The organism is Wolbachia endosymbiont of Oedothorax gibbosus, assembly GCF_936270435.1.
GTDB lineage: Bacteria > Pseudomonadota > Alphaproteobacteria > Rickettsiales > Anaplasmataceae > Wolbachia.
This window is the reverse complement of sequence record NZ_OW370567.1, coordinates 230,686-346,028: the sequence shown is the minus strand read 5'-3', so window position 1 is coordinate 346,028 and position 115,343 is coordinate 230,686. Positions and strand designations below refer to the sequence as shown.

The window sequence follows — 115,343 nt, the reverse complement described above, 5'->3', positions numbered from 1 at the left end:
ACGCAAAAAAAGACCTATGGGTACAAGGAAAGAAGCGAAGAAAAACGTGCTAAATTCTTGAAAATTATAGCAACAAAAGAACCTAAAAACTTAGTGTATATAGATGAGTCTGGCATTGACAACACTGAAGACTACCCCTATGGATATTGTCAGAAGGGACAGCGGTTTTATGCCCTAAAATCTGGGAAGAAAACTCAACGAATCAGTATGATTGCAGCTTTAAGTGAAAGAAAAATAGTTGCTCCATTAACCTTTGAAGGCCACTGTAATATGGATATTTTTAATGGATGGTTTGAGCAATTTTTGATACCGACCTTGGAACCTGGACAAACTGTCATTCTTGACAATGCTACTTTTCATAAGTCTGATAAGATCATTAAGCTTGCTAAAGGGATTGGTGCAGAAATTTTGTATCTGCCACCGTATTCTCCAGATTTTAACAAAATTGAACATCATTGGTTTGCTATAAAAAACAGAGTCAGGAAAAACATTCCTCTATTCAAGTCTTTTCGTCATGCTGTTGATTCTGCCTTTCTATGATCTGTTCGGATTATTATGAGAAGTTCTATACCTTGACGATTCGTCATCCCGCTACTTGTTAGCGGCTAAGAGATACCGCGGCGGTATGACGGTTAAGTAGGGTGTCACTAGTGCCCCCTATGGTGTCATCCCAGTCTGGGATCTAGTCTTTATTATGCAGCCACTTATTTAAAGTTAAGTTTTCTGGATCCCAGTGTCTGGGCACTGGGATGACAGGAGAAGGGCTACTCGGATGACAGGAGAAGGAAGCACTGCCGTCTTGCCAGTGTCGGCTACTTGGATGACACCTTGACGATTCGTCATCCCGCTACTTGTTAGCGGCTAAGAGATACCGCGGCGGTATGACGGTTCTCGGCGGTATGACGGTTAAGTAGGGTGTCATGCCAGTGCCCCCTATGGTGTCATCCCAGTCTGGGATCTAGTCTTTATTATGCAGCCACTTATTTAAAGTTAAGTCTTCTGGATCCCAGTGTCTGGGCACTGGGATGACACCATTCTTTCTTCTGGATCCAAGTAGTCTGGGCACTGGGATGACAAGAAAGGTGGCTACTGGGATGACAAGAGGAGGGCTACTTGGATGACAAAAAAAGGAGCACTGGGATGACAAGAGAAGGGCTACTTGGATGACAAAAAAGGAGCACTGGGATGACAAGAGAAGGGCTACTTGGATGACAGAAGAAGGTACTGGGATGCAGGGGAGTTGGATGACACCATTCGTTGTACTGATTATCTTAACAGGTACAGACATTAGTACAATTATGCGTAATTAGCTATATCTACGATGAGGTTTCCTAAAAACACTTTATAGCCAATCAATTCTTGAATATAAAAAAAATTCCTTTAAATAATAGAGTATGCTAATCAGGAATTTAATAAAACAAGCAACGGGAGTGGGAAGCAGTGAAAATGTAATACGATATGTCGAATATCTCTATCAATTTGAGAAGTTTAAAAACACATTAAACCTCACTTTGTCACTAATAAAGCAAAATAGACTCTCATTTAAAATATATCAAGAAGGATTAATGGATACGGAAGAGGGAGTGTGTAAGATAATCAGGTCTTCTGGTGTAAATAGATATGTTATTGTGTTAAGAAGGTCAAATCCATATATCATAGTGCATGAACTTTCACATATGGTTGAAAATGAGCTTAACTTAAGCTTAGAGCAGGAATTTCTCCATAAAGTTTATCAGGATATTGAGCAGAATTTAAAGCAGTCAAATATTCTTGTACAGAAAATTATCGGCCAAGTCATATTTAAGGAGATACAGGCTTATCGAACTGTAAAATCACGCGCATCTGAATTATTTGCACGCTATTTTGAGCTATTTGCTTGGGCGCAGGAGGTTTACCCTAAAGACAAAGAATACTTAATCCGCACTCAAGACCTAAACAAAGTATTCCTTGCTACTGACCAATGGAAAAAGAGCTACCTGGATCCACAAATAATGGAGAGAATAGATAAGGAAATCAAGGAATACAGCAATAAAACTGCCACTAAAGACGTAACCAAAGTGCAAAGTAGTTGGACTAATAAATTTTCTCCTGGAGGCAAAAAAATTAGCTCCATATTTGGAGATAGTGATTAGCTTACTACATCCTGCTGCAGTATCTCTTAGTCGCTAACAAGCAGTAATCTATACCATCGCGGATAGATTCCGCTAATGAGTGGTGGAATGGCAAATTATCGGGAAGCATAAATTATTTTAGCTATAACACAAGTGATATAACTCAAAGCTAGAGATTGCAATTGTAATCAAGAGACAGACAATGCAAGCAAAATTACACTTGTAATTTTGCTTGACTATGCATTTATTACCACCTAAAACAGCTAATAAAGTCATCCCGTATGGCGTTTTATCTATATCTAATTAAGCATATTAATAAGTAAGTAAATCTTAATATAATCTTATTATACTTATGGATACGCTGTATAGAATGAAAGTATGAATGACTTCATAACTGCAAGAAGGAAAGATGATGCCGTGATATCTGTTTGCCAGGATAATAAGAAGAAAACTGTGTTAGTTTCAGGGCTCAACCAAGCTGCAAGAGATTTGTTAAAATATGAAGAGAAGAATTTGCTTAATAAGCCATTAATTAATATCTTAAGCACAAGAGCAGCCGGCAACGTGAAAAATTATTTAGAGTATACCGAAAATGGACACGATTTACTTGATGTATTACCTAAAGTGATAGATTTTTCCTTAATTGATGCTAAAGGAGAAGATATCAGGACAAAAGTAAAAGTTTTCCGCACTGCACAATTTGCCAGTAATAAAATAAATTATGAGCTATTAATACGTGATATCAGTTTGTCCTATAAATTAGGAATCTTTAGAGATGAATATCTAATGGGTAAAAAATATAAAAACCATGACTTATTCGATATACCAGACAATGAGTCCACTATTCTAGAGTTATACGTTATATTGAATTTTGCCTTTCAACATCAAATTAATGCAGCTATAGGAGTGATTGGCTTAAATAGTAGCTGTAGTGAGACAAATGATGCACTGAAAGTTATCATAGAACATTTTTATAAAAATTGCCGTAGTGATGATTTTCTAGGGTATATTGATGAGAATAAAGTGCTTTTTGTTTTGATTAACTGTGATGTAAAAAGTACATCTAAAATAATTAATCGTATACATTCTGCCATTAATAAGCAGTTATTAAAACAAAAATTACCCAGTATATCAATAATTTATGGGAATATAGCTCAAAAACGGGCAGCAAAATCTACGTAAAAACCAGTGGCGCCTTCTGAAAAGTTGTTTTTTATCCATATTGAGCTTAAACTTAAGTTTTTATAAAAATCTAAGTTTATTTATGAAGTTAAGATACTACCTGGTAGCACTTCTTTCGTTATTATTTTCACAGAATAGTGCTAGAACAATTCTGGATAAGGAAATATTTTATGTAGAACTAGACGGAAAAATAGATTTGAGATTCGGCTACGCCTTCAACAGAGATTCTTTCAATGCTAAGGCTAAGGATAAAACTTCAAGTTATTCATACTTGCGCTTTCTTTATCTACAGCAAGTTTATCCAAATACTCAAATGGGGTTTAATGTTAAGGCAGGAGTTTCTGGTATTGCAAACCTAAAAGCGTTAGACATAGAAAAGTTAGACATGGAGGAATGGTATTTTATCATAAAAAACCAGGAACTTGGATCAATTGAATATGGTAAAAGAAGTTTAGTTAGTCAGAGCATGTTAATTAATACTTCAAAAATTTATACAGCTGCTGGAGGAGTAAATGGTCATTGGACAAATTATGCAAATTTGCGCGGTGATCATAAAAAAGATGGTGACCCTGGATATGATCAAGACAAGGTATTTTGGGTCAAGCCCAATATTTATAGCGATTATAATGGACTCGAACTAGGGTTAAAACAATCATCAATTAACTACATCTCCCCTGAAATCTATAACTTTCAACTCGGATTCAGTTATGTTCCAGGAAAAAATAACTTACAGTACAGCAATTTAATTGCTGCTGGCCTTTCCTATAAAAACAGCTTGTCAGATGATATAGGTTTTACTACTGCCTTAACTGGTGAATTTGCAAGAGAAAATTTAACTGATTGCTCAGATGGAACTTCTAAAAATTATGAATGTCGTAATCAATTACTGCACTGGAATTTTGGTTTGAAGCTAAAGTTGTTTGATCTTGATTGCATTTTTTCGTATGGCAATGGTGGTAAATCAGGCGAGAAGCGTAATTCTGAAATAAATAATACGTATTATATAAATGCAGGTGTTGCTTATCATTCTGATTCTTACAAATCGAGCTTAACATATTTCAACAGTGGTCGGCATATTATAAGTAAAGGTACAAACGAGTTAACATCATATGCTTTAAGCCTTGAATATCCATTTTTTATGGGCACTTCATACTATTTTGATATTGTAAAATTTAGTACAAAAGAGCCTGAAGTAGAAAATAGCAACTCTGGTTATGTGCTTTTGGCTGGGTTGAAGTTGGGTTGTTAATATTGCCTCTTTTCATTCTAGCACCCTTTTTTGTCATCCCAGTCTGATAGACAATGTTCGTGCATAGAGTAATAAAAGTAGCTATAATGTTCCGCAGCAGTTTTGCTTTACTTAACGACTAACTTACCATATATATGTCCATAGGACATTGGTATATAAGAACGTGCTACAACTATTAATCTTACTCACGGTCATCACTTCAGTTGCATTCTTTGGTCATTTAGTTCCAATGGAAGCAAAAACCTTCTTGTACTCAACGAGCCTGAGTATAAAAGAGGTTTTGCTATTTATAATGCCTTTCATTATTTTTGCGTTAATCTTTAGCAGTGTTAACAATCTTAAGCAGTCAGCTATAAAGTTTATATTGTTACTTATTATAATGATCTTCTTATCGAATCTGGCTTCAAGTTTAATAGCTTATTCTGTTGGGCATTTTATTATACAAAACACTTATTCAATACAAGATATAACGTATGAAGAAACAATTGTTCCTTTATGGTCATTTAGGCTGCCGCTACTCCTCTCTAATTTTTATGCCCTTGCTTGTGGATTTGTGTCCAGCATAGTAGTGTCCACACTGCTACCCAAGAAAAGCAAAGAGCTTTCGAACAAAATGTTAGATTTAACTCTCTTTATTTTGAAGACATTTTTGACGCCGATTATTCCAATATTCGTACTTGGGCTTGCTTTAAAAATGCAGCATGATCAAGTTCTATCTATAATACTTAAGGATTACTCAATAATTTTCATTATTATAGCATCTGCAACCTACCTTTATGTTTTCCTCTTATATGGAGCAGCAAATTCATTTAAGATCACAAGCTGGATAGCTAGTATAGGCAATATGATACCGGCATTTATTACTGCGATGAGCACAATGTCTAGTAATGCAACTATGCCTCTTACTCTTGAAGGAAGCAAAAAAAATGTAAAGCAACCTGACATAGCATCGTCTGTTGTACCAATAACTGCTAGCTTTCATTTAGTAGGTGATTGCTTTTTTATTATAATCTTATCAATGATAATTGCCTCTGGTTATTCATTGTACACAACAGACTATGTCACTTTTCTTCTCTATTTTTTGTTATTTAAGTTTGCTATCGTTGCAGTGCCGGCAGGGGGAATTATGGTAATGCTACCTATTCTTGAGAAATACCTCAAATTTTCTCCAGAAATGCTTTCGTTAATCACAGCCTTATATATAGTGTTTGATCCAATAATCACTTCAGCAAATGTTATGGGTAATGGTGCCTTTACTATGATGTTTACAAAACTCTATGATAAGCTTAAATAATGTCTATTTTAGCGATTGATACTGTAGGCACTGGTAGTTCAATAGCAATCGTTGATTATGAGGGTAATTGTTTTGTAGAGCGCAATTCCGCCGGCAACAATCATGCAGAATCATTTTTTCAGATTCTGAATACTTTGTTTGATAAACACAATTATAATTATGATAAAATAGATCATTTGGTGGTAGTAGTTGGACCAGGAAGTTTCACTGGAATTAGAGTTGGTATATCAGCAGCACAAGGTATAAATCTTGCTACAAATAAGCCGTTATACGGAGTTAGTGCGCTGGAAGTTCAAGCCTATGCAATATCTTTGCTTTGTACGAATAACAAAAAAAATATCAGAGCTATAATCAAAAATGCTCAAGGGTTTTATACGCAGTTATTTGATCTCAATTTATTGCCATTATCAGATCCATCTACAGCGCATTACGATCAGTGTCTGGGAGCAGACATTACATATATGGACTACAATTTAAATGCTAGCCATGCAGGACTATTAGTTCATTATAAACTGAAGAATAAGCAAAAATTAAAAGAAGTTGAAGCTCTATATTTAAATGAGCCTCAGTATATGAAGTCATTATAGACTATTCTTTCGCGTACTATAATGCACCCCATAAATTATACCAAAAAAAATTGGTTAATCCGAGTAAAAAGGGAAAAGAATGGAGTGTAGTATGAGAACAAAAAAGCAGAGTTAAAAGCAAAGATAGCTTTGGAAGCAATAAAAAATCAAAAAAGCACAGCAGAGATATGTAGTAATACCATCAACAAATTTATATGATTGGCGTGATAGAGTATTAGCAAGATTGAAAGACATACTGTAATTGCAATTGAATGATGGAGAGACATACTCCATTATTTTAGCGCGAAGTAACAAATTCAATAGAATGAGTTCTTCAAAAATAATTTAAACTTTTACAGTAGGAGTAGTCTCATGAAATATTATAGCGGATTAGATGTCTCACTCAAAGAAACTTTTATCAGTATAGTTGATGAGAAAGGAAAAATTGTTAAGGAAGAAGTTGTTGCAAACGAGAGCAAGGAAATAGCAGGGTATTTGCTTAGTCAATGCAAAAAATATGAAGCCATAGGAATAGAAAGTGGACAGTTATCAATACCAATGTGCAAAGAGTTAAGGAATCTTGGATTGCCAGTAATTTGTGTGGATGCAAGGCATATGGCAGCAGCGTTGTCTGCAAGAATCAATAAGAATGATAAAAATGACGCAAGAGGTATAGCTCAAATGATGAGAGTTGGGCTATACAAAGAAGTGTTAGTAAAATCAGATGAATCTTGTCAAATAAAAGTAGTACTTGGAAGTAGAAGGCAGTTAATATGCAGCAAACAGCAAATTGTCGGAACAATAAGAGGGTTATTGAAGATACATGGAATAAAGCTTGGTAAAGGATCAAAATTTGAAACTTTTGCTTTAAACCCCAGTTGCGGATTAATCAATATAGTAAAATCTAGAAATACAGGGCTTTTTGTGTGCCGTAGAGACACAAGGAATGTTCAGGAAAGAGCAAACTAAGTGCGAAAGCTGCACAATAGATGAGGGTGGGCCCCTCGGAGCCGGTTTACAAGAGCAGGCTTCAAACAACCATAAGCTGCTTTGGTAAAGAGCCAAGGTAGTGAGCGTTATGGAAAAGGCGTAATTATGCGTCATGTGTGAAATAGAGAGATGAACGCAAGTGAACCACTGATTACACGTCGAAAGGTAATGCGATGATGTCAAAACCAGGGGAGAAAAAGTAACTTGGGATAAGCCTATCGGGAACTTGTCTACTGGGTAGGTGGCATCCGGCATATAGGTGGCATGAACCTATTTCAGGCTATTGTGTGGAACTATGGGAACCTGTCGTTTCGATGATAAGGGAGAAGTCCAAGGAGCTGAACTCTAAGAACCTGTTCATAATCTCAAAAAAGTGATAAACTATGAGATGATGTATATGAATAAGGATATATGAGAAATTTATACCCAAGTGACATAAGTCGAGAACAATTTGAAAAAATCAGATCAATTCTGGAGAGTAGTAGGAAGAAAACAAAACCAAGAAAACTTGATTTGTATGATGTATTTTGTGCAGTGCTGTACGTCCTAAAAAGTGCCTGTCAGTGGAGAATGCTGCCAAAAGATTTTCCAAAATGGCGAAGTTGTTACGAATATTTTAAAAAATGGAGTGAAAAACCAAGCGAAGATACAGAAAGTACTTTGGAGCGTGTATTAAAAAAAATTAGTTGGAGAGACACGTATCAGCAATGGTCGGAAAGAAAGAACTAGTTTTTGTATAATTGATGCTCAGAGCGTAAAAAATGCAGATACTGCTGAAAATAAGGGCTACGATGCAGGTAAAAAAATTTCAGGAATAAAGCGCCATATTGCAGTAGATACACAAGGTTTACCACACGCGATTTATGTAACAACGGCAGAAGCAACCGACCGCAGCAGTGCCATGAAAATGGTCGAAAATGCTAAAGAAAAACTCTCTGAAGTTAAAAATATACTTGTTGATGCAGGCTACACTGGAGAAAATTTTGCAACACAAATAAAAGCAACTATTGGTTCGACGGTCGAAGTAATAAAGCGAAGTGAATTACACACCTTTGTTGTACTGCCAAAGAGATGGGTTGTTGAGCGCTCTTTTGCTTGGTTGGAAAAATGTAGGCGTTTGTGGAAAAATTGCGAGCGGAAACTCAACACTAGCTTACAAATGGTCGTTCTTGCTTTCACTTCTTTACTCCTTAAAAGATTATGAACAGGTTCTAAGGAAGAGAGTACTGATGCGAAAAACAGGGGCGGATTAGCTCGTAGTAGTGAAGAAGTTTTTGTAATGGAAATGGAGCGAAGGGGCTGAGTTATTTAGTTTTAATTATTTATCAACCGAAAGGGAAGAGTTAATGAATAAAACAAAATCTTTTGACATACCAAAGCAACTGATTTGGAAAGCTTATAAACAAGTATCCAAAAACAGAGGTGCGGCAGGTGTAGATGAGGTCTCGATAACAAAGTTTGAAGAAAATCTAAAAGATAATCTATACAAACTGTGGAATCGGATGTCATCCGGAAGTTATTTTCCAGAACCAGTAAAAGCTGTTGCGATACCAAAAGATACAGGAGGACAAAGAACTTTATGTGTTCCTTCAGTATTCGACAGGATAGGGCAAACAGCAGCTACTATGTATCTCGAACCGTTAGTAGAGCAGGAATTTCACGAAGATTCGTATGGTTATAGACCAAACAAGTCTGCACTGGATGCGGTAAGTACAGCGTGTAAGAGATGTTGGAGAAGTGATTGGACGATAGATCTTGATATTTCTGGATTTTTCGACAATCTGGATCATGTGTTAGCACTGCAAACTATCAAGAAGCATACAGATTGCAAGTGGGTCATACTGTACGTGGAAAGGTGGATGAAAGCCCCGATTCAACTAGCAGATGGCAGTAAGGTAGTTAGGAATAAGGGAGTTCCACAAGGAGGTTCTGTAAGCCCAATCATTTCTAACATATTTATGCATCATGCATTTGATATGTGGATGAGGCAAAACTACCCAACAATACCATTTGAGAGATATGTAGATGATGCAATGGTGCACTGTAAAACCCAGAGACAGGCAAAATTCATAAAAGACAAGATCGAAGAAAGATTGGCTGAGTTTAAGCTAAAATTACATCCTGAAAAGACACAAATAGTGTACTGTAAGGATGACAATAGGAGAGATGAGTTTCCAATACAGAGCTTTGACTTTCTGGGTTACACGTTCAGACCTAGACTGGCAAAGAACAATAAAATAGGAAACTATTTTGTCTCATTTCTACCTGCAATTAGCAACAAAGCCAAGAAGAAGATCAACCAAACCATAAGGTCATGGAAAATACGTAGGCAAACATATACAACACTAGAGAAAATATCAAAGAAAATAAATCCTATAGTCCGAGGCTGGTATCAGTACTATGGCAGGTTTTATAAATCAGAGATGTATCCATCTCTCAGAAATGTAGAGTGGCACCTAGTAGGATGGGTCAGAGCCAAATATAAGAAACTTCGAAATCATGGAAGACTAGCAAAGCAATTTCTAGCAAAAGTGAGAAAGAGGTCTCCAAATATTTTCTATCACTGGACACTAGGATTGGGATCAAAAGGCTGAATAACGGGAGCTGTATAAATCGAGAGGTTTACGTACAGTTCTGCGAGAGACTGGTGGGGAAGTTCCGCCGGTCTACTCTCCAGGCTTCATGGAATATGAAACTAATGTAGAAAAGATGTGCACCAAAAAATTTATTGGAGCAGTTGTGTTAAAAGTCAATAGGAAAATTGATGTAGCTGTGAATAAGTACTTAAGATTTGTGTGGGCGTACTTATTCACAGCTACGCTATTACTATATAGAAGCAGTCTTAGGACTATATTCCTCAGTAAAAACCCTGTCATCTCTGACTAAAGAGTTAGCAAGAATAAGCAATTTCCTCATAGCAGCAGTGGAAGCAATTTATATGGCTTTTTATATTGATTATATAATCTAGTAAAGAAAGGTTTGATATAAGAATTAACTTTTTGTGCACTGAGAATACACATGTGTAAAACTTTCCTGATTTGTGATCTACCTCCCTGAATGCACCTTTTTCCTCTACTAAAACCACTATCTCGATTAAAAGGCGCAAGTCCGACAAGGCTAGATATTTGTTTTTCTTGAAGAGTTCCAAATTCAGGTAAATAGCAGATCAAAGTTAGGGCTGTGATTTTACTTATACCTGGTATACTGGTTATTGATATGTATTTTTTTGCAAGGTCTTGGTTTTGATCGATAAATGTAATCATTTCATCTTCTAAAGTTTTTATTTGATTAGACTTCTTTCAAAATTGGAAAAGAGCAAAAAATTAGTATAAAATCATACATTTAAAAGTATGAGATATGAAGAAACTAAGGAGTTAGATGAAGAGAAGTTTCGTCGTCTGACAGGAGTAAAGAAGGCAACTTTCAACAGGATGGTAGAAATTTTAGATGAAGAAGATAGAAGGAAAAAAGCAAAAAGTGGGCGTAAAAGCAAGCTCTGTATAGAAGACAGGCTACTTATGGCATTGGAATATCTTCGTGAATATCGGACATATTTCCACATTGGTCGAAGTTATGGTATGAGCGAAAGTACGACCTATAAAATCATAAAGTGGATTGAAAATACATTGGTAAAACATCCGGATTTTGCATTGCCAGGGCGAAAAGAGGTTCTAAAAAGTGATATAGAATATGAGGTTTTAGTGATAGATGCAACAGAAACTCCTGTGGAAAGACCCAAAAAAAGCAAAAAAGATTTTATTCAGGAAAAAAGAAAAAGCACAGTATAAAAACACAGATTATTTCGGAAAAAGAAAGCAAAAAGATCATTTGCACGTCTTTTTCAAATGGTAGGAAACATGATTTTCGGCTTTTTAAGGAGTCAAAAGTGCACATACTACCAAGTATCAAAGTCCTAGCAGATAGCGGTTACAGAGGTCTACAAAAAATTCACGCAAATGTTGAATTGCCACATAGAAAAACGAAAAAGCACCCATTGACTAAGAAACAAAAGCAAGAAAATCAAGAGCTTGCAAGCAAAAGAGTTGTGGTTGAGAATGTAATCGGTTTGCTTAAAAGATTTAAAATTATTGCAGATAAATATCGCAATCGGCGAAAACGTTTTGGATTGAGATTCAATTTGATAGCTGGAATTTACAATCTAGAGTTGATGATGTGAATTTTGAAAGAGGTCTATTGTGTAAAATTGCAAGAAGATCTTCTATCTGCTTGATTATAGATGTATCAGTTACCTGTTGGTTTTTTGTATTTTTGCTATTTCTACTAGCTGGTTTCTACGAGATAATTTTTGTTTCAAGCAATCAATATTACTATTACCAACTGTTAAGGGAGTAGCACGCATATCTGTGTTATTAATATAACGTGCTGCAGTCTAGTTTTTGTAGTAATACCAAGGCTTTTAGCATAGTCTCTAACCCATCTAGGTTGAATGACGTACACCTCAAAACCATTGCTTAGTAAAGTATATGCGCATAATTTTTCGTATCCGCCGGTTGCCTCAAGACCAACTTTGGTTACATTATGCAAACGTAAAAAGTCTAGTGTTTTATCGATGGCTTGTATACTGTTTTCAAACGTTTTATAATGTCCAAATGGGTGAATGTGGATATCTAATTTACTTTTGCTAACATCAATGCCAGCAATAATGTTTGATGAATTCATAATTCCTCCGTAATAATAACATATACTGCATTTTCCAGTCTTATATACGAGCCTAAAAGCTCAATCAGTTGTTCGGAACTTTCAGTATAAAACCTAAGAGAAGAGAACCTTGCTCCAATACGGTCCTTATGACCAAGATCTATGGCGGTTCCTCTTCTCTATACATCTTTATATTACTACTTCTTAATACTTATAAAGACTTAATTTCAACATATAAGATCTATGCCTCGAATGCTCAAGCTCAAGTCTGTCTTTTAGGTAGCCAAAAACTGTTTCAATAATCGACCTTTTTCCTAAAAAAATCTTTTCTTCAAGCAGCATTAATGTGTTTTTCATACCTTTTTTTACTTTGGTAACGAGCTCTATCGAAGAGTTTTGCAAAGAGCTCTTTCTTTATATAGCCCTTATCACCAAACAAAAGACCGGTCAGTTTTTCAGTTAATTTTGGTACTGGTTTTCTGTCGTCAACGTTACCTTTAGTCAGTGTAACTCCTTGAATTTCGCCAGTTTCATTGATTACCATATGCAATTTGAAACCAAAAAACCAGCCGTATGTAGTCTTTCCAAGCTCCGCCAATCCTTTGAAAACTTTGTTTCTTGAGATTCTTTTTGGATGGCAAACAGCGATAGACGTTGCATCTATGTACGAAATTCCGGTCACTTTTGACTGCTCACTTTAACAAGAGCACTAAATACCATAAAACCCTCGGTTTTAGCCTAATAAATCTACTATATGTTGGCAAATTTTGAAACTCAGATCCATATAGTGCTTTCAAATAATATGTATAGAAAGATTTAAAGTCCTCACATCTAGATTGTTGATAAAGTAAAATTATAGTAAGAATTTCAGAATGCGTAATCTCTGCCGTTCTGGTAGGTTTTTTACTGTTTGGCAGGAGTTTTTCTGCGAAATTTTTGTTTATAGCCTTGCAAAAATCGTCTACAAAGCAAAATAATTCTGTTACATTTTTATTCATGGGTAACCTCTCTATTTTTTGATAATATGTTTCCGGAGTTTACCCTATTTTCCTATCTTTTTCACTGACTTCTAATCCGCAACTGGGGTTAGTAGGGTGTCATCCCAATGCCCTCTTCTTGTCATCCGAGTAGCCCCTCTTTTTTGTCATCCCAGTGCGTGACACTGGGATCTAATTTTTTATGCAAAATTATTATATTTATATACTTGCAAATAGATACAATTTGAAATAATTTATACTATGAAGTTACGAAATGAGATCCCAGTGTCACGCACTGGGATGACACTTACTATTACCCACAAATATGAACGTTTGTTGCATAGCTCTTAATGACCCCAGTTATGGATTAACCAACGAAGTAAAGCTGAGAAATACAGGGCTTTTTCGATTGCATTGAATAAGAAATGAGGGTAGAAAAAATATGTACCAAGAAATTTACTGTGGATCTATGCCGAGTGTGCTCAAGTTCAAATTTGTTTTTTAGGCAGCCAAAAACCGTTTCAACAATCGATCTTTTCCCTAGTAAAATCTTCTCTTTCAGCGAAATCAGTGCATTTTTCATACCTTTTTTCACTTTAGTGACGAGTTTTAGACCTCTATCGAATAGTTTCTCAAAGAGCTCTTTCTTTATATAGCCCTTATCTCCAAACAAAAGTCCAGTTAGTTTTTTGGTTAGAGTTGGTACAGGTTTTCTGTCATCGACGTTACCTCTGGTTAGCGTAACACCTTGAATTTCACCTATTTCATTGATTACTACATGTAATTTAAAACCAAAAAACCAGCCGTAAGTATTCTTTCCTAACTCTGCTAATCCTTTGAAAACCTTATTTCTTGAGATTCTTTTTCGATGGCATACTGCTATTGAAGTAGAATCTATGTAGGAAATCCCGGTCATTTTTGCTTGTTCACAAAACCATTGCAAAAGTAATGCTAAATACCACAAAACTCGCGGCTTTAAGGCAATAAATCTGTGATATGAAGGCAGCTTTGAAAACTCTGATCTATAGAATAACTGAAGATAACAAAGATAAAAAGCCTTGAAGTTTTTACATGGTGATTTATGGTATAATAGGATTATGGTTAGAATTTCTGAGTGCGCTATTTCTGGTACTCTGGTTGGTTTTTTGCCGTTTGATAAGAACCTATTTGCAAAATTATCATCTACCGCACGACAAAAATCCTCGACGCAACAGTACAGTTCTGTAATATCTTTCTTCATGTGTAACCTCTTATTATTACTAAAATACTCGAGTTTACCCTGTTTCCCTCTTCTTAGTTATACTTTTATCTATTTTCTAATCCATAACTGAGGTTTAATGGTATAACTTTTGCTTGAAATAACTGTTTATATGGTGCAATTTACAGCTTTTAGTTGCTAAAATTATAACTCTTAATTTAATAATTTTAATCTAATAATCTTTCAAGTTAATAAAATTAAATTATTTGAGTAAATACAATACCATGTCTTTATTTGTGGGTAATAGTAAGGGGATGACAGGGGAGGCATTGTCCTCTTGGATGGAAACCAGTGTCAGCTACTCGGATGACAGGAGAAGGTATTAGGATGACACCGTCATAAAGTAAAATGAGATCCCAGTGGGCTTTGTTGCATCGCACCTTATACTGGTAGTAATTTACGATAAATTCATGTAGCCATTTCGCATACCAATGTCAGTGAATTTATTGAGCAAATAACACTTGAGTCGCAGTTCCTTCTCACGATTAACCTCAGATTTGTTCCGAAAACTAAACCAGAATGTTTGTTTCAGTCGCGAGAAAAAACCTTCTACATAAGATCTTTTCCCATAATTTACTTTCTTTTTCCATTCTTTCACGCCATCTTCACCGTATAATTTTATTAATCTAATAGCAGCATTTCTGTCAGACATATAATCTATTTCTGGATGTTCTGCCGCATTGTTTATTGGTGGAATTTTTGCCTTTATATCATATTCGTTACACAATTTATAAAACTTGTGCCTATCATATGCCCTATCTGCATATAGTGCTTTTATGGCATGAACTTCTTTAAGCAAATCACAAGCTCCATAGTGATCAGACCGTTACTGTATTTTACAGCTATATATTCAACATTACATGCAATTTTCTATAGCTGCGATACTTTCTATCTTCGCTATTTTCCTTCAGGAGTGTTGTTGTATATCTGTACTGTCTATAGCAATTTCGATATCTTCCATGTTATTTTCTGCAATCATTTATCTTAATATTAAGTTTCTTTTGATGCTTGTGAATAGCTGCAAATTTCTTCCTATTTGTTGCAAATATCCTTTTATAAACCCTACCGTTTGTCTTAAACCAATTCTAAAAAGATTGACGATTATATGCACCAAAATTACAACTTTATCACTATAAATATAGTTGCCGCCTTGCATTTTTGGACTATTTTCATACCAATTTTCGATAGCTTCATCGATGTAACGAAAAATATTTCCTCTTTCTTGCAAAAATTTGTTATATTCGTTTTGGTTACTGACTCTCATTTTTTGTGGCATATTTTTCTTCAAAGGTTAAATGGCTATTTTATAATGAATTTTGTCAGTAACTGCCAGATTTTTTCGGTTGCTATGCAACAAAGCCATCCCATTACCACGTTGAACGGCAAATCCGGCATTATGTCGTTTACCGTAAAAACTCATATTTTACACAATCACAGCGAGGAAACACATTCCTCGAACGGATAATTTCATTATACTTAACATGGAAACAGAGGAGGCTAAACCCTTTTCACAATCTTCTATCTATCGTTTCTTAAACCACTCTGCTGAACGGATACAATTTTTTGGTTCATATCTTTTCTACTCTCATTTCCTATTCCATCAAATCCAAAAAGCCTTCTATTTCCTATACTTTCTTCCTTCCTTAATCCAGAATTCGCGTTTGTAGCAATTTGGATTAATTTTTTCTACCATTTCCCAATCACTTCGCAAGCCTATTGGAGTTTTTAAAGAATAGAAGAATAGTTAAGTATATTAATACGCTTTTTCTAGTACTTTGCTGTTCTTCTTAAATGCATTAATCTTTTTTCTACCATATTTAGTCTTTAACGTACTTGGCCTTCTAAAGACCTTTTTGCTGTTACGTTTTTTAAATTGCACACTACAATCAAAATTTGGCTCTCCTTCTTTGTCTGCCAGTGCAGGCAGCCTTCTCTTATCTTGAGGTGTAACAAAAGATAGCGCATGTCCTTCAGCTCCAGCGCGTGCAGTTCTACCTATACGATGAATATAGTCAGCTTGCGATTGTGGTGCATCATAATTGATAACATGCTGAATGTGGGGAATATCAAGGCCGCGAGAAGCGACATCTGTTGCAACCATGATTTTATTGCGCCCACGACGAAAAGAATTAATGACCCTTTCACGTTTGTGCTGCCTTAAATCACCATGAATTGCCAAAGCACTATAATCATCTTTGCGTAATTTGTTAGCTAGTTGATCTGCTCCATACTTTGTTTTTACAAAAATAATGATTGATCCCTCACGCTGGCCTAACTGCCCCAAAAGCTTCTCATATTTTCCGAGCTCTGATACGCAAACAACTTCTTGCTTTATTTTTGCAGAAGTTGTAGCCTGACAATCAACAGAAACACGCTCTGGTTGATTAAGATATTTTTCAGCAAGTTTTACTATATCTCCAGGAAGAGTTGCAGAAAACATAAGAGTTTGCCTTATTTTAGGCAAATGCTTCATAATTTCTTCAATCTGAACTCCAAAGCCCATATCAAACATACGATCCGTTTCATCAAGTACAAGAGTACTAATATTATGAAGAGATAGAGTTTTGCGTTTAATATGATCAATAATACGGCCAGGTGTACCTACTATAATTTTAGGTTTTACACTCAGCTGTTTTATTTGTTCGAAGATAGGTGCCCCACCAATCAATAAAGCAAGCTTAAGAATTGAACTTTTAGGTAAAAGCTTTTCTTCTATTTCCCTTTTTACTTGACCTGCAAGCTCTCTTGTAGGCACGACAACTAAAGCTAACCCAGTACTGGATTTATCCAGCAATTTTGCAACCAGTGGAATAGCAAACGCTAGAGTTTTCCCTGTTCCCGTCTGTGCAGATCCAAGAATGTCCTTACCCTGTAAGGCTAAAGGAATTGCCTGCGCTTGAATAGGAGTTGGAAGAGAAAGATTATTTTTATCTAGCGCTTGCTTAAGCGAGACTGGGAGACCCATCTCATGAAAATTGTTCACAATACGTTAACTCTATTAAAAAGCTTCATAATAGATTAACCTGCAACTGCGACTAGTCTTAAATTTATTGCAGATTTTTTACCACGCTCCTCTTTCAGATCATAGCTTACCCTTTCTCCTTTTATTCCCCTCTCCTTATTTTCTCCCCTGAGTGAATCAGCTCTTATTCCTGAACGTTCCAATTCGCTAATATGTACAAAAACGTCACCCCCTACACCTTCTGGCTTGATGAAACCATAGCCTTTTTCGGCATTAAACCATTTTACATTACCAAATTCCATTTAAACAACTCCTAAACTATTAACTAACATTACTAATGTGATGAAAAACTTTGAAATTACGATTGAGAATGTCTTAAGCTTAGTTATTGAAACTAAACCCTTATACTCCATAGTCTATTCTTAACATTAATTACAATAATATACAATTGTTGTACTTGATGCAACTAAATTTTTTAATTGTTAAGCGAACCTGCAACCGTCATTTCGCTAACTTTAATCGTTGGTGAATTAAATTGCCCACAAAAAGTTAGATCATCTGCAACGACTAAATTGCTAAACATATCCTTCAAATTGCTAGCAATGGTAATCTCATGTATTGGATACGTTATTTTTCCATTTTCTATAAAAAATCCGGAAGCACCTTGGCTGTAATCGCCATTGATTAAATTGACACCAAAACCAAATAAACCAGTTACATATACTCCCTCTTTTACTTCCTGAATTAATTCTTCAAGCGATACATTACCATTCTCAATGTAGAAGTTACTAGCTGCAGGAATAATTGCAGCATTACTTGCACGAGTTGCATTTCCGGTTGTTTCTAAGTCTAATTTTTTAGCCGAGTATAAGTCTAAAATCCAATTTTGTAATATTCCGTTTTTTACAAATATATTTTTTTTGCTAGTTATCCCTTCTCCATCAAATGGTCTCGATGCTATGCCTCTTGGCAACAATGGATCATCGATAATGTTAATTCTATCATTGAAAATCTGAGCGTTTAAACTACTCCTCAAGAAAGAACTGTTGCTTACAATACTGCTCCCATTTATAGCAGAAGAGAAACTTTTTACTAGCTCCTTTGCTGCTCTTTTTTCAAAAATAACTGGAAATTTACCAGTTTTAATTGTACGTGAATTCAATTGATCAATTGCTCTTTTCGCTGCCTCTTTTCCTATTAATTCTGGCGATTTTAAATCGCTAAAATTACATGCTATATCATAATCGTAGCCAACCCTCATTTCACTTTCTTTTCCAGCAACAACAGAGACCCAATTAGCAAAGGTTGATTTACTAAACGAGCCAATAAAACCAGAAACAGTTGATAATACTGTATTCACTAAAGCGTATGAAGAAGAGGCTCCTTCAGAATTAGTGATACTCTTATGTGCAAGGGCTGAATTTTCTGCAGCTTCAGCAATTTCTTTTAGATTATCAACGGTTACAACATTATTATCTGAGATACTTAAATCTGCAGAAGAGATATAATTACTACCATTTATAGCAAAATTGATACAAGGATCTTCTGGCGCATTCTTTGCCATTTCTACCACTTGGCTTACCGTATCACTAAGATTATTCAAATCGTTTGTAGAAATATACGCAGCTTTGTTTTTACCTGCTATAGCTCTGATTCCTACAGTGCAATTTTTAGATTGTGATATTTGCTCAATTTTTGATAGACGCTGAGAAACTGAAGTCTTATTAGTTTCATATATTGTAACTTCCGCGTCTTGATTCTGCTTTTTTATTAATTTAGTGATATCTGCTGCAATATTTAATATATTCATTTTCTATTCCTTAGATTTTTATAAAGACTCTGCACCACCTATAACTTCAATTAAATCAGTTGTAATTGCTGCTTGACGAGAACGATTATAAAGCAATGCTAGTTTGTTCAGCATCTCTTTAGTGTTTCTGTTTGCTGATTCCATAGCAACCATCCTAGCACTATTCTCACTTGTTGCACTTTCAAGCAAAGCAGAGTAAAGAGCAATTACAACGTAATCTTGAACCAAACATTTTAAAATAAATTCAATATTTTGTGGTTCATACTCATAGCCGTAATCTGTTGTTGGACCAGCCAGAGAGCTATCAATCAAGGATGAGTCTTTACTCCATGGTTTTATTGTTTCCAACATTGGTTTTTGCGTGAAGGTATTATAGAATTTACTATAAAAAACTTTAACTTTATCGTATTTACTTAAATCTATACTACCAACCAAAGCTTCTACGTGCTTTAACGTGATTCCCTTACTATTTTCAATTTTTAAGATATTTTTAGAGTCAAATCTATTTTTACCTATATCAAAAGCTTTTTTACCAAGAAATACAACATCTACTTTTTTGCCATTTGCGATTAACTTATTTTGACTAAATTTGACAATAGAAGAGTTAAAGTTGCCGCACAAGCCACGATCAGACGCAACAATGAATACTAGGTAAGAATCGTCATTACTGATATTTAGAATTTTTGCCAATAATTTTTGATCAACTGATAGCATTAATGAAGAAATAATGCTATGCAGCTTAGATATATATAATTTTGAATTTGATAATTTCTTTTGGCTTTGTAATAACTTTGCTGCAGAAACCATTTGCATTATTTTCGTGGTTTTCTGCACAGACCTAATATTCTTAATTCTTAAGGATAATTCCTTTAAGCTCTTCATTTTGTATACAACCCTGATTTATTAAAATATATAATTGTTAGTGTCTAAAAGCAAGTTTTTTTGACATTAGAACCAAGTCTAACTAAAAAACTTGCAGGTTTATTATTTTGAAATAAGGGTTATATTAAGAGATCTACCCCAAAAATTGTTCAATAGAGGTCTTTGATGGTAATTTCCCATATATTATTATCATCACACTTTGTGGAATCTTATAATATATAATAAACACAATTAAAACTATTGCAATTTGAACATTTATGATCCCATTGCTTTAGTTCTTTGTTACAATTTTTACATTTCCAGCCTGGATCAGGCAAAGCTTCTGAGCCCATCTTGTTTAGCCAATAAATTACCTTGTCATGTTCTTGCAATGTAACCTTGAGTTGTATTACAATAAAGTAGATTGACATGTAATTAGCTTTTTTCATAGCAGTGTCTAAATATTGACTTGCAAGATCATATTTACCTGAACTCATTGAGGACAGAGCAAGTAAACAGTAACTAAAATAATAATCAGGGCGTAAGTTGTATAGTCTTTCAGCACCTTTACTATTTAAATTGATGTACATTCTAGCTGACTGAGGAGTAGGATTTACTGCATATTCTGCCTCTAGCACTGCAGAAGCTTTTCTGATTTTTCCAAGTTTAATATATAATTCTGCTTTTAAATAATTGATGGGCCGAAAGGTTGCATAATAACTTTGTGCTCTGAATAAAGACTTTATAGCTCCTTTAAAATCCCCTTTACTTTCATATTGTTTTGCCAAAGCACAATAAAAAACTGCAAACATTTCTTTATGGTCAAAGGGAAGAAAAATATTGAACTTAACTGCTTCCTTCAACTTCAAAATTGCATTAATCCAATCTTCTTTCAATATGCAATGCTCTATTTGAAAGGGAATAGATAGCATTTTATCATTAATTGAACTAGAGCAATATTCTATAAATTTTTGAAAGACTACTTTTTCTTGTTTGAGGTGGACAATCAGCTTATTGGCTAGAAGTAGAGCTAAGTTACGATTTTTATTTGCAATATTTTTTAAACCGTTACTGAAAAAGCTGTAATTTCCCGTCTTACCTGAGTTAAAGAGCTTTATTAAAGATAACCTATCGCTCTTATCATTTAGACTTTTAACTAGCTTTTCAGCATTCTCTGTATTGTCTAAGTCTATGCTAAAGAAAGCTTCAAAGAGAAGCAATTCTTCCCTATCCCTTCTTCTATTTCTTATGTTGGCAAATGTTGATGAAATGGAGGAAAAAAAGCGTACAAGTGTAATTAATAAAAATAATAAAACTACACAAGTAAAAATAATGAAATATAGATCAATACTTATAGTGTAATTGCCTAATTCCAATTTTATTACTTCACCACTTACCTTGACCCATATACCAAATAAAAACGAAAAAGCGAAAATTATAAAATAAATCATGAGATATATTGTAATAAGTGATGATATATTGTCGAAATATTCTTAGAAGCTACAATAAGACCATTCAATTTATTCAGCCATGGCTTGAATTCTGGGTGTGCTAAATCTCCTATTATAGTAGCTATGCTCTGCCAATCATTATCGTTTATTGACTCCTCAATTTCTGCAAACTTTACTCTTAATGGATCATTCCGGTCGTCTACCTTTATCCAGTTTGAAATGATTTTTTTAGACAATGTACTTTTGTTGTAATAGATAGTATCAACAGTTTTTTCAAAAGATGCTTTGAGTTCAGGTAAAGTACTTATTTCTTTCAAGTTTTCCAATTCGTTTACCGCATTTTCTATCTCTAGATCGTCAAGCTCTGATATCAAAGGCTTTATTGAATTTATATGGTTATCAAATTTTGCTTCTCGGAATAACGAATTCTTCATTTTAACCACAAGTAATAGCAATTTTGCAAGGTTCTTACATCTTGAGTTATTATCACCTTGCTCACACTGAGCATGCTGACTTCTCTTTAAGTCAAATATCTTTTTTTCCGTTCTAGATTGATTAACTTCAAGCAACATTTTCAATTCATCTATATTTTCCGTCAAAACTTTTATATTATCATCGCTTTCCTGCTGATTTATTTTCAAAAATACTATGGTATTTATTGTAATATAACTGGCAAATAATAACACAATTAAGAACCAACCTATGTACTTTTGCTGAGTATCATTCATAACGTAGTATCTCCGCAGGATCTTGTGCAGCTGCCTGCAACGCAGGAGCAATTGTCGCTAAAAATGATAAGAGTAACGCAAGTGCAGAAATATTTACTACGTCTTGGGGTACTAATATCACTGGCAAACTTGAAAAAAAGTATATCATAGGGTCAAATAGCTTGATGTTAGTAATGCTTTCTAAAAATACTCTAATACTTTCGATATTGAGAGAAAAAACGATACCTATAATACAGCCAAGACAAGTTCCCGCAAAACCGATTAATAGACCACAAGCGCAAAATATACGCATAATGCTTCCACTTGTTGCACCAAATGTACGCATAATTGCAATCGCGGATTTCTTTTCTTGCACTATCATCATTAAATTTGAGATAATATTAAACGCTGCTACAACTATAATCAAAGTGAGAATTAAAAACATCACATTTCTTTCAGTTTTTAAAGCACTAAAATAATGGCTTTGCTGTGATTGCCAACTTTCAGCTTCCATTCCTATTTCTTTTTCTATAGCATCTGCCAGCTTATCAGCTCTAGTAACGTCGTCTACAAGTACTTCTATATTTTTTATGCTATTTTTATAATTAAAAAAGGCTTGTGCTGATTTTAGAGGCATATATATCAAGGTATTATCATACTCAAACATACCCATATCAAATATTGCTATAACTTTATATTTTTTCATTCGCGGCATTTCACCAAGTAATGCATCAAATTCTTCAGATGATATAAACGTAATTTCGTCGCCATAGTCAATGTTCAAAACTTCTGCTAAGCGTGCTCCTATTATTATCCCTTCATCAAATTTTTTTACATCACCTATAATTACATTATTTGTAACGGCAGTACTATCAAGCAAATCTTTAGTTGACACACCTCGCACTACGCTACCTGCAATTTTACCATTTGCTACAATAATAACTTGATCATTGGTCATAGGAGTAGCTTTTAATATACCAGGAATTCTCTCAATAGATTTTGAAACTGCACAATAATCTGAATTTATGTTCCTATCAAAATAAACATTAATATGGCCATCAATGCCAAGTATTGAGTCAAGCAACTTTGCTCTGAATCCGTTCATCACAGACATCACCACTATTAGTGTTGCAACTCCAAGGGCAATACCGATAATAGAGAACAAAGTCATTATAGAGCAAAATCTGGCATTTTTCGCCCGCAAATAGCAAGCAGCCATAGTAATTTCAAAGGCAATGGACATTACAAAATATTTTGAGGTTAAACATTATATTCTTGAAACTTCGTATAATTGTAGACTTTTCTTTATTTGAAAACTAGAGATTTTTGCTTCCTTAAATTTAGCAGACTTATAGAATATATTCAATACCTTAACATACAGCTATACGAACATTTGTTTTTGTTAAACACAGCAAATGGTCAGTGCTTGACACTGGCATCCAGGAAATTTTTGCTTGCAAATAAGTAAACTGATTTGGTGAGCGTAGAAAGCAGCTGATCTTATGCTGAATAAACGTTTTTGATGAGGTTGCATGAAAGCTGGATCCCAGTGTCGAAGCACTGGGATGACACCCTTCCCTGGTAGAGATTTGCCCTCAAATCACAATGTTCATACAGTTATGACCTTAACATTAGAACTTCAAAATCTTCCATATACATCATCCAACCTTACTATATCATTATCAGATAAATGCTCTCCTATCTGAAATTCAACTATTTCAAGTGGAGAGCTTGTGCTTCTATTTTCAATCCTATGGGAAACTTCCCTTGGGATTTCTATCATATGGTCTTTTACTATAGCATATTCTTTGTCGTCTAAACTAATATACCCAACTCCTGATAGTACTATATGGCATTCATCTCTATAGTGATGGAATTGCTTAGAAGTGCAGCTTAATGGATTTATAAAAAGATATTTTATAAGAAAATTTTCGCTCATTAAAATTATACTATAAAATCCCCATGGCTTGATTTCTCTTCTTATCGCTTTTGCTTTCTTAACCTTATTAATAAACGATATTAGGCTTTTGTTTGGTTGCTTATAAGCTCTACCCAATAAATTTTTATTACTTTCTGTCGTTGAAACTGGTTCTTTTTCTCTAATCACATGCTGAAATGACACCGGTTCTTTGCTAAACTTCTCACTCAATTCTAAAACTGAATTCCAAGTTCCAACATCCAGCCAATCGAAATTAGCTTCTATCATTGCAACGTTTTTTGCTTTTTCCATCACCAAGTAATCAATAGAGACGCCTTCAATTCCTGCAAAATCTCGTTGTTTTAAATACAGAAATCTCTCTTGCGGTGTGAAATGTTTAAAACATAAATTATAAAGAGTCGGGGCAGATTTTTTAATCTCATCTATGTAGCGCTTTGCTTTAAATACAAATATTCCAGAGTTCCAATAATAATCGTTGCTTAATTCATGCTCAGGTTTCTCTATGAAATCCTTTACTATATGATACTTTTCCTTATGATCATAAACTGCATTTATATAGCCGTATTCAGAATTGAATTCATGAGGCTTAACTCCAAACGTAACTATAGAGTTAGTTTTAGAAGCTAGCTGAGATGCTTTCTCAACGGAAGCATAAAAATTATTCAAATCACCTATAAAATGGTCTGAAGGCAGAATTAACATTATATCGTTTTCATTGCAGAGAAGCGCAGCAATTAATATCGCTGCTGCTGTTCCAATTTTCACTGGTTCGAAAATCACTTTATATTCTTGCAGCGCATGCAACTCCTTCTTCACTAACGACTCATACTGTATATTTGTGGAAATTATGGGTGGCATATAATCGCTTTTTAACCTCAACAAAGTGTTGTGAAACATAGTGTTCTGACTGAATATTTTTTGAAATTGCTTTGGCTTAGATAAAGGCCAAAGTCTACTGCCACTACCACCACATAATATTACAGGGCGCATTTAGTTAAGAAATTTAATTAAATAATTAATATCTTATACTAAGAGCAAGATACATGCAAGTTTTTGTTGTGGGATAATGAAAGTAGAAAGTAATTTAAAGTAACGGTTAGTTAAATGGAGGCATGTGGGCCTGCTTTTGCTGTGAGTTTCTTTTATTTTGCTCTCTCTCAATGTGAGTATTGCTGCTCTTCTGATTTCCAGACTCAGCTATTTTCTCATTACTTTTGTTTTGCAACTCCTCCTTCTTTAAGCTTTCTCCAACACCTGGTTCTCTAGATTTATCTATACTTTCACTACTTTTATTCAGTGCCTTTTCTAAGTCTCTTTCAATACCTGGCCTTCTAGCGTCAAGCTCATCCCATGTGCCCACTATACTAAGTGGCTTATGATCCTTCTGCTCCGGCTTTAGCCTTTCTCCACCTTTAATAACATTAAAGTCACTTTTTGCTTCTTCCCAACATTCTTTCCATTGATGTTTCCACATAGTAAAGTAAGCATCACCATATTTTTTCTCATTTGCTACAAACAATAAAATTGGAGCCTTAAGTATTGTAGCTAACATATTTACTGAATTTTTTACTGCTGCTGCAGGGGTGAACAAAAGATAGCCAAAAGACTTTGCAATTGGGTTTTGCTTACTGAGTAGATATTCCCCTGATTTCATAGGTAAATAGGTAAGCCATTTAGCACAAACTTTAGCCAAGCTTGCAACAAAAACAAAGGAAACAGATATAAGACTTTTATCTAGCTCTAGATTACCATTCTGATCTCTAACTTCAGAAAAACTAGTATTTAATTTCTTATAATCACTAGTGTATAATAATTTTCCATTTCTTCCTTTTTCATTAACAACTTCCTGAACTTTACCTTCTTTATTTTTTACCTCTTTAGTTAGCACAGAAGAGTTAGTTAATTCAAACGGATATTGAGGATCCTTAGTTTTTTCAGCTTCAAAAATTGGAATATGTTTTTCAAGATCGATTTTTGAAAAGCCAAATAGCTTATAAAATCCATGATAATCATTAACCTCGCGCCTATCTTTACTAACTAAAAAGTTGATAGTAAAGTAAGATCTATTATCAACTTCACTAACTAAAGCTAGATTAAACTTGTTTCCCTCATATACAAGTTTATATACGCTGTTCCCCTCATTATCCTTCTCTTCTATAATTTTTCCAGACTTTTTAATCTGATCGTAATTTTTTGGATATTGACATTTCCTTCCATCATACGTCATTACCTTTCTAAGGTCTTTGACATAAACTTGAGACTCAGATGAACTAAATAGATCCTTCACCTTTAGCGTAAGGTCTGTTCCCCACTTTTTAAATGTCTCTAACATATTGCTAAACCAAAATCGCTATAGTTCAATGATAAAACTAGTACACTAATAATATATTAACACAGCACCGGTGATTTTACAAGAAAATATGCCTGTAGAAGATAAAGATTGTAAAAGCAAGGACTATATAAGTAATGCTTGATAAGTACTTTATGCATGTAATTGTAAAAATCCTTAGAGGTACGTTGTGTATATAATCTTCGCATACTACCTGCATTCCAAGAACTGCGTGCCAAAAAATGCAAAACAACAATACAACAAAAAATAAAAGCTCTAGAGGGTGATTAATAAATTTTTCACTAAAAGACAAAGAGCTATCAGTATAAAATGCGCAAGAAAATGAATAGATAAACCAAGGAAACAAGAACAGTAAAATTACCGCAGAAACACGCTGGACCCACCAATGATGTGCTGAATTTCCAGATTGACTCATATAAACATAAATAAAAAAGCCATAGTAGAAAGAAGTAGCGTTACTGTCAGCAGTATAGCACTCCTTGAAACGCCAGTAATTTCTAAATTAAGCCCAGCATCCCACAATAAATGACGAATACCATTAAGAAAATGATATACAAAACTTATGCTACCTTGTTACGACTTCACCCCAGTCACCGATCCCACTTTAAATAACTCCCTCCTTGCGGTTAGGTCGTTAGCTTCGAGTGAAACCAATTCCCATGGCGTGACGGGCAGTGTGTACAAGACCCGAGAACGTATTCACCGTGGCGTGCTGATCCACGATTACTAGCGATTCCAACTTCATGCACTCGAGTTGCAGAGTACAATCCGAACTGAGATGGCTTTTAAGGGATTAGCTTAGCCTCGCGACTTTGCAGCCCATTGTAGCCACCATTGTAGCACGTGTGTAGCCCACTCCATAAGGGCCATGATGACTTGACATCATCCCCACCTTCCTCCAGTTTATCACTGGCAGTTTCCTTAAAGTCCCCAGCATTACCTGATGGCAACTAAGGATGAGGGTTGCGCTCGTTGCGGGACTTAACCCAACATCTCACGACACGAGCTGACGACAGCCATGCAGCACCTGTGTGAAATCCGGCCGAAACGACCCTATCCCTTCGAATAGCTATAATTTCCATGTCAAGGAGTGGTAAGGTTTTTCGCGTTGCATCGAATTAAACCACATGCTCCACCGCTTGTGCGGGTCCCCGTCAATTCCTTTGAGTTTTAATCTTGCGACCGTACTCCCCAGGCGGAATGTTTAACGCGTTAGCTGTAATACAGAAAGTAAACTTCCCATATTTAGTATTCATCGTTTACAGCGTGGACTACCAGGGTATCTAATCCTGTTTGCTCCCCACGCCTTCGCGCCTCAGCGTCAGATTTGAACCAGATAGACGCCTTCGCCACTGGTGTTCCTCCTAATATTTACGAATTTCACCTCTACACTAGGAATTCCTCTATCCTCTTTCAATCTCTAGATTAGCAGTTTTAAAAGCAATTCCAAGGTTGAGCCTTGGGATTTCACTTTTAACTTACTAATCCGCCTACGCGCCCTTTACGCCCAATAATTCCGAATAACGCTAGCCCTCTCCGTATTACCGCGGCTGCTGGCACGGAGTTAGCCAGGACTTCTTCTGTGAGTACCGTCATTATCTTCCTCACTAAAAGAGCTTTACAACCCAAAGGCCTTCTTCACTCATGCGGCATGGCTGGATCAGGCTTTCGCCCATTGTCCAATATTCCCCACTGCTGCCTCCCGTAGGAGTCTGGACCGTATCTCAGTTCCAGTGTGGCTGATCATCCTCTCAGATCAGCTATAGATCATTGCCTTGGTAAGCCATTACCCTACCAACAAGCTAATCTAATATAGGCTCATCTAATAGCAATAAATTTTTCCCCCGTAATAATTTATACGGTATTAGTTGCCGTTTCCAACAATTATTCCGTACTACTAGGTAGATTCCTATACATTACTCACCCGTCTGCCACTAAGTTATAAATAGCAAGCTACAATATAACTCCGTTCGACTTGCATGTGTTAGGCCTGCCGCCAGCGTTCATTCTGAGCCAGGATCAAACTCTCAAATTTAGACTTCAACCTATAAAAGGTTGAGGGTACATCGGATAAATCCGACAAAAAATAATTTAGCTTAATACTGCTGTCTTTATTTCTACTTTAGAAATATTTTAATCTCCAACTATTCAAACAACTTTAAGAACATTATTATGTGATATAATCACTATGTCAATATGTTTTTGCAAATCAAAAGCATTAATGTATAAATATATAACTATTTGGAATATTACCATGAAAAAATACATCTTTCTGCTTGCACTTGCACCAATGTTAGTTGGCATCACATTATACTTGTTGCACAACATTGATAACACAAAACAGTCTATAACCGCAGGTGACAAGTTTTATGAAGTATTATTCTTAAAAAAAGATAATAAGCTGCTACTAGAAGAAATAGATTCAAATTGGGAGTATTTAGCAAATTTTGAACGCGCATTCAATCATATCTCAGATTCAATGCCAACAGACACAGCATCTATCTATAATGATTTGGCAAATAATAAAGATGCTCCTGATGTTTTGCGTGAATTAGCACAATATTTAGAAGTAATGAGCTTACTTCACTCCAACGGTGAAAAAATAAATAAAGATAAAATTGATAATTTAGAATCAAGTGCGGTGTATACTTATTCAAGCCAAGAAGCTATCGCTGTAGTAAAGATACATAATAACGACATTAAAGGTGCAACTGAAATATTGCGTTCACTATTAAATGATAGAAAATGTCCTATCCTAATAAAGGCTAATGCACAAGAATTACTCCAGATATATGGAAGCTAACTCATTAGATTTTTTGCATAGCTTTTGGCAGCGCGTTGGATGAAACGAAAAACTTACTTGACACCCTTCGCCAGCTCCTTTATCATGGTACTGAAGGTATTCAGTTATCTTCATCTGTGCAGATTAAACAGCAAGAAAACAACGTAGTTGGCGTCTTATTTTTAATTTTTTGCACTATGTGCACCTTATGTCTTCACAGTATTGCTAGCTATATAAGCTGAAACGCGCTGTTTAAGACAGTATAGTACGCCAATTTGCAGGATTAGGAAGTGAACACTAATTACCACGGGGTTTCTTTTGCCTTTTTTTCTGCTTAGTAAATTTCTTAAACATTCAAGCTAAGGTTAACTGCACTTAAAAGCAGCTAAATTGCAGCGTTTAAGACTTAAAAAACGCCAAATACTGAAAATAGAAAATGACCAGGGCTTCTTTTGCCTTTTTTTTCGTTTGGTGAATTTCTTAATATTTATGGCTAAAAGAGCCCAAGAGAGGTCAGCGCGTGACGCTGGAATCCAGTTTTTGGCAGTTTCATTGAAAATGTTGTATAGTATGCTTGTTTACAGTCAAAATCCTGGATCCCAGTGTCTGGGCACTGGGATGACACCATCATAAAGGAATCAGTGTCAGCTACTTTCATGACACCATTCTTTTTTCTGGATCCAAGTAGTCTGGGCAATGGGATGACAGGAGAAGGTACTGCCGTCATAAAGGAACCAGTGTCAGCTACTTGGATGATACCTTTTTCTACTTAGTTTGGGTTATGCAAGAAGTCTAATAACATTTATTGTTATTTTACCCTATATCGTTTATACTATAAAGATAATTATTATATTGCAGGTTTGAGGGATGGTTAAAGAAGTTGAAGAACTAATAAAAATTGTTGGTAAGGGTAATTTATTAGAGACGTTATTTATTTTTTTAGGTAGCTTTCAACATGCTGACTTAGATCGTAGTATGGACCGCAGAAATCATTTTGGTTTGTCTGAATTCATTAGAAAAAAAGAGGAACCATTAGATAAATATTTTAACTTAAAATTTAGTCTACAAGGGCTGTTTTTAATTTATGCTCAAGCTTATCAAATTCTAAGTGAAAACAATAACCTGAATACTAAAGATGTCATAGATAAAATATATGAAGTTATTAAAGGATCTGAGTTAAATGAATATATAAATGAAGTAGTAGATGGAAGAAAATTAGATTTACTTAACATCTTAGCAAATCCAAAGAGAGAACCAATATTTAAAACAGAAGAAGATTTTGAAAATAAAGTACTCATTGGTCTTAGAAAGTTACTAAGTGAAGGAAATACATTAAACAAATATGACAGAGAATTTGCATTAAATAAGTGCGTTATCAGCAGCTATTATTCCATTCATGACATAAAAGCAGATAAAGATATAGCATTGTTCTTTTCTTTGGGTGGTCACTATAAAGAACTTTCGTCATCTAACAAAACAGTAAAAAGAGAAGTATTAGAGATATGTGAGAATCAGTTAATAGAGAGCTATATAATGTTCTTAGCTAGGACATTACACATGATCGAGTTATCAAGTAGAGATAAATACACAATCAACCATGAGAATGTGGATCGACAAGAGAAAGAATTAAAAATGTATGGATTAATATATCCTATAAATACAAAAAACACCCTAGAGCAACTGTTAAAAAACCAAAATAGTGATGAATTTGAACAATTAGTAACGAGCCCTAAAAATATATACTACTCAGTGCCACAAGAAGAGAATGAATGCAGGCCAAGTTTCGCTATTAGCAAGAAAAATCATAAAAATACGTTCTGTAAACTAGCTTTAGGTATGTTTATATTATCTGTTGGGTTATATGTTACTGATTATTTCCTTATGGAGCAAAAATTGCTCAACTCAATAAAAAATGTTTTGCCACAAGACAACCTTACTACCCTGATAGTTGGTGCGGTGCTTACTATTGTAATAGTATATGCTTTATTTCAATTATCACAGGAACCACCGCCTTCAACAGTCAATGAGATGACGAATGAAAATTTGAACAGCTCCATGCAAAACAAGCTTAGAACTACATAAATGTGGCAACTTAAAAGCATATATTGTATAATGCTTATTCTTAAGTTAAGAAGGTAATTTATGGATTTAAGTAAAATAACAGCGGTACAAAATGCGGTGAACGTGGTAATTGAAATAAGTGCAAATGCTGAACCTGTAAAGTATGAATTTAATAAAGAGCTTGGGTTGTTACAAGTTGACAGATTTTTGTCTACCTCAATGACTTATCCTTGCAATTATGGGTTTATACCAAATACCTGCGCAGGTGATGGTGATCCTGTGGATGTTTTGGTGCTAACTCAATTTCCCTTAGCATCTAGTGTTTTAATATCGGTGCGTCCAATAGGCGCATTACTCACTAGAGATGAAAAAGGAGAAGATGAAAAGATATTAGCTGTGCCTGTTTCCAGTGTTGATAGCTATTATGACAATATAAAGGACTATTCTGACTTATCTAAAAACCTACTAGATAAAATTGCTCATTTCTTTTCTCATTATAAAGATCTAGAAAAGGGAAAAACGGTAACAGTTGGAGAATGGGTTGGTATAGAAGAAGCAAAGAAAATCATTGAAAAAAGCGGAAATTAGTTTACGTTGATTTAGCCTGGAATTACAGTTATTCGGAAAAATGTTGTTGTTTTTAATGGGTAAATATTGGTATCCGTTCAGGCAATGGCGTCAACTTAAGGAAAAATATCAGCGATAGTGTATAAAATTTCTCTCTAAATTTTTTATCATTAAATTATCCAAAGAGTGCAAGAAACAGCACTTTTGTTTCTGTTTTATTTCAACAAAGAAGTCTAAAATGTATCCTTTTTAGGTGAAACATGCAAAAAGGAAAAAATCTTATTCTACAAATTAAAAATACAATATACTCAAAAACTTTTCAGAAAATCCATAGGAGGGTTTGCTAATGAAGGCTCTTAAGTTGACGCCATTGTCCGTTCAGGATAGCGGCAAGACCATAGAGTAAAAGTGAGTTTACAACAAATGGTCAGTGCTTGACACTGGGATCCAGTCCTTTCGCACAAAAAACGTTGTAAAGTGTTTACCAACTTAGTTGGATCCCAGTGTCAAGCACTGGGATGACAAGAAAGGGAGCACTGGAATTTTTGTTTCAGCATTAGCCATGCATCTGAACAGATACAAATATTGCAATTAAAAGCATTAGACAGGCGGTAGAGGTCTTGGTATTATATAATCTTTAGGTTCTAAATTTGGAAGGGTGGCCGAGCGGCTGAAGGCGGCGGTTTGCTAAACCGTTATACGACCCAAAAGTCGTATCGAGGGTTCGAATCCCTCTCCTTCCGTATACTGTTTTGAGCACGGTCTAAATTCGCTATATTAGCATGTTTTTAGCCTATTTACCAGCGTACCTGATTTTGTTGCAATGGTTTTTATTTCCATTGTTACTGAGATCACTATTAAAAAGTTGGCTAGCATTATTTATTATAGAATTGGTTATTAACCTTACTTATATGCATAAAATACTAATTTTACTGTTGATAGTGTTGCCACTTAGGTTGCTTGCAACCGAGATTGAAATTGTTGCAGATGTAAATGGTGAACCAATTTCAAATTTAGATATCGAAAAACGCATCAACTTTATAAATTCATTGTTTGGCACTCAAAGTGTTAATCAAAAAGAAGCAAAGCCTCAAGTGCTTAGGGAGCTAATAGACGAAATTATCATTATCAATGAAGCACAGAGGCTGAATATAAAATTGAGCAACGAGGAGTTAGATAATGCTATTATGTTATTTTTAACCCAAAGTTTTAAACTTAAGGCTAATGAAGTTGATCAATACATAGAGAAGCATAATATAGATCTTGGTATTTTAAGAAAACAAATAAAATGTCAGTTACTGTGGAGCAAAATTATTGAAGTAAGAATTGTGCCATTTATTAATATAAGCGATAAAGAAGTAGATGATGTAAAAAGGCAAACAGAAAAGCCGGATTATCTTATCACGTTCCAAGAGTTTATAATTCCTGATCAAAAAGACAAGGACGTTTATGGTATAGCTGAAGATTTAGTAAAAAAATTACGCAACAGTAATAACCCAGAATCTCCAATAAAGATGCGTAAAGCAACAGTTAATTTAAGTCAGCTAAAAGGAAAACTCAAGAGCGTTTTAGAAGGATTAGAAACCAGCGACATAGCAGGTCCATTCAGTTTCAGTGAAGGTTACTCCGTTATAAAAGTAATAGATAAAGTACAACTTAATCATGCACTGCTGGAAAGTACTTTAAAATTAAAACAGATTGTGGTTGAAGGTTCAGAAAGTTTATTGGATAATCTCAAGGAGCAAAAAGTTAATTGTTTAAATTTTGATAAATTGGCAGATAATTTTAAGCTGCCAAACGCAAAAGAATTTGAAATAAAAATGCGAGATTTAAATCCTGATTTACAGATTTTATTTAGTAAAACAAGTGTGAATGAAATAGTAGAATTGAGAGAAAATGGCACTACAAAGTTGATGATGTTGTGTGATATCAAGAGTAATGCAGCGGATATAGAAGCAATTAAACAGCAGATGTACCAACAAAAGATTATGATACAAAGCAACTTGTTATTAGATGATATGCGTAAAAATTCAGCTATCAGTTATCAGTATAGTTGAAGTCAGAGAGTATTTTTTGTTTTTTACTCTATAAAAATTTTATGAAGAATATAATGCTCATTGGCGGTGGAGTTGGAAATGCAGTGTTATTTTCAATAGGAAAAGCTTGTCTTGAAAACAATCACAAGGTTTTGTACTTTGCTGGCTATAAGAAATTAAGTGATGTATTTAAACGAGCACTGATAGAGCGTGCATCAAATGCAGTAGTTTGGGCATGTGAAGAAGGACTGATAAAAACAAACAGAAATCAAGATAAATCCTTTCATGGTAATATAGTTGATGCAATAGTTTCTTATCAACAAGGAAGATTAGGTATTAATTTGAACGCCATAGATAAAATTATCACTATTGGTTCTGATAAAATGATGAAAGCTGTGAATGAAGCTAGAAAAACAATTTTAAAGCCATATCTGAAATCAAGCCACATAGCAATATCATCAGTTAATTCTCCTATGCAGTGTATGATGAAAGAAATCTGCGCTCAATGTGTTCAGCAACATATAAATAAGGAAACAGGAGAAAGAAGTTTTGTTTATAGCTGCAGTAATCAAGACCAGGATATGGAATTTATTGACTTTGATTTTTTAAGTGAGCGCTTGAAGCAAAATAGTTTACAAGAAAAACTTACTGCGAAATGGATAGATCATGTTCAAAGATATTAAACAGCACAAAAAGGAAATAAGAGAGCAATATAGAGCTATAAGAAAAGATATTGATGAAAGTTATTCCAGTTATGCAGCAAGTTCCCTTATTAATCTCTTTAATCAGAACTTAAGTTACGTAAAAGGCAAAACAATTGCGGCTTACATTCCAATGGATGGGGAAATAGATGTTATGCCCTTGATGCATAGTTTACTCGATTTAGATTATAAAGTAGCAATTCCTAATAAAAATAAGTTACTAAAATTTGAGAAATGGAACGAAACAAATGAAGATGTAATTCCCGACACAATCATTACTCCTGTTATTGCTTTTGATGATCATTTTAATAGATTAGGTTTTGGCGGTGGTTGGTATGATACAATGATAGAAAAACTGCGGCCACTTGGAAAAATATTTATAGGTGTAGCCTATGAGAAACAATATTGTAAAGATTTACCTGTAGAAAAACATGATCAAAAATTGGATATTATAATCACTGAGATGTATGTTAGGTGTAGAAGTGGATTGCTCAAAAAAGTGGATAAAAAGGAGTAGATCCCTATCTTTCCTATTCCCTCCCCAAGCCATCAGAACGCTAATTATGGATTAGCTTGATGTAAACTCCTGAAATTCTGTGTTTTTCTGCACTATAGTATTTTCTAAAATAAATGATAAATTTCCATTATAGTATTACCAACTAAAAGCTGTAGGTCTGTATATTGATGCATTAGAGGTCTGAGGCGATTTTTGATGGTATGCCAACAGTGTTCTATAGGATTTGATGTATGGTCCCAGAGTGTGATGGTATGGATTTAGTATGAACAATTCAGGAGATTTTGTCCACTGTAAAGATATAAACTCAAAAGGTGTAAGACCCTTAAGAGTTTTGAGTCTTTTAGCGTAATTGTAGGCCATAACAAAGTCATAAAGATGCTCTTTGAGTTGCTGGTGAGACTGATAGTAATACTTCTTAACTGTGGCATTCTTTAAAGTTTTGTTCATACGCTCAACTTGCCCATTTGTCCAAGGGTGGCTAACTTTTGTCAAACGATGTTCAATGCCATTTTCTTCGCACACTCTATCAAATATGTGTTGAAAAGCATGCTTATGGCGCTTTTGGTTGGTAAATTGTATACCGTTGTCTGTCAAAATAGTGTGGATTTTATACGGTAAAATTCTAATCAAATTACGTAAAAACTCAGCAGCTATGGGTTTTGTAGCACTTTTATGCAACTCAATATAGGTGAATTTGGATGTTCTATCTATTGCAACAAACAGATATAACTTTCCTTCTTCTGTTCTTACTTCTGCGATGTCAATATGGAAATAGCCTATAGGATATTGTTTGAATTTCTTTTTTGGTTTAACTTCACCATCAACATCTGGTAACCTGCTAATATTATGCCTTTGTAAACAACGATGTAGACTAGAAGTGCGGAATTGTAGACTGCAGAGCATAAAGGCAGTCGTCTAATGGTAGCAGCGTATGTTTGCGAAATGCAACAATTACAGCCTCCTCTTCTAAAGTTAAACAGTTGATCTTGCATGCTTCGGACCCATATCAGCGTCTTTGGCAAAAGACCGTTTTTTCCATTTAATGATAGTTTTTGGATTAAGGTTATAGTACTTAGAGAGTTTTGCTATGCTCTCTTTACTATTTTGTATTGCTCTACGAATCGTCTCTGTTGTTTTGGCGCACCCATGTAACCATAATTCCTCCTTTGATGGTATTGTTTTCTCATATTTTATCATACCATCACACTCTGGAACTGTACATCAAGTTACTTATTCGTTGAAGTTTTCCAATTTAAGCCATATTATTAATCTATTCAGATAGAAATTAGAAATTATTGTGTCAAACAAAATAGGTTTTTGGGCTATTTTTGCCTTAGTGATTAGCAGCCAAATTGGCTCTGGAATTTTTATGCTTCCAATTAGCCTTGCTCCATATGGCGCTTATAGCCTTATAAGCTGGGTGATATCAGGGCTTGGTGCTATATCTCTTGCTTTGGTTTTTGCCTTACTCTGCGCAAAATTTCCAGAAACGGGTGGTCCTCACGTTTATGTAAAGCATGCTTTTGGCCCCACTGCAGCTTTTTTTGTTGGTTGGACGTATTGGGTGATCTCATGGGTTAGCACAACAGCAGTAATCGTTGCAAGTATTGGCTATCTTACTTCGCTTTTTCATGGAGATATTCAAAATATACGCTTATTTTTAGAAATACTATTGTTTACGATCATTACACTAATAAATTTAAGAGGTGTCACTGCTACTGGATGTGTTGAGCTTTTATTGATGACTGTCAAAATTACCGCACTGCTTGCTATACCAGTAACAGCGTTGTTTTTCTTTGATAGGAATAATTTTATCATAAGTGAGGAAATATCAAGCCTCACGATGTCTCAAGTCCTTGCTCGCTCTACACTACTCACTCTATGGTGTTTTATTGGCCTTGAATCAGCAACAGCACCTGCAGGATCAGTCAACGATCCAGCCAAGACTATACCAAGAGCCATAGTGCTTGGCACAATCTCTGTTGCAGTTATATATTTCATTAATAGCCTTGCAATCATGGGATTGATAAACGGCAATGATCTAGTTAATTCAAAAGCGCCGTATGTTGACGCAATAAAAATTATGTTTCCAGGTAATTGGCATTTGATCATTTCTATTGTTGCTTTTATTGTTTGTGTTGGCAGTTTAAATGCTTGGGTACTAGCTAGTGGACAAGTGGCCCTTGGCCTTGCAGAAGATAAACTGATGCCACAGTTCTTTGCTAAAAGAAATAAGCACGGTTCTCCCTTCTGGGGCATAACAATCAGCTCCGTTGGCACTTCAGTTCTACTAATTCTCACTTCAAGCAACAATTTTGCTAAACAGATCACATCAATTATCGACTTTTCTGTAGTTTCATTTTTATTTGTTTACCTTGCATGCAGCCTTGCTTTTCTAAAGGTTATCATAAAGGAGAGAAATTATTACAAGCTTTTAATTGGCAGTATAGCAACAACCTTTTGCTGCTGGGTAATATTTGAAACTTCTGTGAATACCTTGCTGATCGCAAGCTTATTCACCGCAAGTGGTATGCCCATTTATTTATTTTGGTATCGCAGAGTTTCTGTATAGCAAATGTTATGTATCTGTTCAGCAGAGTGGCAAAATAAGGTAGACGAGAAAAGATAACTATAGGAACAAATGGGTGTCATGCCAGTGCGTGACACTGGCATCCAGTTCTTTCGCGCAGTTCCATCAAAAACGTTGTAAAGCGCTTTCGTGTTTACCAACTTAGTGCCCAATCTGGATCCCAGTGTCAAGCACTGGGATGACAAGAAAGGGAGCACTGGAATTTTTGTTTCAATATTTGTACATGAGCCACGCATCTGAACAGATACAATGTTATAGCTAGAGATAATTTTTAAATGATTGATATTTATGAACCACGACTTTTCTTATTGTCCACTTGTTCAACATTACCCTTCTCAAATTTACTATCTACTTCTTTTGTGTGTTCATCATCTATACTAGTCTTATCTTCTATCTTACTTGAGTGGCTTGATTGCAATTTTTCATGTGCTTCCATGTTGTCATATATAGGGTTACTGATGATTTCTATTTTTTTAGGTGTGAAAATTCTTGCTAAAAATTCCCCTATTATTGGTATTGATCTTAAGAAATCTCTTAGCTTTGAAGATTCTTGTCTTTTGTTTAAAAACTGTTGGTCTATTTTAGGGGTTTTTACACCATACTTTTTATCATCAAAATTTATTGCAGTTCCTGTTTGAGCCTTTGATCTATTGGCTTTTTCAGGTTCTTGAAGTGTAGAGATTGCAGGTTTAACCTTAGTTTCATCATATTCTTTACTCATTTCTCATTTTACCACGCAATATTATTAATATTGCATAATAATAACTAAATTATGGTTAATTGCAAGGTAAAAATATTAAAACAATTGTAAATTTTGTCAGTAAAAATATAATAGAATTTTAAAGTTAGAGGTTCATCTATATGAGATATAAAATTGCTGTTATTGGAGCAACCGGAAGAGTAGGGCGTGAGGTATTAAGCACGCTTGCTGAGTTTCAAGATGAGGCAATAGATTCTGTTATTGCACTTGCATCGAAAAAATCAGAAGGGAAGAAGGTGAGTTTTGATGACAAAGAGTTAACAGTTTTATGCCTTGAGGATTATGACTTCGTTGGAACTAATATAGCCATTTTTTGTGCCGGATCTCATGTTTCTGAAAAGTATGTACCAATTGCAACACAGGCTGGATGCATCGTGATAGATAACAGTTCCCATTTTAGAATGAAAGAAGGTGTGCCACTCATTATTCCGGAGATTAATAAAGAAAAAATTATGGAATATAAAAACCACAACATAATATCCAACCCAAACTGTACTACAATACAGATGCTGCTAGTACTACATCTATTACACCAGAAAGCAAAAATAAAGAGAATCGTTGCTTCAACTTATCAATCAACTTCTGGTGCAGGTAAAGCAGCAATGGATGAACTTTATAATCAGACAAAAAAAATCTTCATGAATGAGACTAAAAAGCCCGAGATATTCCCCAAGCAAATAGCGTTTAATTGCATTCCCCATGTAGGAGAATTCATGGAGAATGGTTCTACAGAAGAGGAATGGAAAATGCAAGAAGAGACAAAAAAAATTTTAGAGGAAGATATAAAAGTTACTGCAACTTGTGTAAGAGTACCCGTCTTTATCGGTCACGCTATGGCAGTAAATGTAGAATTTGATCAACATATCACTGAAGAACAAGCTCGTGAAGTGCTAAGTGAAGCCGAAGATAGTGGAGTTTTAGTGTACAACAGGCGTGAAGATGGTGAATACATAACTCAAATTGATGTTGTACAGGAGAATGCTGTATATGTATCGCGTATTAGAAGAGATAATACTGTTGAGCACGGATTAAATATGTGGATAGTGGCTGATAATCTGCGCAAAGGCGCAGCATTAAATATAGTGCAGATTCTTGAGATTTTGATAAGAGAGACTCAATAACTTAAATCTATATTGACATGTCCCATTTTACGCTTATCTCTAACCTCTTTTTTCCCATATATGGTTAAACTAGCTTTTTCTTTGCTCAAATACTTATGAGAATCATATATATCATTACCTATTATATTTTTCGTCATACAAGGAAAGCGTAATACTACTTCCTGCATAGGTAGCCCGCATATTATCCTAACTAGCTGTTCAAATTGACTAACGTTACATGCATCCAAGCTCCAGTGGCAAGAATTGTGAGGTCTGGGAGCTAGTTCATTAACTAGCAATTCGTTATCTTTAGTAACAAAAAATTCAATAGCCAGAATTCCTATTACATCAAGCGCATTTGCTATTTTCTTTGCAGTTTGTTGTACCTCTTGAGTTAATTTGCTATCTATTTTAGCTGGCACTGTTGAAGTATCAAGTATTCCATCAACGTGGTAATTTTCTGCTATAGGAAAAAAAGCTACTTTACCATTTTTATCTCTTGCAACGACTATTGAAACCTCTTTCAGTAAATCAACATTTGCTTCAAGAATGTACTCTGTATTCCAATCAAAGGAAGCAAATTGCTTCACTTCAGAATCATTCTCAAGCACATATTGCCCTTTTCCATCGTAACCCATTTCTGTTGTTTTCAGCCTTGTTGGATAGCCAAAAGCTCTACTGCTTTTCAGTAGCTCATTATAATTTTGTATACTCTTATAGTTAGCAGTTTTTACACCCAAGTTTTTAATAAAATCCTTTTCTCTCAGTCTGTTTTGCGAAATGTGTAACGCTTTTTTACCTGGGTAAAAATCTGCGTGCTGTGATACGATATCAATTGCACTACATGGAATATTTTCAGACTCAATAGTAACTAAATCCACACTATGTGCAAAAGATTCAAGCGCTTTCTTATCAGAGAAATTTGCTATTGTGAAATCATCAGCAACAGAGCAAGCCGGATCGTCTTTAGCACTGGCAAAAATATGTACTTTTTGTCCAAGTTTTGTTGCAGCGATAGCAGTCATTTTACCTAATTGTCCACCACCTATTATTCCTATTACTTTTTTGCTAAGTGCATCTGGTCCGTTCATACTATAAATTCTAACTAAAGTATACTTGAAAAATCTATGAAAAAAGTATATAATTAAAATACTATTTTCTTATCATGAATATTTTATAATGATAGAGTACACACTAACTACCAATTTTGTTGAAGTTAAAGTTTTACCGATTTACATTGAAGAACAATCCATTCCTTATGAAAATTGCTATGTATGGATGTATAACGTTAAGATAAAAAACAAAAGCCAATCAACTATTCAATTATTAAGTCGTCATTGGCAAATAATAGATTATAAGGGAAAAATAAATGAAATTGCCGGAGTTGGTGTGATCGGAGAACAACCTGTGATAAAATCTGGAGAGGTATTTAAATACACAAGTGGAACATACTTAAATGCACCGTCAGGAATAATGCAGGGCAAGTATGAATTTCTGAATGAAGAAAGCATAAAAATTTTTGAGGTTATGATACCACCCTTTTCTTTGGATAGTCCATACGTCAAAACTAGACCCCATTAACTATCAAAATAGTTTATTTGTAACCAGACTGCATTCTGTGGTTTTTAGCAAAACACGATCTTTCATTTGAGCTTTCTTCAATTTAAAATAAATACAGAAACTAGCTATCTTTAAAAATATGGTTGAATAATTGTGTGTATAATGCACCCCATAAATTAGACCAAAAAAAAATGGTTAATCCGAGTAAAAAGGGAAAAGAATGGAGTGTAGTATGAGAACAAAAAAGCAGAGTTAAAAGCAAAGATAGCTTTGGAAGCAATAAAAAATCAAAAAAGCACAGCAGAGATATGTAGTAATACCATCAACAAATTTATATGATTGGCGTGATAGAGTATTAGCAAGATTAAAAGACCTATTTATAGAAGAAAGTGAGAGTATAAGAAAACAAAGGATATTAGGACAAGAAATAGAAAATTTGCATAAAGTTATAGGGGAATTGACGGTTGAAAATAATTACTTGAAAAAAAAATTACTGAAATAAACAAAAAAGATAGGATAAAACTTATAGAAAAAGACTCTGATCTATCAATAAGAAAACAAGCTAATTTATTGAGGATTTGCAGGTCTAGCTTATATTATAGTCCTATAATTAATGATGAAAGTGAGATAGCAAATTTAATTCAAGAAATATATTTGGCTTCAGACTGCCATTATGGATATCGAAAAATTACTGCTGAAATTATAGCAAATGGAATAGTAATCAACCATAAGAAGGTTTTGAGAATAATGAAAAAGATGGGAATTACTGGGTTATATTGTAGAAAAAAACATAACACTAGCATTAAAGATAAAAAACATAAAATATATCCTTATTTACTTGAAGGTTTGATTGTTTGTAGAGCTAACCAGGTGTGGGCCACTGATATAACGTACATTATGCTTGAAGGTAAGTTTGTCTATTTTGTAGCAATAATGGACTTGTATAGTCGCTATATTATTGCTCATTCATTATCACCATATCTTGATGCTGGATTTTGCATTCATACTCTCAAAGAAGCTCTAAAACAAGGTAAACCTGAGATTTTCAACAGTGATCAAGGTGTGCAATTTACAAGCTATAATTTCATTATGGAGTTAGAGCGTGCTAATATAAAAATCAGCATGGATCATAAAGGACGCTGCTTTGATAATATATTTATTGAACGCTTATGGAGAACTTTAAAACAAGAAGCCATATATTACTATAGACCAAACAGTATCAGAGATTTGGATGTTGTAATAAAGGATTTTGTTGGTTGGTATAACTATAGAAGGCGACATCAGTCTTTACATTATAAAACTCCTGCTGATCTCTATTATCATAGACAATGAATGAATATGTGCTTTAAATGTGTGTGGACGCACATATTCATTATTTTTTTTAGATTAGAACTTCTTTACAAAAAAATCGGATTACTTTGAAAAAAATGGTCTAGACAAATGGGTGCACTATACAACTACTTTGCCGATAAAAACAGGCAAATCTGTTGGATCAAGAGATTTTGAAACATAGTTGAAGTCAAAGTTCTGGTTAAGAAATGTTGCTGCTGAGTTGTTTGCACTGAAAAAAGCTCTGTTAAAAAATGAGATAGATGTTTTTAGATTTGCCAGACGTGCCAGAAAATTGCGAAAGCGTACACGATGTTACTTGAAGGAAATATCTCGCTTACCTGAAGCAATAGGAGCTTCTCGAGTTGCAAAGAATATTTTGAAATCTGAAAGAATGATGTGGAATTTGTGTGCCGTAGAAGCATAAAGGATGCTCAGACAAAGAGCAAACTAAGTGCAAAAGCTACATAATAGATGAGGGTGGGCCCCTCAAAGCCGGTTTACAAGAGCAGGCTTTAAACAACCGTAAGCTGCTTTGATAAAGAGTCAAGGTAGTGAGCGTTACGGAAAAGGCACAATTATGTGTCATGTGTTGAATAGAGAGACGAACGCAAGTGAACCACTGATGAAGTGTCGAAACATCAAAGGTGACGTCAAAACCAGGGGGTAAATTCTAACTTGGGATAAACCTATCGGAAACTTGTTTACTGGGTAGCGGCATAAAGGTGGCGTGAATCTATTTTGGGCTATTGTGTGGAACTACGGGAACCTGTCGTTTCGATGACAAGGGAGAAATCCAAGAAGATAAACTTCAAGGATGAGAGTACCGATGCGAAAAACAGAGCTCGTAGTAGTGAAGAAATTTCTGTAATGGAAATGGAGCGAAGGGATTCAGTTTTATTAGTTGGGCAACCAGAAATGGGAGGAACTGACAAATAAAACGAGGCCATCAAATATATGACTGATGGCTGAATAATGGGAGCTGTGTGAGTCGAGAGGGTGCGCCGTGGCACGCATTAAGAAATACTTAGCAGAGCTAAGCGGGGTTCAGAATAAATGGCCTCGAGGTGAACAACTAACTTTAACCCGAAAGGGGAGGAGGACAAGAGCATGTATGTAAAGCGAGAGTTGTCTGAAGATGTGTAAGATAACGGCTTGCAACACCTGATCAATATGGTTAAAGCTAAACTGCTTGAATTCTAATCTTCAGGGGTGGGACTTCACATCCATGGGTATCACATTTAAAACCCCATGTCTACAGTAAGCACAGATTAAACTTTCGTTTGTGCGACATTCTGGCTGTAGAACGATAAGTAGTGAACTTATTTAAGAGGATGAATGGAAAACCTAAGTTGATCTAGAACAGTTCTTAGTGACGGAACATGGGATGACCTAAGGAACGCGAGTTCTATGGTTACGGAGTCATCGTAGTAGTCGTGGAAGTAACGAACCACCGGGGAATGTGGGAGAGCCACATACAGGGCAAAGGGTGACAGATAATTGAATGTTGAAATTGGGAGGTACGCAAGATGCGGAAAGCTGAAACAATACTTAACATTATACGTGAACGCGGACAAAGAAATCTGCCGGTTAAAAACGTATATCGCCTACTTTATCAGCGTGATCTTTACCTTCAAGCGTATGGTAAACTTTGTCGTAATAAAGGTGCTATGACAGAAGGTGTAACTGCTGAAACAGTTAATGGTATGTCTTTGGAGAAAATTGATAAAATCATAGAGGATTTACGCTATGAACGATATCGATGGATACCAGTAAAACGTATCTACATTTTAAAGAAGAGCGGTAAACGAAGGCCGTTAGGATTGCCAACATGGTCAAACAAGTTACTTCAAGAAGTAATCCGATTAATATTGGAAGCCTATTATGAGTCTAAATTTAGTGAGTGTTCACATGGATTCCGGCCAAAGCGTGGATGCCATACTGCATTAAAAGCAGTAACGCAAAAAGGCAGAGGTACAAAATGGTTTATAGAAGGGGATCTCAGAGCATGTTATGACTCAATTGATCATACCATATTGTTAAAAATACTGAGTGAAAGCTTTCAAGACAACCGTTTTATCCAACTAATCAATCGACTGCTAAAAGCAGGATATATGGAAAATTGGAAGTACAATAAGAGTCACAGTGGAGTACCACAGGGCTCTATTATTGGTCCAATTCTGAGTAACATATTACTCGATCGGTTAGATAAACATGTGGAACATACATTAATACCAGCAAATAACCGAGGTAAGCGAAGAAGGACAAACCCAAAATATTTAAGGTTAACCAAGCAAGTATCGATGATGAGAAAACAAGGGAATTGGGAGCAAGTAAGGCAACTGCGCCAATTAGTGCAGAGTATGCCATCTAAGGACTCTTGTGATCAAAATTATCGACGTCTTTGGTATGTTAGGTATGCTGATGATGTTCTGGTAGGGTTTGCAGGACCAAAAAATGAAGCTGAACAAATTAAAAATGAGATTGCTAGATTCCTCAATGAGGAGCTCAAACTTATGCTTAATGAAGATAAAACGCTTATTACACACGCATGTGATAGCAAAGCCAATTTTTTGGGTTATGAAATACACGTCTTGCATGCAGATGATAAACATGATCATCGGACACAGCGGTGTATTAACGGTAGTGTTGGCTTACGTGTACCACACCATATAAAGCAGAAAAAGTGTTCTGAATATATGCGTTGTGGAAAGCCTATACATTTACCTCAACGTACAATTGATACAGCTTACAGTATTGTTGCTCAGTATCAAACTGAATATCGAGGAATTGTACAATACTACAAAATGGCCTACAACCTTCACACACTAAGTTATCTGAAGTATGTGATGGAAGTATCATTAGTAAAGACTTTAGCATCTAAATACAAAACAACTTGCAGGAAAATTTATAGAAAATTTGGTGCGATGATTGAAAACGATGAAGGTGAAAAACGAAAAGTCATCCAAATCAGAGTAGATCGTTTACCATCAAAGATACCATTAATTACACACTTTGGTGCTGTGTCGCTAAAATGGAATAAATGGGTAAGCATAAGTGATAACCTTATACCAATATGGAATAAGCGTAGTGAAATAGAGCAAAGACTATTGGCACAAACTTGTGAATTATGTAAATCACAAGAGCAGATTGAGGTACACCATGTACGTAAACTTGCTGATCTACGAAGTAAGAGTAATGTTGAACTACCTGAATGGAAGAAAAGAATGATTGAACGACAGAGAAAAACTCTTGTTGTTTGTCATGAATGCCATAAGAAAATCCAATATGGGAAATATGATGGTGATTCCTTAAAACGTTAGATTATTGGAGAGCCACGTGATACGGAAACGGTCATGCGTGGTTCGGAGAGAGGCTGTTGGAAAAGTGCTTAATAGTAACTCGCTGGCTGCCTACTCTACCTCATGCACAGTTCTGCGACTTACTATTACCCATAAATCTATAAATGGTGAAAAAGCTGCTATTTTACTAATGCAACTTTCTATTATAAATAGATCTATGGTCTAAAAATGGAATATATGATGGAAAGAAATATAAATACCTCAACTGGCGAATGGGCAGAAAGTGAATTTGGAATTGTTAATTTTGGTGATATAAGATTAAGTAAGAGGCTTTTAAAAATAGTTAATAGTTTTGCTGAATCACCTGAGCGTTCAATAAATCAAGCTTGTGAAGATTGGCATCAAAGTAAAGCAGCTTATAGATTTTTCCAAAACGATGCCATTTCTGAAAGAAAGATATTAGACAGTCATATAATTAAAACTGTTGAAAGAGCTAAGGAACACTCAACCATCTTAGCTATCCAAGACACGAGTTATATTTCATATAAAAATCATAAAAAGACCGAAGGATTAGGGATTATAGCAGCAAGATTAACATCTAAAACAACTAATTTTAAAACCCATGGATTAGTGATGCATACAACGTTTGCAGTTACAACAGAAGGGCTACCTATAGGATTATTAGATCAAAAAATTAGTACTAGACCTTCCTTAGCTGAAGACCTAAAGGAGTTGAAAAGAAGAAGCCATAATACTGCTCTTCCCATAGAAGAGGAAGAAAGCATACGGTGCACTTAAAGATTCTACTCACCATCCTGGATTAAAGAACGTTAAGGTAGTTACCGTTTGCGATAGAGAAGCAGATATTTATGATTTATTTGAAGTCGCTTCCACTAATCAATCTCTTTTTGTAGTAAGAGGAAATCAAAACAGAACAGTAAATAAGAAGTCGACTTATTCTGAAAAAGGTGGTGAAAGGTTGTGGGATTTGCATGTCTTGTCAAGGAGAAATACAAGTCTGCTCGCAATGATAAACCTCAAAGAACAACAGTTTTAGAAGTAAAGTTTAGTAACTTTGTGATGAATGCATCAAAAAATAATGCTAGACGTAAAACCCAAAAACTTCCTAATTTAAGTTTAAATGCTGTCTATGTTATAGAAAAACACCCCCCATTTGGCGAAGAGCCTATGAACTGGGTTTTGTTGACAAATATAAATATTAATAATTTTGAAGAAGCAGTAGAAAAAATACAATGGTATTGCTTAAGATGGAGAATAGAGGTTTTTCATAAAATTTTGAAATCCGGTCTTAAAGTTGAAGAATGTAGGCTCCAAACAGCAGATAGATTAATCCGCTTTCTTACAATTATGAGTATAATTGCATGGAGAATATTTTTTATCACATTGGTAGCTAGAACAAATCCGAATCTTTCTTGCACTGTCATACTGACTGATGACGAATGGAAGGTTTTATATACCAAAATGCTTAAGACAAAAAACTATCCTGAGACTCCACCACCTATAAGAGAAATTGTGAGGTGGGTGGGCAAGTTAGGAGGGTTTTTAGCTCGCAAAAATGACTTAGAACCAGGCCCTATAGCTTTGTGGAAGGGATGGAAACGTCTCTTTGATTTAGCAGAAGGATGGAGACTTGCTCATGAATTCTATACTTGTGGGTAATAGTAAGGTTCTGCGAGAGGCTGGCGGGGAAGGTCCGCTGGTCTACTCTCCTTTGAATGATTCAGAAAACATTCCATTGACAAACAATCACGCTGAACAACAGATACGACACTATGTCGTTTACCGTAAAAACTCATATTTTACCCAATCGGAGCGAGGAAACACATTCCTTGAGCGGATAATTTCATTATACTTAACATGGAAACAAAGGGGCTTTCCAAAACCTTCTATCTATTGTTTCTTAAACCACTCTGCTGAACGGATACTATAGTATTTCCTAAAATGAATGATAAATTTCCATTATGGTATTACCAACCAAAAGTTGTAAGTCTGTATATTTATGCATTAAAGGTCTGAGGCGGCTTTTGATGGTATGCCAACAATGCTCTATAGGGTTCAAATCTGGTGAATATGTCGGTAGATAGAGCAAACGGCATCTAGCATTATCTATTAACTCCTTTGTTTTGGGAGTTTTATGGAATGTGGCATTGTCCATAACTATTGTAGTACCATGTGGCAATTTAGGTAATAGCATCTTCTCTAACCATGTATTGAATACCTCTTTGTCACACCCACCTTTGAAAGTCATTGGTGCAATAAATCTCTTTCCAATCAACCCGCCTATTATACTGATTCTCTCTCGTTTTCTTCCTGGAATATCTGCATAAATTTTCTTTCCTATTGGAGCACTCTCGGTATAACCTATCCTGCTTCATCTATATATAAGATGCTAGAACAGTCTATTTTAGCGATTTTTTCGATAAATTTCTGCCTATCTTCATGGCTCCGTTCTCGGTAAAGCGTGGTCTTTTTTTTCTTGTGATTTTTAGCTGCTTTAGCCTGTACCAAATCGAGTTTATTCCGAATCCAAGGTTTTGTTTCATCTCCATTAGCGTGTGATCTGGATTCTTTTTAACATATTCTTCGAGTATTTTTGGGTCTATTTTTCGAATAAAGCTGCCGTTTTTCGATGGTCTTAGCAGCGGCTTTCTTTCTTAACCAGCGGTACAGAGTCTATCTCCAAAAGCTCTGCCACCTCAACCTTTGACTTCCCTTTTTCTATCATCGATACTGCCCTTTCCCTTAAATCCACACTATATGCCATTATAACTCAAATAGCTTATTATACCTTTATCATTTACTTTGGGAAGTACTATAATATGGGATGAAGGAGATAATACAAGAAAATATTAGCTATGTTCTTTTCACAACGATGCATCTCTTCATTCCTGCTAAATCATGTACGTACTCCTGAAAAGCTAGTTCATACGAGGGTATTATTTTGTCAATATCATTTTGATCTTCACCTATCTCCAGTATTGCAAACCCATTTTTTTAAGGCACTTTTCCAATATTGGAAAAATACTCAAATAACAGCTCAAACCATCAATGCCACCATCAAGGGCAATTCTTGGTTCCTTTTGCACTTCGGCTTGTAAGTCTTTCAATTTGCTTCTTTTAATATATGGAGGATTGCTAATTATCAGATCAAATGAGCCTCTGCATTCTGTCCATGAATTTGGAAATATTTTAGCTCTGCTGAGTAGGTTATGGTTTTTTATATTCTGGTGGGCAACTCTATATGCTTTTAAACTCTTTTCAAAACCGATACCAACGGCATATTCATACTCACTAAGTACGGATATCAATAAACAACCTGTACCTGTACCAAAATCTGCAATTTTTAGTTTCTGCTTTTTATTTGGGTAATATTTTAACACTGCTAGGATTATTGTTTCACTATCTGGTCTTGGATCTAAAACATGTTGGTTAACTATAAAATTTTTACTCCAGAATTCACGATTACCTATTATTTGCGATATTGGATATCTTTCCGCTCTTTTTTTTGTTAATTTCCAAAATAAAAGTTCTTTCTCCATCGGCACTTGATCAGCATGGTTCATAATTATAAATGATCTTTCCACTCCAAGTACGTGCTGCATGATGATTTCACAATCCAAATGTGGTGACCTTACCCAGAAAAAGTAGAGAGGAAGTTAAGCCATTTTTGAGGTAAAATAAAACATGATCATGAGGGCTTATTATGGTAAAGAACAGAAAGAATTACACAGTGGAATTTAAATTAGAGGCAATAAAGTTGGTAAAGGAAACGGGGCAGTCAGCAAGCAAAATAGCTAAAGATTTAGGAATAGATAACAGTACACTAAGTGACTGGATAAAAAAATATAACGAAAAAGGATCAATAGAAGAAGCATTTCCTGGTAAGGGAAAGTTGGCACCATGTGATAAAGAAAAGTTTGAATTAAAGAAAGAACTAACAAGAGTTACTAGAGAAAGAGACATTTTAAAAAAAGCCCTGGGCAAGTCACAAAGAGTAAAATATTTATTTATCAAAAAGCATAGAAACTACTATAAAGTACAGGAGTTATGCAGGATTTTCTGCTAGCGGCTACTACAAATGGACTAGTAAGAAGAAAAGCAGCAAAGAATCAACAAGGGAGCAGTTTCTAGCAGATATTCAAAAAATATACCAAGCATCTAATTGTAGATATGGTGCACCTAAAATTCATGCTGAACTAAAGGCTTTAGGTAAAAATTGCAACATCAAAACAGTGCAGGATGTCATGCAAAAAAATGGCATTCAAGCTAGACTGAGGCGAAGATTCAAAAGCAAAAAACAGCAGACTGACAATAGCTCCCAATATATTGGACCAAAACTTTACTACTAGTCAGCCAAACAAAGTATGGGTAACTGATATTACATACATAAAAACTAAGGATGGTTGGCTATATTTGGCAGCAATAATTGATCTATATTCACGTATGGTAGTTAATGAGTAGTACAATAACTAAGCATAGATGCTTTATTGATGGCTGTTGATAAGCGCAAACCAGCCAAAGATCTGCTATTTCATAGTGATCAAGGTTCACAATATACCTCTAAAAATTATCAATTTTTACTGAATACAAAAAGTATTATTTCTAGCATGAGTCACAAAGGTTGTTGTTACGATAATGCTGTTTCGGAGAGCTTTTTTAGTTCACTAAAGAGGGAATTACTCATTGATACCTCACAACACTCCGCACAACAAGCTAGAACCGCAATATTTGAATACATAGAAATTTTTTATAACAAACAACGTAGACATTCTACTATTAACTATTGCATTCCTGAAAAATTTGATTCATCATTTTCATAATGAAAATGGCTTAACTTCCTCTCTACTTTTTCTGGGTAAGGTCAGTGGTGATTCAACTTTGTGTGACAATAGTAGCTTCGATCCTTCTTGAATTAAAGTGCTGATTGTTTTCATTATTCCAAAAATATGTTCCTTTCAGCCAAGAATAGCAATTCCAGTTTAGGGTAGCTGCACTAAATCCCAGTGTCAAGCACACATTTGTACGGATATTGCAATTTGCAGGTTCAAGTAGCTGACACTGGTTCACCTTATGCATATTGATACTCCTATAAAAAATTTGGGTTGTTGAGTTTACCGTTTTTAAAATCCACTAGAATTCTAACAGTTTCTGGTTTATCTTCAAATAAGTATTTGCCTCTGGTTTTACTATCATCTTTTTGTATTGTAATTTGACCATTATTGATTCTATCGTAAAGCCAATGAGTAGTAACTTTGAGGATTTTTGCAATTTGTGGAACAGTAAGGTAGCCAGGCACTTTAAACCCCAGTTGCGGATTAGAAGTCAGTGAAAAAGATAGGAAAATAGGGTAAACTCCGGAAACATATTATCAAAAAATAGAGAGGTTACCCATGAATAAAAATGTAACAGAATTATTTTGCTTTGTAGACGATTTTTGCAAGGCTATAAACAAAAATTTCGCAGAAAAACTCCTGCCAAACAGTAAAAAACCTACCAGAACGGCAGAGATTACGCATTCTGAAATTCTTACTATAATTTTACTTTATCAACAATCTAGATGTGAGGACTTTAAATCTTTCTATACATATTATTTGAAAGCACTATATGGATCTGAGTTTCAAAATTTGCCAACATATAGTAGATTTATTAGGCTAAAACCGAGGGTTTTATGGTATTTAGTGCTCTTGTTAAAGTGAGCAGTCAAAAGTGACCGGAATTTCGTACATAGATGCAACGTCTATCGCTGTTTGCCATCCAAAAAGAATCTCAAGAAACAAAGTTTTCAAAGGATTGGCGGAGCTTGGAAAGACTACATACGGCTGGTTTTTTGGTTTCAAATTGCATATGGTAATCAATGAAACTGGCGAAATTCAAGGAGTTACACTGACTAAAGGTAACGTTGACGACAGAAAACCAGTACCAAAATTAACTGAAAAACTGACCGGTCTTTTGTTTGGTGATAAGGGCTATATAAAGAAAGAGCTCTTTGCAAAACTCTTCGATAGAGCTCGTTACCAAAGTAAAAAAAGGTATGAAAAACACATTAATGCTGCTTGAAGAAAAGATTTTTTTAGGAAAAAGGTCGATTATTGAAACAGTTTTTGGCTACCTAAAAGACAGACTTGAGCTTGAGCATTCGAGGCATAGATCTTATATGTTGAAATTAAGTCTTTATAAGTATTAAGAAGTAGTAATATAAAGATGTATAGAGAAGAGGAACCGCCATAGATCTTGGTCATAAGGACCGTATTGGAGCAAGGTTCTCTTCTCTTAGGTTTTATACTGAAAGTTCCGAACAACTGATTGAGCTTTTAGGCTCGTATATAAGACTGGAAAATGCAGTATATGTTATTATTACGGAGGAATTATGAATTCATCAAACATTATTGCTGGCATTGATGTTAGCAAAAGTAAATTAGATATCCACATTCACCCATTTGGACATTATAAAACGTTTGAAAACAGTATACAAGCCATCGATAAAACACTAGACTTTTTACGTTTGCATAATGTAACCAAAGTTGGTCTTGAGGCAACCGGCGGATACGAAAAATTATGCGCATATACTTTACTAAGCAATGGTTTTGAGGTGTACGTCATTCAACCTAGATGGGTTAGAGACTATGCTAAAAGCCTTGGTATTACTACAAAAACTAGACTGCAGCACGTTATATTAATAACACAGATATGCGTGCTACTCCCTTAACAGTTGGTAATAGTAATATTGATTGCTTGAAACAAAAATTATCTCGTAGAAACCAGCTAGTAGAAATAGCAAAAATACAAAAAACCAACAGGTAACTGATACATCTATAATCAAGCAGATAGAAGATCTTCTTGCAATTTTACACAATCAAATAAAAACTTTAGAAGATGAAATGATTACATTTATCGATCAAAACCAAGACCTTGCAAAAAAATACATATCAATAACCAGTATACCAGGTATAAGTAAAATCACAGCCCTAACTTTGATCTGCTATTTACCTGAATTTGGAACTCTTCAAGAAAAACAAATATCTAGCCTTGTCGGACTTGCGCCTTTTAATCGAGATAGTGGTTTTAGTAGAGGAAAAAGGTGCATTCAGGGAGGTAGATCACAAATCAGGAAAGTTTTACACATGTGTATTCTCAGTGCACAAAAAGTTAATTCTTATATCAAACCTTTCTTTACTAGATTATATAATCAATATAAAAAGCCATATAAATTGCTTCCACTGCTGCTATGAGGAAATTGCTTATTCTTGCTAACTCTTTAGTCAGAGATGACAGGGTTTTTACTGAGGAATATAGTCCTAAGACTGCTTCTATATAGTAATAGCGTAGCTGTGAATAAGTACGCCCACACAAATCTTAAGTACTTATTCACAGCTACATCAATTTTCCTATTGACTTTTAACACAACTGCTCCAATAAATTTTTTGGTGCACATCTTTTCTACATTAGTTTCATATTCCATGAAGCCTGGAGAGTAGACCGGCGGAACTTCCCCACCAGTCTCTCGCAGAACTGTACGTAAAGTAGAGTAGGCAGCCAGCGAGTTACTATTAAGCACTTTTCCAACAGCCTCTCTCCGAACCACGCATGACCGTTTCCGTATCACGTGGCTCTCCAATAATCTAACGTTTTAAGGAATCACCATCATATTTCCCATATTGGATTTTCTTATGGCATTCATGACAAACAACAAGAGTTTTTCTCTGTCGTTCAATCATTCTTTTCTTCCATTCAGGTAGTTCAACATTACTCTTACTTCGTAGATCAGCAAGTTTACGTACATGGTGTACCTCAATCTGCTCTTGTGATTTACATAATTCACAAGTTTGTGCCAATAGTCTTTGCTCTATTTCACTACGCTTATTCCATATTGGTATAAGGTTATCACTTATGCTTACCCATTTATTCCATTTTAGCGACACAGCACCAAAGTGTGTAATTAATGGTATCTTTGATGGTAAACGATCTACTCTGATTTGGATGACTTTTCGTTTTTCACCTTCATCGTTTTCAATCATCGCACCAAATTTTCTATAAATTTTCCTGCAAGTTGTTTTGTATTTAGATGCTAAAGTCTTTACTAATGATACTTCCATCACATACTTCAGATAACTTAGTGTGTGAAGGTTGTAGGCCATTTTGTAGTATTGTACAATTCCTCGATATTCAGTTTGATACTGAGCAACAATACTGTAAGCTGTATCAATTGTACGTTGAGGTAAATGTATAGGCTTTCCACAACGCATATATTCAGAACACTTTTTCTGCTTTATATGGTGTGGTACACGTAAGCCAACACTACCGTTAATACACCGCTGTGTCCGATGATCATGTTTATCATCTGCATGCAAGACGTGTATTTCATAACCCAAAAAATTGGCTTTGCTATCACATGCGTGTGTAATAAGCGTTTTATCTTCATTAAGCATAAGTTTGAGCTCCTCATTGAGGAATCTAGCAATCTCATTTTTAATTTGTTCAGCTTCATTTTTTGGTCCTGCAAACCCTACCAGAACATCATCAGCATACCTAACATACCAAAGACGTCGATAATTTTGATCACAAGAGTCCTTAGATGGCATACTCTGCACTAATTGGCGCAGTTGCCTTACTTGCTCCCAATTCCCTTGTTTTCTCATCATCGATACTTGCTTGGTTAACCTTAAATATTTTGGGTTTGTCCTTCTTCGCTTACCTCGGTTATTTGCTGGTATTAATGTATGTTCCACATGTTTATCTAACCGATCGAGTAATATGTTACTCAGAATTGGACCAATAATAGAGCCCTGTGGTACTCCACTGTGACTCTTATTGTACTTCCAATTTTCCATATATCCTGCTTTTAGCAGTCGATTGATTAGTTGGATAAAACGGTTGTCTTGAAAGCTTTCACTCAGTATTTTTAACAATATGGTATGATCAATTGAGTCATAACATGCTCTGAGATCCCCTTCTATAAACCATTTTGTACCTCTGCCTTTTTGCGTTACTGCTTTTAATGCAGTATGGCATCCACGCTTTGGCCGGAATCCATGTGAACACTCACTAAATTTAGACTCATAATAGGCTTCCAATATTAATCGGATTACTTCTTGAAGTAACTTGTTTGACCATGTTGGCAATCCTAACGGCCTTCGTTTACCGCTCTTCTTTAAAATGTAGATACGTTTTACTGGTATCCATCGATATCGTTCATAGCGTAAATCCTCTATGATTTTATCAATTTTCTCCAAAGACATACCATTAACTGTTTCAGCAGTTACACCTTCTGTCATAGCACCTTTATTACGACAAAGTTTACCATACGCTTGAAGGTAAAGATCACGCTGATAAAGTAGGCGATATACGTTTTTAACCGGCAGATTTCTTTGTCCGCGTTCACGTATAATGTTAAGTATTGTTTCAGCTTTCCGCATCTTGCGTACCTCCCAATTTCAACATTCAATTATCTGTCACCCTTTGCCCTGTATGTGGCTCTCCCACATTCCCCGGTGGTTCGTTACTTCCACGACTACTACGATGACTCCGTAACCATAGAACTCGCGTTCCTTAGGTCATCCCATGTTCCGTCACTAAGAACTGTTCTAGATCAACTTAGGTTTTCCATTCATCCTCTTAAATAAGTTCACTACTTATCGTTCTACAGCCAGAATGTCGCACAAACGAAAGTTTAATCTGTGCTTACTGTAGACATGGGGTTTTAAATGTGATACCCATGGATGTGAAGTCCCACCCCTGAAGATTAGAATTCAAGCAGTTTAGCTTTAACCATATTGATCAGGTGTTGCAAGCCGTTATCTTACACATCTTCAGACAACTCTCGCTTTACATACATGCTCTTGTCCTCCTCCCCTTTCGGGTTAAAGTTAGTTGTTCACCTCGAGGCCATTTATTCTGAACCCCGCTTAGCTCTGCTAAGTATTTCTTAATGCGTGCCACGGCGCACCCTCTCGATTTATACAGCTCCCGTTATTCAGCCTTTTGATCCCAATCCTAGTGTCCAGTGATAGAAAATATTTGGAGACCTCTTTCTCACTTTTGCTAGAAATTGCTTTGCTAGTCTTCCATGATTTCGAAGTTTCTTATATTTGGCTCTGACCCATCCTACTAGGTGCCACTCTACATTTCTGAGAGATGGATACATCTCTGATTTATAAAACCTGCCATAGTACTGATACCAGCCTCGGACTATAGGATTTATTTTCTTTGATATTTTCTCTAGTGTTGTATATGTTTGCCTACGTATTTTCCATGACCTTATGGTTTGGTTGATCTTCTTCTTGGCTTTGTTGCTAATTGCAGGTAGAAATGAGACAAAATAGTTTCCTATTTTATTGTTCTTTGCCAGTCTAGGTCTGAACGTGTAACCCAGAAAGTCAAAGCTCTGTATTGGAAACTCATCTCTCCTATTGTCATCCTTACAGTACACTATTTGTGTCTTTTCAGGATGTAATTTTAGCTTAAACTCAGCCAATCTTTCTTCGATCTTGTCTTTTATGAATTTTGCCTGTCTCTGGGTTTTACAGTGCACCATTGCATCATCTACATATCTCTCAAATGGTATTGTTGGGTAGTTTTGCCTCATCCACATATCAAATGCATGATGCATAAATATGTTAGAAATGATTGGGCTTACAGAACCTCCTTGTGGAACTCCCTTATTCCTAACTACCTTACTGCCATCTGCTAGTTGAATCGGGGCTTTCATCCACCTTTCCACGTACAGTATGACCCACTTGCAATCTGTATGCTTCTTGATAGTTTGCAGTGCTAACACATGATCCAGATTGTCGAAAAATCCAGAAATATCAAGATCTATCGTCCAATCACTTCTCCAACATCTCTTACACGCTGTACTTACCGCATCCAGTGCAGACTTGTTTGGTCTATAACCATACGAATCTTCGTGAAATTCCTGCTCTACTAACGGTTCGAGATACATAGTAGCTGCTGTTTGCCCTATCCTGTCGAATACTGAAGGAACACATAAAGTTCTTTGTCCTCCTGTATCTTTTGGTATCGCAACAGCTTTTACTGGTTCTGGAAAATAACTTCCGGATGACATCCGATTCCACAGTTTGTATAGATTATCTTTTAGATTTTCTTCAAACTTTGTTATCGAGACCTCATCTACACCTGCCGCACCTCTGTTTTTGGATACTTGTTTATAAGCTTTCCAAATCAGTTGCTTTGGTATGTCAAAAGATTTTGTTTTATTCATTAACTCTTCCCTTTCGGTTGATAAATAATTAAAACTAAATAACTCAGCCCCTTCGCTCCATTTCCATTACAAAAACTTCTTCACTACTACGAGCTAATCCGCCCCTGTTTTTCGCATCAGTACTCTCTTCCTTAGAACCTGTTCATAATCTTTTAAGGAGTAAAGAAGTGAAAGCAAGAACGACCATTTGTAAGCTAGTGTTGAGTTTCCGCTCGCAATTTTTCCACAAACGCCTACATTTTTCCAACCAAGCAAAAGAGCGCTCAACAACCCATCTCTTTGGCAGTACAACAAAGGTGTGTAATTCACTTCGCTTTATTACTTCGACCGTCGAACCAATAGTTGCTTTTATTTGTGTTGCAAAATTTTCTCCAGTGTAGCCTGCATCAACAAGTATATTTTTAACTTCAGAGAGTTTTTCTTTAGCATTTTCGACCATTTTCATGGCACTGCTGCGGTCGGTTGCTTCTGCCGTTGTTACATAAATCGCGTGTGGTAAACCTTGTGTATCTACTGCAATATGGCGCTTTATTCCTGAAATTTTTTTACCTGCATCGTAGCCCTTATTTTCAGCAGTATCTGCATTTTTTACGCTCTGAGCATCAATTATACAAAAACTAGTTCTTTCTTTCCGACCATTGCTGATACGTGTCTCTCCAACTAATTTTTTTTAATACACGCTCCAAAGTACTTTCTGTATCTTCGCTTGGTTTTTCACTCCATTTTTTAAAATATTCGTAACAACTTCGCCATTTTGGAAAATCTTTTGGCAGCATTCTCCACTGACAGGCACTTTTTAGGACGTACAGCACTGCACAAAATACATCATACAAATCAAGTTTTCTTGGTTTTGTTTTCTTCCTACTACTCTCCAGAATTGATCTGATTTTTTCAAATTGTTCTCGACTTATGTCACTTGGGTATAAATTTCTCATATATCCTTATTCATATACATCATCTCATAGTTTATCACTTTTTTGAGATTATGAACAGGTTCTTAGAGTTCAGCTCCTTGGACTTCTCCCTTATCATCGAAACGACAGGTTCCCATAGTTCCACACAATAGCCTGAAATAGGTTCATGCCACCTATATGCCGGATGCCACCTACCCAGTAGACAAGTTCCCGATAGGCTTATCCCAAGTTACTTTTTCTCCCCTGGTTTTGACATCATCGCATTACCTTTCGACGTGTAATCAGTGGTTCACTTGCGTTCATCTCTCTATTTCACACATGACGCATAATTACGCCTTTTCCATAACGCTCACTACCTTGGCTCTTTACCAAAGCAGCTTATGGTTGTTTGAAGCCTGCTCTTGTAAACCGGCTCCGAGGGGCCCACCCTCATCTATTGTGCAGCTTTCGCACTTAGTTTGCTCTTTCCTGAACATTCCTTGTGTCTCTACGGCACACAAAAAGCCCTGTATTTCTAGATTTTACTATATTGATTAATCCGCAACTGGGGTCTTAAAAAGCCGAAAATCGTGCTTCCTAGCATTTGAAAAAGACGTACAAATAATTTTTTTACTATCTTTTTCGGTAATAATTTGTGTTTTTATACCGTGCTTTTTCTTTTTTCCTGAATAAAATCTTTTTTGCTTTTTTTTTGCCTCTCAACAGGAGTTTCGGTTGCGTCAATCACTAAAACTTCATATTCCATATCACTTTTTAAGAGCTCTTTTCGTCCTGGTAATGCAAAATCTGGATGTTTTACTAACTTGTCTTCTACCCACTTTACTGTCTTATATGCTCCACTTTCACTGATTCCATAGCTTTGCGCAATATGAAAATATGTCCGATATTCGCGGAGATACTCTAATACCATTAGGAGCATGTTTTCCTCACTTAGCTCTTCCTCCTCTAGCTTTCTTCTTTTTATTTGCTTTCCTTAGAATTTCCACTATCTTATCAAACGTTGCTCTTTTTAGCCCTGTTAATCTGCGAAATTTCTCATCTTCTAACTCTTTTGCTGTTTTGTATTTCATCTATCTCCTTCACACTAAATTACCATTGTATATCTTCTTTGGCTTTATGCTAGTTTCGAAAGAGGTCTAGTTTTTACGGTAAACGACATAGTGTCGTATCTGTTGTTCAGCATGTCAATGGAATGTTTTCTGAATCATTCAAAAAATTCCACATCATTCTTTCAGATTTCAAAATATTTTTTGCAACTCGAGAAGCTCCTATTGCTTCAGGTAGGTAAAATATCTCCTTCAAGTAATACCTTGTACGTTTTCGCAATTTTCTGGCACGTCTGGCAAATCTAAAAACATCTATCTCATTTTTTAACAGAGCTTTTTTCAGTGCAAACAACTCAACAGCAACATCTCTCAAATAACAGCCGAGAATTTTGACCTCAATGTTCCAACTATGTTTCAAAATCCCTTGATCCAACAAATTTGCCTCTTTTCATCAGAAAAATAATTGTATGCTGCATATCTGTCAGTTACTACCAAGCTATTACGATTGCAGCATACACTGTTTTTTAAAACTTTCATTCCCCTTGACTCTGTAAATTTTACAAAACTTGCCGTATTGCTTGCAAACACCAAGCGAGTTTACCTTTGTTATAATGGCTCGTTTCATCAATAAGTAGAACTTTACTTCTACTTATCTCTTGTTCGATCTGCTCATATGCTTCTTGGCATTTTTCTGCAACTCTAGCCTCGCTATTTGACACGCTACCAACACTGATGTCCAGGTTGAAAATATTTTTTATAATATTTGCTATTTCTCTTTTCGAGTTCTTGTAAAATCCGCTCAGCGCCGCGATTGTTGACTTAACTTTTGGACCAAATGTATCTGGCGTAACACCTTCTGGTAACTTACTGCTTCTTCTTTTCCCGCATCTCCGGCAACGACCATTGATATTCCACTACATAAGGCCTAATTTACGGAAGATCAACTTTTTGATGAATGTACGGTCCCTTGCATATTGCAATCTCTCCTCCGCATTCACAAGTAGATGACAACTTTACTTTTATCACCTCATCTGCATCCATTTTGGCGCGAAAACTTCCTTTATGACCAACCTGACCACCGACGTTTCTGTCGCTCTTTGGCTTGTCCTTCTTTATTTTGTATAATTCTTTAGAGCTTGGCAGAGATGAATTTTTCGAGTTTAAACCAAGCCTCTCCTTTAATTCAGCGTTCTCTATCCTCAGGGCTTTATTTTCTGCTTTTAAGTTTTCTACTTCTACTTCCAACTTCTCTATTTTTTTGCTGTAAATTTTTGCAGAGCTCTTCTAGATCAATCATATTACCTCACGTTTACCCTATGATTATCTTTTTAGATCACCTTGTCTACCTATTTTGCCACTCTGCTGAACGGATACACAAAATTCATTATAAAATAGCCATTTAACCTTTGAAGAAAAAATATGCCACAAAAAATGAGAGTCAGTAACCATAGCGAATATAACAAATTTCTAGAAATAAAGAGGAAATATTTTTCGTTACATCGATGAAGCTATCGAAAATTGGTATGAAAATAGTCCAAAAATGCAAGGCGGCAACTATATTTTATAATGCACCCCATAAATTAGACCAAAAAAAAATGGTTAATCCGAGTAAAAAGGGAAAAGAATGGAGTGTAGTATGAGAACAAAAAAGCAGAGTTAAAAGCAAAGATAGCTTTGGAAGCAATAAAAAATCAAAAAAGCACAGCAGAGATATGTAGTAATACCATCAACAAATTTATATGATTGGCGTGATAGAGTATTAGCAAGATTAAAAGACCTATTTATAGAAGAAAGTGAGAGTATAAGAAAACAAAGGATATTAGGACAAGAAATAGAAAATTTGCATAAAGTTATAGGGGAATTGACGGTTGAAAATAATTACTTGAAAAAAAAATTACTGAAATAAACAAAAAAGATAGGATAAAACTTATAGAAAAAGACTCTGATCTATCAATAAGAAAACAAGCTAATTTATTGAGGATTTGCAGGTCTAGCTTATATTATAGTCCTATAATTAATGATGAAAGTGAGATAGCAAATTTAATTCAAGAAATATATTTGGCTTCAGACTGCCATTATGGATATCGAAAAATTACTGCTGAAATTATAGCAAATGGAATAGTAATCAACCATAAGAAGGTTTTGAGAATAATGAAAAAGATGGGAATTACTGGGTTATATTGTAGAAAAAAACATAACACTAGCATTAAAGATAAAAAACATAAAATATATCCTTATTTACTTGAAGGTTTGATTGTTTGTAGAGCTAACCAGGTGTGGGCCACTGATATAACGTACATTATGCTTGAAGGTAAGTTTGTCTATTTTGTAGCAATAATGGACTTGTATAGTCGCTATATTATTGCTCATTCATTATCACCATATCTTGATGCTGGATTTTGCATTCATACTCTCAAAGAAGCTCTAAAACAAGGTAAACCTGAGATTTTCAACAGTGATCAAGGTGTGCAATTTACAAGCTATAATTTCATTATGGAGTTAGAGCGTGCTAATATAAAAATCAGCATGGATCATAAAGGACGCTGCTTTGATAATATATTTATTGAACGCTTATGGAGAACTTTAAAACAAGAAGCCATATATTACTATAGACCAAACAGTATCAGAGATTTGGATGTTGTAATAAAGGATTTTGTTGGTTGGTATAACTATAGAAGGCGACATCAGTCTTTACATTATAAAACTCCTGCTGATCTCTATTATCATAGACAATGAATGAATATGTGCTTTAAACCCCAGTTATGGATTAACCAACGAAGTAAAGCTGAGAAATACAGGGCTTTTTCGATTGCATTGAATAAGAAATGAGGGTAGAAAAAATATGTACCAAGAAATTTACTGTGGATCTATGCCGAGTGTGCTCAAGTTCAAATTTGTTTTTTAGGCAGCCAAAAACCGTTTCAACAATCGATCTTTTCCCTAGTAAAATCTTCTCTTTCAGCGAAATCAGTGCATTTTTCATACCTTTTTTCACTTTAGTGACGAGTTTTAGACCTCTATCGAATAGTTTCTCAAAGAGCTCTTTCTTTATATAGCCCTTATCTCCAAACAAAAGTCCAGTTAGTTTTTTGGTTAGAGTTGGTACAGGTTTTCTGTCATCGACGTTACCTCTGGTTAGCGTAACACCTTGAATTTCACCTATTTCATTGATTACTACATGTAATTTAAAACCAAAAAACCAGCCGTAAGTATTCTTTCCTAACTCTGCTAATCCTTTGAAAACCTTATTTCTTGAGATTCTTTTTCGATGGCATACTGCTATTGAAGTAGAATCTATGTAGGAAATCCCGGTCATTTTTGCTTGTTCACAAAACCATTGCAAAAGTAATGCTAAATACCACAAAACTCGCGGCTTTAAGGCAATAAATCTGTGATATGAAGGCAGCTTTGAAAACTCTGATCTATAGAATAACTGAAGATAACAAAGATAAAAAGCCTTGAAGTTTTTACATGGTGATTTATGGTATAATAGGATTATGGTTAGAATTTCTGAGTGCGCTATTTCTGGTACTCTGGTTGGTTTTTTGCCGTTTGATAAGAACCTATTTGCAAAATTATCATCTACCGCACGACAAAAATCCTCGACGCAACAGTACAGTTCTGTAATATCTTTCTTCATGGGTAACCTCTTATTATTACTAAAATACTCGAGTTTACCCTGTTTCCCTCTTCTTAGTTATACTTTTATCTATTTTCTAATCCATAACTGAGGTTTTAAATGTGTGTGGACGCACATATTCATTATTTTTTTTAGATTAGAACTTCTTTACAAAAAAATCGGATTACTTTGAAAAAAATGGTCTAGACAAATGGGTGCACTATATTACTTGAAACATCAGCAATAGTACTTTTGCCGAAGTATTTATCGAGTACGCATTTTAAATTAGGCTTTGGTTCTTATTTTACAATAATCAACATAATGATAATAAATTATTAAATGGTAAACTACTATATTTATTCTTCAACTTATTATACAATGGATGCACTAGCTGGAGGTTTAACATTACTACCCTCAAGTAAATTTGAAGGCCCATTGCAACTAGCTGGAGGTTCAACTAAATTTGAAGGTCTGTTACAGTAATATATGATTGTAGCTGCAATTAGACAACAAGCTCCAACTGCTATCCCCACTGCTAACATTTCTAAGTAAACTGCAATAGCTATCCCTGTAGCAACTCCAGCTATTGCCAGTGCAGAAGCAGCTATAAAAGGCAGCTTACTACTTTTTGTATTTTGTGAAGTAGTATCGTTTTTCCCTGAGTTGTTAGTAGGCTGACCAGCGTTATGTTGTATGTCTTGTAGACTGCTGTTACTTTTTTCAGCTTCATGACCTGGTCCAGGACCAGTATTTTTACTACTTACAGAAGCTTGATTTACTAATGATTCAGTATCATTTTTAGTAACATCATCTCCAATTGATAGATCTGAAGCATTTTCTTCTGATCCATTTAAAACCATAGTAGGTTCTTGTTGAACATTATCAATACCATTGTTACTGATAATAGAGGTTGATTGATCATTTGTAGCAGCACTACTAACTTCTACATCATCACTTTGAATATTAGAAACAGAATCACTTGGTTGTTGATCGTTGCCATGAGTATTATTTTCTTGTTCTAAGGCTGGTGTTTTAACAGTAGAAAAATTAGTAATAGCATTGACAGTTCTACTATTAGATTCACCTCTTGTAAACAAGTCCATAAGTGCTTTTGCTATTTTTTGAAGTCCTCCTTGACTTGCTTTACTAATATCATTAAAATCCAAGGATACGGAACTACCAGTGGAGGTAGAAACTACGACTTGTGATATCCCAGCGTTAAGAAACTTCTGTACTATCTCACTAATATTACCAGCAATAAACTCGACTGAAAGCCCAGTAGCATTCTTTTTATAAAACTTGTTAAAAATTTTAGCACTACCATGAGGAACAACCTGTTGAGTACCCAAAGTTGCAACACGCAAATCTCCTGCATTTCCTGTTTTGGTAATGACATCTCCCATACCGTAACCTGTACTTGCTACAAGCTCTTTTTCATTACTTGGTACAAGTATTTGTTCAGGAATTCCTGGAGTGTTACTGCTACCAGCTTTTTCAGCATTCATTTGCTGATTCTCATCACTCTGCACTGCGATTTGTACATTACTATTGCTATGATCACCTAAAGATGAATTCGTTGAAGAAACTTCAGCTATTGCTAACGTTGAGATAGCTGCGGTAGAAGAAGAACCTCCATTAAGTTTATTACTCTTTTTCTCTTTCTTCATAAGTGCCAAGCTTCCTGGATAGTTATCAATTAAGGTTTTCAATAGCCTCAGACTAATAGTGTCTCCACTGAGATAATAATTATTGTTAACAAAAAAAGCAGTACCATGAAGGTTAACTTTTAACCCTTCACCTCTTACATGTCTAGGTAAAGATAGCATCATGGCAAACAAGTTATCAAGTGTGTGAAAGGTTATAAACCCGTCTTCACCAGGTTCAGAATCCTCATAAATTACTACTTTCTGTTCATTACTAGATCCAGAATATTTCATCATTTCAGAAAGTGAAGCATCTTTATGTTTGTTCTTTACTTGTTTAAAATATTGTTCAGCACCATTTGAATGGGTATTTAGAATGAGGTAACTTGGTGCAGTGAATACATTATACAATGCTGTAACAAGGTAAGAAGGATAATAGTATATAGATACACTATTATCAGACTTAAATTGGTCAGGTTCGATATTTGCAATAAGATTGCGATATATGTCTAATAGATGGGCACGCTGTAAAGAACAACGACTAGTTATTACTAATCGTTCACCCACGTGCTTATAACCCATAGAACCAAGCGGTAATGAAGGTATGAAATCTGATTGATTAACTACTCTAATAGTTTTCTTTCCAAGGCGCTCTTCATAAACCTCAGCAGCAGCAGAATCGAAAACCCTTGGAGAAGCAAAAGTTGCAACATGCAAATCTTCTGCACCCTCTCTTACACTTAAACATAGAGCAGCTATGGTGGCAATAGCACCTCCCATACTATGACCTGTAAGGTTAATTTTAAAATCTTTAATTTCTAACTGTTGATCATTAGCATATCCTTTTAATATCTTGTAAACACTTTCCCAAGAATCTTTAAATAAAGAGTAAAAACCTGAATGGATTTTTCCACCTTCAGGCAAAAGCTCACCTGAACTAGTCAAAATCATTTCAGCATCTTTCATGTAGTCAAACCCATTGCGACTACCGCGGTAAACTATAGTTATTTCGTTATCTTTTATAAAAACGTAACCAGCATGTCGATATTGTTTACCATCATTCACGTTATAAAACTGAACAATTTTATATCCTTCTTCCTTAAGTTTAGCTGGAACTCTATAAACCTCAGTTATGGATTAGAAAATAGATAAAAGTATAACTAAGAAGAGGGAAACAGGGTAAACTCGAGTATTTTAGTAATAATAAGAGGTTACCCATGAAGAAAGATATTACAGAACTGTACTGTTGCGTCGAGGATTTTTGTCGTGCGGTAGATGATAATTTTGCAAATAGGTTCTTATCAAACGGCAAAAAACCAACCAGAGTACCAGAAATAGCGCACTCAGAAATTCTAACCATAATCCTATTATACCATAAATCACCATGTAAAAACTTCAAGGCTTTTTATCTTTGTTATCTTCAGTTATTCTATAGATCAGAGTTTTCAAAGCTGCCTTCATATCACAGATTTATTGCCTTAAAGCCGCGAGTTTTGTGGTATTTAGCATTACTTTTGCAATGGTTTTGTGAACAAGCAAAAATGACCGGGATTTCCTACATAGATTCTACTTCAATAGCAGTATGCCATCGAAAAAGAATCTCAAGAAATAAGGTTTTCAAAGGATTAGCAGAGTTAGGAAAGAATACTTACGGCTGGTTTTTTGGTTTTAAATTACATGTAGTAATCAATGAAATAGGTGAAATTCAAGGTGTTACGCTAACCAGAGGTAACGTCGATGACAGAAAACCTGTACCAACTCTAACCAAAAAACTAACTGGACTTTTGTTTGGAGATAAGGGCTATATAAAGAAAGAGCTCTTTGAGAAACTATTCGATAGAGGTCTAAAACTCGTCACTAAAGTGAAAAAAGGTATGAAAAATGCACTGATTTCGCTGAAAGAGAAGATTTTACTAGGGAAAAGATCGATTGTTGAAACGGTTTTTGGCTGCCTAAAAAACAAATTTGAACTTGAGCACACTCGGCATAGATCCACAGTAAATTTCTTGGTACATATTTTTTCTACCCTCATTTCTTATTCAATGCAATCGAAAAAGCCCTGTATTTCTCAGCTTTACTTCGTTGGTTAATCCATAACTGGGGTTATAAGATCTTTCCTCTAACTCAGAAAACTTTTTATTATTAAGATTATAATCACCAACATAATAGCCTACCTTAACAAAATCGATGATCTCTAATAACTTCTCTTGGCTAAATCCTGCAATTTCAGTTTTATTTGGTCCTAAAACACCTGGCCTTCGCTCTTCTTGAATATCAGGTATTTCAAATTCATTTTGTTCTAGATTTGAATCATCTCCATTAGGTTCCTCATTAAACTGACGTTCATCACCAATGTTATCGGTTAAATCCTCAATAGTTCGGTTATCAACATCTTCAAAACATTCCTTAATATCACCTAATAAACTTTTACCATCAGTTTTGTAGTTATTTAATTCTTGAGGAACGGGTAAATGTTTCTTTGCCATTTTCATACTCTACTTTACCATCTTGAGACTTAAGCGTGAACCTTAGCTTACTATCACATTTATATTCTTCCAATTGTTCTGAATCTGGATTTTTTACAACTATAACCTCACTATACTCAACACTTACAGAATTTGCACTATTACAATGAATGCCCATTGTTTTTTCAGGAATTGTTGGTGTTAAATTATACTGAGCAAGTATAGGCTGAATTTGACCATACATCGCAAACTCATACCCCGCTTGATTACAACTAGTAATTAATTCTTCCAGTATGTGATCGTTTGGAACTTCTGCTTTAGCATGCTTGAACATTTCTGTGAAGACTTGCTTTGCAGTTTGGCGGTAATTGTCATCTTTAACTCCTTCACTATGCGTATTGCACTGTTGGCTAACAAATTCCTTATCTATAGCTTGACCATTGATTACAAAACTCATTCTAGGAAGATCTTTATACGCTTGTTTACCAGAATTTACACTGGGATCATTTTTATCAGCTTTTACCTGATCAAGCAAAGATTGTGTCAGCTTAAATTCTAATGTAGTTGTAGAGTCTTGGTCAGGTTGATCTTCAATACCCGAATTCCCAGAATTTTTCCTACTTTTAACTTTATTTTCTTCTGTAGCATCTGCTGCTGGTGGCATGAGCCCAGCAAAAAAACTCCAAGTCATGTCTCCCTCCTACTAAAACAATTTAACTGAGTATAGCACTAAACAGTAATTTTGCCAAGCAAACCTTTTAACCCCAATTTATGGTGTATGGTCCCAAAGAGTGATGAATTGTAAATAAATTAGGAGCACTGGTTACATATAAATTCATAAGGTTTTGAGAGTTTTAAGTCTTTTTGTATAGTCTTGGTTGCACTTTTATGCAGCTCAACATAAGTAAATTTAATCTATAGCAACAAACAAATGCTTATTTTAACTTATTTCTGTTGGCGTTTTATAGTAGTAATTGATGTTAATTCGTTCTAAAATTAGTAGCTTGCTCTGAAGAAACACTATAGTTGTTTTCTCTAAGGTGGGTTTGATATATTTAGAAAAATTATCTATAAGGTTAATATTCAATTTATTTATATTGAAATATACGATTTTATAAAATGACTATTTATGGAAGAACATGGTGGGGTAAGAAGTGGCTACAGTCTTTTGACGGAATAGATTATGATAACCGTCTTCCACGTGGCAGAACTTGTGCTAATACTGGTCGAGCTTTTGGTATTAAAATTAATGGTCACATAGTTACAGCTAAAGTTCATAGCTCAGGATCTTACCCATATCGTGGTTCAAAACCTCAACCATATAAAGTCAAAATTATACTCAATGAATTAAGTTCATCAGAACAACAGACCATTCGTCAAATTATTGAAACTTCACCAGCTATATTAGCTAAATTGATAAATAGACAATTATCAGCCAGCTTGTTTGATAAGCTTAATGATCTTGGGATTAAATTATTTCCTTCAAATTGGCAGGAGATGAATGCAAGTTGTAGTTGTCCTGATTGGGCTATGCCTTGTAAACATATTGCTGCTGTAATTTATCTTATTGCGGCGGAAATTGATAAAAACCCCTTCATGATTTTTAATATTCATAATTGTGATTTATTATCGCTCATTGATGATTTTGGAGGTGGAAAATTAGAAAATGCTCAAAACATTTTAAAGACTGATGATATATTTAAGGCATGTTCTAAAATTAGAATACATAACCAAACAATTTTAAATGATATTGATTTATCAACTATTCCTAACCTTTTTGATTGTATCAGTAGTATTTTAACAGATAATCCACTTTTTTTTGAAAAAAACTTTCATAATATTTTACAGATAGCTTATAAGCACTGGCAAAAGTATCCTACAGGAAGGTTAGTGTACTATCCAGCTTCTAAGAAGGAACTATCGGAAGAGGAGCTATTTATTAAAAGATGGGGAAAAATTCAGAATTGGCAAACATTTCAACTATTCATTAATGATCAGCATTACCTTACTCAAGTGAGCAATGGTACAACTAATTTATTTATGCTAAGTAGAAATGTATTGCAAGATATGGCACGATTTTTAAACGACATTCCTAATTCGTTACTTCACAGGCTTAATCCTGAACTTCGCTTCATGCATATGATTTCACAGTTTGCACATATGCTGATGGAAAAGTCAGCGCTAATACCACAAGTATTACAAAACAAAAAAGGAGAAGTAATAATTAGGTGGATTCCGGCGTTGTTTAATGAATCAGTTAAGGAAATTCATAGCAAGATGTCATCTATTTGTCCGCCTCTATTGATTAAATATCAAGAAATCGCTATGGAACCAGAGGAACAAGTAAATGTTGCTATCTCTCTCATCCTTTTAGGGTATATAAAAGATAACTTTCCTGCACCTCTGGATAAGCATGGAGATAAAGACATCTTTGGATTATTCTTTACTGGAAGACCATACAAGTTTACTGAGTTTAGCAACAAGGAAATACCGCAAGCGATTAATCTCTGGCTTTCACGTCTTTATTTAGCAGATAAACCTTACAAACTCTATCTAATGATAAAAGATTACAATGAAAAATTTGAACTTGAGGTACAGTTATCACCAGATGATGAGAAGTCATTCATAAAGCTGGAAAAAGCACTTTCTAATCAAAACGTAAAGCTTAGTATTTTATCTGATCTTGCACTTTTGTCTGAATATATACCTGAACTAGAAAAGTCGATTGACGATAATAGCACATTATCATTTAATTTAGATAATTTTGCACCATTATTTTTACATATCTTGCCTGTACTAAGAGCAATAGGTATCAAAGTTATTTTGCCGAAATCTTTACAAAAAATCTTAAAACCACAATTAAGTCTTAATTTGTCTACTAAAGATAAAATAAAAGAAGATCGCGAAAGCTTTTTAACTCTTGAAAATTTATTAAAATTTGATTGGAAAATAGCAATAGGTGATAAAAAAATAAGCATTACAGAATTTAAAAAGTTACTAAAAGATTCTCGTGGGCTTGTGCACATTATTGATCATTATGTGCTTTTAGATGATAAAGAGGTAGAGGCTTTATTAAAAAAACTTGATAAATTGCCTGATTATTTGAGTCAAGCAGAACTCATGCAAGCTGCCCTGACAGGTGAAGTGAATGAGGCTAAAGTAGCATTTGATCAGCAGCTTACAGACTTATTTAATAAACTTAATACTTACACACCTGTTACTACACCAAATAATCTAATAGCACAACTGCGCCCATATCAAGAACGAGGGTTTAGTTGGCTTGTACAGAATATAGAAAGTGGGTTTGGTAGCATAATTGCTGATGATATGGGTCTTGGTAAGACTGTACAAGTTATTGCAGCTATTTTATATTGTAAAAATGCAGGATTTTTAAATCGGGATAGAGTTTTGATAGTAGCTCCAACAAGCATATTAAGTAATTGGCAACGAGAGATGGAACGTTTTGCACCAGAATTAAAGCTTTTCATCTATCATGGACAAAATCGAGAATTAGTAAGTGATTACGATGTAGCCATAACATCTTATGGTCTTGCACGTCGTGATAAAAAAGAACTCAACAAAATAAGATGGTTTTTGCTCGTGATTGATGAAGCACAAAATATAAAAAATCCTAATACCGAACAAACCAAAGCAATTAAAGCTATTGAGGCAACACATAAAATAGCAATGAGTGGTACACCTGTTGAGAATAGGTTACTTGAGTATTGGAGCATTTTTGATTTTATCAATAAATCTTATCTTGGTACTCCTAAGCAGTTTAAAAGCAGCTTTGCAACACCAATTGAAAAAGAAAGAGATAAAATTTGTCTAGAAAGGTTTATGAAAATCACTAGCCCTTTTATGTTACGTAGGCTTAAGAGTGATAAAAGCATTATTCAGGATTTACCAGATAAAATTGAGAATAATCGTTATTGTTCCCTCACTTCAGAGCAAACAGCTCTTTATCAAAAGGTTGTTGATACAACTATGGAGAAAATAGAAAAAAGTGAAGGGATTGAACGTAAGGGACTAATCTTTAAACTTATCAATGCTTTAAAGCAAATTTGTAACCATCCATCACAATTTGGCAAGAAAAAGCGTGCGAGTATTGAACAATCCGGTAAAATGCAGATGCTTGAGGAAATATTGATTAGTATTGGTGAAGTTGCAGAAAAATCATTGATATTTACTCAATACACTGAAATGGGTGAGATTATAGCTAGGCTACTTGAAGAAAGGTTTGAATCAAAAGTGCCATTTTTACATGGAGGACTGTCCCGTAAAGCACGAGACGAAATGGTTAATGATTTTCAAAATTCATTCCAATCAAATATTCTTATAGTATCTTTAAAAGCTGGTGGAACAGGGCTTAATTTAACAGCGGCAAACCATGTAATACATTATGATTTATGGTGGAATCCAGCAGTGGAAGCACAAGCAACAGATCGGGCCTATCGTATCGGGCAAGAACGTAATGTTATGGTGTACAGGCTACTTTCAACAGGTACATTTGAAGAGCGTATTGATGAGATGATTCAAAGTAAGAAAGAATTAGCAAACCTAACTATAAGTAGTGGCGAGAGTTGGATTACAGAATTTAACAATGATCAATTAAGAGATTTAGTTAATATAAAAAATGCACTATAATATAGCTGAGTTATTTAATGTAAAGAACCAGATATAGCCCATCTCCAAAGAAAAAAGTTTTTAATTTTTTCAGAAAAAGTCATAAGAAACCCGTTATATATATAGTAGAAGGTTTTCTATCAAAGACACCATTATGAATTATATAGCAGAAAGAAAACATTAGTTTTTTTAATTTATTTTAAATATATCAACAGAATAAAAACTAAGGGGTTGACATAGTGATTAAAATGTAGTAGAGTTACAGTAGAGTATTTTTTCTTAAAAGAAAGAAGATACTAAAACCTTAAATTTCACTTTTCACCTGAACTGACTTTCTTTATTTCTGTATCCGTTCAGCAGAGTGGCAAAATAGGTAGACAAGATAAACCAAAAAGATAATCATAGGGTAAACGTGAGGTAATATGATTGATCTAGAAGAGCTCTGCAAAAATTTACAGCAAAAAATAGAGAAGTTGGAAGTAGAAGTAGAAAACTTAAAAGCAGAAAATAAAGCCCTGAGGATAGAGAATGCGTAATAGTGTAGGTTGTCAAATTGATTACATGATTCAAACAAGGTTTAACACTCTCTACATTTGCGAAATCAAATTTTCAAAAAATAAAATCGGTCATTCAATAATACAAGAAGTACAAAAGAAAATAGATACACTAAAGCGTCCAAAAGGCTTTTCATGTCGTCCAGTCCTTATCCACGTTAATGATGTAAGTGATGATGTTATAGATAGTGATTACTTTTCAAACATAATTGATTTTGGAGAATTATTGAATTGTAAGTGATGTTTTTTGTGCTCTACCTGACTTAAAAAAATAGTAGTTTCTACAGTTATTCTTAAGTTTATAACCCCAGTTATGGATTAACCAACGAAGTAAAGCTGAGAAATACAGGGCTTTTTCGATTGCATTGAATAAGAAATGAGGGTAGAAAAAATATGTACCAAGAAATTTACTGTGGATCTATGCCGAGTGTGCTCAAGTTCAAATTTGTTTTTTAGGCAGCCAAAAACCGTTTCAACAATCGATCTTTTCCCTAGTAAAATCTTCTCTTTCAGCGAAATCAGTGCATTTTTCATACCTTTTTTCACTTTAGTGACGAGTTTTAGACCTCTATCGAATAGTTTCTCAAAGAGCTCTTTCTTTATATAGCCCTTATCTCCAAACAAAAGTCCAGTTAGTTTTTTGGTTAGAGTTGGTACAGGTTTTCTGTCATCGACGTTACCTCTGGTTAGCGTAACACCTTGAATTTCACCTATTTCATTGATTACTACATGTAATTTAAAACCAAAAAACCAGCCGTAAGTATTCTTTCCTAACTCTGCTAATCCTTTGAAAACCTTATTTCTTGAGATTCTTTTTCGATGGCATACTGCTATTGAAGTAGAATCTATGTAGGAAATCCCGGTCATTTTTGCTTGTTCACAAAACCATTGCAAAAGTAATGCTAAATACCACAAAACTCGCGGCTTTAAGGCAATAAATCTGTGATATGAAGGCAGCTTTGAAAACTCTGATCTATAGAATAACTGAAGATAACAAAGATAAAAAGCCTTGAAGTTTTTACATGGTGATTTATGGTATAATAGGATTATGGTTAGAATTTCTGAGTGCGCTATTTCTGGTACTCTGGTTGGTTTTTTGCCGTTTGATAAGAACCTATTTGCAAAATTATCATCTACCGCACGACAAAAATCCTCGACGCAACAGTACAGTTCTGTAATATCTTTCTTCATGGGTAACCTCTTATTATTACTAAAATACTCGAGTTTACCCTGTTTCCCTCTTCTTAGTTATACTTTTATCTATTTTCTAATCCATAACTGAGGTTTATAGAGTTTGCTAACATTAGTATCTTTAGCTTTACAAGAAGGGAATGGAGCCAAAACAATCTCTCTACTACAATACCATTCTTTAAAACGTTTTTAAGGGCTGTTATAGCGTAATTGACGATCTAAATATATTGCTTTCATCAAAAGCTCACACAACCTCTTTTAAATCCAACAACCAGTTATTTCCAAAATGGAAAGATCTCAAATAGCGAAGAAGCTGCTGTAAAAGATATAGCTGGTTTTCAAAGCTCTTTAATTCCTTAGCTGCCTTAAAATTATTTTAACTTTTTTTCAGAAAATCCCGGAAAAAGTGGTCGGTATATATTAGTATAGGGGCATTGAGTGTAGATGTGCTTCAAACACAAAAGTCGGCAAACAAACCGGCTGGGCTATTCTCAAAGACGGAGTAATTCAAAGTGGGAGTGAAAACTTTCATGGTAGCCGTTTCAGCGGAGGTGGAATGCACTTCTTAAATTTTCGTATGTGGCTCAATGAGATGAGGGAAAGATTTTCAGATATTGAAGCAGTGTATTTTGAAGAAGTAAGAAGACATTTAGGCACTGACGCTGCGCATTGTTATGGTGGTTTTTATGCCGTTCTGACTGCTTGGTGTGAAGTATAATGCACCCCATAAATTAGACCAAAAAAAATTGGTTAATCCGAGTAAAAAGGGAAAAGAAAAGAATGGAGTATAGTATGAGAACAAAAAAGCAGAGTTAAAAGCAAAGATAGCTTTGGAAGCAATAAAAAATCAAAAGAGCACAGCAGAGATATGTAGTAATACCATCAACAAATTTATATGATTGGCGTGATAGAGTATTAGCAAGATTGAAAGACATAAACTCAAACCCTGTAAGCAAAAAACCACTTGCACCACCAGTACCTCCTAAAAATTATACGGAAAAAGTTACGCAAAATAGAAATAATAATATTATTGAAAGAGGAGGTTGAAGATTCGTATAATTTCTTGTATATCCGGTTCATGGCACATTGTTTCAACTTTACACTTCTTTAACCACTGTGCTAAATTATGAAGATCTATTGTAAAGCAGCCAAATCAATATAATAGAATGCACTAAGCTTTAAGCATAGAAACCACTTTATCGTAACTTGGCAATGATTTAATTTCTCCAATTGCAGCTAGAGTGGTTTTTTCATGCTGAGATAACAATTCTTTTGCTGCTTTTTTTACGTTAGCAGTGGTAACTGCACTAATTTTTTCTATTAATTCACTTTTACTGATATATTTATTATAGTTACCGTAGTAGTGTCCCAATGTTTCAGCACGTGAGCTCACACTTTCGCGCGACATTAAAATTTGGGATTTTACTCGCTCTTTCACTCTATTTACTTCTTCTTCCTTTAGATCATCTGTAGACAACTTCTTCAACTCTGTCGTTATAGATTTTAAAAGCTTATCTAAGTTACTACTATCTGTGCCAGTAAAAATGGAAAACATCCCTGTATCAGTGTAGCTGGAATTAAATGAGTAAACAGAGTAAGCCAGCCCCTGCTTTTCCCTTACTTCCTGGAACAGACGTGATGACATTCCGCTCCCTAATATAGAATCAAGCACTTGAAACGTGTGATATTTATCGTCATAACGAGAAACACTAGGTAGACCAATTAGCAAGTGCACCTGATCTAATTTACGATGTTCTAAATACTCACCACCAGTACAGCTCGCATTTTGGCTTTTTTTCAGCTCTTTAGAATGAATCTTTGAGAGAAAATCTTTGGTTAATGCAACAACTTCTTCATGTTCAACATTTCCTGCAACGGCAAATAGCATATTCTCGCCAAAGTAATGTTCATTTATGTAATTATCTAAATCTTCTCGAGTAAAAGATTTTACAGTATCTTGCGTGCCTAAGATTGACCTACCAAATGGTTGACCTTTATAAGCTGCCTCAAAATATTTGTCGAAAATAATGTCACTTGGTGAATCATTAGTTTGAAAAATCTCTTGTATTACAACGCCCTTCTCACGTTCCAATTCATCTTCTGGAAACGTAGAATTCATCAATATATCTATTAATATATCAATACCAGTTTTGATGTCCTTCTTGAGAACTTTTGCATAATAGGTGGTGCTTTCCCTACCAGTGCTGGCGTTGAAAACCCCACCTATGTCGTCAAAAGTTTTTGCAATTTCAAACGCAGTTCTTGTCTTCGTTCCTTTGAAAGCCATGTGTTCTAGAAAATGGGATATTCCATTTTGATTTGCACTTTCTGCTCTACTGCCAACACCAACTCGTATGCTTAAAGTTACTGAATCAACATCACGCACCTGCTCAGTTATTATGCGCAGACCATTATCTAATTTCGTTACCTGAGGTGTATTCATCTTATGCATTCTCTTTTAAATTTTCTTCTGCAAAATCCCAATTAATCAAATGATCAAGGAAAACTTTTATGTAGTCAATTCTACGGTTTTGACAATCTAAATAATAGGCGTGCTCCCAGACATCCATAGTGAGTAATGGAACTTGGCCATAAATTAATGGCAAATCTGCATTTGGAGTTTTGGTGATTTTGAGCTTTCCTTTTTCAAGCACTAACCATACCCATCCACTACCAAATTGGCTTACTCCATGATTGGAGAATTCTTCATAAAATTTATCAAAGCCACCGATATCGTCTTGAATTTTTTTTGCTAGAAGACTACTATCCTTAGGCTTACCACCACCATTTTTTTTCATTGAATTCCAATAAAAAGTGTGGTTCCAAACTTGCGCTGCGTTATTGAATATGGGAACTTTATCGCTATTACCATGCACTTTTGTTATTAATTCCTCAATTTTCACATGTTGATAATCTGTATCTTTAACTAACTCATTAAGTTTATTTAAATACCCTTTATGATGTTTGTCATAATGAAAATCCAAGGTTTTTGCAGATATGTAAGGTTCTAAAGCTGTTTTATCATATGGTAATTCAGGTAAAGTAAAACTCATAAAAACCTCTTTATTTTTGACCTACTTGGATGGTAGGGCAATATATGCTTTTGTGCAACATATAATTAATAGCTAAAACATTTAGGTATCTATTGCATTATTCTAAGTTTTATATCACAATAATGATTATTATATAAGCCATAGAAACGGATTGAATGCAAAAACTTCCTTGACAAACTCTGCCAGCCCCCTTATCATGAAACTGAAGGTATTCAGTTATCTTCATCTGTGCAGATTAAACAGCAAGAAAACAACGTAGTTGGCGTCTTATTTTTAATTTTTTGCACTATGTGCACCTTATGTCTTCACAACATTTCTGGGTTTTCAAGCTGAAACGCGCTTATAAGTCGTTTAAGACAGTATAGTACGCCAATTTGCAGGATTAGGAAGTGAACACTAATTACCACGGGGTTTCTTTTGCCTTTATTTTCTGCTTAGTAAATTTCTTAAATATTTTAGCTAAGGTTAGTTGCACTTAAAAGCAGCTAAATTGCAGCGTTTAAGACTTTAAAAACGCCAAATACTGAAAATAGAAAATGACCAGGGCTTCTTTTGCCTTTTTTTCCGTTTGGTAAATTTCTTAATGTTTGTAGCTAACATATTTGAGAGTAACTTCTGCTAGTAGGGTGTCATCCGAGTAGCCCTCTTCTTGTCATCCCAGTGCGTGACACTGGGATCCAGTTTTCCATATAATCTCATCGAAAATGTTGTAACCACTTTCTGTGCTAGTTTGCTTGCTTACAAGCAAACTTTTCTGGATCCCAGTGTCTGGGCACTGGGATGACAGAAGAAGGAAGCACTGGGATGACAGGAGAAGGTATTAGGATGACACCGTCATAAAGTAAAATGAGATCCCAGTGTCACGCACTGGGATGACAAGAAAGGGGCTACTTAGATGACAAGAGAAAGGCTACTTAGATGACAAGAAAGGAGGACTGCTATTTATAGCTAACCCAAGAAAGGTTTTCCTACGTGCGGTATCTCAGCATAGATTCCGCTAACAAGTAGCAGAATGACGAATTTTTGTTTTTCAAATTATCGGTAAACCTAAGTCACTTTAGCTATAGCGCGCAGCGGCATAAACTCAAATCACTTCAAATTTCAATCCAAAGAGGTATCATTATGTCAAACAACTTCAATTTTAAAGAATTTTTTAACCACTATGAAACAAATAGTACGACAGATGATATACAAAGGTATTATTTGCTGTGGAAATCAGTAATAGCTCAGGCGATGATTGATGCAGCAAGTAACTGTAAAAAAACAGAAAGCTTGGTAGAAAAACGTAAGGCAATTTCTTGGTTGTCAGACTTTAGTCAAGATTTTGTACACACATGTGCACTGGCTGATTGTGATCCAACATATGTAAAAAATAAAATACAGCCAATCTTAAAAAGCCTTACTAAATAAAGCCTTTTCAATGAGGTTTACTCCTTTTACCGAAAAAAATATCATGCAATCTCCTATCTATAGTTGCCTCTATATCTTTGATTAATAGCTGCTTTATCATGTTTACTTTTCGCTTTGCATCTTGAGCGTGATGCTCATTATTGTTACCGTAACTACTGTTATTATTCTTATTACTATGACTATTGCCACTTGGTATACTACTGTTACTACCCTTTTTTCTTCTTGCAATTATGAACCTGAGTATCTGTTGCTTTAAAAAGGACTTCCAGCCTGTGCTAAGGAACAACTTATAGAGAAAATGCGGAGTAAGAAACGCCACTAATATTCGAATAGAAATTCCGTAACCGAGGTCTTCCCTATTTTCATAATACCACTTGCAATATTGAAATAAATGGTAAAACGCATTTTTGAAAGAGCCAAATTCTACAGCATACCAAAAACCATTGCTGAGAAACATCAGCACAATGCTGAACGTGTAAAGATACATTGTGCAGAGAAACAGCTTTACAACTATATCTTTCAAGCTGCCTAGTATATAATTAAATAACCTTAATTTATAGAAAAGTGATATCATTTCACACCCACTTCAATATGGCTGGGGTGGAAGGATTCGAACCTTCGCGTGGCGGTATCAAAAACCGCTGCCTTACCACTTGGCTACACCCCAATACTACTTACATCAATAACACTATTAGCCCAATTAGTAAAAGATTTATTTGCTTTTTCTATGGGCATCACAGCAATAGCTGGCTGATCGTAAGAATGCATTGCTTCGATTTTTTCTACAATTTTATCAACTTGATCATTTTTGCTTTTCATAATTGCTACTACTTCACAACTACTATCAATTTCACCCTTCCATAAATACAGAGAATTCACTTCAGTTACACATACAATTAACTTCTCGTTTAACAATTCTTCAGAAATAGTTTTAGCCTCATTTAAATTTGAAAAAGTTGAAAACTAAACTATTCATTAGAATTTATATAAACACATTGCTACTATACTCTACTGAGATTTATTCATCAAGAGAAAATAGATTAGATTTTTCTGTTATTCCAGCACTCTCTTCTGTCATCCCAGTGTCCTCTTCTTGTCATCCCAGTGCCCAGACACTGGGATCCAGAAAAGTTTGCTTGTTCATAAGCAAACTAGCATGGAAAGTAGCTGATCTTACACTAAATGAATGTTTTTGATGAGGTTGCATAGAAGCTGGATTCCAGTGTCAAGCACTGGAATGACACCCTTTTTGGGTCCTTTAAGTAGCCTATATGATGTCATCCCAGCGCCCAGACACTGGGATCTCATTTCTTAATTTCACAATACAAATCATTCCAAATTGCACCTATTTGCAAATATATAAATATAATAATTTTGCATAAAAACTTAGATCCCAGTGTCACGCACTGGGATGACAAGAGAGGGTGCTGGAATGACAGAGGATAATGTAAAAACTCTAATTGTAAATTTAAGTCGACTATAGTCAAAAACAAAAAAGGATGTTACTCAACGAGTAACATCCTTTTGGAGAAGGTAGAAGTTTTACTTATTACACTGTTCCTGGAGTTGCTGTAGCTCTTGAGTTGACAGGTTCTGCACTAGGTTGATCTAGAGATGCGTGTCGTTTTGCCAACTTTTCTTCGAGTTCTCTGTCAAATTCTTCTTTTAAAGGAAGAACTTGTTTTCTTGTTAGCGTAGAAGAACCAGAACCCATTCCACTGTCAGTAGAATTACTGTGAGTGAGAGTTCTGTTACTCAAACTATCCAGGTTTTGCTCCACAATAGGATCACTGAGAACATCTTCACTGAAAGAACTTTGTCCATTTAAGTTAGTCAATGAGGCGCTTCTAGGTGGCTTTGGTGGAGCAACTGGAGTAAGCTTAGGAGAAGCATTTAAGATATTAGATGAATTGCTTCTACGGACTGTTGCAAAGTTCTGAGAATCTGAATCAGAGACAGTAGCAGTACTTTCAGTTCCTATAGAATTTAGCGAACTGCTTTTTGACAAGCTGTTTTCAATAGATTGCGTTGAACCTTTTCTACTTTTACCATGTTTCTCTGCTACTCTATTAAGATTCTCTATACAGTTAGAAAGTTTATGCTCTGTTTTGCATTCTTTAACAATCCTCTTAACTTCATCATGATATTCAGAGAAAATTTCATAGAGACTGTTATCATCTTTAGACAACAAATTTTGCAACTTCTTAGCGTCTAATTTATTGACAAAATCTATTTGCTGTTTCAACTGATTGATCAACTGGTCCTTTTTGGCACTTTGTTGACCATCAACAGAATAAGCTTTCTCTAATATTTTTTCTCCCAATTTAGAAAATATTTCCTTAGTTAAAGCAGAGTTATTCACGGCTTTGTCTTCAAGAACTTCCTTAATAAACATCTCCTTTACACTATTGAAATTCCTTGTTTTTTCTTCTGTTTTCAAAACAACAGTTTGACCTTCATTACCTATTGAATATGGGATGCCGTCTAAACTAGACATGCTCGCACCACCATTACTCATCTTTCTCCCAAATTTTTGAACGCCATCCCCCATTGCTCTTAATGCAGAACTAGTTCCCTCTCTTGTTGCTTGTCCCACAGAACTCACAGCTTCTTTTACTGAGTCCCTAACATGCACAGCACCATCTCTAACTTTTCCTGCAGCGTATGTTGACGCGTCCTTAACTTTCCCAGTAGTATATTTCGCCCCATCAACTGTTTTTTCTGCAGCATATTTGAAGCCTTCTTTTATTTGTGCTCTATATTTCCACATTGCATAAGAAGCACCAACCAAAACAATAGCTCCTACTACTGCTCCAATTACAATTCCAGCTATTGGTACAGCAGCTGTTCCTGCGGCGACTGTAGCTGTTCCTGTAGTTGAAAAAGCAGAAGCAATTGCTGACCAGTTGGTTGCAACAAGATAAGATATGAAGCCAATTGCTCCCAACCTAAAAATACCACGGTCCAATCGACCCTGCTTTTGTAATGATTTTATTTCTTTCCCCAATGATTCTATTTTTTGTTTTAATAAATCCTCTGAAGAAGGCGTAGAATTATTTTGTTGTTGAAGTTGTTGTATTTCAACAACATTTGAATTTGTTTCATTATTAGGTAACATTTTAAACCTCACTATTAATTAAATATATTATATTGTACACCCTCGATTCTTAAGTTAGTGTTAATTTGGCTGCGAACGTTTATTTATTTAAGAATAATTTTGCTTGACGTGTTTTTTGGTAGTGTGGAAAATTAGGCTAAGAAGCTGCAGCATTTATGAGGCATAGAAAAAGGACACTCATCTTCTTAGCTGTTACAACTTTAATAATAATAGCTTTACTATTTAAGTATAATCTTCATTTTCACGAAGACGTAATGCACCTAAAGAGTGACAATAAAGAATTCAAAAAAAAGCCAGAAAATTCCATAGAGTCAACCATACTACATAGAGAAAAGGAAGTGTATGATCATGTTTTTCACCCTGACAATTAATTTGTAAATAAAATAGTTTTGCATTTTCTTATAAGATAAGTAATATTAGCGTATTAATTATAGAATCAATCATTATGTTTGATGAGAATAATCCTTGGAATCTGGGAAAGAAACCGGTAGGTCCCAATAGTGAAGATATTTTAAGTAAAGCTGTATCTGATATAAGGTGTTTTTTTACTGGCTTAACCAGGAATAGGGGCAAAAAACCTTATTTTATCATTTTCATTATTTTGCTGTTCTATGCTTGCACTGGCTTTTATATTGTCCATCCTAGTGAGGAAAGTATAGAACTTACCTTTGGTAAATATTCTAATACGGAAACACCTGGTTTGCGTTATCACTTCCCCTACCCTATTGGCAAGGTTTTTAAAGTGAACGTTAAGGAAGTAAATCGTGAAGAAATTGGGGTAAGCGGTTCTTATGGCCGAGATACAGATCGCGGCGAAGGTGTGATGCTAACTGGAGATGAAAATATAGTCAACGTTAACTTTGAGGTTCAGTGGCGCGTTAGAGATGCTAAGGACTATTTATTCAAAGTGCGGGATTACAAACCCGGTTTCAGTGTTAAAAATGCTGCTGAAAGTGCCATGAGAGAAATAATAGGTAAAAACACGATCTCTTTTGCACTTGGTCAAGGCAGACCAGAAATTTCTAGAGATACTAGAATTCTATTGCAGCAGATTCTTGATGGATACCAAATGGGCATAGAGATTTTATCTGTTCAAATGAAAAAAATTGATCCACCAGAAAAAGTAATCAGTTCGTTTAGAGATGTACAAAGTGCTCGTGCAGACAAAGAGCGTACTATAAACGAAGCATATGCTTATAGTAATGATATTATACCTCGAGCAAAGGGTGAAGCAATAAAGATAAAATTAGATGCACAAGCATATGAAAATGAAGTAATAAATGAAGCAAAAGGTAATGCAAACCGCTTTTTATCTCTTTATGAGGAATATAGACAAAATCCTTCTCTCGTTAAGAATCGTATTTATCTTGAAACTATGGAAAATATTTTCAGTAAGGTAGACAAAGTTGTTGTAACTGATGATCTGAAAGGTATGTTTTCTTATTTACCTCTTACAAATTTAGGGAAATAACTATGAGTAGTAATATTAAAATTGTTTTTGTTTCTGTATTTGTTGTTTTATTGATTGTTTTATTTAATTCAATATTTGTTGTGCAAGAAACAAAGCAAGCGATAGTTATACAACTCGGTAAAGTTGTAAGAGATGTTAGGGAAAGTGGTTTATATTTTAAGTTACCATTCATAAACAGTGTAGAGTTTCTTGATAAAAGAGTTTTAGATTTAAGTCCTGATAAGATCCCAAGGGAAGTGATAACAGCGGATCAAAAACGTATTATAGTAGATGCGTATGCAAAATATAAAATAACAAATCCTGTTACTTTTTACCAGGCTGTGAGGAATGAATCAGGGCTGGTTAGAAGGTTGTATCCGGTTATAGAAGCACACATAAGAGAAAATATAGGCAGATTTTCGTTGATTAGTTTGTTGAACGAAAAAAGATCAGAGGTTATGCAATTGATTCAGCGTGGAGTTTATTCTGAAGCTGAAAAATTTGGCATAGAAATAATAGATGTAAGAATTAAGAGAGCAGATTTACCAGAAGAAAATAGTTCTGCAATATTTCGCCGTATGCAAACTGAAAGGGAAAAAGAAGCAAAAGAAATTAGAGCAGAAGGAGAGCAAGCGGGGCAGGAAGTTAGATCAAAAGCTGATAAATTAAAAAGGGAAATTATCTCCAGTGCAGTAAAAGAATCGTATGAAATAAGGGGCCGTGGTTATGCTGAAGCAACCAGGATTTATAATGAAGCATTTAAGGTTGATGAAGAGTTTTTTAACTTTTATCGCTCTATGAGCGCTTACAGTAAATCATTTGCCGAAAATAATACTAAATTTGTACTTTCACCAAACAATAACTTTTTAGATATTTTAAATAAAGGATGGAAATAGTTTATGAAAAGTAAGGCATTTATTTTATCTATATTTGCATATTTTTTAATTGCGTTTTCTTCGCATGCTAATATGTTTGATTGGAGTACAAAAAAGGTTGCTGATCCTGCATGCAGCTGTGGTCAAGGACTTGCTGATCTAGTAGAGGAACTCATTCCTGCAGTTGTAAATATTTCAAGCGAACAAATCGTCAAACAAGAAAATAACAGCAGAACTAGAGTTCCACCTATGCCAAGAAATAATTTTTTTGATGATTTTAGAGAGTTTTTTGAGCACTTTGATCAGTTTTTTATGGATAGGGGCCCTAGTGTTAACAAAGAGGTGGTATTGCTTGGGTCTGGATTTATTATAGATAAAAGTGGAACCATAGTAACCAATTACCACGTTATTAAAAACGCCCAAGATATCACAGTTACTATGAATGATAATACTTATTTCAAAGCAGAAGTTTCAGGCTATGATGCAAAAACTGATCTTGCTGTGCTTAAGATTAAAGCTGACAAAGATCTTCCTTTTGTTGCATTTGGTGATTCTGATAAAGCAAGAGTTGGTGATACAGTTATTGCAATAGGTAACCCATTTGGTTTGGGTGGCTCTGTAAGCACAGGAATTATATCTGCAAGGTCCAGAGACATTAGTATCGGCACTATGAATGAATTTATTCAAACCGACGCTGCAATTAATAGAGGCAACTCCGGAGGGCCATTATTTGATTTAAATGGAAAAGTTATAGGTATTAACACCGCTATCTATTCGCCATCTGAGTCTGGCGGTAACGTGGGTATAGGCTTTGCTATACCATCTAATTCAGCTATGTCAATTATTGACACATTAAAAAGTGGCAAAAAAATAAAACATGGTTGGCTTGGTGTGCAAGTTCAGCCTATAACAAAAGAATTTGCTGAGTCTTTGGGTTTAAAAGATACAAAAGGTGCACTGGTTGCAGGTATAGTAAAGGATAGCCCTGCAGAAAAAGGTGGAATTAAGGTGGGTGACGTATTATTAGAATTTGATGATAAAAAAATTGATAGAATGACACAACTGCCTCAAATGGTTTCAAGAACTGAACCTGGAAAAAAAGTACAAATTAAGTTACTTAGAAATGGTAAAGAGGTCAATATTAAGGTTGTGATTGAAGAATCTGCAAATGATGGTCAAAGTAATAATCAAGAAGAAAATAAATCAACATCCGATTACATAACTGGTTTAACCGTTTCAAATCTGCCAAAAGAATCAAAAGAAAGTAATCCTACAAAAGGTGTGATAGTTACCAATGTAGATAGTAACAGTAATGCCACGCTGCGTGGTATTAAAAAAGGAGACATTATTATCCAATTAGATGGAACCGATATAGAAAATACTAATGATTTTCAAAAACAAGTTGATTCAGCAGTAAAGAAAAACGGTAAAGATTCAATAATGTTGCTCATTTACCGCAATGGAAATCAGTTTTTCACTTCAATAAGGTTGAAGAAGTAATTTTATTCACTAAATTTACAAAACAGTAGTGTTGTAAGCTCGCTACTGTAACACTTCAATCTTATAAAATAAATAAAAATCTACACTAGATTTCTTGCATAACCATATAAAAAACCAAAGGATGTCATCCCAGTGCCCAGACACTGGAAACTTCACTGTAAATGAGCACACTGAGCAGCTGTATAATAAAAACTGGATTCCAGACTGGAATGACAGAAGAAGGAGACATTGGGATGACATCATATGGGTCTGCGTACACTCTCTACTTTTATCATTTGTAAACTTAATATCAATCATGAACTTTCTAAAATTTATTGAACTATGCTTTCAAACGGTGGTGCCGGGATGTAAGTATAATGATTATCAGTACATAAAAGTCATAGCAGATAGGCTGGAAGCGGCGAGTGCAGGTGAAGTGAGGCGAATAATATTCAATATGCCTCCGCGTTCAATGAAGTCCATATGTGTAAGTGTTGCATGGCCCGCATGGATACTGGGAAATCAGCCAACTGCAAGAATAATAGTTGCAAGTTATTCTCGGCTGCTCAGCGAAAAGCACTCGCTTGATACGAGGTGCATAATGCAATCCAATTGGTATAAAGAGCTGTTTCCAGAGGTGAAATTATCTAAAGACCAGAACACTAAATATAAATTCCAAACAGTGCAGAGAGGATACAGAATCGCAACGTCCGTTGGAGGGACGTTAACCGGTGAAGGTGGAGATTTCATCATTGTGGATGATCCACTAAGTCCCGCTCAAGCTTTGAGTGAAACGTTTAGAAAGCCTGCCACAAACTGGTTTGACCAGACTCTAGTAACCAGGCTCAACGATAGAAAAAAAGGGATAATTGTTCTTGTGATGCACAGGCTACACCTGGAAGACTTAACTGGGCACCTCTTATCCAAGCCAAAAAACATATGGCATCACATTTGTTTGCCAATGATTTCTGAAAATAAGGAGGTTATTTATTCAATTAATAACCATACTGGTGTCATTCCAACCCCCCCTCCTGTCATCCCAGTGCCCAGACACTGGGATCCAGAAAATTCAACCGCAAAAGACTGGATTCCAGCATCAAGTGCTGGAATGACACTACCTGCAAGAGTATTATACTCAAGAGAAGAAGGTCAGTTGCTATATCCCCTGGAGGGAGGAAGAGAAGAAGTTGAGATGATAAAAGTTGAACTCGGGAGTTACGCTTTTGCTGCTCAATATCAACAAAATCCTCTGCCGCTTTCAAGCGGTATAATTAAACAAGAGTGGCTAAAGCGCTATAAAAATTTCCCTGATAATCTCTCACATGTAACGCAAAGCTGGGACACTGCAGTTTCAACAAACGATTCCAGCAACTTTAGTGTCTGCACCACCTGGGCAAAAATAGATAATAAATTCTATTTACTTGATGTATATCGAGCAAAGCTTGAGTACCCAAAGCTTAAAGAGCAAGTTCTGTCACTAGCTGCAAGATGGATGCCACACGCAATTTTAATCGAAGCAAAAACAAGTGGTCAACAATTAACACAAGAGCTAAAGGCAAATAGCGATCTACCAATTATTGAAATAGTGCCACACAATGACAAGCTCACTCGATTTTATCAAATTGTTCCAATTATAGAGTCTGGCAGGGTTTTTCTGCCACAGCAAGCGGTATGGCTCAATGATTTTGAGTATGAGATTTTAATGTTCCCAGAAGCCCGTTATGATGATCAGGTGGATAGTACCGTGCAATATCTGCAATGGACAAGAAAAACTAACACCAATGCCTTTAGAGTCAGAGGCTTTGGCTCCAACTCTAATAAAACGCTTAGGTGGCTGAGAGCAGTGGATTAGATTAATACCAAGTATCTGTTTAGAGGAGTGGCTAATGTGCAAATATTGAAGCAAAGTGCGTGACACACAGCTGTACGAACATTGCAATATGGTACATAGTAAACGATGTCATTCCAGTGCTTGACAATGGAATCCAGCTTTTTCATAATCATCAAAATGTTGTATTTTAACATAAAACGGCTACTTTTATGCTTACCAACTTAATAAAATTCCTGGATCCAAGTGTCAAGCACTGGGATGACACCATTTGTTGTAAACTCACTTTTACTCTATGGTCTTGCCGCTATCCTGAACGGATACAATACCAAACTTCGTTATTGGGAAGACAAAACGGATACCTCTATGTTACCTATTTTTTTTGCCACTCCTCTGAACAGATACTCTTAATCTAGTGCTTCAATGCTTCCGACATAAGGAAAGTATCATCTTTATTTTCTATAGAGGAAGGCTCACTATTTTGATTATCACTATCAATTGGAGTAGTAGGGTGTATTAAAGCAATTTTCATAACTTCATCAATATTCTTAGCAAAAACTACGTTGATCCCTTCTTTGATGCTTGCCGAAATCTCTTGCATATCTTTCTCATTTTCACTTGGTATAATCACAGTTTTGATTGATCCTCTGAGCGCTGCAAGCAATTTTTCTCTTAAGCCCCCAATAGCTAAAACTCTACCGCGCAATGTTACTTCGCCTGTCATAGCAACATTTTTGTTAACTGGTATATTTGTCATAAGAGAAACAATAGACGTACATACTGCGCCGCCAGCAGAAGGGCCATCTTTTGGCACAGCACCCTCAGGTACATGCAAATGTATATCATTATTTTGGAATTTTTCGGGCTTTATACCAAAGAACAAACAATTTGATCGAATATAACTATACGCAGCTTTTATAGATTCTTGCATAACCTCTCCAAGCTTTCCTGTGTATTTTATTTCTCCCTTGCCTGGAATTAGGACTGATTCTATCATCAAAATATCACCACCTGTTTCAGTATAAGCAAGCCCAGTTACTACTCCCACTAAACTCTTATTTTCTGCAATACCAAAGGTATATTTACGTACTCCTAAATAATCTTGTAAATTGTCAACCTCTACGGATATTTTCTTACTTTTATCAGTCAATATTTCTTTAACTGCCTTTCTCATGAGCTTTGCAAGCTCCCTTTCCATACTCCGCACACCACTCTCACGTGTATATAAACGTATCAACTCGTATAACGCCTCATTAGTTATGTCCCATTCCTTCTGATGTAAACCATGCTCCTTCTTTAACTTAGGAATAAGGTGGTGTGTAGCAATACTGATTTTTTCATCTTCAGTATACCCGGACAATTGTATAATTTCCATCCTATCACGCAAAGGATGTGGTAAATTTAAGCTGTTTGCCGTAGCTACAAACATTACACTTGAAAGATCAAACTCAACTTCCAAGTAATGATCCGTAAAGTGTTTATTGTGCTCAGTATCTAAAACCTCAAGTAATGCAGATGCAGGATCGCCACGCGAATCAGAACCCATCTTATCTATTTCATCAAGCAAAAAAAGCGGGTTGCATGAATTAGCTTTTTTCATGTGTTGAATGATTTTACCAGGCATTGAGCCAATATAAGTTTTCCTATGCCCTCGTATCTCGGACTCATCACGCACACCACCAAGGGCTATGCGAACAAAATCTCTTCCTACTGCTTTTGCCATAGACTGAGCTAAAGAAGTTTTACCAACACCTGGCGGTCCAACCAAGCAAAGTATAGGACCTTTTATCTCTTTTACTCTTTTTAATACCGCTAAAAATTCTATTATTCTATCTTTTACTTTCTCTATGCCATAATGATTTTCATCTAAGATTTTTTTAGCTGCATTTAAGTTAATTTTTGCATCTTTGTACTTTCCCCATGGCAAATCAAGCAACCAATGCAAGTAACTAGATATAACTGTAGCTTCAGGAGAAATGGGGTTCATTTTCTTATATCTCTTCAAATCAGTTATAGCTTTCTCTCTTGCTTCCTGAGAAAGCTTTGTTTCATTTATCTTTTTTTCAAATTCATTGAGTATATTCCCTTCATCACCATTCTCAAATTCGCCTAATTCTTTCTGTATAGCTTTCAATTGCTCGTTAAGGTAGTAAACTTTCTGAGTGCTTTCAACTTGCGATTTAATTGTCTTATATAAACGGTTTTGTGCGTTCAAAATACTTATTTCTCTCTCAATAAAAGCAAAAGCTTTTTTCAAACGCTCTTTTGGGTCATAAGCCTCAAGTATGCTTTGTTTGTCTGATACTTTTATATTTAAATGTGAAACTACCGTGTTTACAAGTTGATCAACTTCTTTGATTTGATCAATGGAGTTAATGACAATCTCGGGCTGATTTTTCTTGTTTAGCTTACACCAGCTATCGAATGCATCTACAACAGACCGCTTTAAAGCCTCTAAATCGATATTGCCTTCATCTTCTTCATATTCATAATGACTGTCTAACTCTACCCTGGCTTGTAATAAAGCATGAGAGCTAATATATTCTACAACTCTTCCCCTTCTTATCCCCTGGATTATAACTTTTACTGCATTGTCAGGCAATTTTATTAATGGTTGTATAATGTTTGCTAACACACCTACTTCATAAAGATCTTCAGGCTCTGGATTATCAACAGAGCCATCTTTCTGTGCTACAAGAAAAATCTCATTTTGGTGACTACTACTACTTATTGCATACTCTAGTGCATTAACAGATTTTTCTCTGCCTATGAATAAAGGCACCATTATACTTGGAAAAATTACTAAATCTCTTAAAGGTAATACTGACAATGCAGTAAAACTAGAGCTCACAACACGTTCAATGTTCATAATATATGCCTCAAATTAATCATTAACCGTTATAACATTGCCATTATTGTTATGATTAACCGTTGCTTTTCCTAACTCTACCATTTTCTTAGTGATTACTATAGTGCTACCTTCAAAGCCCCCATTTCCGGCTGTATACATAATGTCAAGCAAAAGTGACTCTAAAATAGCACGTAACATTCTTGCACCTGTTTTATAGCTTATAGCCTTTTTAGCAATAGCTGATATTGCTTCATCTGAAAACTCAAGGTTTACTTTGCTAAATGCAAGCAATGCTTTGTACTGTTTTATTAGCGCATTCCTTGGCTCTGTCAACACATGTACTAAATCTTCATGGTCCAACTCATCTAAAACAGCAGTTATTGGAACCCGCCCCACAAATTCGGGTATTAAACCGAATTTGATTAAATCTTCAGGTTGAACATCACGTAAAGCATTCTTTTTCTTTTGCTCTTTAGACTGACTTATATCTGCTCCAAAGCCAACTGACGTCCCCTTTTTTCTCGCTTCAATAATTTTATCGAGGCCTTCAAAAGCTCCTCCACAAATAAATAGTATGTTACTAGTATCCACTTGTATAAACTCTTGTTGTGGGTGTTTTCGCCCTCCTTGTGGCGGAACATAAGCAACTGTACCCTCCATAATCTTAAGCAGAGCTTGCTGAACTCCTTCACCTGAAACATCACGGGTGATTGAAGTGCTTTCAGATTTTCTTGTGATCTTGTCTATTTCATCTATAAACACTATACCACGCTGTGCTTTTGCAATGTCATAATTTGCAGCTTGTAATAAACGCGACAACACGCTTTCTACATCATCACCCACATAACCTGCCTCAGTTAAAGTTGTCGCATCAGCCATAGCAAATGGCACATCTGAAACTTTAGCAAGTGTTTTGGCTAGCAAAGTCTTACCAGAACCAGTGGGACCAATAAGCATTATATTTGACTTCTCGATTTCAATATCACTTATAGCATGAAATTGTACCATGGATTGACAATGGTTATACATAGCTACAGATAAAACGTGTTGCGCATGTTCTTGACCTACAACATGCTTGCTAAGAAAATTTTTTATATCCTCAGGTTTCTTTAGTAATAGCTTCATATCAGATATACGATCTGAATTAAAAGATCTATCTTTCTTTTGACTTATTGCTTTATGGGATAATTCTATGCACTCATTACAAATAAACACCTTTAAACCATCCGAAGAGTTAGTAATCAATTTATCTACTTCATCTTGCGCCTTGTTGCAAAAAGAACAGTAGTGTAAATCATTATTGTTATCCATTAACCCACCTTTTGTTTAACTTTAATATTTTCAATTTCAATATCTGTACGCTCAGCTATCACCCTGTCAATTAAGCCAATTTTCCTCGCTTCTTCAGGATCCATGAATTTATCTCTTTCCATCATTCCTTCAATTTTCTTCAGTGAATTTCCAGTATGTTTTTCATAAATTTGATTTAGTTTTTTCTTAACCCGCAAAATCTCATTAGCATGTATTTCTATATCAGTTGCTTGACCATGATAACCACCAGATGGCTGATGTATCATAATTCTTGAATGAGGTAGAGAGTAGCGCTTACCTTTCGTACCAGCTGCAAGCAATAAAGAACCCATAGATGCAGCTTGACCTATACACAAGGTTGAAACGTCTGGGTTTATATACTGCATTGTATCGTAGATCGACAAACCGGCCGTTACAACACCACCTGGTGAGTTAATATACATACAAATGTCTTTATCGGGATTTTCCGATTCTAAAAATAAAAGCTGTGCTACTATTACACTGGCCATGTTGTCTTCAATAGGGCCAGTTACGAAAATTATTCTTTCTTTTACTAGCCTTGAATATATGTCATAAGCGCGCTCACCGCGACTAGTTTGTTCAACTACAATTGGTATAAGAGTCATACCTTTTCCTATCAAATATTATCAAATAATTCCTTTAATTCTTTCACAGAAATAATCTGCTCTTCTTTACTAACTTTTTCTATTATATAATCTGTCACTTTATACTCAAGCGCTTGCCCTCTAACTAATTCTTGAAATTGTTTATTTGATTCAAAATGCTTAAGTACTCTGTCAAACTGCACATCTTTACTGACATATTGATTTACAATAACACTCAAAACATCATTTTGAGTTAATGATATTTTATGTTCTGCACTAAATTTCATAAATAACATAGCAAGCTTTACGCGTTTTTCAGCTTCTTTACAAGAATCATTTTGAGCACCTAATTCTCCTTCCACTCTTTGTTGCTCCTGTTTTACTATGTCTGTGGGTAAATCAAAACTATAATTAGCATCCAAATAATCAAATAGCTCCTTTTTAATTAAGAGATTTCTCATTTCGGTGCACTGATCACCAATCATTTTTTTTGCATGATTTATTAGCAAAGAATAATCTTTAAACCCAATACTCTTAGCTATTTCATCATCATTTTCAAAATCTTTGGCAATTTGAATCTCATTAACTCGCACAGAAAAATCAGCTTCCTGTCCTGCAAGGGAAATGGCTTGGTAATTTTCAGGAAATTTCAACTTAAAATTCTTTATTTCTCCCTTTTTCATACCAGTTAATTGATCTTCAAAACCATTAATACATGTGCCAGACCCTAAATTAACGGCAAAATTTTTGCTACTTCCACCCTGAAAGAGCTTATTCCTAATCCGCCCTTCAAAATCAATTATCAATTTATCCCCATCTTTCGCTTGATAAGAAGCATCATCAACAGAGGCGAAATTGGGGAACTTTGTTTTAATAGAATCAATAAATTCTTTTATATCTTCCTCTTCAATCTTTGCTTCAATCTTCTTTAAGTTTATTTTGTCAAGATCTATCATCGGTACTTCAGGCATCGATTCAAAAGATAGTTTGTATACAAAATTGCCCTTCTCATCTTCTTTATCTAGATCTGGTAATGAGATAACATCAACCTTAGGATAAATGTGAGACTTGACTTCAATTTTTTTCATCAAATCACTTGAGCAATAATCAATTGTATTATTTATCACATATTCCAAAGCTTCGTTTTTATAATTTGCAACAACAAGGTCATAGGGCATCTTTCCAGCCCTAAATCCAGGTGATTTTGCATTTTCTGCTATCTCTTGCAACCTGGAATTTACCTTTTGTTTTATATAATCACTACTAACTGTGATTTCATACTCATACTTTAGTTTATCTATACTAAGCTCTCTGTAGGTATATATGCTACTTAATGCATCCACTTCGACTGTATTTTGAGGTATATTGTTAGACATCATAATTCATTTATTAATATTTTAATTCATATCTTAATAGAGTCATTTTACCAGAATTTAAGTTAAACACAATCCTTAAGAACAGGTTTTTATACAAACAAAAGTGTATTTAGTGATTATAAATTTTCCCTTAAAACCTAAGTTACATGACTTTAAAGTGCGGATAGAGGGACTTGAACCCCCACGAGCAAGCTCACCAGGACCTAAACCTGGCACGTCTACCAATTCCGCCATATCCGCAAGAAATTTTCAGTACCCTATTATAGGTATTCCATTAAAAATATTCAAGGTTTAAAGTCTTACTTAATTTATGGTATTTACACAATCAAAAAAGCTTATTAACATTTCTTAATGAAAGCTTTAAACCCTAAAAATCAATAATGAGATTAATAACAAGCTTCTTACTCGCAATTTTTTTGATTACACAAAGTGGTTGCACAACCCTTATAATAGGTGGTGTGGTGGCTACAGCGACAGCAACAGCAATGCAGGACAAATCCTTGGGAAATATCATTGATGATACGACTATGGTCATCAGAATTAATAAGGGACTCTTAAAGCATGGGCTATTTTCATCAATAAAGGTTAAAGTAAGTGAAGGAAGAGTATTGCTCATCGGAAATGTTGACACTCCTGAAAAACAACTTACAGCAGAAAAAATAGCTTGGCAGCAAAAAGAAATTAAAGAAGTGATAAATGAAATAAGAGTAATACCAATTCAAATGGCTTCCATGCTAGACACTACTGTAGATGGCATGATAACAGCAGAAATAAGAACAAGACTTCTGGGGAAAAGAAATATTAAATCAATTAATTACAGCGTTAATACGGTTGATAGAGTTGTTTATTTGATGGGTATAGCCCAAAATAAAGCGGAATTAAAAGCTGTAATAGCAATTGCAAGAAAAGTAAAGGGAGTAAAACAAGTTGTAAGTTATGTACGATATAGGTACAGTAAGTTACGCCATTAGGCAAAAATCGCTTTCAAATTATAACATTTGTACAATTGTGATAATAGGTAGAGAACATAAATAAAAATTGCCTTTCAGATGGATGAAAATATAAATTTTAAAACTGACACTACATTCGTGCTAATAAAGGAGGGGGTGTTATACTTAACATGGAAACAAAGCAAAACCTCTTATCTATCGTCTCTCACACCGCTTAGCTGAACGGATACTGTGTATCTGATTTACTATCTCTTCAGCTACTTCTTTTATATTCATATCTGAATTTTCTATCTCTATGGCACTCGGTGGTATAAATAAATTGTTAATCCTAAATTGCTCCATCATGCTATTTACATTAGTCACCTTCCTATTTTTTCTTTGCCTTTTTAATGCAATACGCTTTTGTAATGTCGGTAGATCACACCTAAGTACCACAGGAAGGATTTCTGTGTTCATTTTTTTACTAAGCCTTACTATTGAATCATATATCTTCATGTTCTGGTCATTATTTTCCATCAACTCATCAATAAATATGTAATTTTTTGAGTGAATCGGATAATTTTCTATTACCTGAAGCATAATTTGCATAATGCCATATATTCTATCTTGAACTTCTTTAGGTATTTGATCACGTTCAAAGACACCATTGTACATAGAGCAAACTTGAATATTGTTATAGAACTTACTATTTACAATTAATGCGTCTATCATACTGGATAATTCTATTGCTGTGGAAAGTTTACCACTTCCTGAAAGACCAGAGAGATATATGAAAAATCCTGCTGGCTGTTTTTTTGTGTTAATATTTACCATATTATTTTCAATCTTGAAACTTACATTTATAATAACATAAAAATTAAGCTTTAAAAAATATGAAATATTATATAGAAAATTATTTTTTTAGTTAAGATATCATGTAATTTAGAAACATAAATTCTGTATATAAACTCTATAATAACGATAACTATTTTCAAGCAAGCTACAACACAAAAGTGTTTGGTATTAAGACAGAGTAGCACAGACTTAGTAGTTGACTATAAGCCTCTTTTCGCGTATAAATTTAGAAATTTTTCGGAGGTTAAAGTGAAGAAAGATCTAGTTTGTGCTTATCAGATTCTGTCCTACCTTAAGCTAGATGATCATACATATAGTCACCTTTCAGTGCGTTCTGAAGATCAAAAGTCGTTTTATATTTACCCATTTGGTATACGCTTTGACGAAGTGAATGAAAATTCATTGATGAGAGTATCACTAGATGGAAATGTGATTGAGGGTACAGAATATCAATATAATAAAACTGGCTATATAATCCACGGTTTTATTTATCAAGCAAGAAAAGACATTCAAGCAATTTTTCATCTGCATACACCCTCTATTGTAGCAGTTTCCTCTCTCAAAGATGGGTTACTTCCAATAAGTCAATGGGCACTGCACTTTTATAATAAGACATCTTACCATGATTATAATTCCCTAGCGCTTAGGGATACAGAAGGAAAGAGGTTAATAGCTGATCTGAAAGAGAATTTTGTGATGTTAATGCGCAATCATGGATCTATAACATGTGGTCGGACTATACAAGAAGCAATGTTTTACACGTATCATTTAGAACAAGCATGCAAAACTCAATGTTTAGCGTTAGCAATGAATAGGGAGTTATCAGTTCCAAGTGAAGAAATTTGTTTAAAAGCTGTAAAGGATCTTTTGTCTTTCGAAAGCAATCTTGGTGAGAGAGATTGGCACGCATGGGTTAGACTACTTAAAAGTAAGTTATAAGGACACTACCATCTGTCATTCAAGTAGCTAATTACGTCATATCAACTATATTTTTTCAAAAGCAGTTAACTTCTACAGCGTTTCAAGGTATAGTTTTTATAATAAAGTGCTCGAATATACATGAAAACCATTTTAGCTGTTGAAACAAGCTGCGACGAAACTGCAGTGGCGATTGTAAATAGTGACAAGCAGGTCCTTGCTCACGAGATTCTTTCTCAAACAGAACACAAAAAACGCGGTGGGGTGATTCCTGAGATAGCTTCACGTGCTCATATGGAGCATTTAAGTGGTCTAATAAAAAGTGCCATGGAAAAATCTAACCTTAACTTTTGTGATCTCAATGCAATTGCAGCAACATCAGGACCAGGACTCATAGGTGGACTAATAGTTGGTACAATGATGGCTAAAGCAATTGCGCATGTAGCACAAAAACCGTTCATTGCAGTTAATCACTTAGAAGCGCATGCATTGGTTATTAGGTTGCTGCATGAGGTAAAATTTCCATTTTTAGTCCTATTAATATCAGGTGGTCACTGTCAATTTTTAATTGCACAGGATGTAGGTAAATATATTAAACTTGGAGAAACGCTCGATGACTCGTTAGGAGAAGCATTTGATAAAGTTGCTAAGATGCTGGGTTTAAGCTATCCCGGAGGGCCATTAATTGAAAAATTAGCTAAAAAAGGCAATGGTGCAAGATTTAAACTACCAAGGGCAATGATAAAACGTTCTGGATGTAATTTTTCGTTTTCTGGAATTAAAACAGCAGTAAAAAACTTGGTGCAAGAACTTAAAATGAGCGAGCAAGATGTGTGTGATGTATGTGCTTCATTTCAAGAGTGTATTAGTGACATACTGCTGGACAGGGTTAGTAATGCGATTATTATGGCCGAATCTTTAAATATCAAAATTAATGACTTTGTGATTACCGGCGGAGTTGCAGCAAATAATTTCTTGAGAGAAAAATTGAAAAAACACACAAATTTAAATATATTTTTTCCCCCAAGCAACCTATGTACAGACAATGCAATAATGGTTGGATGGGCAGGAATTGAAATGTTACAGAAGAATTATATAGATTCTCTCAATTTTGCACCAAGGCCAAAGTGGGAGTTGGAGAGTTATTAAAAACTCTCAATTTTGAATTAGGTAATGAAGGAAATATTAACTATACTTCTTTTTACCATTGTTTATATTTCCTATTTACATATATTAATATTTTATTCACTTAAAGTAAGCTAACTGCCGTTATTAATATTTTTGTAATAAAAATTGTATATGGTGCATGTAATCAAATTAAGAGGAAGATTGTGGAAATTACGCCATCAATAAAAAAAGAATTGAAGCAAAGTACTCTATATATTTGCCTAGAAAAATGCAAAAGTGCATTTTGGTTTATCTTTTGGTTTAGTGCGGGAATCAATTTATTAATGTTATTCCTACCACTTTATACCTCTCAAGTGCTTGATCGGGTAATATCGAGCGAAAGTGTATCAACACTAACTATGCTGACAATTATCACTTTATCTGCATTTGCATGTTCTGCAATGCTTGAAACTTGTCGATATTTAGCCATGGCAAAAATAGGTGATTGGATCGATAAAACTGCAACACCAGATCTGATAGTAAGGTCAATTAGATTAACATCAGTGCAGAGCTCAACTTCAAGTGGTGAAGCAATACGAGATCTCGGGGTAATAAAAAATTTCATTACAGGAAATGGTATATTCTCACTATTTGATACTCCATGGTCGTTAATTTACCTTGTTGTGATTTTCATGATACATACCTCCACGGGGTTTATAGCTATTGCTGGAATCATTATATTAGTCTCTATGGCAATATGGAATGAACTTGCCACTAAACGAATATTACAAGAAACCAACGAAGAAACTATACGGAATATCAATGCTATAGATGTTGCAACAAGAAATGCAGAAGTAGTTGAAGCTATGGGCATGTCAGAATTCATAGTCTCTGATTGGTGTAAACGAAATGATCAGAATCGAGCAATGCAAATTAAAGCACAAAATCGCTCTAATGTAATTACTGGAATCACTAAATTTTTGCGCTCAACTCTGCAAATATCGGTAATTGGAACAGGTGCATTACTTGCAATTACAGCTCATAAGACTGCTGGTAGCATCATCGCTGCTTCAATTTTAATGGGCAGAGTATTAGCACCATTTGATGCTGCGGTTCATACTTGGAAGTTTTTAAATCAGGCTAAAATGTCATATGGCAGGCTGCAAAGACTTATATTAACATCGCCAAAAAGAGAGCAAACGATGGCTCTACCAGAGCCTGAAGGAAAATTGGAATTTGATAGAGTATTTTTTACTCCTTATGGAAGCAATAAACCGACAGTAAAAGGAATATCATTTGTAATAGAACCAGGGGACGTAGTTGGTGTGATTGGTGCAAGTGCTTCTGGTAAATCCACTATCGCAAAATTAACTGTTGGTGTATGGAAGCCAATATCTGGTGTAGTCAGACTAGATGGCGCTGATGTATACACTTGGAATCGAGAAAATTTTGGTAATTATGTTGGCTACTTACCTCAAGATATTGAGTTATTTAACACTAGTGTCAAAGCTAATATTGCTCGCATGAGACCAGATCCAAATCCTGAAGAAATAATCAAGGCAGCAAAAATTGCAGGAATACATGAACTAATACTAAGCTTACCAAATGGATATGATACAACAATAGGAGGTCCTGGAGGAGTAACGCTCTCTGGCGGCCAAAAACAGCTTCTTGGACTTGCCAGAGCTTTTTACGGTCACACAAAACTTTTAGTACTTGATGAACCAAACGCTAACTTAGATAGCAATGGAGAGGCGTGTTTAATTAACGCAATCAATGTTGCAAGAAAGCAAAATACTACTACTGTTATCATCACTCACAAACTACCGTTATTGTCCGTAGTTGATAAGGTGATCCTCATGTCAGATGGTGTCATTTACGCTATGGGACCAAAAGATGAGATTTTGAGCAAATTAGTTGCTCCATCATCAAATACCACAGAGGATGAGCGTTCTTCAGCAAATGGTTAATTTTGGTAAACTGTATCCGCTCGTTCAGGGAAGGGATTTAAGAAACAATAGATAGGTTTGTTTCCATATTAAGTATAACGCGCTCGAGTTCTTCGCTTCGATTGGGTAAAATATGAGTTTTTACGGTAAACGACATAATGCCGGATTTGCCGTTCAACGGTATCTGTTCAGCAGAGTGGCAAAATAAGGTAGACGAGAAAAGACAACTATAAGAACAAATGGGTGTCATGCAAGTAGCTGACACTGGAATCCAGTTCTTTCGCGCAGTTCCATCAAAAACGTTGTAAAGGCTTTCGTGTTTACCAACTTAGTGCCCAATCTGGATCCCAGACTGGGATGACAAGAAAGGGAGCACTGGAATTTTTGTTTCAATATTTGTACATGAGCCATGCATCTGAACAGATACGTTCAACGTGGTAATGGAATGACATCCTCTCTAAACCTCAGTTATGGATTAGAAAATAGATAAAAGTATAACTAAGAAGAGGGAAACAGGGTAAACTCGAGTATTTTAGTAATAATAAGAGGTTACACATGAAGAAAGATATTACAGAACTGTACTGTTGCGTCGAGGATTTTTGTCGTGCGGTAGATGATAATTTTGCAAATAGGTTCTTATCAAACGGCAAAAAACCAACCAGAGTACCAGAAATAGCGCACTCAGAAATTCTAACCATAATCCTATTATACCATAAATCACCATGTAAAAACTTCAAGGCTTTTTATCTTTGTTATCTTCAGTTATTCTATAGATCAGAGTTTTCAAAGCTGCCTTCATATCACAGATTTATTGCCTTAAAGCCGCGAGTTTTGTGGTATTTAGCATTACTTTTGCAATGGTTTTGTGAACAAGCAAAAATGACCGGGATTTCCTACATAGATTCTACTTCAATAGCAGTATGCCATCGAAAAAGAATCTCAAGAAATAAGGTTTTCAAAGGATTAGCAGAGTTAGGAAAGAATACTTACGGCTGGTTTTTTGGTTTTAAATTACATGTAGTAATCAATGAAATAGGTGAAATTCAAGGTGTTACGCTAACCAGAGGTAACGTCGATGACAGAAAACCTGTACCAACTCTAACCAAAAAACTAACTGGACTTTTGTTTGGAGATAAGGGCTATATAAAGAAAGAGCTCTTTGAGAAACTATTCGATAGAGGTCTAAAACTCGTCACTAAAGTGAAAAAAGGTATGAAAAATGCACTGATTTCGCTGAAAGAGAAGATTTTACTAGGGAAAAGATCGATTGTTGAAACGGTTTTTGGCTGCCTAAAAAACAAATTTGAACTTGAGCACACTCGGCATAGATCCACAGTAAATTTCTTGGTACATATTTTTTCTACCCTCATTTCTTATTCAATGCAATCGAAAAAGCCCTGTATTTCTCAGCTTTACTTCGTTGGTTAATCCATAACTGGGGTTCTAAGTAGCCTTCTTCTTCTGTCATCCAAGTAGCCCTTCTTCTGTCATCCGAGTAGCCTCCTTCTCCTGTCATCCGAGTAGCCTCCTTCTTCTGTCATCCGAGTAGCCTCCTTTTTTTGTCATCCCAGTGCTTGACACTGGGATCCAGGAATTTTATTAAGTTGGTAAGCATAAAAGTGTTATGTAAAATACAACGTTCTTGATGGGATTGCGTGAAATGCTGGATCCCAGTGTCAAGCACTGGGATGACAAAAAAAGGAGCGCTGGAATGACACCTCTCTTGGGCTCTTTTAGCCATAAACGTTAAGAAATTTACTGAGCGGAAAAAAAGGCAAAGAAACCCCAAGGTAGCTAGTATTCAAATTCTCCCTTATCTATTTGACGTCTTTTACTGTCTTAAACAGCGCGTTTCGGCTTGTATAGCTAGAAGTTTTATAAAGACATGAGGTGCGCATAGTGCAAAAAATTAAGCATGATTTACGCCAAATACATTAAGTTTTTTTGTCATTAATCCACTGCAGAGATTGCGAAGATAAATAATTAGCTTCAGTACCATGATAAGAGGGCTGGCGGAGTTTGTAAAGTAATTTTTTTGTTTCTATTTCCAATGTTATATGGTTATGCAAGAATTTCAGATTTCAAAATATTTTTTGCAACCCGAGAAGCTCCAATTGCTATGGTAAATTAGATATTTCTTTTAAGTAATACAGGTGCAAAATTTTTTCTATGATGTTCTGTAATTCCATAAAGGCCAATAGCGTTAAGGTGCTCTTTTGTCCCATATCCTTTATTTTTATACCAATTATATTCAGGATGCTTATTGTGCAATTCTTGCATAAGCCGATCTCTCGTAACTTTTGCAACGATTGAAGCTGCTGCAATTGATGTACTCAAATTATCACCATTTACTACGGATTTCACTTGCCATTTTACTTCAGGTGGTTGATTACCATCAACTAGTACATAATCTAATTCTAGGTCCAAGTCTATCAACGCACGTTTCATTGAAAGCTTTGTTGCTTGCAAGATATTGTATGAATTGATTTCTTCTACGCTTGCCATTCCTATACCAAATTTCGCAACGGATGTTATTTTTTCATACAGAATTTGCCTACATTTAGGAGTCAATTTTTTTGAATCATTAATATCATCAATAATTATATTTCTATCGATAAATACTACAGCTGCAGACATTACTGGACCAGCTAGCGGACCTCTTCCAACTTCATCCACTCCTGCTATCACTCCTGATAATTTATTTTCTAATGTGAAGTCTGGGTATTTCATAGGTTTTTATAATAAGAAAGTTATAGTAAAAACTGAACAGATAATAGAAATTATCCAAAATTTCATAACGATTACATTTTCTGACCATCCCTTCTTTTCAAAGTGATGATGTATTGGTGCCATAAGAAAAACTCTTTTTCCTTCTCCATATTTAAACTTTGTATATTTAAAATATGATATCTGAATAATAACAGATAGAGTCTCTATTACAAAAATTACTCCAATAAAAGCAAAAAGTACTTCTCTCTTCATTAAAACGCTAGTTAATCCTAAAGCTGCACCAATTGACAGGCTTCCAACATCACCCATAAATATTTTTGCTGGATGTGTGTTAAACCACAAAAAACTTAGAATAGCTCCTATAAATGCAATGCAGAATAAAGTAATATTCATATCTGCTTGAGTTATATATGCAATTAGCCCCAAAAAAGCAAAGGAAGTGATGACTTGAGTTGCAGCAAGGCCGTCCAAACCATCTGTGAGATTCACAGCATTAGCAGAGCCGACAATTACAAACGCAGCGAATGGGACATATAGATAGCCAAAATCAATTATTACTCCTTTAAATAGGGACGTTTTTGTAAAACCTTCAGCAGAGTATAGCTTAAGTATAGACATACTAACCAGAGTTACAATAAACTGAATAAGTATTTTGGTTTTTGAACTTAAACCTCGATAGTGATTTGTCTTCAATTTTAAATAATCATCAATAAATCCAAGTAGAGCAAAAAATAGAGTTATCAATATCAGCAGCAAAATTTCTGATGTTAACTGAACCCAGAGTAAAATTGGTAATAAAGAAGAAATCAGTATTATTATTCCGCCCATAGTTGGTATATTCTTTTTTGTTATTAAATGACTTTCTGGTCCATATGACCTAATTGGTTGCCCATCTTTACTTATTTTTTTTAGAAGCTTTATAAAATAGGGAAAAAGAATAAACCCCAAAACAAATGAGGTAAAAAATATTTTTGTAGCTAAGATCATCTAAATTGACTAAGTATTATACCAACCGCTCACAAATATTGTTTGATTTTTTTCTACCTGTAGTATAGTTAAAATAATTCTGGGATAGTATGAAGAGTTATATTGTTATCTTCTGCAAAACAAAATTCGCTATTTTCATCTGTCCATTTATACATTTCTTTTAGACTAATCTCAGAAGAATCATAAGTATCATATTCCATTTTTTTATGATAATCGCAATAGTAAAACTTATTATCTTTATCAAAATAACCAAATTCATCAATCAATGTAGCCATTTTCCTACCTTTTTTACCACTTATGAATTCGAACACGGCAACTGAATAGTGAACTGGAGAGCCTGGTTCAGGAGATTCTTCTGTAATAAAAAACGATGGCCGGTGGCTAAATAATTCCCAAAGATTCGGATTACATTCTTTTTTCGCACAATTTAAACTGATGAATTTATATTCATCTGAAACGTTTGAATACTGTGGATCGTATTTTTTGTATTCAAAGAATTCATTACCTAAAAAATTACAAAACGTTAATTTATAATCATCATTATTAGATTTAATAACTTTTAAATAGTGAAAATCCCTTGGGACAATTACCTCCTCTTTCGTAACATGATTACGCATGACCAATTGATCATTGAGCATGTAGTAACCTATTTTTGGTAAAGTAGCTATGGGCTTATCATTCAAAGCAATATTTGCTTCATAGATATCAGGCGATAATTCTTTCCCTTTTTGCAAAGTAAATTTCTGCTTTTCGTTGTTAGTCTTGTTTAAACTGCCTATTATTGTTGATACATCACTTATTGTTAATACATCACATTCATTTTTTGTGTATTGATACTTATAGCAGCTGCCATCTCCACACACTGGAAGATACTTTTCTTCTTTGTCTATATAGATATAATCATCTTCTATTGTAACACAAAGTTCACCTTTTTCCTCTTTTTTAATCTTGTTGAGTACTGGATCATTTTCATCATTAAAATTAATAGAGTTTAGTGCTCCGGTTAATGGGTTTCCAGAATTATAAAGCGATAAACCGACACCAAAATCTGTATCCGTTGTGTTCTGCAATGTGCCGCTTATTGTTTTTCCTCCTTGAAGTTTGTTTACAATAGCATCTTTATCTTTACCTATAATAGCTTCTTGTTCTATAACAAAGTCCTGGCCATTTAATTTCAGAGCTGAGCCCCCTTCATATAAAACTACTTTATCGTTTTCCCACTTTAATTTTATATTACGAGTATCCTTTATTTCCACCGTACCATTATTTTGTGAATAGATAGTGTACCCATTGCCATTATCCTTTAATCTGTAATACGCAGTAGGAAGTTTCATCAGCTTTCTATAGAGCGGATCTTTATTATCTATTTTAAATTTATTTCCCATACTATTACCTTAAACGATTAACAGCCTTCAGATCAATCGCCTTGAAACTACTTGGAAGAGTAACATCGCTCATAAAACTCCTTGGCCGCTCGTTATCTGTTGCTGTTTTCTCAATATTAACAAACCCCCTTTGTTGCTCATTGTTTTCTAATGTTCTTTCCATACGGTCTTTAAAAATAGCCAAAAATTTATCAGTTTGTTTGTAATTAGGGCATGATTTTTTTGCAGATGCACACAAGAGTTTCAACAACTCATTACGATTTTCATCATTAAATAATGACCTATCTAGAATGGTTGACTGTAGTTTTACTGGATCAAAATTTAGGCTTTTCTTTGGAATGCCGCATTTTGAAGCTGTTTCTTCTAATACTTTTTCAAATCTCATAACAATATCTGCTGCATCTATTATTTTTGCCACTTGATTAAGCTCTTGTATTTTATTCTCTATTTTATATTCATCTTGTTTTACAGAAGGATAAAAGAAATTTATTACTTGAGATATAAATGAAGTTGGTCTACCTGCACCGCTTGTTACCGGTTGATTATTTAAACTTTTAGCTTCCCTCTTCTTTCTAGATACAGCACAGACTTGATCTCTAGGGCTTGTCCTACAAAATATATCTTTAGTTTTACTATAAAAAGCTTTAGCATTTCTTTCTGATTGGAGTGCTCCATTTGCAAATTCTTCAGTATCATCTTTCATGTTTTTTACTTCAGCATTTAATCCTACAACCTCTTCTTTAGCGCTTTTTGCTTCTTTGGCAAAATTTTCAGAAGCACTTCTAGCATCTTCTGCTGCCTTTTTAGCATTCTGAATTTCAATTTTTGTTTGATTCATCTTGTGCAAAAACTGATCAGCCACTGCAGCACCTATTCCATCCATTCCTGGCAATCCAACATTACCTTTTTCTCCTTTTGATCCATTCACACCTGGCATCCCAGTATTTCCTCGCTCGCCTTTTATTCCATCTATTCCCGGCGTTCCAGTTTCCCCCTTATCTCCCTTTGAACCTTGCGAACCAACTTCACCTTTGAGCCCAGAAGTTCCTGGTAATCCAACTTCACCTTTTTCTCCTCTTGGTCCAGGCACTCCTGGTAATCCATCTTCTCCTTTGTCACCTTTTAATCCATCTGTGCCTGGCACTCCAGTATTTCCTTTATCACCCATATCGCCTTTTGGACCTAACAGACCTTGAGGACCAACTTCACCTTTGAGCCCAGAAGTTCCTGGCAATCCATCTGTGCCTGGCTCACCTTTCTCACCACTTAAACCTTGAGCACCTTTTTCTCCGGGAAGTCCATCCAATGCTGGCATTCCAGGCTCGCCCCTCTCACCTTTTGGGCCTATCAAACCTTGCTTACCTTCAGCACCTTTCTGTCCTTGCAACCCTTGGTTACCTGGAAGACCTTGGGTACCATTAAAGCCTCTTGGACCTTGTATACCTTGATTACCTTTTGGACCTACTAGACCTTGTTTACCTTTATCTCCTTGTTTGCCCTTTACTCCTGATGATCCAACATTACCTTTTTCGCCTTTTAGCCCGAGCATTCCTGGCAATCCGTCAACTCCTTTATCCCCCATATCCCCTTTAACCCCAGTTATGGATTAACCAACGAAGTAAAGCTGAGAAATACAGGGCTTTTTCGATTGCATTGAATAAGAAATGAGGGTAGAAAAAATATGTACCAAGAAATTTACTGTGGATCTATGCCGAGTGTGCTCAAGTTCAAATTTGTTTTTTAGGCAGCCAAAAACCGTTTCAACAATCGATCTTTTCCCTAGTAAAATCTTCTCTTTCAGCGAAATCAGTGCATTTTTCATACCTTTTTTCACTTTAGTGACGAGTTTTAGACCTCTATCGAATAGTTTCTCAAAGAGCTCTTTCTTTATATAGCCCTTATCTCCAAACAAAAGTCCAGTTAGTTTTTTGGTTAGAGTTGGTACAGGTTTTCTGTCATCGACGTTACCTCTGGTTAGCGTAACACCTTGAATTTCACCTATTTCATTGATTACTACATGTAATTTAAAACCAAAAAACCAGCCGTAAGTATTCTTTCCTAACTCTGCTAATCCTTTGAAAACCTTATTTCTTGAGATTCTTTTTCGATGGCATACTGCTATTGAAGTAGAATCTATGTAGGAAATCCCGGTCATTTTTGCTTGTTCACAAAACCATTGCAAAAGTAATGCTAAATACCACAAAACTCGCGGCTTTAAGGCAATAAATCTGTGATATGAAGGCAGCTTTGAAAACTCTGATCTATAGAATAACTGAAGATAACAAAGATAAAAAGCCTTGAAGTTTTTACATGGTGATTTATGGTATAATAGGATTATGGTTAGAATTTCTGAGTGCGCTATTTCTGGTACTCTGGTTGGTTTTTTGCCGTTTGATAAGAACCTATTTGCAAAATTATCATCTACCGCACGACAAAAATCCTCGACGCAACAGTACAGTTCTGTAATATCTTTCTTCATGTGTAACCTCTTATTATTACTAAAATACTCGAGTTTACCCTGTTTCCCTCTTCTTAGTTATACTTTTATCTATTTTCTAATCCATAACTGAGGTCTTTAGGGCCAACTTCTCCTTTTAGTCCTTGCAAACCTTGATCACCTTTAGGACCAGTATCTCCTTTTTCTCCGGGTATTCCTGGCAATCCATCTGTTCCTGGTGCTCCAATTTCACCTCTATCTCCTTTCTCTCCTTGCAGACCTGTATCTCCTTTGAGTCCAGGAGTTCCTGGTAATCCATCTGTTCCTGACTTACCCCTATCACCCTTTGGACCTATCTGACCTTGATCACCTTTCTCTCCCGGCAATCCTTGCTCACCCGGAAGGCCTCTTGGACCCTCTAACCATGGCGGCTGTCTGCCCCTTTCACTCCTGGCTGACCTTGAGTACCTATATCACCTTTTGGACCTACTAAACCTTGAGGACCTTTTTCTCCTTGTACACCTTGTGTACCATTCAAGCCTTGAGGACCTTGTACACCTTGATCGCCCTTATCTCCTTTTGCTCCACTTGGACCTTGTGGTCCTTCAGAACCTGGGTTACCTTGTTTACCTTGAGAACCTACTGGACCAGGGGTTCCATCTTTACCAACTTGACCTGGCTCTCCTTTCCAACCTCTTGAACCTTGAACACCTTTCTCCCCCTGAGTGCCGTTAAAGCCCATTGGGCCTTGTATACCTTGAGGACCAAGATCACCTTTCGGACCTACTGGACCAATATTACCTGGAAGACCCGTATCTCCTTTTTGACCTATTGGACCTTGAATACCTTTCTCCCCCTGCGTACCATTAACCCCAGTTATGGATTAACCAACGAAGTAAAGCTGAGAAATACAGGGCTTTTTCGATTGCATTGAATAAGAAATGAGGGTAGAAAAAATATGTACCAAGAAATTTACTGTGGATCTATGCCGAGTGTGCTCAAGTTCAAATTTGTTTTTTAGGCAGCCAAAAACCGTTTCAACAATCGATCTTTTCCCTAGTAAAATCTTCTCTTTCAGCGAAATCAGTGCATTTTTCATACCTTTTTTCACTTTAGTGACGAGTTTTAGACCTCTATCGAATAGTTTCTCAAAGAGCTCTTTCTTTATATAGCCCTTATCTCCAAACAAAAGTCCAGTTAGTTTTTTGGTTAGAGTTGGTACAGGTTTTCTGTCATCGACGTTACCTCTGGTTAGCGTAACACCTTGAATTTCACCTATTTCATTGATTACTACATGTAATTTAAAACCAAAAAACCAGCCGTAAGTATTCTTTCCTAACTCTGCTAATCCTTTGAAAACCTTATTTCTTGAGATTCTTTTTCGATGGCATACTGCTATTGAAGTAGAATCTATGTAGGAAATCCCGGTCATTTTTGCTTGTTCACAAAACCATTGCAAAAGTAATGCTAAATACCACAAAACTCGCGGCTTTAAGGCAATAAATCTGTGATATGAAGGCAGCTTTGAAAACTCTGATCTATAGAATAACTGAAGATAACAAAGATAAAAAGCCTTGAAGTTTTTACATGGTGATTTATGGTATAATAGGATTATGGTTAGAATTTCTGAGTGCGCTATTTCTGGTACTCTGGTTGGTTTTTTGCCGTTTGATAAGAACCTATTTGCAAAATTATCATCTACCGCACGACAAAAATCCTCGACGCAACAGTACAGTTCTGTAATATCTTTCTTCATGGGTAACCTCTTATTATTACTAAAATACTCGAGTTTACCCTGTTTCCCTCTTCTTAGTTATACTTTTATCTATTTTCTAATCCATAACTGAGGTCATTAAAGCCCATTGGGCCTGGAAGGCCTTGATTACCTACATTTCCTTTATCGCCTTTCAAACCTACCAGACCTTGATCTCCCTTTGGACCTGACTCGCCCTGCTCACCTTTTTGACCTGGAGGTCCAGGCATTCCTACCATTTGTTTTCCGTCTAATCCTTTAATTTTACTTTCTAAGAACCTGTTCATAATCTTTTAAGGAGTAAAGAAGTGAAAGCAAGAACGACCATTTGTAAGCTAGTGTTGAGTTTCCGCTCGCAATTTTTCCACAAACGCCTACATTTTTCCAACCAAGCAAAAGAGCGCTCAACAACCCATCTCTTTGGCAGTACAACAAAGGTGTGTAATTCACTTCGCTTTATTACTTCGACCGTCGAACCAATAGTTGCTTTTATTTGTGTTGCAAAATTTTCTCCAGTGTAGCCTGCATCAACAAGTATATTTTTAACTTCAGAGAGTTTTTCTTTAGCATTTTCGACCATTTTCATGGCACTGCTGCGGTCGGTTGCTTCTGCCGTTGTTACATAAATCGCGTGTGGTAAACCTTGTGTATCTACTGCAATATGGCGCTTTATTCCTGAAATTTTTTTACCTGCATCGTAGCCCTTATTTTCAGCAGTATCTGCATTTTTTACGCTCTGAGCATCAATTATACAAAAACTAGTTCTTTCTTTCCGACCATTGCTGATACGTGTCTCTCCAACTAATTTTTTTTAATACACGCTCCAAAGTACTTTCTGTATCTTCGCTTGGTTTTTCACTCCATTTTTTAAAATATTCGTAACAACTTCGCCATTTTGGAAAATCTTTTGGCAGCATTCTCCACTGACAGGCACTTTTTAGGACGTACAGCACTGCACAAAATACATCATACAAATCAAGTTTTCTTGGTTTTGTTTTCTTCCTACTACTCTCCAGAATTGATCTGATTTTTTCAAATTGTTCTCGACTTATGTCACTTGGGTATAAATTTCTCATATATCCTTATTCATATACATCATCTCATAGTTTATCACTTTTTTGAGATTATGAACAGGTTCTAAAATTCTAACCCTTTCTTCTAAATCCATAAGTTCTCCAAGTTTCATATCAACCTCCAAAAAGTTACCAAAATTTTCTAAGTTATAATAATAAGGATATGGACTTGGATGCCCATATCCAAAAGAATCAGGGTTTAAATCATAAAAGTTTTTGCATGTGCTATTTTCATATGATATGCAGCCAACATAATTACTACCTAACTTTTCTGTTGTAAAATAGCTATCTTGCGCTTTCAAGCTCTCTATTGCATGAAAAGGGAATATCTTGAAATTATTACTTCTCCAATCGAATATTGGAACAACATTATTCAACATACCAACCTTACTGCCAGCGGAGTTATGTATTTCAACGCTCTTATAAAACTTGTATTCAGATTGTGATTCTTTAAAAACATTGTCTCCAACTCGTATATCAAGTCTATTGCCAATAAGACTCATATTTTTACTACTTATTACATCTTTTGGATCTATTAAAACCCTACTACTTCCAAGCGATTTGAACGCTATAGAACATGTGTCATAATCATATACACGAACGTGTGTACCATTTGTGCTGGACTTAGGTATACGATCAATAGTATCTATACAAGTATCATTGCCATTGTAGTAATAATAGCAAGGTTTATCTGAATCAGTACCTAAAGCCAACTTGTAATCATTTCCCACTCTTTCTAGCTTTAATTGTAGCTCTCTATGTAAAACAGTTAGTATCTTCTTTACACGATAGCCATGGTCAATCACAATAAGGCGCTGATCTCCAAGCTCATCGATAATAACGTAAGATGTAGTAGGCAGACTAAGTGTTGTTTCGTTATTTACTCTTACTTTAGTAGTTATCACATAACGAGGTGCGTTACTACAGTCTTTACCTGGGGCATCTTCCTTTTCTAGCTTAAAACGCATTTTCCCTTCCTTTGTGGCCTATGTTTTAGACACAGTTAATTTACAAACACTAATTATTGATTAATAATGGTGATATGTAAATATAGTTATAAAATAATTGTTGCACTTGAATTTCTTCCTGGCTTCTGTTGTCATCAGAACATTTAAAACACTTTAAGAAAGCTGCTTAGTTAAATTAGTTTGGACAAGTAAATAGCAGCTTTGCAGCCTGTTTTTATGAATGAAGATAAAGCGTTGTAACCAAATGCGCTTTCAGCATTGTGCTGAATTGCAATATCTTTGTGCTCTAACTCCTCGTCGCGAAATTTACTTATAGTTTCTCTTAATTCCCCATCTTCTAAATGTGAAACTTGCTCTTTGTAGTGCTCCCCTATAACTTCTTCAACTGCAGCAGTGCAAGCCATAGCAGCTTTTTTGCCCATAATGGCAGTTGCAACGCCAAGTGACACTCCTAAAACACGCCAAACTGGCAACAAAACAGTAGGACGAATTTTTTGCTCTTTGATTTTCTCATTAAAATAGTGAAAATGCTTTTTTTCCTGCTCTTCCATTTCAATTATTTCATTGATTATAGAAGATTTTTTAAGAATAAACTTTTGACCGGAATAAATGCAAATAGCTCCATATTCCCCAGCATGATTTACTCTAATTGCTTGTTCTAAAAAGTTTCCTTTCAATTTTTTAATATTGTTTTCCAATGTCTCCTCCATTTATTCCTGCATCAGTGTTATTATAAATAAACGTGCTGTAGAGTAAATAAAATTCCATACAACAACTGCACGAACTTCAGATAGAAATCACCTGACACCCTTCGCCAGTCCTCTTATCATGAAACTGAAGGTATTCAGTTATCTTCATCTGTGCAGATAAAACGACAAAAAACTCAATATACTTGGCGTATCATGTTTAATTTTTTGCACTATGTGCACTCTATGTCTTTATAAAACTTTCGGGTTTTTACCCAAATAAGCTAAAATGCGCTTATTAAAGCATTTAAGACAATAAAAAACGCCAATTAAAAAAATAGATAGTGAATAACTGGCTAACAGGGTTTCTTTTGCCTTTTTTCTGCTTAGTAAATTTCTTAATGTTTATGGCTAAAAGAGCCCAAGAGAGGTGTCATTCCAGCGCTCCTTTTTTTGTCATCCCAGTGTCAAGCACTGGGATGACAAAAAAAGGAGGCTACTCGGATGACAGAAGAAGGAGGCTACTCGGATGACAGGGGAAGGTATTAGGATGACACCGTCATAAGGTGAACCAGTACAGCTACTCGGATGACGAGAGAAGGCTACTGGGATAGGGGCTACTCAGATGACAAAAGAGTTCCTTTTTTCTACTTAGTTTGGGTTATGCAAGAAGTCTATTGTCTTTTTAGACTACCTTATCTACCTTATTTTTGCCACTCCGCTAAACGGATACATAAAAAAACATTTGAAGATCTTAGAAGCCAAATTGCTCAAAGAAAAATTGTGAATAATAAATTTATTTACCAAAATAGAGTTGTCTTGGTCTACAGATCTTAGTTTCTTTATCATTTATCATTTCATACCACTGAGTAACCCAACCAGTGGTTCTTGCAAGTGCAAAAATAGGCGTGAACATATTTGAGGGAATATCAATAGCATTCATTATTATACCTGAGTAAAAATCAACATTTGGATATAACTTACGCACGATAAAATATTCATCCTTTAAAGCTATTTGTTCAAGTTTTTTTGCAATTTTGAGCAATTCATTATTTTGTTCTAGTTTACTTAGAACCTCATGACAAGCGTCTTTCAATATCCGCGCGCGCGGATCATAATTTTTATAAACACGATGTCCAAATCCCATCAATTTAAATGGATCTTTATCATCTTTAGCTTTTTCGATGAATTTATCTATATCTCCACTTTGCTCTATCTCTTTTAGCATATTTATAACTGCCTCATTAGCTCCACCATGTGCTGGTCCCCAAAGTGTAGCAACTCCTGCAGAAAGACTTGCAAACAAATTAGAACCAGCAGATCCCACCAATCTGACAGCCGCTGTAGAAGCATTCTGTTCATGATCAGCATGGAGAATAAATATTTTATCCAGAGCTTTTGCAAAAAGTGCATTATCAACAGCATCGCCAAATATCATCTTTAAGAAATTTTCACTGTAACTTAATTCATTGTTAGCGTTTATGAATTCCTGATTGTTGATATGCCTATAAATCATTGCAACAATTGCAGGAACTTGTGCTATTGCAGAAATTCCAAAATCTAGGTCTTCACCATTGACACTGTTGCCATGCTTTTCATGGTAAGATGCTGACAAACTTGCAAAACATGCAATTAAAATCGACATAGGGTGAGCAGTTTTTGGAAATGCTTTGATTACATCTGTAACTTGCTCTGATACTTTGGATAATTTTTGTATTTTGAGAAGAAATTTTTTGTGTTGCTCTGAACTGGGTAATTCACCATAGAGCAATAAATAAATCACAGCAGTAAAATTATTATTTTCTGCTAAATCAGCTATATTATGTCCCCTATATTTAAGTACTCCTTCATCTCCATCAATAAATGTAATTGTGGAAGAGCATGAAGCTGTAGAAACAAACCCTGGATCGTAAGTGAATAATCCTGTCATCTTATATAAATCCTTGATATTTAACACATCAGGACCTATTGTTCCGCTTAATACAGGTAGCTCAATTTTTAATCCATTACTTAGTTCTAATAGCACTTTTTTATCCATCACTTAAGCTACTTAAATTTTATACAGAATATACAAACTGAAGAGTATATATTAATACAGTTAACTTTACATTAACCGTATTAAGCGGTCATCAATGCTTTTACTTTTGCATTTAAGCGACTTATTTTACGCGCAACAGTATTCCTATGAATAACACCTTTATTCACACACTTGTGTAAATTAGATTCAGCATTCCGAAATGCCAGAACAACATTTTCTTTGTCGCCAGACTTGATTATATCAACCAATTTTCTAATAGCGGTGCGAGTTTTACTTTTCCGCATCTTATTTATTAAAGTGCGCTTTGCTATTACCTTTATCATTTTTTTAGCACTCTTATGATTTGCCATATATTAATACCTAAAATACTGTACTTTTTTTTAATTATAAAGTTTTTTTGTTAATTTGCAATATCAGTTTTTTCTATGGTTAATCTACTGCTTCTCTCTTCAATAATTTTTTCTAAACTTTGCAAGAATTCATTTTTGTTTAACCCAGGAGATATTGGGGGCAATATTTCTATTACTGCCTTTCCGGGATTCTTTCTCAGAGAAAGTATGCTTTTTGGCCAAAACAAACCAGTGTTTAAAGCAACCGGTAACACAGGAACAGATAATACGCTATATAAAGCAGCAATACCTGATTGATATTTTATATTTTGGTTTATAGTCGTTCTTGTACCTTCAGGAAATATTATTATGCTTCTATTTTCTTTTATACGCATTTTTGCTAGTTTAATGATACGACGCATAGAACTGATACCATCTGAACGGTTAATAAAAATCATTTTCAGCGCTATAAGATGCAAACCAATGAACGGAATCCATTTCAATTCACGTTTTAAAATAAAAACCGCTTTTCTAAATAGTAGTATAAAAATAAATGTTTCAAATGGAGATTGGTGTTTAGATGCAATGATAAAAGGTTGCTTAGGAATGTTTTCCATTCCCCTCACTTCATATTTAATGCCACATAATAAACGCAGCATGAATAATACAACTCTCACCGAACAGACGAGGAAAATAGTTATTACACACTCAGGAAAGAAAATTACAGGGAGAGCAATTAAAGTATAGAATACTTCCCATAATATAAGAAAGAAATTAAACAATAAACTTGAAATCACAAACTCACATAAACTTATTTGAGTTTAACTTTACTACAAATTAAAAGCAATAAGTTTAATTATTGATCATCTGAGTAATAGGATGCGAATCAGCTAATTTGTCCTTTAACTTTTCGTTAGCAATATGAGTATATATTTGTGTTGTAGAAAGGTTAGTATGGCCAAGAATTTTCTGTATCAACACAATATTTGCCCCGCTATTTAGTAGATGGGTAGCAAAAGAATGCCTAATCACGTGCGGAGAGATCTTATTTTCATTAATATTGCATTTTTTTGCTAACTCCTTTATTAATTGACCGATCCTCTGCCTTGTAATTGGTTTATTAGGTTTATCACCTGGGAATAGCCAATCGGATTCCTTTCTGTTAGAGAGCAGATTGTCACGAACTGATAAATAATTTCTAAGGCTCTGCAATGCTTGTTCATTAAAAAAGATTTGCCTCTCTCTACCACTTTTTCCTTTTATTATTATATAGCATTCTTTGTTATTACTGTTTATTAAATGTGACACTTCACACAACTTCATATTAATTAGTTCAGAAACACGCATTCCAGAAGAGTAAAGGATATCTAAAATCGCACATAGCCTTTTACTGTTTATCTCTTTATTCGATTCGCCTGCTGATTTTCTCACTGTGTCTATTAGCAAAAATATTTCTTCGACACTTAAATACTTAGGCAAAGGACGAGAAACTTTTGGATTCTTTAATTCAGCATCATTAGCCGGCGCTGGATTAAAATCTATTATTCCGTCATTAAATAGACACTTATAGAAATTTTTCATAGCAGATATTTTTCTTGATATAGAGCTACTTTTATATTTTTTTTGTGTACATAGAGATTCCACATAATCTTTAATATTGGTTTTGTTTGCACCAACTAAGGTAATACCGCTTTCTAATAAAAATTCTTCAAACTGGTGTAAATCCGAGCGATAACTTTCCAAAGTATTTTGTGTAGCGGACCTCTCTGAAGCTAAAGCATCTATGTAATATGTTATGTAAAGATTTTCTTTTTTATTTTGCGACTGTTTATTTTTCATTATCAGCTCCTATATTTATTTCTTTGGCTATAATTTGATTGGAAGTGTTTCCTGTATTTCTTATGAGAAAATATGAGACAAATAAGGCATTTATCAATAGAGTGAACATCACAAACTTTTGCTTTAACCTTTTTTTTAAATTTAATCTTACTTTTATCATAGTTAAATTATAACGTCAAATCTATAAAAAACATCTTATAAAGTGAACTCTACTATAATATAGAATACTTCTTAGCTGTATCTATATTTATTATAACATTTATTATAATTATAACACAGACAGGTGGAGATTTTAATTGCGTTAGTGTTATTGGTGTTAATAAATTTTTAATATATACCTTTACACAAGAAAGAATTAAATGGCATCTTTTTTTAATAAAGTGCTAATAAAAGGAATGGTCACATTTGACCCTACAGATTCATTATCTATCTTCCTTATAATTTTGTCAATGCTATAGAAAGAACGTTCTATTCTTGCTAAAATGTAATTAATCACTTTTAGATCAATTTTTAACTGTTTATCTGAAAATCTTTTTATTAGCATAATTCTTAATAATTCCTCGCTTGCAGGCAAAATTTTTACGCTGATAGTTGACAATATTCGAGAGCTTAAATCTCTTAGTTTGAAGTTAAGCTTTTTTGGTGAAATTGAAGAAGTGATTAGCAGTCTCTTGTCACTTTCTTTCATGTAATTGTAACAATGTAATAACATTGCTTCATCTTTAATGTTTTGTACGTCTTCTAAAATAAAAGCATCACTATACCTAATCTCGCTTACGAAGTTATTCACATTGATAAAAATTGCATCGTTTATTGATTGCCAAATATGAGCAAGATGAGTTTTACCGGAGCTTTTAGGTCCAAAAAGAATTAGACATTTCCAAGATAAGTCATCAATTACTGAATTATATATGTGCTTATTTTCATCTAAGATGATGTAATTTTGCCGACTATAATCAGCTTGATTGTTGTTAAATAAATTTAATTGCACGTTAAGCCTCTTACGTAACCTCTTTCTGGTAGTAATTTTTGCGCA

General features: G+C 35.1%; 91 protein-coding genes, 3 tRNA genes, 1 rRNA gene and 20 pseudogenes (1 of these 115 running past the window's edge). 51 read left to right on the top strand and 64 right to left on the bottom strand.

Going from position 1 to position 115,343, the window contains the following annotated elements:
• The 10 genes and pseudogenes from NBW39_RS01745 to ltrA (NBW39_RS01695) all read left to right on the top strand — a co-directional run.
• A protein-coding gene (locus NBW39_RS01745; protein WP_250294642.1) for an IS630 family transposase occupies nucleotides 1-540 on the top strand; the annotation gives its coding sequence in 2 pieces (ribosomal slippage) (nucleotides 1-5 and nucleotides 5-540; 861 coding nt in all); it begins 320 nt to the left of the window's first position.
• Nucleotides 541-1,394: 854 nt separating this feature from the next.
• Entirely contained in the window at nucleotides 1,395-2,132 is a 738-nt protein-coding gene (locus tag NBW39_RS01735) for a WD_0702 family putative metalloprotease (RefSeq protein WP_458695380.1), read from the top strand.
• A 357-nt stretch (nucleotides 2,133-2,489) separates the two neighbouring features.
• The gene (locus NBW39_RS01730) at nucleotides 2,490-3,293 is read left to right on the top strand and encodes a hypothetical protein (protein WP_250295438.1); all 804 of its coding nucleotides are present in this window, start codon (nucleotides 2,490-2,492) and stop codon (nucleotides 3,291-3,293) included.
• 82 nt (nucleotides 3,294-3,375) lie between these two features.
• Entirely contained in the window at nucleotides 3,376-4,542 is a 1,167-nt protein-coding gene (locus NBW39_RS01725) for a porin (protein WP_250295437.1), read from the top strand.
• A gap of 163 nt (nucleotides 4,543-4,705) precedes the next feature.
• On the top strand, nucleotides 4,706-5,836 hold the full coding sequence (locus NBW39_RS01720; RefSeq protein ID WP_250295436.1) for a cation:dicarboxylate symporter family transporter: 1,131 nt from the start codon (nucleotides 4,706-4,708) through the stop codon (nucleotides 5,834-5,836).
• Nucleotides 5,836-6,423, top strand: coding sequence for a tRNA (adenosine(37)-N6)-threonylcarbamoyltransferase complex dimerization subunit type 1 TsaB (gene tsaB, locus NBW39_RS01715; protein ID WP_250295435.1), 588 nt, complete (start codon nucleotides 5,836-5,838; stop codon nucleotides 6,421-6,423). The genes NBW39_RS01720 and tsaB overlap by 1 nt, the downstream gene beginning before the upstream one ends.
• A 123-nt stretch (nucleotides 6,424-6,546) precedes the next feature.
• A pseudogene (locus NBW39_RS01710) lies at nucleotides 6,547-6,658 on the top strand (IS3-like element ISWpi17 family transposase); the annotation flags it as partial.
• Nucleotides 6,659-6,774: 116 nt separating this feature from the next.
• Nucleotides 6,775-7,371, top strand: a complete 597-nt coding sequence (locus NBW39_RS01705) for an IS110 family transposase (protein ID WP_250295434.1) — start codon at nucleotides 6,775-6,777, stop codon at nucleotides 7,369-7,371.
• A gap of 432 nt (nucleotides 7,372-7,803) precedes the next feature.
• A protein-coding gene (locus NBW39_RS01700; protein WP_250294670.1) for an IS5 family transposase occupies nucleotides 7,804-8,596 on the top strand; the annotation gives its coding sequence in 2 pieces (ribosomal slippage) (nucleotides 7,804-8,067 and nucleotides 8,069-8,596; 792 coding nt in all).
• 142 nt (nucleotides 8,597-8,738) lie between these two features.
• Nucleotides 8,739-9,986: a group II intron reverse transcriptase/maturase gene (gene ltrA, locus NBW39_RS01695; RefSeq protein WP_250294718.1), complete on the top strand. Its 1,248-nt coding sequence runs from the start codon at nucleotides 8,739-8,741 to the stop codon at nucleotides 9,984-9,986.
• A gap of 318 nt (nucleotides 9,987-10,304) precedes the next feature.
• Here ltrA (NBW39_RS01695) and NBW39_RS01690 read toward each other — a convergent pair whose 3' ends face one another.
• Nucleotides 10,305-10,655, bottom strand: coding sequence for an IS110 family transposase (locus NBW39_RS01690; RefSeq protein WP_250294924.1), 351 nt, complete (start codon nucleotides 10,653-10,655; stop codon nucleotides 10,305-10,307).
• 87 nt (nucleotides 10,656-10,742) lie between these two features.
• On the opposite strand from NBW39_RS01690, the gene NBW39_RS01685 reads away from it, so the two are divergent.
• Nucleotides 10,743-11,569, top strand: a protein-coding gene (locus NBW39_RS01685) for an IS5 family transposase (protein WP_250294694.1) whose coding sequence is annotated in 2 segments (ribosomal slippage) — nucleotides 10,743-11,130 and nucleotides 11,130-11,569 — 828 coding nt in all. Because the reading frame shifts where the segments join, the coding sequence is not laid out codon by codon here.
• 164 nt (nucleotides 11,570-11,733) lie between these two features.
• Here NBW39_RS01685 and NBW39_RS01680 read toward each other — a convergent pair.
• From NBW39_RS01680 to NBW39_RS09160, 4 genes and pseudogenes are all read right to left on the bottom strand, one after another.
• Entirely contained in the window at nucleotides 11,734-12,072 is a 339-nt protein-coding gene (locus tag NBW39_RS01680; RefSeq protein WP_250294925.1) for an IS110 family transposase, read from the bottom strand.
• Between the two features lie 216 nt (nucleotides 12,073-12,288).
• Nucleotides 12,289-13,049, bottom strand: a pseudogene (locus NBW39_RS09165) (IS982 family transposase); the annotation flags it as partial.
• A 346-nt stretch (nucleotides 13,050-13,395) separates the two neighbouring features.
• Nucleotides 13,396-14,268, bottom strand: a complete 873-nt coding sequence (locus NBW39_RS01665; protein WP_250294632.1) for an IS982 family transposase — start codon at nucleotides 14,266-14,268, stop codon at nucleotides 13,396-13,398.
• Between the two features lie 415 nt (nucleotides 14,269-14,683).
• Nucleotides 14,684-15,562 (bottom strand): annotated as a pseudogene (locus tag NBW39_RS09160) (transposase).
• 95 nt (nucleotides 15,563-15,657) lie between these two features.
• On the opposite strand from NBW39_RS09160, the pseudogene NBW39_RS01650 reads away from it, so the two are divergent.
• Nucleotides 15,658-15,822: pseudogene (locus NBW39_RS01650) on the top strand (IS66 family transposase); the annotation flags it as partial.
• 21 nt (nucleotides 15,823-15,843) lie between these two features.
• Nucleotides 15,844-15,933: pseudogene (locus NBW39_RS09155) on the top strand (IS982 family transposase); the annotation flags it as partial.
• Nucleotides 15,934-16,039: 106 nt separating this feature from the next.
• Here the strand turns inward: NBW39_RS09155 and NBW39_RS01645 are convergent.
• The 12 genes from NBW39_RS01645 to NBW39_RS01595 all read right to left on the bottom strand — a co-directional run bounded on the left by NBW39_RS01645 (nucleotide 16,040) and on the right by NBW39_RS01595 (nucleotide 28,401).
• Nucleotides 16,040-17,269: a DEAD/DEAH box helicase gene (locus tag NBW39_RS01645; protein WP_250295432.1), complete on the bottom strand. Its 1,230-nt coding sequence runs from the start codon at nucleotides 17,267-17,269 to the stop codon at nucleotides 16,040-16,042.
• A 35-nt stretch (nucleotides 17,270-17,304) separates the two neighbouring features.
• On the bottom strand, nucleotides 17,305-17,550 hold the full coding sequence (locus tag NBW39_RS01640) for a cold-shock protein (protein ID WP_250295431.1): 246 nt from the start codon (nucleotides 17,548-17,550) through the stop codon (nucleotides 17,305-17,307).
• 173 nt (nucleotides 17,551-17,723) lie between these two features.
• A complete protein-coding gene (locus tag NBW39_RS01635; protein ID WP_250295430.1) occupies nucleotides 17,724-19,058 on the bottom strand; it encodes a TldD/PmbA family protein in 1,335 nt (444 codons plus the stop codon).
• 18 nt (nucleotides 19,059-19,076) lie between these two features.
• On the bottom strand, nucleotides 19,077-19,940 hold the full coding sequence (gene atpG / locus NBW39_RS01630) for an ATP synthase F1 subunit gamma (protein WP_250295429.1): 864 nt from the start codon (nucleotides 19,938-19,940) through the stop codon (nucleotides 19,077-19,079).
• Between the two features lie 209 nt (nucleotides 19,941-20,149).
• Complete coding sequence (locus tag NBW39_RS01625) at nucleotides 20,150-21,370, bottom strand: heme biosynthesis protein HemY (protein ID WP_250295428.1); 1,221 nt, start codon at nucleotides 21,368-21,370, stop codon at nucleotides 20,150-20,152.
• The gene (locus NBW39_RS01620; RefSeq protein ID WP_250295427.1) at nucleotides 21,367-22,098 is read right to left on the bottom strand and encodes a hypothetical protein; all 732 of its coding nucleotides are present in this window, start codon (nucleotides 22,096-22,098) and stop codon (nucleotides 21,367-21,369) included. The genes NBW39_RS01625 and NBW39_RS01620 overlap by 4 nt, the downstream gene beginning before the upstream one ends.
• Nucleotides 22,091-23,320, bottom strand: a complete 1,230-nt coding sequence (locus NBW39_RS01615) for a lipoprotein-releasing ABC transporter permease subunit (protein WP_250295426.1) — start codon at nucleotides 23,318-23,320, stop codon at nucleotides 22,091-22,093. Before NBW39_RS01615 ends, NBW39_RS01620 begins: the two co-directional genes overlap by 8 nt.
• 396 nt (nucleotides 23,321-23,716) lie before the next feature.
• Nucleotides 23,717-25,006: a sugar phosphate nucleotidyltransferase gene (locus NBW39_RS01610; RefSeq protein WP_250295425.1), complete on the bottom strand. Its 1,290-nt coding sequence runs from the start codon at nucleotides 25,004-25,006 to the stop codon at nucleotides 23,717-23,719.
• 106 nt (nucleotides 25,007-25,112) lie between these two features.
• Nucleotides 25,113-26,348, bottom strand: coding sequence for a hypothetical protein (locus NBW39_RS01605; protein WP_250295424.1), 1,236 nt, complete (start codon nucleotides 26,346-26,348; stop codon nucleotides 25,113-25,115).
• Between the two features lie 76 nt (nucleotides 26,349-26,424).
• On the bottom strand, nucleotides 26,425-26,781 hold the full coding sequence (sdhD, locus tag NBW39_RS01600; protein WP_250295423.1) for a succinate dehydrogenase, hydrophobic membrane anchor protein: 357 nt from the start codon (nucleotides 26,779-26,781) through the stop codon (nucleotides 26,425-26,427).
• The gene (locus tag NBW39_RS08835; RefSeq protein WP_370273687.1) at nucleotides 26,778-26,888 is read right to left on the bottom strand and encodes a hypothetical protein; all 111 of its coding nucleotides are present in this window, start codon (nucleotides 26,886-26,888) and stop codon (nucleotides 26,778-26,780) included. Before NBW39_RS08835 ends, sdhD begins: the two co-directional genes overlap by 4 nt.
• A gap of 17 nt (nucleotides 26,889-26,905) precedes the next feature.
• A 16S ribosomal RNA gene (locus NBW39_RS01595) occupies nucleotides 26,906-28,401 on the bottom strand.
• A 153-nt stretch (nucleotides 28,402-28,554) separates the two neighbouring features.
• On the opposite strand from NBW39_RS01595, the gene NBW39_RS01590 reads away from it, so the two are divergent.
• From NBW39_RS01590 to NBW39_RS01560, 7 genes are all read left to right on the top strand, one after another.
• Nucleotides 28,555-29,169 carry a hypothetical protein gene (locus NBW39_RS01590; protein ID WP_250295422.1) on the top strand — a complete coding sequence of 205 codons (615 nt, stop codon included), beginning with the start codon at nucleotides 28,555-28,557 and terminating at the stop codon, nucleotides 29,167-29,169.
• A gap of 846 nt (nucleotides 29,170-30,015) precedes the next feature.
• A complete protein-coding gene (locus tag NBW39_RS01585; protein WP_250295421.1) occupies nucleotides 30,016-31,230 on the top strand; it encodes a WD1261 family protein in 1,215 nt (404 codons plus the stop codon).
• Between the two features lie 60 nt (nucleotides 31,231-31,290).
• A complete protein-coding gene (gene ppa, locus NBW39_RS01580; protein WP_250295420.1) occupies nucleotides 31,291-31,797 on the top strand; it encodes an inorganic diphosphatase in 507 nt (168 codons plus the stop codon).
• A gap of 631 nt (nucleotides 31,798-32,428) precedes the next feature.
• Nucleotides 32,429-32,519, top strand: a tRNA-Ser gene (locus NBW39_RS01575).
• A gap of 168 nt (nucleotides 32,520-32,687) precedes the next feature.
• Nucleotides 32,688-33,833, top strand: coding sequence for a SurA N-terminal domain-containing protein (locus NBW39_RS01570; RefSeq protein WP_250295419.1), 1,146 nt, complete (start codon nucleotides 32,688-32,690; stop codon nucleotides 33,831-33,833).
• 41 nt (nucleotides 33,834-33,874) lie between these two features.
• The gene (locus tag NBW39_RS01565; protein ID WP_250295418.1) at nucleotides 33,875-34,495 is read left to right on the top strand and encodes a ferredoxin reductase domain-containing protein; all 621 of its coding nucleotides are present in this window, start codon (nucleotides 33,875-33,877) and stop codon (nucleotides 34,493-34,495) included.
• Nucleotides 34,479-35,030, top strand: coding sequence for a 5-formyltetrahydrofolate cyclo-ligase (locus NBW39_RS01560; protein WP_250295417.1), 552 nt, complete (start codon nucleotides 34,479-34,481; stop codon nucleotides 35,028-35,030). Before NBW39_RS01565 ends, NBW39_RS01560 begins: the two co-directional genes overlap by 17 nt.
• A gap of 135 nt (nucleotides 35,031-35,165) precedes the next feature.
• Here the strand turns inward: NBW39_RS01560 and NBW39_RS01555 are convergent.
• Nucleotides 35,166-36,227, bottom strand: a pseudogene (locus tag NBW39_RS01555) (IS481 family transposase).
• Nucleotides 36,228-36,327: 100 nt separating this feature from the next.
• On the opposite strand from NBW39_RS01555, the gene NBW39_RS01550 reads away from it, so the two are divergent.
• The gene (locus NBW39_RS01550; protein WP_250295416.1) at nucleotides 36,328-37,602 is read left to right on the top strand and encodes an APC family permease; all 1,275 of its coding nucleotides are present in this window, start codon (nucleotides 36,328-36,330) and stop codon (nucleotides 37,600-37,602) included.
• Between the two features lie 304 nt (nucleotides 37,603-37,906).
• Here the strand turns inward: NBW39_RS01550 and NBW39_RS01545 are convergent, their stop codons facing one another.
• Nucleotides 37,907-38,341, bottom strand: a complete 435-nt coding sequence (locus tag NBW39_RS01545) for a RasGAP domain-containing protein (RefSeq protein WP_250295415.1) — start codon at nucleotides 38,339-38,341, stop codon at nucleotides 37,907-37,909.
• 140 nt (nucleotides 38,342-38,481) lie between these two features.
• On the opposite strand from NBW39_RS01545, the gene NBW39_RS01540 reads away from it, so the two are divergent.
• Nucleotides 38,482-39,501 (top strand): aspartate-semialdehyde dehydrogenase, encoded by a 1,020-nt coding sequence (locus NBW39_RS01540; protein ID WP_250295414.1) that lies wholly within the window; start codon nucleotides 38,482-38,484, stop codon nucleotides 39,499-39,501.
• Here the strand turns inward: NBW39_RS01540 and NBW39_RS01535 are convergent.
• A complete protein-coding gene (locus tag NBW39_RS01535; RefSeq protein ID WP_250295413.1) occupies nucleotides 39,495-40,571 on the bottom strand; it encodes a 5-(carboxyamino)imidazole ribonucleotide synthase in 1,077 nt (358 codons plus the stop codon). The two genes, NBW39_RS01540 and NBW39_RS01535, sit on opposite strands and share 7 nt — an antisense overlap.
• Nucleotides 40,572-40,659: 88 nt before the next feature.
• On the opposite strand from NBW39_RS01535, the gene apaG reads away from it, so the two are divergent.
• The 7 genes and pseudogenes from apaG to NBW39_RS01500 form a co-directional block, all read left to right on the top strand.
• Nucleotides 40,660-41,061, top strand: a complete 402-nt coding sequence (gene apaG / locus NBW39_RS01530; protein WP_250295412.1) for a Co2+/Mg2+ efflux protein ApaG — start codon at nucleotides 40,660-40,662, stop codon at nucleotides 41,059-41,061.
• 243 nt (nucleotides 41,062-41,304) lie between these two features.
• Nucleotides 41,305-42,372, top strand: a pseudogene (locus NBW39_RS01525) (IS3 family transposase).
• Nucleotides 42,373-42,486: 114 nt separating this feature from the next.
• A pseudogene (locus NBW39_RS01520) lies at nucleotides 42,487-42,772 on the top strand (IS66 family transposase); the annotation flags it as partial.
• Nucleotides 42,773-43,149: 377 nt separating this feature from the next.
• Nucleotides 43,150-43,308 (top strand): hypothetical protein, encoded by a 159-nt coding sequence (locus NBW39_RS01515; RefSeq protein WP_250295411.1) that lies wholly within the window; start codon nucleotides 43,150-43,152, stop codon nucleotides 43,306-43,308.
• Between the two features lie 590 nt (nucleotides 43,309-43,898).
• On the top strand, nucleotides 43,899-45,692 hold the full coding sequence (locus NBW39_RS01510) for a reverse transcriptase/maturase family protein (RefSeq protein ID WP_250294750.1): 1,794 nt from the start codon (nucleotides 43,899-43,901) through the stop codon (nucleotides 45,690-45,692).
• Between the two features lie 216 nt (nucleotides 45,693-45,908).
• Nucleotides 45,909-47,351: pseudogene (locus NBW39_RS01505) on the top strand (IS4 family transposase).
• Between the two features lie 52 nt (nucleotides 47,352-47,403).
• Nucleotides 47,404-47,596 (top strand): annotated as a pseudogene (locus NBW39_RS01500) (IS66 family transposase); the annotation flags it as partial.
• A 32-nt stretch (nucleotides 47,597-47,628) separates the two neighbouring features.
• On the opposite strand, the gene NBW39_RS01495 reads toward NBW39_RS01500, so the two are convergent.
• The 4 genes and pseudogenes from NBW39_RS01495 to prmC form a co-directional block, all read right to left on the bottom strand.
• Complete coding sequence (locus NBW39_RS01495; protein WP_256466315.1) at nucleotides 47,629-48,033, bottom strand: transposase; 405 nt, start codon at nucleotides 48,031-48,033, stop codon at nucleotides 47,629-47,631.
• A 58-nt stretch (nucleotides 48,034-48,091) separates the two neighbouring features.
• Nucleotides 48,092-48,304, bottom strand: coding sequence for an IS630 transposase-related protein (locus NBW39_RS08825; protein WP_370273747.1), 213 nt, complete (start codon nucleotides 48,302-48,304; stop codon nucleotides 48,092-48,094).
• A 23-nt stretch (nucleotides 48,305-48,327) separates the two neighbouring features.
• The gene (locus tag NBW39_RS08680) at nucleotides 48,328-48,456 is read right to left on the bottom strand and encodes a hypothetical protein (RefSeq protein WP_256466305.1); all 129 of its coding nucleotides are present in this window, start codon (nucleotides 48,454-48,456) and stop codon (nucleotides 48,328-48,330) included.
• Nucleotides 48,457-48,545: 89 nt separating this feature from the next.
• Nucleotides 48,546-49,327 (bottom strand): annotated as a pseudogene (gene prmC / locus NBW39_RS01490) (peptide chain release factor N(5)-glutamine methyltransferase); the annotation flags it as partial.
• 68 nt (nucleotides 49,328-49,395) lie between these two features.
• Between prmC and NBW39_RS09150 the strand changes: the two are divergent.
• Nucleotides 49,396-50,512 (top strand): annotated as a pseudogene (locus tag NBW39_RS09150) (IS3 family transposase).
• Nucleotides 50,513-50,778: 266 nt separating this feature from the next.
• Here NBW39_RS09150 and NBW39_RS01475 read toward each other — a convergent pair.
• Nucleotides 50,779-50,988: a helix-turn-helix domain-containing protein gene (locus NBW39_RS01475; protein WP_250295102.1), complete on the bottom strand. Its 210-nt coding sequence runs from the start codon at nucleotides 50,986-50,988 to the stop codon at nucleotides 50,779-50,781.
• Nucleotides 50,989-51,082: 94 nt separating this feature from the next.
• On the opposite strand from NBW39_RS01475, the pseudogene NBW39_RS01470 reads away from it, so the two are divergent.
• The 3 genes and pseudogenes from NBW39_RS01470 to NBW39_RS01460 all read left to right on the top strand — a co-directional run.
• Nucleotides 51,083-51,843 (top strand): annotated as a pseudogene (locus NBW39_RS01470) (IS982 family transposase); the annotation flags it as partial.
• A gap of 216 nt (nucleotides 51,844-52,059) precedes the next feature.
• Nucleotides 52,060-52,398 (top strand): IS110 family transposase, encoded by a 339-nt coding sequence (locus NBW39_RS01465; protein WP_250294925.1) that lies wholly within the window; start codon nucleotides 52,060-52,062, stop codon nucleotides 52,396-52,398.
• 172 nt (nucleotides 52,399-52,570) lie between these two features.
• Nucleotides 52,571-52,921 carry an IS110 family transposase gene (locus tag NBW39_RS01460; protein WP_250294924.1) on the top strand — a complete coding sequence of 117 codons (351 nt, stop codon included), beginning with the start codon at nucleotides 52,571-52,573 and terminating at the stop codon, nucleotides 52,919-52,921.
• A gap of 390 nt (nucleotides 52,922-53,311) precedes the next feature.
• On the opposite strand, the gene NBW39_RS01455 is transcribed toward NBW39_RS01460, so the two are convergent.
• From NBW39_RS01455 to NBW39_RS01435, 5 genes and pseudogenes are all read right to left on the bottom strand, one after another.
• Nucleotides 53,312-55,105 (bottom strand): reverse transcriptase/maturase family protein, encoded by a 1,794-nt coding sequence (locus tag NBW39_RS01455; protein ID WP_250294750.1) that lies wholly within the window; start codon nucleotides 55,103-55,105, stop codon nucleotides 53,312-53,314.
• 557 nt (nucleotides 55,106-55,662) lie between these two features.
• Nucleotides 55,663-56,910: a group II intron reverse transcriptase/maturase gene (ltrA, locus tag NBW39_RS01450; protein ID WP_250294718.1), complete on the bottom strand. Its 1,248-nt coding sequence runs from the start codon at nucleotides 56,908-56,910 to the stop codon at nucleotides 55,663-55,665.
• A 142-nt stretch (nucleotides 56,911-57,052) separates the two neighbouring features.
• Nucleotides 57,053-57,845, bottom strand: a protein-coding gene (locus NBW39_RS01445) for an IS5 family transposase (RefSeq protein ID WP_250294670.1) whose coding sequence is annotated in 2 segments (ribosomal slippage) — nucleotides 57,053-57,580 and nucleotides 57,582-57,845 — 792 coding nt in all. Because the reading frame shifts where the segments join, the coding sequence is not laid out codon by codon here.
• Between the two features lie 530 nt (nucleotides 57,846-58,375).
• Nucleotides 58,376-58,894, bottom strand: a pseudogene (locus NBW39_RS01440) (transposase family protein); the annotation flags it as partial.
• 69 nt (nucleotides 58,895-58,963) lie between these two features.
• A pseudogene (locus tag NBW39_RS01435) lies at nucleotides 58,964-60,167 on the bottom strand (IS66 family transposase); the annotation flags it as partial.
• Nucleotides 60,168-60,289: 122 nt separating this feature from the next.
• Between NBW39_RS01435 and NBW39_RS09145 the strand changes: the two are divergent.
• Both NBW39_RS09145 and NBW39_RS01430 read left to right on the top strand, forming a co-directional pair.
• Nucleotides 60,290-60,431: pseudogene (locus NBW39_RS09145) on the top strand (IS5 family transposase); the annotation flags it as partial.
• Nucleotides 60,432-60,538: 107 nt separating this feature from the next.
• Nucleotides 60,539-61,606: pseudogene (locus tag NBW39_RS01430) on the top strand (IS3 family transposase).
• 31 nt (nucleotides 61,607-61,637) lie between these two features.
• Here NBW39_RS01430 and NBW39_RS01425 read toward each other — a convergent pair.
• A complete protein-coding gene (locus NBW39_RS01425) occupies nucleotides 61,638-62,510 on the bottom strand; it encodes an IS982 family transposase (RefSeq protein ID WP_250294632.1) in 873 nt (290 codons plus the stop codon).
• 350 nt (nucleotides 62,511-62,860) lie between these two features.
• Entirely contained in the window at nucleotides 62,861-65,197 is a 2,337-nt protein-coding gene (locus NBW39_RS01420) for a lipase family protein (RefSeq protein ID WP_250295409.1), read from the bottom strand.
• A gap of 152 nt (nucleotides 65,198-65,349) precedes the next feature.
• On the opposite strand from NBW39_RS01420, the gene NBW39_RS01415 reads away from it, so the two are divergent.
• Nucleotides 65,350-66,222 (top strand): IS982 family transposase, encoded by an 873-nt coding sequence (locus tag NBW39_RS01415; RefSeq protein ID WP_250294632.1) that lies wholly within the window; start codon nucleotides 65,350-65,352, stop codon nucleotides 66,220-66,222.
• On the opposite strand, the gene NBW39_RS01410 is transcribed toward NBW39_RS01415, so the two are convergent.
• Complete coding sequence (locus NBW39_RS01410; protein WP_250295408.1) at nucleotides 66,172-66,624, bottom strand: hypothetical protein; 453 nt, start codon at nucleotides 66,622-66,624, stop codon at nucleotides 66,172-66,174. The genes NBW39_RS01415 and NBW39_RS01410 overlap by 51 nt on opposite strands.
• Nucleotides 66,578-67,261 (bottom strand): hypothetical protein, encoded by a 684-nt coding sequence (locus NBW39_RS01405; RefSeq protein ID WP_250295407.1) that lies wholly within the window; start codon nucleotides 67,259-67,261, stop codon nucleotides 66,578-66,580. The genes NBW39_RS01410 and NBW39_RS01405 overlap by 47 nt, the downstream gene beginning before the upstream one ends.
• Before the next feature lie 455 nt (nucleotides 67,262-67,716).
• Between NBW39_RS01405 and NBW39_RS01400 the strand changes: the two genes are divergently transcribed.
• The gene (locus NBW39_RS01400; protein WP_250295406.1) at nucleotides 67,717-71,244 is read left to right on the top strand and encodes a DEAD/DEAH box helicase; all 3,528 of its coding nucleotides are present in this window, start codon (nucleotides 67,717-67,719) and stop codon (nucleotides 71,242-71,244) included.
• Between the two features lie 507 nt (nucleotides 71,245-71,751).
• Complete coding sequence (locus NBW39_RS01395; RefSeq protein ID WP_250295405.1) at nucleotides 71,752-72,018, top strand: hypothetical protein; 267 nt, start codon at nucleotides 71,752-71,754, stop codon at nucleotides 72,016-72,018.
• Nucleotides 72,019-72,095: 77 nt separating this feature from the next.
• Here the strand turns inward: NBW39_RS01395 and NBW39_RS01390 are convergent, their stop codons facing one another.
• Nucleotides 72,096-72,968, bottom strand: coding sequence for an IS982 family transposase (locus NBW39_RS01390; protein ID WP_250294632.1), 873 nt, complete (start codon nucleotides 72,966-72,968; stop codon nucleotides 72,096-72,098).
• A gap of 433 nt (nucleotides 72,969-73,401) precedes the next feature.
• On the opposite strand from NBW39_RS01390, the pseudogene NBW39_RS01385 reads away from it, so the two are divergent.
• Both NBW39_RS01385 and NBW39_RS01380 read left to right on the top strand, forming a co-directional pair.
• Nucleotides 73,402-73,680: pseudogene (locus tag NBW39_RS01385) on the top strand (hypothetical protein); the annotation flags it as partial.
• Nucleotides 73,681-73,792: 112 nt separating this feature from the next.
• Nucleotides 73,793-73,904 (top strand): annotated as a pseudogene (locus NBW39_RS01380) (IS3-like element ISWpi17 family transposase); the annotation flags it as partial.
• Nucleotides 73,905-74,139: 235 nt separating this feature from the next.
• Here NBW39_RS01380 and NBW39_RS01375 read toward each other — a convergent pair.
• Together NBW39_RS01375 and NBW39_RS01370 are read right to left on the bottom strand one after the other, a co-directional pair.
• Nucleotides 74,140-75,411, bottom strand: coding sequence for a M16 family metallopeptidase (locus NBW39_RS01375; RefSeq protein WP_250295728.1), 1,272 nt, complete (start codon nucleotides 75,409-75,411; stop codon nucleotides 74,140-74,142).
• Between the two features lies 1 nt (nucleotide 75,412).
• On the bottom strand, nucleotides 75,413-76,021 hold the full coding sequence (locus NBW39_RS01370; protein ID WP_250295404.1) for a superoxide dismutase: 609 nt from the start codon (nucleotides 76,019-76,021) through the stop codon (nucleotides 75,413-75,415).
• A 1,122-nt stretch (nucleotides 76,022-77,143) separates the two neighbouring features.
• Here NBW39_RS01370 and NBW39_RS01365 point away from each other — a divergent pair.
• The gene (locus NBW39_RS01365; protein ID WP_250295403.1) at nucleotides 77,144-77,431 is read left to right on the top strand and encodes a hypothetical protein; all 288 of its coding nucleotides are present in this window, start codon (nucleotides 77,144-77,146) and stop codon (nucleotides 77,429-77,431) included.
• Nucleotides 77,432-77,438: 7 nt separating this feature from the next.
• On the opposite strand, the gene NBW39_RS01360 is transcribed toward NBW39_RS01365, so the two are convergent.
• From NBW39_RS01360 to NBW39_RS01345, 4 genes and pseudogenes are all read right to left on the bottom strand, one after another.
• Nucleotides 77,439-78,005 (bottom strand): hypothetical protein, encoded by a 567-nt coding sequence (locus NBW39_RS01360; RefSeq protein ID WP_250295402.1) that lies wholly within the window; start codon nucleotides 78,003-78,005, stop codon nucleotides 77,439-77,441.
• An 18-nt stretch (nucleotides 78,006-78,023) separates the two neighbouring features.
• Nucleotides 78,024-78,098 (bottom strand) — tRNA-Gln (locus NBW39_RS01355).
• A pseudogene (gene cutA / locus NBW39_RS01350) lies at nucleotides 78,089-78,394 on the bottom strand (divalent-cation tolerance protein CutA); the annotation flags it as partial. The pseudogene cutA and the gene NBW39_RS01355, both read right to left, overlap by 10 nt.
• A 586-nt stretch (nucleotides 78,395-78,980) precedes the next feature.
• Nucleotides 78,981-80,549 (bottom strand): actin-bundling T4SS effector WalE1 family protein, encoded by a 1,569-nt coding sequence (locus NBW39_RS01345; RefSeq protein WP_250295400.1) that lies wholly within the window; start codon nucleotides 80,547-80,549, stop codon nucleotides 78,981-78,983.
• A gap of 445 nt (nucleotides 80,550-80,994) precedes the next feature.
• Between NBW39_RS01345 and hflK the strand changes: the two genes are divergently transcribed.
• From hflK to terL, 4 genes are all read left to right on the top strand, one after another.
• Nucleotides 80,995-82,020 (top strand): FtsH protease activity modulator HflK, encoded by a 1,026-nt coding sequence (gene hflK / locus NBW39_RS01340; protein WP_250295399.1) that lies wholly within the window; start codon nucleotides 80,995-80,997, stop codon nucleotides 82,018-82,020.
• A 2-nt stretch (nucleotides 82,021-82,022) separates the two neighbouring features.
• A complete protein-coding gene (hflC, locus tag NBW39_RS01335; protein ID WP_010962867.1) occupies nucleotides 82,023-82,895 on the top strand; it encodes a protease modulator HflC in 873 nt (290 codons plus the stop codon).
• A 3-nt stretch (nucleotides 82,896-82,898) separates the two neighbouring features.
• On the top strand, nucleotides 82,899-84,374 hold the full coding sequence (locus NBW39_RS01330) for a DegQ family serine endoprotease (RefSeq protein ID WP_250295398.1): 1,476 nt from the start codon (nucleotides 82,899-82,901) through the stop codon (nucleotides 84,372-84,374).
• Between the two features lie 295 nt (nucleotides 84,375-84,669).
• Nucleotides 84,670-86,205 (top strand): phage terminase large subunit, encoded by a 1,536-nt coding sequence (gene terL / locus NBW39_RS01325; protein ID WP_250295727.1) that lies wholly within the window; start codon nucleotides 84,670-84,672, stop codon nucleotides 86,203-86,205.
• Between the two features lie 388 nt (nucleotides 86,206-86,593).
• Here terL and lon read toward each other — a convergent pair whose 3' ends face one another.
• The 5 genes from lon to NBW39_RS01300 all read right to left on the bottom strand — a co-directional run bounded on the left by lon (nucleotide 86,594) and on the right by NBW39_RS01300 (nucleotide 92,564).
• Nucleotides 86,594-89,050, bottom strand: a complete 2,457-nt coding sequence (gene lon / locus NBW39_RS01320; RefSeq protein WP_250295397.1) for an endopeptidase La — start codon at nucleotides 89,048-89,050, stop codon at nucleotides 86,594-86,596.
• A gap of 15 nt (nucleotides 89,051-89,065) precedes the next feature.
• A complete protein-coding gene (gene clpX, locus NBW39_RS01315; protein WP_250295396.1) occupies nucleotides 89,066-90,343 on the bottom strand; it encodes an ATP-dependent Clp protease ATP-binding subunit ClpX in 1,278 nt (425 codons plus the stop codon).
• Complete coding sequence (clpP, locus tag NBW39_RS01310; RefSeq protein ID WP_006280254.1) at nucleotides 90,343-90,969, bottom strand: ATP-dependent Clp endopeptidase proteolytic subunit ClpP; 627 nt, start codon at nucleotides 90,967-90,969, stop codon at nucleotides 90,343-90,345. The genes clpX and clpP overlap by 1 nt, the downstream gene beginning before the upstream one ends.
• Before the next feature lie 11 nt (nucleotides 90,970-90,980).
• On the bottom strand, nucleotides 90,981-92,324 hold the full coding sequence (gene tig, locus NBW39_RS01305; RefSeq protein WP_250295395.1) for a trigger factor: 1,344 nt from the start codon (nucleotides 92,322-92,324) through the stop codon (nucleotides 90,981-90,983).
• Nucleotides 92,325-92,482: 158 nt separating this feature from the next.
• A tRNA-Leu gene (locus NBW39_RS01300) sits at nucleotides 92,483-92,564 on the bottom strand.
• A gap of 140 nt (nucleotides 92,565-92,704) precedes the next feature.
• Here NBW39_RS01300 and NBW39_RS01295 point away from each other — a divergent pair.
• Nucleotides 92,705-93,295: a BON domain-containing protein gene (locus tag NBW39_RS01295; protein WP_250295394.1), complete on the top strand. Its 591-nt coding sequence runs from the start codon at nucleotides 92,705-92,707 to the stop codon at nucleotides 93,293-93,295.
• A 174-nt stretch (nucleotides 93,296-93,469) separates the two neighbouring features.
• On the opposite strand, the gene NBW39_RS01290 is transcribed toward NBW39_RS01295, so the two are convergent.
• Nucleotides 93,470-94,087 carry an AAA family ATPase gene (locus NBW39_RS01290; protein ID WP_250295393.1) on the bottom strand — a complete coding sequence of 206 codons (618 nt, stop codon included), beginning with the start codon at nucleotides 94,085-94,087 and terminating at the stop codon, nucleotides 93,470-93,472.
• A 270-nt stretch (nucleotides 94,088-94,357) separates the two neighbouring features.
• Between NBW39_RS01290 and NBW39_RS01285 the strand changes: the two genes are divergently transcribed.
• The 4 genes from NBW39_RS01285 (at nucleotide 94,358) to NBW39_RS01270 (ending at nucleotide 99,510) form a co-directional block, all read left to right on the top strand.
• Nucleotides 94,358-95,047 (top strand): class II aldolase/adducin family protein, encoded by a 690-nt coding sequence (locus NBW39_RS01285; RefSeq protein WP_250295392.1) that lies wholly within the window; start codon nucleotides 94,358-94,360, stop codon nucleotides 95,045-95,047.
• A 120-nt stretch (nucleotides 95,048-95,167) separates the two neighbouring features.
• Nucleotides 95,168-96,175: a tRNA (adenosine(37)-N6)-threonylcarbamoyltransferase complex transferase subunit TsaD gene (tsaD, locus tag NBW39_RS01280; protein ID WP_250295391.1), complete on the top strand. Its 1,008-nt coding sequence runs from the start codon at nucleotides 95,168-95,170 to the stop codon at nucleotides 96,173-96,175.
• Between the two features lie 182 nt (nucleotides 96,176-96,357).
• Nucleotides 96,358-98,103, top strand: coding sequence for a type I secretion system permease/ATPase (locus tag NBW39_RS01275; protein ID WP_250295390.1), 1,746 nt, complete (start codon nucleotides 96,358-96,360; stop codon nucleotides 98,101-98,103).
• 534 nt (nucleotides 98,104-98,637) lie between these two features.
• Nucleotides 98,638-99,510 carry an IS982 family transposase gene (locus NBW39_RS01270; RefSeq protein WP_250294632.1) on the top strand — a complete coding sequence of 291 codons (873 nt, stop codon included), beginning with the start codon at nucleotides 98,638-98,640 and terminating at the stop codon, nucleotides 99,508-99,510.
• A gap of 699 nt (nucleotides 99,511-100,209) precedes the next feature.
• Here the strand turns inward: NBW39_RS01270 and NBW39_RS01265 are convergent.
• From NBW39_RS01265 to NBW39_RS01210, 12 genes are all read right to left on the bottom strand, one after another.
• Entirely contained in the window at nucleotides 100,210-100,812 is a 603-nt protein-coding gene (locus NBW39_RS01265; protein ID WP_250295389.1) for a ribonuclease HII, read from the bottom strand.
• Between the two features lie 6 nt (nucleotides 100,813-100,818).
• Nucleotides 100,819-101,799: a phospho-N-acetylmuramoyl-pentapeptide-transferase gene (mraY, locus tag NBW39_RS01260; protein ID WP_250295388.1), complete on the bottom strand. Its 981-nt coding sequence runs from the start codon at nucleotides 101,797-101,799 to the stop codon at nucleotides 100,819-100,821.
• A 68-nt stretch (nucleotides 101,800-101,867) separates the two neighbouring features.
• Nucleotides 101,868-103,184, bottom strand: a complete 1,317-nt coding sequence (locus NBW39_RS01255; RefSeq protein WP_250295387.1) for a hypothetical protein — start codon at nucleotides 103,182-103,184, stop codon at nucleotides 101,868-101,870.
• Between the two features lie 4 nt (nucleotides 103,185-103,188).
• The gene (locus NBW39_RS01250) at nucleotides 103,189-104,766 is read right to left on the bottom strand and encodes a collagen-like protein (RefSeq protein ID WP_250295386.1); all 1,578 of its coding nucleotides are present in this window, start codon (nucleotides 104,764-104,766) and stop codon (nucleotides 103,189-103,191) included.
• Nucleotides 104,767-104,790: 24 nt separating this feature from the next.
• Entirely contained in the window at nucleotides 104,791-105,663 is an 873-nt protein-coding gene (locus NBW39_RS01245; protein ID WP_250294632.1) for an IS982 family transposase, read from the bottom strand.
• Between the two features lie 65 nt (nucleotides 105,664-105,728).
• On the bottom strand, nucleotides 105,729-106,007 hold the full coding sequence (locus tag NBW39_RS01240; protein ID WP_250295385.1) for a collagen-like protein: 279 nt from the start codon (nucleotides 106,005-106,007) through the stop codon (nucleotides 105,729-105,731).
• A 32-nt stretch (nucleotides 106,008-106,039) separates the two neighbouring features.
• On the bottom strand, nucleotides 106,040-106,363 hold the full coding sequence (locus NBW39_RS01235) for a collagen-like protein (RefSeq protein WP_250295384.1): 324 nt from the start codon (nucleotides 106,361-106,363) through the stop codon (nucleotides 106,040-106,042).
• 141 nt (nucleotides 106,364-106,504) lie between these two features.
• Nucleotides 106,505-107,377 carry an IS982 family transposase gene (locus tag NBW39_RS01230; protein ID WP_250294632.1) on the bottom strand — a complete coding sequence of 291 codons (873 nt, stop codon included), beginning with the start codon at nucleotides 107,375-107,377 and terminating at the stop codon, nucleotides 106,505-106,507.
• A gap of 65 nt (nucleotides 107,378-107,442) precedes the next feature.
• Nucleotides 107,443-107,661, bottom strand: coding sequence for a collagen-like protein (locus tag NBW39_RS01225; protein ID WP_250295383.1), 219 nt, complete (start codon nucleotides 107,659-107,661; stop codon nucleotides 107,443-107,445).
• Nucleotides 107,658-108,450 (bottom strand): IS5 family transposase gene (locus tag NBW39_RS01220; RefSeq protein ID WP_250294670.1). Its coding sequence is split into 2 segments (ribosomal slippage): nucleotides 107,658-108,185 and nucleotides 108,187-108,450, totalling 792 coding nucleotides; the frame shifts between segments, so codons are not numbered across the junction. The genes NBW39_RS01225 and NBW39_RS01220 overlap by 4 nt, the downstream gene beginning before the upstream one ends.
• The gene (locus tag NBW39_RS01215) at nucleotides 108,447-109,415 is read right to left on the bottom strand and encodes a hypothetical protein (RefSeq protein WP_250295382.1); all 969 of its coding nucleotides are present in this window, start codon (nucleotides 109,413-109,415) and stop codon (nucleotides 108,447-108,449) included. Before NBW39_RS01215 ends, NBW39_RS01220 begins: the two co-directional genes overlap by 4 nt.
• 170 nt (nucleotides 109,416-109,585) lie before the next feature.
• Complete coding sequence (locus NBW39_RS01210) at nucleotides 109,586-110,125, bottom strand: demethoxyubiquinone hydroxylase family protein (RefSeq protein ID WP_250295381.1); 540 nt, start codon at nucleotides 110,123-110,125, stop codon at nucleotides 109,586-109,588.
• 383 nt (nucleotides 110,126-110,508) lie between these two features.
• On the opposite strand from NBW39_RS01210, the gene NBW39_RS08675 reads away from it, so the two are divergent.
• On the top strand, nucleotides 110,509-110,634 hold the full coding sequence (locus NBW39_RS08675; protein ID WP_256466304.1) for a hypothetical protein: 126 nt from the start codon (nucleotides 110,509-110,511) through the stop codon (nucleotides 110,632-110,634).
• Between the two features lie 263 nt (nucleotides 110,635-110,897).
• Here the strand turns inward: NBW39_RS08675 and NBW39_RS01205 are convergent, their stop codons facing one another.
• The 5 genes from NBW39_RS01205 to NBW39_RS01185 form a co-directional block, all read right to left on the bottom strand.
• The gene (locus NBW39_RS01205; protein WP_250295380.1) at nucleotides 110,898-112,139 is read right to left on the bottom strand and encodes a citrate synthase; all 1,242 of its coding nucleotides are present in this window, start codon (nucleotides 112,137-112,139) and stop codon (nucleotides 110,898-110,900) included.
• Nucleotides 112,140-112,219: 80 nt separating this feature from the next.
• Nucleotides 112,220-112,489 (bottom strand): 30S ribosomal protein S20, encoded by a 270-nt coding sequence (gene rpsT, locus NBW39_RS01200; protein WP_250295379.1) that lies wholly within the window; start codon nucleotides 112,487-112,489, stop codon nucleotides 112,220-112,222.
• Between the two features lie 50 nt (nucleotides 112,490-112,539).
• Complete coding sequence (locus tag NBW39_RS01195; protein ID WP_370273682.1) at nucleotides 112,540-113,265, bottom strand: lysophospholipid acyltransferase family protein; 726 nt, start codon at nucleotides 113,263-113,265, stop codon at nucleotides 112,540-112,542.
• Between the two features lie 55 nt (nucleotides 113,266-113,320).
• Entirely contained in the window at nucleotides 113,321-114,307 is a 987-nt protein-coding gene (locus NBW39_RS01190; protein ID WP_250295377.1) for a tyrosine recombinase, read from the bottom strand.
• A 355-nt stretch (nucleotides 114,308-114,662) separates the two neighbouring features.
• Nucleotides 114,663-115,298, bottom strand: coding sequence for a DnaA ATPase domain-containing protein (locus NBW39_RS01185; RefSeq protein WP_250295376.1), 636 nt, complete (start codon nucleotides 115,296-115,298; stop codon nucleotides 114,663-114,665).
• Nucleotides 115,299-115,343: the final 45 nt, after the last annotated feature.

What these genes read in the sequence shown, in the direction of transcription:
- NBW39_RS01640 (WP_250295431.1), bottom strand. Translation starts at nt 17,550, where the DNA reads ATGGAATTTGGTAATGTAAAATGGTTTAATGCCGAAAAAGGCTATGGT.
- NBW39_RS01235 (WP_250295384.1), bottom strand. Translation starts at nt 106,363, where the DNA reads ATGGGCTTTAACGGCACTCAGGGGGAGAAAGGTGTTCAAGGTTCAAGA.
- NBW39_RS01410 (WP_250295408.1), bottom strand. Translation starts at nt 66,624, where the DNA reads ATGAAAATGGCAAAGAAACATTTACCCGTTCCTCAAGAATTAAATAAC.
- NBW39_RS01680 (WP_250294925.1), bottom strand. Translation starts at nt 12,072, where the DNA reads ATGAATTCATCAAACATTATTGCTGGCATTGATGTTAGCAAAAGTAAA.
- NBW39_RS01210 (WP_250295381.1), bottom strand. Translation starts at nt 110,125, where the DNA reads ATGGAGGAGACATTGGAAAACAATATTAAAAAATTGAAAGGAAACTTT.
- ltrA (WP_250294718.1), top strand. Translation starts at nt 8,739, where the DNA reads ATGAATAAAACAAAATCTTTTGACATACCAAAGCAACTGATTTGGAAA.
- NBW39_RS01190 (WP_250295377.1), bottom strand. Translation starts at nt 114,307, where the DNA reads ATGAAAAATAAACAGTCGCAAAATAAAAAAGAAAATCTTTACATAACA.
- NBW39_RS01205 (WP_250295380.1), bottom strand. Translation starts at nt 112,139, where the DNA reads ATGGATAAAAAAGTGCTATTAGAACTAAGTAATGGATTAAAAATTGAG.
- NBW39_RS01560 (WP_250295417.1), top strand. Translation starts at nt 34,479, where the DNA reads ATGTTCAAAGATATTAAACAGCACAAAAAGGAAATAAGAGAGCAATAT.
- NBW39_RS01540 (WP_250295414.1), top strand. Translation starts at nt 38,482, where the DNA reads ATGAGATATAAAATTGCTGTTATTGGAGCAACCGGAAGAGTAGGGCGT.
- tsaB (WP_250295435.1), top strand. Translation starts at nt 5,836, where the DNA reads ATGTCTATTTTAGCGATTGATACTGTAGGCACTGGTAGTTCAATAGCA.
- NBW39_RS01255 (WP_250295387.1), bottom strand. Translation starts at nt 103,184, where the DNA reads ATGGGAAATAAATTTAAAATAGATAATAAAGATCCGCTCTATAGAAAG.
- NBW39_RS01265 (WP_250295389.1), bottom strand. Translation starts at nt 100,812, where the DNA reads ATGAAATACCCAGACTTCACATTAGAAAATAAATTATCAGGAGTGATA.
- tsaD (WP_250295391.1), top strand. Translation starts at nt 95,168, where the DNA reads ATGAAAACCATTTTAGCTGTTGAAACAAGCTGCGACGAAACTGCAGTG.
- NBW39_RS01390 (WP_250294632.1), bottom strand. Translation starts at nt 72,968, where the DNA reads ATGAAGAAAGATATTACAGAACTGTACTGTTGCGTCGAGGATTTTTGT.
- sdhD (WP_250295423.1), bottom strand. Translation starts at nt 26,781, where the DNA reads ATGAGTCAATCTGGAAATTCAGCACATCATTGGTGGGTCCAGCGTGTT.
- NBW39_RS01565 (WP_250295418.1), top strand. Translation starts at nt 33,875, where the DNA reads ATGAAGAATATAATGCTCATTGGCGGTGGAGTTGGAAATGCAGTGTTA.
- NBW39_RS01615 (WP_250295426.1), bottom strand. Translation starts at nt 23,320, where the DNA reads ATGTCCATTGCCTTTGAAATTACTATGGCTGCTTGCTATTTGCGGGCG.
- apaG (WP_250295412.1), top strand. Translation starts at nt 40,660, where the DNA reads ATGATAGAGTACACACTAACTACCAATTTTGTTGAAGTTAAAGTTTTA.
- rpsT (WP_250295379.1), bottom strand. Translation starts at nt 112,489, where the DNA reads ATGGCAAATCATAAGAGTGCTAAAAAAATGATAAAGGTAATAGCAAAG.
- NBW39_RS01735 (WP_458695380.1), top strand. Translation starts at nt 1,395, where the DNA reads ATGCTAATCAGGAATTTAATAAAACAAGCAACGGGAGTGGGAAGCAGT.
- NBW39_RS01400 (WP_250295406.1), top strand. Translation starts at nt 67,717, where the DNA reads ATGACTATTTATGGAAGAACATGGTGGGGTAAGAAGTGGCTACAGTCT.
- NBW39_RS01330 (WP_250295398.1), top strand. Translation starts at nt 82,899, where the DNA reads ATGAAAAGTAAGGCATTTATTTTATCTATATTTGCATATTTTTTAATT.
- terL (WP_250295727.1), top strand. Translation starts at nt 84,670, where the DNA reads ATGAACTTTCTAAAATTTATTGAACTATGCTTTCAAACGGTGGTGCCG.
- NBW39_RS01705 (WP_250295434.1), top strand. Translation starts at nt 6,775, where the DNA reads ATGAAATATTATAGCGGATTAGATGTCTCACTCAAAGAAACTTTTATC.
- NBW39_RS01635 (WP_250295430.1), bottom strand. Translation starts at nt 19,058, where the DNA reads ATGAATATATTAAATATTGCAGCAGATATCACTAAATTAATAAAAAAG.
- NBW39_RS01460 (WP_250294924.1), top strand. Translation starts at nt 52,571, where the DNA reads ATGATTACATTTATCGATCAAAACCAAGACCTTGCAAAAAAATACATA.
- clpX (WP_250295396.1), bottom strand. Translation starts at nt 90,343, where the DNA reads ATGGATAACAATAATGATTTACACTACTGTTCTTTTTGCAACAAGGCG.
- ppa (WP_250295420.1), top strand. Translation starts at nt 31,291, where the DNA reads ATGGATTTAAGTAAAATAACAGCGGTACAAAATGCGGTGAACGTGGTA.
- NBW39_RS01230 (WP_250294632.1), bottom strand. Translation starts at nt 107,377, where the DNA reads ATGAAGAAAGATATTACAGAACTGTACTGTTGCGTCGAGGATTTTTGT.
- hflK (WP_250295399.1), top strand. Translation starts at nt 80,995, where the DNA reads ATGTTTGATGAGAATAATCCTTGGAATCTGGGAAAGAAACCGGTAGGT.
- NBW39_RS01625 (WP_250295428.1), bottom strand. Translation starts at nt 21,370, where the DNA reads ATGATTTATTTTATAATTTTCGCTTTTTCGTTTTTATTTGGTATATGG.
- NBW39_RS01510 (WP_250294750.1), top strand. Translation starts at nt 43,899, where the DNA reads ATGCGGAAAGCTGAAACAATACTTAACATTATACGTGAACGCGGACAA.
- NBW39_RS01295 (WP_250295394.1), top strand. Translation starts at nt 92,705, where the DNA reads ATGAGATTAATAACAAGCTTCTTACTCGCAATTTTTTTGATTACACAA.
- ltrA (WP_250294718.1), bottom strand. Translation starts at nt 56,910, where the DNA reads ATGAATAAAACAAAATCTTTTGACATACCAAAGCAACTGATTTGGAAA.
- NBW39_RS01620 (WP_250295427.1), bottom strand. Translation starts at nt 22,098, where the DNA reads ATGAATGATACTCAGCAAAAGTACATAGGTTGGTTCTTAATTGTGTTA.
- NBW39_RS01360 (WP_250295402.1), bottom strand. Translation starts at nt 78,005, where the DNA reads ATGATATCACTTTTCTATAAATTAAGGTTATTTAATTATATACTAGGC.
- NBW39_RS01415 (WP_250294632.1), top strand. Translation starts at nt 65,350, where the DNA reads ATGAAGAAAGATATTACAGAACTGTACTGTTGCGTCGAGGATTTTTGT.
- hflC (WP_010962867.1), top strand. Translation starts at nt 82,023, where the DNA reads ATGAGTAGTAATATTAAAATTGTTTTTGTTTCTGTATTTGTTGTTTTA.
- NBW39_RS01215 (WP_250295382.1), bottom strand. Translation starts at nt 109,415, where the DNA reads ATGCGTTTTAAGCTAGAAAAGGAAGATGCCCCAGGTAAAGACTGTAGT.
- NBW39_RS01730 (WP_250295438.1), top strand. Translation starts at nt 2,490, where the DNA reads ATGAATGACTTCATAACTGCAAGAAGGAAAGATGATGCCGTGATATCT.
- NBW39_RS01535 (WP_250295413.1), bottom strand. Translation starts at nt 40,571, where the DNA reads ATGAACGGACCAGATGCACTTAGCAAAAAAGTAATAGGAATAATAGGT.
- NBW39_RS01425 (WP_250294632.1), bottom strand. Translation starts at nt 62,510, where the DNA reads ATGAAGAAAGATATTACAGAACTGTACTGTTGCGTCGAGGATTTTTGT.
- NBW39_RS01590 (WP_250295422.1), top strand. Translation starts at nt 28,555, where the DNA reads ATGTCAATATGTTTTTGCAAATCAAAAGCATTAATGTATAAATATATA.
- NBW39_RS01245 (WP_250294632.1), bottom strand. Translation starts at nt 105,663, where the DNA reads ATGAAGAAAGATATTACAGAACTGTACTGTTGCGTCGAGGATTTTTGT.
- NBW39_RS01370 (WP_250295404.1), bottom strand. Translation starts at nt 76,021, where the DNA reads ATGAGTTTTACTTTACCTGAATTACCATATGATAAAACAGCTTTAGAA.
- NBW39_RS01610 (WP_250295425.1), bottom strand. Translation starts at nt 25,006, where the DNA reads ATGCGCCCTGTAATATTATGTGGTGGTAGTGGCAGTAGACTTTGGCCT.
- NBW39_RS01545 (WP_250295415.1), bottom strand. Translation starts at nt 38,341, where the DNA reads ATGAGTAAAGAATATGATGAAACTAAGGTTAAACCTGCAATCTCTACA.
- tig (WP_250295395.1), bottom strand. Translation starts at nt 92,324, where the DNA reads ATGTCTAACAATATACCTCAAAATACAGTCGAAGTGGATGCATTAAGT.
- lon (WP_250295397.1), bottom strand. Translation starts at nt 89,050, where the DNA reads ATGAACATTGAACGTGTTGTGAGCTCTAGTTTTACTGCATTGTCAGTA.
- mraY (WP_250295388.1), bottom strand. Translation starts at nt 101,799, where the DNA reads ATGATCTTAGCTACAAAAATATTTTTTACCTCATTTGTTTTGGGGTTT.
- clpP (WP_006280254.1), bottom strand. Translation starts at nt 90,969, where the DNA reads ATGACTCTTATACCAATTGTAGTTGAACAAACTAGTCGCGGTGAGCGC.
- NBW39_RS01455 (WP_250294750.1), bottom strand. Translation starts at nt 55,105, where the DNA reads ATGCGGAAAGCTGAAACAATACTTAACATTATACGTGAACGCGGACAA.
- NBW39_RS01250 (WP_250295386.1), bottom strand. Translation starts at nt 104,766, where the DNA reads ATGGGGGATAAAGGAGTTGACGGATTGCCAGGAATGCTCGGGCTAAAA.
- NBW39_RS01270 (WP_250294632.1), top strand. Translation starts at nt 98,638, where the DNA reads ATGAAGAAAGATATTACAGAACTGTACTGTTGCGTCGAGGATTTTTGT.
- NBW39_RS01345 (WP_250295400.1), bottom strand. Translation starts at nt 80,549, where the DNA reads ATGTTACCTAATAATGAAACAAATTCAAATGTTGTTGAAATACAACAA.
- NBW39_RS01225 (WP_250295383.1), bottom strand. Translation starts at nt 107,661, where the DNA reads ATGAACAGGTTCTTAGAAAGTAAAATTAAAGGATTAGACGGAAAACAA.
- NBW39_RS01665 (WP_250294632.1), bottom strand. Translation starts at nt 14,268, where the DNA reads ATGAAGAAAGATATTACAGAACTGTACTGTTGCGTCGAGGATTTTTGT.
- NBW39_RS01365 (WP_250295403.1), top strand. Translation starts at nt 77,144, where the DNA reads ATGTCAAACAACTTCAATTTTAAAGAATTTTTTAACCACTATGAAACA.
- NBW39_RS01395 (WP_250295405.1), top strand. Translation starts at nt 71,752, where the DNA reads ATGCGTAATAGTGTAGGTTGTCAAATTGATTACATGATTCAAACAAGG.
- NBW39_RS01290 (WP_250295393.1), bottom strand. Translation starts at nt 94,087, where the DNA reads ATGGTAAATATTAACACAAAAAAACAGCCAGCAGGATTTTTCATATAT.
- NBW39_RS01515 (WP_250295411.1), top strand. Translation starts at nt 43,150, where the DNA reads ATGACAAGGGAGAAATCCAAGAAGATAAACTTCAAGGATGAGAGTACC.
- NBW39_RS01570 (WP_250295419.1), top strand. Translation starts at nt 32,688, where the DNA reads ATGCATAAAATACTAATTTTACTGTTGATAGTGTTGCCACTTAGGTTG.
- NBW39_RS01405 (WP_250295407.1), bottom strand. Translation starts at nt 67,261, where the DNA reads ATGCCACCAGCAGCAGATGCTACAGAAGAAAATAAAGTTAAAAGTAGG.
- NBW39_RS01465 (WP_250294925.1), top strand. Translation starts at nt 52,060, where the DNA reads ATGAATTCATCAAACATTATTGCTGGCATTGATGTTAGCAAAAGTAAA.
- NBW39_RS01690 (WP_250294924.1), bottom strand. Translation starts at nt 10,655, where the DNA reads ATGATTACATTTATCGATCAAAACCAAGACCTTGCAAAAAAATACATA.
- NBW39_RS08680 (WP_256466305.1), bottom strand. Translation starts at nt 48,456, where the DNA reads ATGGCATATAGTGTGGATTTAAGGGAAAGGGCAGTATCGATGATAGAA.
- NBW39_RS01725 (WP_250295437.1), top strand. Translation starts at nt 3,376, where the DNA reads ATGAAGTTAAGATACTACCTGGTAGCACTTCTTTCGTTATTATTTTCA.
- atpG (WP_250295429.1), bottom strand. Translation starts at nt 19,940, where the DNA reads ATGAAGAGCTTAAAGGAATTATCCTTAAGAATTAAGAATATTAGGTCT.
- NBW39_RS08675 (WP_256466304.1), top strand. Translation starts at nt 110,509, where the DNA reads ATGGCTAAAAGAGCCCAAGAGAGGTGTCATTCCAGCGCTCCTTTTTTT.
- NBW39_RS01585 (WP_250295421.1), top strand. Translation starts at nt 30,016, where the DNA reads ATGGTTAAAGAAGTTGAAGAACTAATAAAAATTGTTGGTAAGGGTAAT.
- NBW39_RS01375 (WP_250295728.1), bottom strand. Translation starts at nt 75,411, where the DNA reads ATGAATACACCTCAGGTAACGAAATTAGATAATGGTCTGCGCATAATA.
- NBW39_RS01605 (WP_250295424.1), bottom strand. Translation starts at nt 26,348, where the DNA reads ATGTTAGAGACATTTAAAAAGTGGGGAACAGACCTTACGCTAAAGGTG.